The 96,195-nt window shown below is 34.6% G+C and carries 88 protein-coding genes; 51 read left to right on the top strand and 37 right to left on the bottom strand.

Annotation, left to right across the window (positions count from 1 at the left end):
• Nucleotides 1-106 precede the first annotated feature (106 nt).
• From M0D21_RS21935 to M0D21_RS21870, 14 genes are all read left to right on the top strand, one after another.
• Nucleotides 107-442, top strand: coding sequence for a hypothetical protein (locus M0D21_RS21935; protein WP_248333530.1), 336 nt, complete (start codon nt 107-109; stop codon nt 440-442).
• 16 nt (nt 443-458) lie between these two features.
• Nucleotides 459-635, top strand: coding sequence for a hypothetical protein (locus M0D21_RS21930; protein WP_248333529.1), 177 nt, complete (start codon nt 459-461; stop codon nt 633-635).
• 72 nt (nt 636-707) lie between these two features.
• A complete protein-coding gene (locus M0D21_RS21925) occupies nt 708-1,019 on the top strand; it encodes a hypothetical protein (protein WP_248333527.1) in 312 nt (103 codons plus the stop codon).
• Between the two features lie 141 nt (nt 1,020-1,160).
• Nucleotides 1,161-1,307: a hypothetical protein gene (locus M0D21_RS21920; RefSeq protein WP_248333525.1), complete on the top strand. Its 147-nt coding sequence runs from the start codon at nt 1,161-1,163 to the stop codon at nt 1,305-1,307.
• A 35-nt stretch (nt 1,308-1,342) separates the two neighbouring features.
• A complete protein-coding gene (locus M0D21_RS21915; RefSeq protein ID WP_248333523.1) occupies nt 1,343-1,525 on the top strand; it encodes a hypothetical protein in 183 nt (60 codons plus the stop codon).
• A 345-nt stretch (nt 1,526-1,870) separates the two neighbouring features.
• Nucleotides 1,871-2,062, top strand: coding sequence for a hypothetical protein (locus M0D21_RS21910; RefSeq protein WP_248333521.1), 192 nt, complete (start codon nt 1,871-1,873; stop codon nt 2,060-2,062).
• Between the two features lie 33 nt (nt 2,063-2,095).
• Entirely contained in the window at nt 2,096-2,263 is a 168-nt protein-coding gene (locus M0D21_RS21905) for a hypothetical protein (RefSeq protein ID WP_248333519.1), read from the top strand.
• A 47-nt stretch (nt 2,264-2,310) separates the two neighbouring features.
• A complete protein-coding gene (locus tag M0D21_RS21900; protein WP_248333517.1) occupies nt 2,311-2,466 on the top strand; it encodes a hypothetical protein in 156 nt (51 codons plus the stop codon).
• 98 nt (nt 2,467-2,564) lie between these two features.
• Nucleotides 2,565-3,764 (top strand): aspartyl protease family protein, encoded by a 1,200-nt coding sequence (locus M0D21_RS21895; protein ID WP_248333515.1) that lies wholly within the window; start codon nt 2,565-2,567, stop codon nt 3,762-3,764.
• 105 nt (nt 3,765-3,869) lie between these two features.
• Nucleotides 3,870-4,025 carry a hypothetical protein gene (locus tag M0D21_RS21890; RefSeq protein ID WP_248333513.1) on the top strand — a complete coding sequence of 52 codons (156 nt, stop codon included), beginning with the start codon at nt 3,870-3,872 and terminating at the stop codon, nt 4,023-4,025.
• 398 nt (nt 4,026-4,423) lie between these two features.
• Nucleotides 4,424-4,597 carry a hypothetical protein gene (locus M0D21_RS21885; protein WP_248333511.1) on the top strand — a complete coding sequence of 58 codons (174 nt, stop codon included), beginning with the start codon at nt 4,424-4,426 and terminating at the stop codon, nt 4,595-4,597.
• Between the two features lie 342 nt (nt 4,598-4,939).
• A complete protein-coding gene (locus M0D21_RS21880; RefSeq protein ID WP_248333509.1) occupies nt 4,940-5,413 on the top strand; it encodes a hypothetical protein in 474 nt (157 codons plus the stop codon).
• Nucleotides 5,414-5,448: 35 nt separating this feature from the next.
• Nucleotides 5,449-5,931, top strand: coding sequence for a regulatory protein RecX (locus tag M0D21_RS21875; RefSeq protein WP_248333508.1), 483 nt, complete (start codon nt 5,449-5,451; stop codon nt 5,929-5,931).
• Between the two features lie 97 nt (nt 5,932-6,028).
• Entirely contained in the window at nt 6,029-6,193 is a 165-nt protein-coding gene (locus M0D21_RS21870; protein ID WP_248333507.1) for a bacteriocin, read from the top strand.
• Between the two features lie 69 nt (nt 6,194-6,262).
• On the opposite strand, the gene M0D21_RS21865 is transcribed toward M0D21_RS21870, so the two are convergent.
• The 3 genes from M0D21_RS21865 to M0D21_RS21855 all read right to left on the bottom strand — a co-directional run bounded on the left by M0D21_RS21865 (nt 6,263) and on the right by M0D21_RS21855 (nt 9,530).
• Nucleotides 6,263-7,129, bottom strand: coding sequence for a cupin-like domain-containing protein (locus M0D21_RS21865; protein WP_248333506.1), 867 nt, complete (start codon nt 7,127-7,129; stop codon nt 6,263-6,265).
• A gap of 23 nt (nt 7,130-7,152) precedes the next feature.
• Nucleotides 7,153-8,256, bottom strand: a complete 1,104-nt coding sequence (gene bioB / locus M0D21_RS21860; RefSeq protein ID WP_248333505.1) for a biotin synthase BioB — start codon at nt 8,254-8,256, stop codon at nt 7,153-7,155.
• Nucleotides 8,257-8,360: 104 nt separating this feature from the next.
• Nucleotides 8,361-9,530: a beta-ketoacyl synthase N-terminal-like domain-containing protein gene (locus tag M0D21_RS21855; protein WP_248333503.1), complete on the bottom strand. Its 1,170-nt coding sequence runs from the start codon at nt 9,528-9,530 to the stop codon at nt 8,361-8,363.
• A gap of 140 nt (nt 9,531-9,670) precedes the next feature.
• Here M0D21_RS21855 and M0D21_RS21850 point away from each other — a divergent pair, with 140 nt between their 5' ends.
• From M0D21_RS21850 to M0D21_RS21840, 3 genes are all read left to right on the top strand, one after another.
• Nucleotides 9,671-10,123 carry a cytochrome c oxidase assembly factor Coa1 family protein gene (locus M0D21_RS21850; RefSeq protein WP_248333501.1) on the top strand — a complete coding sequence of 151 codons (453 nt, stop codon included), beginning with the start codon at nt 9,671-9,673 and terminating at the stop codon, nt 10,121-10,123.
• Entirely contained in the window at nt 10,101-11,123 is a 1,023-nt protein-coding gene (locus M0D21_RS21845) for a hypothetical protein (protein ID WP_248333499.1), read from the top strand. Before M0D21_RS21850 ends, M0D21_RS21845 begins: the two co-directional genes overlap by 23 nt.
• 107 nt (nt 11,124-11,230) lie before the next feature.
• Nucleotides 11,231-11,503, top strand: coding sequence for a hypothetical protein (locus M0D21_RS21840; protein WP_248333497.1), 273 nt, complete (start codon nt 11,231-11,233; stop codon nt 11,501-11,503).
• Here the strand turns inward: M0D21_RS21840 and bioA are convergent.
• From bioA to M0D21_RS21825, 3 genes are read right to left on the bottom strand one after another with little or no spacing between them, the layout of a single operon-like run.
• The gene (gene bioA / locus M0D21_RS21835; RefSeq protein ID WP_248333495.1) at nt 11,498-12,820 is read right to left on the bottom strand and encodes an adenosylmethionine--8-amino-7-oxononanoate transaminase; all 1,323 of its coding nucleotides are present in this window, start codon (nt 12,818-12,820) and stop codon (nt 11,498-11,500) included. The genes M0D21_RS21840 and bioA overlap by 6 nt on opposite strands.
• On the bottom strand, nt 12,817-13,458 hold the full coding sequence (gene bioD, locus M0D21_RS21830; protein WP_248333493.1) for a dethiobiotin synthase: 642 nt from the start codon (nt 13,456-13,458) through the stop codon (nt 12,817-12,819). Before bioD ends, bioA begins: the two co-directional genes overlap by 4 nt.
• Before the next feature lie 12 nt (nt 13,459-13,470).
• The gene (locus M0D21_RS21825; RefSeq protein WP_248333491.1) at nt 13,471-14,625 is read right to left on the bottom strand and encodes an aminotransferase class I/II-fold pyridoxal phosphate-dependent enzyme; all 1,155 of its coding nucleotides are present in this window, start codon (nt 14,623-14,625) and stop codon (nt 13,471-13,473) included.
• Nucleotides 14,626-14,751: 126 nt separating this feature from the next.
• Between M0D21_RS21825 and M0D21_RS21820 the strand changes: the two genes are divergently transcribed.
• The 5 genes from M0D21_RS21820 to M0D21_RS21800 all read left to right on the top strand — a co-directional run bounded on the left by M0D21_RS21820 (nt 14,752) and on the right by M0D21_RS21800 (nt 18,036).
• Nucleotides 14,752-15,276, top strand: coding sequence for a DUF2975 domain-containing protein (locus M0D21_RS21820; protein ID WP_248333489.1), 525 nt, complete (start codon nt 14,752-14,754; stop codon nt 15,274-15,276).
• Nucleotides 15,277-15,279: 3 nt separating this feature from the next.
• Complete coding sequence (locus M0D21_RS21815) at nt 15,280-15,798, top strand: hypothetical protein (RefSeq protein ID WP_248333487.1); 519 nt, start codon at nt 15,280-15,282, stop codon at nt 15,796-15,798.
• A 2-nt stretch (nt 15,799-15,800) separates the two neighbouring features.
• Nucleotides 15,801-16,007 (top strand): helix-turn-helix domain-containing protein, encoded by a 207-nt coding sequence (locus tag M0D21_RS21810; protein ID WP_248333485.1) that lies wholly within the window; start codon nt 15,801-15,803, stop codon nt 16,005-16,007.
• A 125-nt stretch (nt 16,008-16,132) separates the two neighbouring features.
• A complete protein-coding gene (locus M0D21_RS21805) occupies nt 16,133-17,446 on the top strand; it encodes a metallophosphoesterase (RefSeq protein ID WP_248333483.1) in 1,314 nt (437 codons plus the stop codon).
• A 47-nt stretch (nt 17,447-17,493) separates the two neighbouring features.
• Nucleotides 17,494-18,036 carry a GNAT family N-acetyltransferase gene (locus M0D21_RS21800; RefSeq protein WP_248333481.1) on the top strand — a complete coding sequence of 181 codons (543 nt, stop codon included), beginning with the start codon at nt 17,494-17,496 and terminating at the stop codon, nt 18,034-18,036.
• 29 nt (nt 18,037-18,065) lie between these two features.
• On the opposite strand, the gene M0D21_RS21795 is transcribed toward M0D21_RS21800, so the two are convergent.
• The 7 genes from M0D21_RS21795 to M0D21_RS21765 form a co-directional block, all read right to left on the bottom strand.
• Nucleotides 18,066-20,927, bottom strand: a complete 2,862-nt coding sequence (locus M0D21_RS21795; protein ID WP_248333479.1) for an alpha/beta hydrolase family protein — start codon at nt 20,925-20,927, stop codon at nt 18,066-18,068.
• A 125-nt stretch (nt 20,928-21,052) separates the two neighbouring features.
• Nucleotides 21,053-22,054, bottom strand: coding sequence for a hypothetical protein (locus M0D21_RS21790; protein ID WP_248333477.1), 1,002 nt, complete (start codon nt 22,052-22,054; stop codon nt 21,053-21,055).
• A 200-nt stretch (nt 22,055-22,254) separates the two neighbouring features.
• Nucleotides 22,255-22,530 carry a F0F1 ATP synthase subunit epsilon gene (locus M0D21_RS21785; protein WP_248333475.1) on the bottom strand — a complete coding sequence of 92 codons (276 nt, stop codon included), beginning with the start codon at nt 22,528-22,530 and terminating at the stop codon, nt 22,255-22,257.
• Nucleotides 22,531-22,583: 53 nt separating this feature from the next.
• Nucleotides 22,584-24,092 (bottom strand): F0F1 ATP synthase subunit beta, encoded by a 1,509-nt coding sequence (gene atpD, locus M0D21_RS21780; protein ID WP_248333473.1) that lies wholly within the window; start codon nt 24,090-24,092, stop codon nt 22,584-22,586.
• Between the two features lie 185 nt (nt 24,093-24,277).
• Nucleotides 24,278-25,135 (bottom strand): bile acid:sodium symporter family protein, encoded by an 858-nt coding sequence (locus tag M0D21_RS21775; RefSeq protein ID WP_248333471.1) that lies wholly within the window; start codon nt 25,133-25,135, stop codon nt 24,278-24,280.
• A gap of 41 nt (nt 25,136-25,176) precedes the next feature.
• On the bottom strand, nt 25,177-25,959 hold the full coding sequence (locus M0D21_RS21770) for a class II aldolase/adducin family protein (protein WP_248333469.1): 783 nt from the start codon (nt 25,957-25,959) through the stop codon (nt 25,177-25,179).
• 20 nt (nt 25,960-25,979) lie between these two features.
• Nucleotides 25,980-26,612, bottom strand: a complete 633-nt coding sequence (locus M0D21_RS21765; RefSeq protein ID WP_248333467.1) for a TetR/AcrR family transcriptional regulator — start codon at nt 26,610-26,612, stop codon at nt 25,980-25,982.
• Nucleotides 26,613-26,790: 178 nt separating this feature from the next.
• Between M0D21_RS21765 and M0D21_RS21760 the strand changes: the two genes are divergently transcribed.
• Entirely contained in the window at nt 26,791-28,065 is a 1,275-nt protein-coding gene (locus M0D21_RS21760; protein ID WP_248333465.1) for a sterol desaturase family protein, read from the top strand.
• Nucleotides 28,066-28,120: 55 nt separating this feature from the next.
• Here M0D21_RS21760 and M0D21_RS21755 read toward each other — a convergent pair whose 3' ends face one another.
• From M0D21_RS21755 to M0D21_RS21730, 6 genes are all read right to left on the bottom strand, one after another.
• Nucleotides 28,121-29,596, bottom strand: a complete 1,476-nt coding sequence (locus tag M0D21_RS21755; RefSeq protein ID WP_248333463.1) for an SGNH/GDSL hydrolase family protein — start codon at nt 29,594-29,596, stop codon at nt 28,121-28,123.
• A 29-nt stretch (nt 29,597-29,625) separates the two neighbouring features.
• Complete coding sequence (locus M0D21_RS21750) at nt 29,626-32,394, bottom strand: TonB-dependent receptor (RefSeq protein WP_248333461.1); 2,769 nt, start codon at nt 32,392-32,394, stop codon at nt 29,626-29,628.
• A gap of 216 nt (nt 32,395-32,610) precedes the next feature.
• The gene (locus M0D21_RS21745; protein ID WP_248333459.1) at nt 32,611-35,376 is read right to left on the bottom strand and encodes a TonB-dependent receptor; all 2,766 of its coding nucleotides are present in this window, start codon (nt 35,374-35,376) and stop codon (nt 32,611-32,613) included.
• Between the two features lie 357 nt (nt 35,377-35,733).
• The gene (gene glmS, locus M0D21_RS21740; protein WP_248333457.1) at nt 35,734-37,581 is read right to left on the bottom strand and encodes a glutamine--fructose-6-phosphate transaminase (isomerizing); all 1,848 of its coding nucleotides are present in this window, start codon (nt 37,579-37,581) and stop codon (nt 35,734-35,736) included.
• Between the two features lie 12 nt (nt 37,582-37,593).
• Entirely contained in the window at nt 37,594-39,267 is a 1,674-nt protein-coding gene (locus M0D21_RS21735; protein ID WP_248333455.1) for a DUF4270 domain-containing protein, read from the bottom strand.
• Between the two features lie 17 nt (nt 39,268-39,284).
• Nucleotides 39,285-40,094, bottom strand: coding sequence for a glycogen/starch synthase (locus M0D21_RS21730; RefSeq protein ID WP_248333453.1), 810 nt, complete (start codon nt 40,092-40,094; stop codon nt 39,285-39,287).
• Between the two features lie 111 nt (nt 40,095-40,205).
• On the opposite strand from M0D21_RS21730, the gene panC reads away from it, so the two are divergent.
• From panC to radA, 5 genes are all read left to right on the top strand, one after another.
• Nucleotides 40,206-41,054: a pantoate--beta-alanine ligase gene (panC, locus tag M0D21_RS21725; protein ID WP_248333451.1), complete on the top strand. Its 849-nt coding sequence runs from the start codon at nt 40,206-40,208 to the stop codon at nt 41,052-41,054.
• A 19-nt stretch (nt 41,055-41,073) separates the two neighbouring features.
• Nucleotides 41,074-41,424, top strand: coding sequence for an aspartate 1-decarboxylase (panD, locus tag M0D21_RS21720; protein WP_248333448.1), 351 nt, complete (start codon nt 41,074-41,076; stop codon nt 41,422-41,424).
• Between the two features lie 2 nt (nt 41,425-41,426).
• Nucleotides 41,427-42,398 (top strand): lysylphosphatidylglycerol synthase transmembrane domain-containing protein, encoded by a 972-nt coding sequence (locus tag M0D21_RS21715; protein WP_248333446.1) that lies wholly within the window; start codon nt 41,427-41,429, stop codon nt 42,396-42,398.
• A gap of 48 nt (nt 42,399-42,446) precedes the next feature.
• Nucleotides 42,447-43,592 carry an alpha/beta hydrolase gene (locus tag M0D21_RS21710; protein ID WP_248333444.1) on the top strand — a complete coding sequence of 382 codons (1,146 nt, stop codon included), beginning with the start codon at nt 42,447-42,449 and terminating at the stop codon, nt 43,590-43,592.
• 114 nt (nt 43,593-43,706) lie between these two features.
• Nucleotides 43,707-45,074 (top strand): DNA repair protein RadA, encoded by a 1,368-nt coding sequence (radA, locus tag M0D21_RS21705; protein ID WP_248333442.1) that lies wholly within the window; start codon nt 43,707-43,709, stop codon nt 45,072-45,074.
• A 48-nt stretch (nt 45,075-45,122) separates the two neighbouring features.
• Here radA and M0D21_RS21700 read toward each other — a convergent pair whose 3' ends face one another.
• The 6 genes from M0D21_RS21700 to M0D21_RS21675 all read right to left on the bottom strand — a co-directional run bounded on the left by M0D21_RS21700 (nt 45,123) and on the right by M0D21_RS21675 (nt 50,921).
• The gene (locus tag M0D21_RS21700; protein WP_248333440.1) at nt 45,123-45,752 is read right to left on the bottom strand and encodes a hypothetical protein; all 630 of its coding nucleotides are present in this window, start codon (nt 45,750-45,752) and stop codon (nt 45,123-45,125) included.
• 1 nt (nt 45,753) lies between these two features.
• A complete protein-coding gene (locus M0D21_RS21695) occupies nt 45,754-47,028 on the bottom strand; it encodes a hypothetical protein (RefSeq protein ID WP_248333438.1) in 1,275 nt (424 codons plus the stop codon).
• A 329-nt stretch (nt 47,029-47,357) separates the two neighbouring features.
• Nucleotides 47,358-48,389 (bottom strand): aldo/keto reductase, encoded by a 1,032-nt coding sequence (locus M0D21_RS21690; RefSeq protein WP_248333436.1) that lies wholly within the window; start codon nt 48,387-48,389, stop codon nt 47,358-47,360.
• A 694-nt stretch (nt 48,390-49,083) separates the two neighbouring features.
• Complete coding sequence (locus M0D21_RS21685) at nt 49,084-49,380, bottom strand: hypothetical protein (RefSeq protein ID WP_248333434.1); 297 nt, start codon at nt 49,378-49,380, stop codon at nt 49,084-49,086.
• A gap of 159 nt (nt 49,381-49,539) precedes the next feature.
• A complete protein-coding gene (locus M0D21_RS21680; RefSeq protein WP_248333433.1) occupies nt 49,540-50,220 on the bottom strand; it encodes a TerB family tellurite resistance protein in 681 nt (226 codons plus the stop codon).
• Nucleotides 50,221-50,396: 176 nt separating this feature from the next.
• On the bottom strand, nt 50,397-50,921 hold the full coding sequence (locus tag M0D21_RS21675; RefSeq protein WP_248333432.1) for a hypothetical protein: 525 nt from the start codon (nt 50,919-50,921) through the stop codon (nt 50,397-50,399).
• 296 nt (nt 50,922-51,217) lie between these two features.
• On the opposite strand from M0D21_RS21675, the gene M0D21_RS21670 reads away from it, so the two are divergent.
• Nucleotides 51,218-51,622 carry a hypothetical protein gene (locus M0D21_RS21670; protein WP_248333430.1) on the top strand — a complete coding sequence of 135 codons (405 nt, stop codon included), beginning with the start codon at nt 51,218-51,220 and terminating at the stop codon, nt 51,620-51,622.
• Nucleotides 51,623-51,706: 84 nt separating this feature from the next.
• Here M0D21_RS21670 and M0D21_RS21665 read toward each other — a convergent pair whose 3' ends face one another.
• Complete coding sequence (locus M0D21_RS21665) at nt 51,707-52,666, bottom strand: OmpA/MotB family protein (RefSeq protein ID WP_248333428.1); 960 nt, start codon at nt 52,664-52,666, stop codon at nt 51,707-51,709.
• Nucleotides 52,667-52,696: 30 nt separating this feature from the next.
• Entirely contained in the window at nt 52,697-53,461 is a 765-nt protein-coding gene (locus M0D21_RS21660) for an exodeoxyribonuclease III (RefSeq protein ID WP_248333426.1), read from the bottom strand.
• 178 nt (nt 53,462-53,639) lie between these two features.
• On the opposite strand from M0D21_RS21660, the gene M0D21_RS21655 reads away from it, so the two are divergent.
• Complete coding sequence (locus M0D21_RS21655; protein WP_248333424.1) at nt 53,640-53,996, top strand: hypothetical protein; 357 nt, start codon at nt 53,640-53,642, stop codon at nt 53,994-53,996.
• A 5-nt stretch (nt 53,997-54,001) separates the two neighbouring features.
• On the opposite strand, the gene M0D21_RS21650 is transcribed toward M0D21_RS21655, so the two are convergent.
• The 3 genes from M0D21_RS21650 to M0D21_RS21640 form a co-directional block, all read right to left on the bottom strand.
• Nucleotides 54,002-56,998 (bottom strand): GEVED domain-containing protein, encoded by a 2,997-nt coding sequence (locus M0D21_RS21650; RefSeq protein WP_248333422.1) that lies wholly within the window; start codon nt 56,996-56,998, stop codon nt 54,002-54,004.
• Between the two features lie 219 nt (nt 56,999-57,217).
• Nucleotides 57,218-58,753 carry a glycine--tRNA ligase gene (locus M0D21_RS21645; RefSeq protein WP_248333420.1) on the bottom strand — a complete coding sequence of 512 codons (1,536 nt, stop codon included), beginning with the start codon at nt 58,751-58,753 and terminating at the stop codon, nt 57,218-57,220.
• Nucleotides 58,754-58,895: 142 nt separating this feature from the next.
• Nucleotides 58,896-59,777, bottom strand: a complete 882-nt coding sequence (locus M0D21_RS21640) for a hypothetical protein (RefSeq protein WP_248333418.1) — start codon at nt 59,775-59,777, stop codon at nt 58,896-58,898.
• Nucleotides 59,778-59,850: 73 nt separating this feature from the next.
• Here M0D21_RS21640 and M0D21_RS21635 point away from each other — a divergent pair, with 73 nt between their 5' ends.
• Together M0D21_RS21635 and M0D21_RS21630 are read left to right on the top strand one after the other, a co-directional pair.
• Entirely contained in the window at nt 59,851-60,531 is a 681-nt protein-coding gene (locus M0D21_RS21635; RefSeq protein ID WP_248333416.1) for a ComF family protein, read from the top strand.
• A 57-nt stretch (nt 60,532-60,588) separates the two neighbouring features.
• A complete protein-coding gene (locus M0D21_RS21630; RefSeq protein WP_248333414.1) occupies nt 60,589-62,199 on the top strand; it encodes an Ig-like domain-containing protein in 1,611 nt (536 codons plus the stop codon).
• Here M0D21_RS21630 and M0D21_RS21625 read toward each other — a convergent pair.
• Complete coding sequence (locus M0D21_RS21625; protein ID WP_248333413.1) at nt 62,186-62,974, bottom strand: amidohydrolase; 789 nt, start codon at nt 62,972-62,974, stop codon at nt 62,186-62,188. The two genes, M0D21_RS21630 and M0D21_RS21625, sit on opposite strands and share 14 nt — an antisense overlap.
• Before the next feature lie 43 nt (nt 62,975-63,017).
• Entirely contained in the window at nt 63,018-63,653 is a 636-nt protein-coding gene (locus M0D21_RS21620) for a MarR family winged helix-turn-helix transcriptional regulator (RefSeq protein WP_248333411.1), read from the bottom strand.
• Between the two features lie 117 nt (nt 63,654-63,770).
• Between M0D21_RS21620 and M0D21_RS21615 the strand changes: the two genes are divergently transcribed.
• From M0D21_RS21615 to M0D21_RS21575, 9 genes are all read left to right on the top strand, one after another.
• Nucleotides 63,771-66,125: a TonB-dependent receptor gene (locus M0D21_RS21615; protein ID WP_248333409.1), complete on the top strand. Its 2,355-nt coding sequence runs from the start codon at nt 63,771-63,773 to the stop codon at nt 66,123-66,125.
• Between the two features lie 170 nt (nt 66,126-66,295).
• Entirely contained in the window at nt 66,296-69,700 is a 3,405-nt protein-coding gene (ileS, locus tag M0D21_RS21610; protein WP_248333406.1) for an isoleucine--tRNA ligase, read from the top strand.
• Between the two features lie 4 nt (nt 69,701-69,704).
• Nucleotides 69,705-70,091, top strand: coding sequence for a TraR/DksA family transcriptional regulator (locus M0D21_RS21605; RefSeq protein WP_248333404.1), 387 nt, complete (start codon nt 69,705-69,707; stop codon nt 70,089-70,091).
• A 141-nt stretch (nt 70,092-70,232) separates the two neighbouring features.
• Nucleotides 70,233-70,766: an RNA polymerase sigma factor gene (locus M0D21_RS21600; protein ID WP_248333402.1), complete on the top strand. Its 534-nt coding sequence runs from the start codon at nt 70,233-70,235 to the stop codon at nt 70,764-70,766.
• Between the two features lie 4 nt (nt 70,767-70,770).
• Nucleotides 70,771-71,562 (top strand): zf-HC2 domain-containing protein, encoded by a 792-nt coding sequence (locus M0D21_RS21595; RefSeq protein WP_248333401.1) that lies wholly within the window; start codon nt 70,771-70,773, stop codon nt 71,560-71,562.
• 19 nt (nt 71,563-71,581) lie between these two features.
• A complete protein-coding gene (locus M0D21_RS21590; RefSeq protein ID WP_248333399.1) occupies nt 71,582-72,337 on the top strand; it encodes a DUF4097 family beta strand repeat-containing protein in 756 nt (251 codons plus the stop codon).
• A gap of 37 nt (nt 72,338-72,374) precedes the next feature.
• Nucleotides 72,375-73,088 carry a DUF4097 family beta strand repeat-containing protein gene (locus M0D21_RS21585; protein WP_248333397.1) on the top strand — a complete coding sequence of 238 codons (714 nt, stop codon included), beginning with the start codon at nt 72,375-72,377 and terminating at the stop codon, nt 73,086-73,088.
• A 55-nt stretch (nt 73,089-73,143) separates the two neighbouring features.
• Nucleotides 73,144-73,767 carry a DUF4097 domain-containing protein gene (locus M0D21_RS21580; RefSeq protein WP_248333395.1) on the top strand — a complete coding sequence of 208 codons (624 nt, stop codon included), beginning with the start codon at nt 73,144-73,146 and terminating at the stop codon, nt 73,765-73,767.
• A 50-nt stretch (nt 73,768-73,817) separates the two neighbouring features.
• Nucleotides 73,818-74,423 carry a lipoprotein signal peptidase gene (locus tag M0D21_RS21575; RefSeq protein ID WP_248333393.1) on the top strand — a complete coding sequence of 202 codons (606 nt, stop codon included), beginning with the start codon at nt 73,818-73,820 and terminating at the stop codon, nt 74,421-74,423.
• 4 nt (nt 74,424-74,427) lie between these two features.
• Here M0D21_RS21575 and M0D21_RS21570 read toward each other — a convergent pair whose 3' ends face one another.
• The 5 genes from M0D21_RS21570 to M0D21_RS21550 all read right to left on the bottom strand — a co-directional run bounded on the left by M0D21_RS21570 (nt 74,428) and on the right by M0D21_RS21550 (nt 77,825).
• Complete coding sequence (locus M0D21_RS21570; protein WP_248333391.1) at nt 74,428-74,829, bottom strand: response regulator; 402 nt, start codon at nt 74,827-74,829, stop codon at nt 74,428-74,430.
• Between the two features lie 61 nt (nt 74,830-74,890).
• On the bottom strand, nt 74,891-75,460 hold the full coding sequence (locus M0D21_RS21565) for a 5-formyltetrahydrofolate cyclo-ligase (RefSeq protein WP_248333388.1): 570 nt from the start codon (nt 75,458-75,460) through the stop codon (nt 74,891-74,893).
• Entirely contained in the window at nt 75,453-76,433 is a 981-nt protein-coding gene (locus tag M0D21_RS21560) for a succinylglutamate desuccinylase/aspartoacylase family protein (RefSeq protein WP_248333386.1), read from the bottom strand. The genes M0D21_RS21565 and M0D21_RS21560 overlap by 8 nt, the downstream gene beginning before the upstream one ends.
• A gap of 4 nt (nt 76,434-76,437) precedes the next feature.
• Nucleotides 76,438-77,310 (bottom strand): 30S ribosomal protein S6--L-glutamate ligase, encoded by an 873-nt coding sequence (gene rimK / locus M0D21_RS21555; protein WP_248333384.1) that lies wholly within the window; start codon nt 77,308-77,310, stop codon nt 76,438-76,440.
• Nucleotides 77,310-77,825 (bottom strand): ATP-dependent zinc protease family protein, encoded by a 516-nt coding sequence (locus tag M0D21_RS21550; RefSeq protein ID WP_248333383.1) that lies wholly within the window; start codon nt 77,823-77,825, stop codon nt 77,310-77,312. Before M0D21_RS21550 ends, rimK begins: the two co-directional genes overlap by 1 nt.
• Before the next feature lie 81 nt (nt 77,826-77,906).
• Here M0D21_RS21550 and uvrC point away from each other — a divergent pair, with 81 nt between their 5' ends.
• The 10 genes from uvrC to M0D21_RS21500 all read left to right on the top strand — a co-directional run bounded on the left by uvrC (nt 77,907) and on the right by M0D21_RS21500 (nt 96,053).
• A complete protein-coding gene (gene uvrC / locus M0D21_RS21545; protein WP_248333381.1) occupies nt 77,907-79,709 on the top strand; it encodes an excinuclease ABC subunit UvrC in 1,803 nt (600 codons plus the stop codon).
• On the top strand, nt 79,709-81,991 hold the full coding sequence (locus M0D21_RS21540; protein ID WP_248333380.1) for a patatin-like phospholipase family protein: 2,283 nt from the start codon (nt 79,709-79,711) through the stop codon (nt 81,989-81,991). The genes uvrC and M0D21_RS21540 overlap by 1 nt, the downstream gene beginning before the upstream one ends.
• 171 nt (nt 81,992-82,162) lie before the next feature.
• Nucleotides 82,163-83,320, top strand: coding sequence for a homogentisate 1,2-dioxygenase (locus M0D21_RS21535; protein WP_248333378.1), 1,158 nt, complete (start codon nt 82,163-82,165; stop codon nt 83,318-83,320).
• A 146-nt stretch (nt 83,321-83,466) separates the two neighbouring features.
• Entirely contained in the window at nt 83,467-84,606 is a 1,140-nt protein-coding gene (gene hppD, locus M0D21_RS21530; protein WP_248333376.1) for a 4-hydroxyphenylpyruvate dioxygenase, read from the top strand.
• A gap of 389 nt (nt 84,607-84,995) precedes the next feature.
• On the top strand, nt 84,996-85,772 hold the full coding sequence (locus M0D21_RS21525) for a DUF3108 domain-containing protein (protein WP_248333374.1): 777 nt from the start codon (nt 84,996-84,998) through the stop codon (nt 85,770-85,772).
• On the top strand, nt 85,773-86,738 hold the full coding sequence (locus M0D21_RS21520) for a tryptophan 2,3-dioxygenase family protein (protein ID WP_248333372.1): 966 nt from the start codon (nt 85,773-85,775) through the stop codon (nt 86,736-86,738).
• Between the two features lie 13 nt (nt 86,739-86,751).
• Nucleotides 86,752-88,005 (top strand): peptidoglycan DD-metalloendopeptidase family protein, encoded by a 1,254-nt coding sequence (locus M0D21_RS21515; RefSeq protein WP_248333370.1) that lies wholly within the window; start codon nt 86,752-86,754, stop codon nt 88,003-88,005.
• 1 nt (nt 88,006) lies between these two features.
• Nucleotides 88,007-89,647, top strand: a complete 1,641-nt coding sequence (pgi, locus tag M0D21_RS21510; protein WP_248333369.1) for a glucose-6-phosphate isomerase — start codon at nt 88,007-88,009, stop codon at nt 89,645-89,647.
• A gap of 276 nt (nt 89,648-89,923) precedes the next feature.
• Nucleotides 89,924-92,527 (top strand): TonB-dependent receptor, encoded by a 2,604-nt coding sequence (locus M0D21_RS21505; RefSeq protein WP_248333367.1) that lies wholly within the window; start codon nt 89,924-89,926, stop codon nt 92,525-92,527.
• Between the two features lie 280 nt (nt 92,528-92,807).
• A complete protein-coding gene (locus tag M0D21_RS21500; protein WP_248333365.1) occupies nt 92,808-96,053 on the top strand; it encodes a TonB-dependent receptor in 3,246 nt (1,081 codons plus the stop codon).
• The last annotated feature ends 142 nt before the right edge of the window (nt 96,054-96,195 follow it).

Below are 96,195 nucleotides of genomic sequence, written 5' to 3'. Positions count from 1 at the left end.
AGACAAGAAAAGTATTATGAACTATGGCAAAAACAAATGCCAGTTCTAGACAATTTCCATAAAATCGATGCGGTAGCATAATTAAAAACTTCAAAAGCACCAGGTCATGAGAAAAATAGAACGACATATTGAACTTATAGAGCATTTGGATCGATTAATCTATTTAGGTGAAACCGGTACGTCAGATCAATTAGCAGAAAAACTAGAAATTTCAAAAGGATCTTTGTTTCAGATCATAAAGATCATGAAAGAACTCAAAGCCCCTATTGTTTTTGATATTAAACTACAAAGCTTTGTATATGAAGAACACATAAATTTTTCCTTTGGATTTTACACTAGAAACCTTTGCGGAGAAGAAGTTCTAGAAGTTTCTTCCTGCGGTATGCAAAGTATTGTTACCCCTATAGAATTTAAATACCCCAGCTTAAGAATAGTTGAATAATTTAAAAAACAAAGTCATGAAAAATTACAATTCACAAAAGCTAAAAAATGAGCTATCTAACAAATTAGAAATGGACTTCATATTTGATGAGATCAATGAACCAGAATTACAAGATGTAATTACCGATGTTATTTCATATTCTCAAGACCACGAATTTTTTATAGATGAAGACGAAGTGGGAGATTGGTTTTAAAACCCATTTCTAATTAACCATATCAATCAAATCATTAATCCATCTGTGTATACAGGTATAAAACGAAACGTTATGAATATCATTATTAAACACATAGAACTTATAGAAAGAATTGACCGATTAATTCGTATGGAAGCCACTGGTAATCCGGTTGACCTGGCTTCTAGACTAGGGATATCAAGAGCACAAACCTATAGAATTATTGATATTATGAAAGATCTTAATGCACCTATAGAGTATGACTTTACGATACAAAGTTTTGTATATGCAGAACACGTGAATTTTAAATTTGGATTTTATATACAAGATTTAGATTCGACCGAACTAAGATCAGTAAGTGGGGGAGCCTCTTTTCAAAAACCAACGCTTTTGGCAGCTATATAACTATGGTTGGGATAGTATAGTTTGCTGCTCGCCCCGAGAAATAATTCTCGGGGTTTTTTTATAATATTTTTAAGTAGTCTCATACATTGAGATGCTCATTTCTTATTCTTGCTAATATCATTAATCATAAAACGTAAAAAAATGAAAAATTTAAGTAACAAAGAATTATTAGAAACAAATGGCGGGGCACCATTCCCAATTCCAACTTGGCTACAACCCCTTGCAGATTACTTATTTGGTGTACCCGAAGAAGAGAAAGAGAATTTCAATAATTCTAATCAAAATTAAAAATCCAATTAAATAAACTTTTAAAACGTAAAAAAATGAAAAATTTAGAAAACTACGGAGTACACCAGATAAATCACATTAATCTATCGACAATAAATGGAGGTAATTTACTTTGTGAAGAAATAGGGTTTCTTGTAAACGTGGCGTTACCACAATTGAAGAAAGATATTGGAGAATTCATAGATGAACAAGTAGAGACTATTTCTGAAATGTTCTAAGATTTTTGCAAACTCAGACTTAAAAAAGTATCACAAAAACCTTCTCAACTACTAGAGAAGGTTTTTTGTTTTTATAATGACCTGTAAACATAGACTATCCAATACTAATTATAATCAAATACTACTCTGTTATGGTATATAATTTAGCTATTATGATGATTTTTTTGAAAAAAAACTACAATCTCAAAAGATGAGATTACCCCACCGTATCATTGTACTGTGAAAGGGAAACAATGAAACTTTTCACGGTTGTTGCAACAACGAAAACAGCTTACATATTAATTTGACGGAATCGATAATGTAGGCAATATTTAAAATAATCATTAATCATAAAAACGTAAAAAAATGAAAAATTTAGAAAATTTTGGAGTAGCTGAAATGAGCACGTTAGACATGACTCAAATTGATGGAGGATACTCTTGGGATGAGTTTGTACAAGATGTAAGCGACGCATATGACGCTACGGTAGAAGCAATAAGCGATTTTGGAAACGGGTTAGTTAAAGGAGCTTCTAAAGGATATAACTCAGTACATTAATAAAATAATATTTAATCAAAAAACTTTAAAAAAATGAAAGAATTAAATTTTAAAGAATTAGTCGAGATCAATGGTGGAGGAGAAGGATCTACTGCTGAGCAAATTGGAGAAGCTATTGGATACGGTATAGGAGTAGCTGCACATCATATAGCAGACTTTGGTAGAGGAGTATGGGATGGTATCAGCTCACTTTGGAACTAATCAAATCAAACATTAAAATAATAATAAATCTTTAAAAACGTAAAATTATGAAAAATTTAAATGCAAAAGAATTAATCGAAATCAACGGTGGACATGATGGTGTTGCTTACGAAGCAGGAGTAGTTATTGGAAATATCATTGAAGTAGCAATTACTGTTGTTGGAATTGGTAAAGTTGCAAAATGGGCAAAGAAGCTTTTCTAATCATCGTTAGAAAGACGCTAAAAAAAGTGAACAATTTGATTGTTCACTTTTTTCTTTTAAAGGTTCTTCCAAAAATTAGAAATACAAGTTAAAACGACATGAAAAAGTTTATTTTAATTTTCGTAATTGTTATAATTATAGGTATTGTTGGAATAGTCTATTTCTTTTCTAACCAATACAAAAAACAAGATCAACTTGTTATTGAAGCTGCTCCAGAGTATACTTCAATTCCTTTTAAATATTCTACTAGCGGACATATCCTTATTGATGCGAAAATTGATGATTCACAAAAAAAATATTCTTTTATTCTAGATACAGGAGCTTCTAATCATATCTTCACTAATTTCCCTAGCGAAAAAATAGGAAGTTCTATAGGAAGAAAAATTAGTAAAGATGTTAATGGAAAAACTACTTTTCCGAAAATTCACTCTATTGCTAATCTTGAATTTGGAGGTATTCAATTAAAAAAAATAGCCTTTAGTAAAGCCAATATAAAATTTCCTTGTTCAGAAAATATATATGGTATTATAGGAAAAAATATCATGCATCATTTTGCATGGCAATTTGATTTTCAAAACAAAGTTATTCATATTGCTAAAGAAGCTAAGTTTCTTCCAAATACCAACGAAGAATCCATTAAAATAAAGATTGAAACCAACATTTATAGCCATCATATTTATCTTCCAATTCAGATAGGAAAGAGTGTAAAAACTGATATTGTTCTAGACACAGGTTTTAATGGTCCCCTCATCCTAAACCCAAAAATCATAGATCAATTATATGAGATTAAGAAAATTGATATTCTAGGAGAGGCTAGCAAAGGGATAGGAGGACAAAGTAACTCAAAGCAGTATTTAGTGAATATTGATTCTCTGTCAATCGGGAAAAAACATCAATTACTTTTAAATACTATCACAGCCAAAACGAATAAAGACTCATCCTTCAAGGCAATAGGGCTTGGAGTATTAAAGAATTTTTTAGTCACGATAGATTGGAAAAACAAAATGTTGATTTTATCGAAACAAACAAATAATCAAAATTTTAAGCTAAAAGGTTTTGGAGTCAATCTTGGGTATACCGATGAAGTATATATTAAATCGGTAATTAAAGACAGTAGGTCGTACCACTTAGGCCTTAGACCAAATATGAAGGGGTTTCTAGTCAACGGAAAACTGATAACAAATGAAGAAGACCTTTGTCTTTTTGAGAATCAATTGAGTCATATAGATACTTTAACCTTAAGTTTTCCAAAACTGAAAAAAGATTTTTTGCTTTCTAAAGAATATTATGATTACTAGGAATGAATATAGGATAGTTAAATGTACATCTCAGAAGATGAGACGAACATATCTTATTATTGAAATGTAAAAGCAACACAATAATAATTAAAACTTATAGTAACCATGAAAAATCAAACATTAAAACAGTACGGCTCTTTATCATCAGAGGAACTTACAACCATTAACGGAGGTTGTGGAGGAGAAGATGTAACATGTCCAGAATTGGAAAAAATTATGGAAATGCTTGACAACTTAAAGTACATGCTTCCTCTTCTATAAACCAAGTTATCATCATCAATCATCAAAAATCGAATTGTATATAGTTTTTTAAAACTGTTGCATTTAAGGAATACATCAAAATGATAGTTTTCATTAAGAAATGAAATATCCCGAATATTAGCCGGATAGCATTTAAAAATATTTTGTAAACTATCATTTTGATTTACCTTACTAAAAATCATCCAAAACATATAAGCATGTTTTGTCTACATAAATTAAGTTGAGTATGAGTTTACACCCTCTACAATATGTAGAGGGCTTTTTATTCTCTAAAAAATACAAAAAATAATCCTTACATCTCAAAAAATGAGACACTCTATAACTACTATTGTATTGTAAAAGAAATAATTACAAAAACATTCATCAATCATCATTCATTAATCATTAAATCAAAAAACATGAAAAATTTACAAGAATTATCAAACATCGAATTAAGCAGTATTAGCGGAGGATGTCAAATGGACCCTTGTCCTTCACCAACTAAAGATCTTAAAGATCTTATATTGGGAGATGACTTTCCAATCCCTCCTTTTGGAGACCCAAGAGATCAAGATTATCAATTCCCTTACTAAAAAGCAACCTGTCTATAATAGGCAGGTTTTAAAATCTTTAGACATGAAAAATTTAAACGCTTTAGGGCTTAGCAATGCAAAACTTGCTCAAAAGGAGGCAGTTTAAATACCTTTCTAAGGCCTCCTTACGGTGATCCTTGAGACTGGGATAACTTTCTATTTACCAATTATCTCAGGTTTAATACATGTACTCTTAAAATTGAACTTTAGTTAAATAAAATCTTTAACGAACAAGTCAGTGAAATTAGACCTGCAAAGGTGCTACTTGTACATCGAAATTCCCTCTTTCTCAGTGATAAGGGGGAATTTTTTAAAAAACACATTTATCTACCAACTATTATCATGAAAAACAAAGAACAACTACTTCTTGAAATCACAAAACATTTTGAAGGCATGAATAAAATGCAAGCTTTTGACATGATTCATCAGATTGAGATTTTATTATTCTATACATCTGCTCCAATACAACATAAACACATAGAACAAATTTTATCGTCTGATATACAAGATTCACAAGAAATTGATCCCTTTTACTTCAATGTATTACCCAACGGAAATTTTTGTGAGCTTGTAGGTTCAAATAGTTGGATTCACATTTATAAAGAATATCCTAAACGTTTTAATTTGGGTTTATGGAGCTCCTATTATTTTAAAACAAAATTTACTCCCTTAGATATTAAACCATTGACAAAGGATCATCTTTTGTCAAGTATTAAAGGTTCGGAAAGAGAAAAAAGTATTATTGAGTTTCTACAAAAAAACAAGGTTACTACAAAAGATAAAATTAGTAACCAACTACTACTTTTAGAACTTTAAGTCTGAAGAAAAAGGTTTGTATATTTACCCCCTAGATGTACAAAAAACCTCAACAATCGATTACAGTTGCCGAAGCTACCAAAAAAATGGAGCGATATTGTGCTTATCAGGAAAGGTGTCATAAAGATGTAGCCGAAAAGCTTAATGAAATGAGACTTATTCCTGAGGCCCGAGATCAAATTATAGTGCATCTCTTGGAACATAACTTTTTAAACGAAGAACGTTTTGCACAAAGTTTTGCCCGTGGTAAATTCAGAATAAAAAAATGGGGAAGACAGAGAATAGTTAGAGAATTGAAATATCGAAACATTTCTCAATACAATATCAAAACCGCACTCAAAGAAATAAATGAAGTAGAATACCTAGAAGCATTTCATACCCTCGCAGAGAAAAAAAGCGCGACTCTCAACGAATCTAATTTAAACAAAAGAAGAAAAAAACTTACCGATTATTTACTGTATAGAGGTTGGGAACCCCAACTTGTCTTTGCCAAGGTAAATGAACTTATTCCCTACTAAATTCTTTTTGTTTTTCACTATCAATATCTCAAAAAATGAGAGCATCTCAAATTATGTTTACGGCATAAAACATTTTATCAATTCAAAAAATAAAACAATGAAAAATCTAAGTAATTTTAACGTAAGCGAATTAAGTAATACTGAAATGAAAACTATCGAGGGAGGTGATGGTATATTAGATTTAATTAACGATGTAGTCGATGCATATAATGCAGCAAAAGACATTTACGATAGCCTTAAAAAATTTACTCCAACTTTATAATTAAAATATTATAAAAACTAAAAAACTCTAATGATGAACTATTATCATTAGAGTTTTTTGCCTTTATTTTTAAAATCCATTTCTCTTATTTGTCCTTGAAATGGCCTCATTATTTTTATAATCGATCCACTTTTGCCCTCTTCGTTTACGCATAAAATTATCAAAATACCTCATGATAAATACATTATAGGTTGCTTGTGCAAAGTTTGAGAACTTTTTTGGTACTGATCGAATACTCATGGAGAATCCTGGGGTTAAATACGTCATTTGATGCCAATACCCTTCGGGCATATATAACGTCTCTCCGTGTTTTAAATTGGTAATATACCCCTTAGCTTTTTTTAATGCAGGCCATTTATCCAAATCAGGATTTGTAAAATCTATACCTTGGTGAGAAATCAAAGCATGCGGAACTTTATATAAATATTTGGTTTCAGAAGGTGGATAAAGAATACACTGCTTTTCTCCATGGAAATGAAAATGAAATATATTGGCTAGATCAATATCATAATGCATGAATACCTTAGAATCACTACCTCCAAAAAATAAGAATGGTAATTTCTTCATAAACTTTAAACCAACATCGGGATACTTAAAATCCTGTTGTAGCCGTGGCACTTCTTTGAGCAAATTATAGAGAAAAATTCTGTAGTTCGTAGACTCTTTTTTTAACAAATCAATATACTCGCTCATCTTCATTTTTGCATGAGCTTCATTAAATTTATGTTCAGAAGAAATTGGTCTGTCATCATAAACCGGAACCTCTTTTTCTCCTGCGAGTTCATTGATATAATCTAAACTCCACTTTTCGAAAGCAGGCCAATCGACAATCAATCGCTCAATTACTACTGGCTTTTGTAATGCGACATATTGTTTAAGGAACTCCTCTTTGGTAATCGTATTTACCCTTGGTATTTGCTCTAAATTTAATTTCACTAATTATGAAAAAAATTCTAAAACTATTTATCTGCTACAACATCTTTTGTAGTTTGTCTAGCAGACTCGTTTCTTTCAATCTTATGACTTGGTCTTGTCCATTTTGGCTTTTCTCCTAACGCTTCAAATTTCGAATCTTCAGCTTCAACAGTTTCAGGTTGCGCCTTTTTCACAAACGGTTTCTGTGGAATAAGTCCTAGTAAAGAGAACATTTCCATATCTTCATTTACATCAGGATTAGGTGTAGTTAGTAATTTATCTCCTGCGAAGATAGAATTTGCTCCTGCGAAGAAACACATCGCTTGCCCTTCTCTACTCATTTCAGTTCTTCCTGCAGATAACCTAACTTGGGTTTTTGGCATTATTATTCTGGTTGTGGCTACCATTCTAATCATTTCCCAAATAGCCACTGGCTTTTCATCTTCCATAGGTGTACCGTCTACCGCAACTAATGCATTAATAGGAACCGACTCTGGTTGTGGATTAAGTTTTGAAAGCGCTACCAACATTCCTGCGCGATCTTCTACTTCTTCTCCCATACCTATAATACCTCCACTACAAACAGTAACATTTGTTTTACGAACATTATCAATCGTTTGTAAACGATCTTCGTATCCTCTGGTCGAAATTACTTCTTTATAGTACTCTTCAGAAGTATCTAGATTATGATTATACGCATATAAACCTGCCTCTGCCAATCGTTGCGCCTGGTTTTCTGTAATCATCCCCAAAGTACAACAAACTTCCATATCTAATTTGTTGATTGTACGAACCATCTCCAGTACATTTTCAAATTCTGGCCCGTCTTTCACATTTCTCCAGGCCGCACCCATACATACACGAGAACTACCTGAAGACTTAGCACGCAACGCCTGAGCTTTTACTTGCTGTACACTCATTAAGTCATTACCTTCAATATCGGTATGATATCTAGCAGCTTGAGGACAATACCCGCAATCTTCGGGACACCCTCCTGTTTTTATAGATAATAAGGTTGAAACCTGAACCGTGTTAGGGTCGTGATGTTCTCTATGAATTGTGGCTGCTTCATAAAGCAAATCCATAAGAGGTTTATTATAAATATCTAGAATCTCTTGCTTTGTCCAATCGTGTCTAATAACGCTCATAAAAAAGAAATGTAAGTGTTCAAAAGTAATTGTTTAAAATCAAAATACACAACTTAGTAACATCAAATTCGAAGTTTTTAATAACAACAAACTTGTACGTTTTGTTAATTTCGATTCGTTTTTTCTAATAAAATACTAACGGCATTCCCTCCAAAACCAACAGCATTCACCATTATTTTCCGTATTTCTTTAGGAACCCTTTCATAAGTAATAAAAGGTACCGGTATAAACTCTTGGTATTGCAACATAAGAATTGCCATCTCTATACTTAAAATCCCGCTAGCTCCAAAAGTATGTCCTATTTTCCATTTATTGCTAGTTAATGCAGGTACTTCATCCTTAAAAACGGCCTTTATCGCATTATATTCTGCTTTATCCCCTTTAATCGTACCAGGTGCATGCATAACAATAGCATCCACTTCATCGATAGAACTATTACCTAATGCCATTTGCATTGATTTTTGAAAACAATCTGCATCGGTGGATATTGAAATATTATGTTTTAAAGGTTCGGTAGCATACCCAATTCCTTTTATATATGCCAAAGCATTATCAACGTTTCCTTTTTCAAGACATACCATAGCTGCTCCTTCTCCCAGAAACATAGAGTTTCTCTTTTTTTCCCAGTTGAGTGATTGACAAGGATAAGGTTTATCTACTTCCGAAGCATAAATCTTCAAAGCTTTCATTTGTGCTATCGTAAATCCAGTTAACGGCGCTTCACTACCTCCTGCCAAGAAAGTATCTGTAAGTCCTGATTGTATCCAGGCAACACCGTTCAATATAGCATGTAATGCTGTAGAACAGGTAATAGAATGACTTATTTCGGGACCGTTACTTTGCAAATCATGCGCAATCCAAGAAGATATATTCCCTAGAGTTGTTGTTGGTGAACTCAATGTAGATGACACTCCAGTTTTTATAAATTCTTGATGATATTTCTCAAATAGATGAGTGGCGCCTCTTGAGGAGCCTACATTAATTCCAAAATCTTTATTACTTGTCCATCCTGCATTTTCAATTGCTTTCCTGGAAGCATAGATCCCATATAGTACCGAATTATCTAAAGGCTTAAAGTGATCACTCTCAGATCGCAATTCTTCAATGATAGCTTTAGTGTCATCATCAAGCTCTGCTACCAAAGCAGGATTACCATCAAAATCTTTCAAAGAAATACAATGCTTTGAGGTTTGATAATTGGCCCAAATTTCTTCGGTCGAAACTCCTAAGGGCGATATAGATGATATCCCCGTAATAGATATTGGCTGCTGCAATTTTTAAGTTTTGGCAAATGTAACGGTTTGTTCTATTTTCTTCAATAGTTCTGCATTTTTTATGATTTTTTAGGAGTATTTTAGTAACAAAAACAGCAGAATAGCTACATATAAGTACAACCAAATATTATATATTTTCTATGGAAGATTATACTCCAAAAAAAAGTTGGTTTGCCAGGAACTGGGGCTGGGCAGTTCCTTTAGGCGGATGCCTCACAATTATCATTTTATTTTTTGTTTTTTTAGGATCACTCATTTTTGGGGTAAGTGAAATTATGACCAATTCTGACCCTTACAAACAAGCACTTACTAAGGCTCAAGAAGACACATATGTAGTCGATATTTTAGGAGAACCTATAGAGACCGATGGTATCATGCAGGGCAAAATTTCTTTTACCAATGGTGTGGGAGATGCAAATATTTCTGTTCCTATTAAAGGACCTAAAGGAAAAGCAAGGTTATATGTAGTTGGAACCAAACAAAATGATGAATGGAACTATTCTGATATGTATGTCATTATTTCTGAGACTGATGAACAAATAGATTTATTGGGTTATGAGCAAAACACAGATGAGAACGAGAATTTCGAGTAAATTATTCATATTTGGTATACCATTACTTATCATGGGGCTAATGGTTTTGATTACCTCATCAAAATTGTTTCATGTGAATACGGCTGCGCTTTCTAAGGCTATAACGCTGGATTTACTTCTAACAAGTCCTCTTATTTATCTATTCTTAATAAGAAAGAAAAATATTCCAAAAATTACCGCAGTTCCGGTATTTGTTTTAGGAATCATTATAGCTTCCAATATTATCCCAAAAGAACACCAGTCGATATTGAGCTGGATTAAAACATGGGTTTTTCCCATCATTGAATTGGGAGTAGCGACTTTTATATTTTATAAAGTGCGGCAAACTCTAAAATCATATCGAAACAATGCTAAACAAACTCCAGATTTTTTCGCTGCACTTAAGGATTCCTGTCGTGAAGTTTTTCCGGGGAAAGTAAGTACTTTACTGGCGATGGAACTAGCTGTATTGTATTATGGTTTCATTTCCTGGAAGAAAAGAGTACTTAAGAAAAATGAATTCTCTTACCACAAAAACAGTGGCACAATTTCTTTATTAGTTGCCTTAATACCCATAATAGCAATTGAAACCTATGTATTGCATATTCTACTAATAAAATGGAGTATAATTGCTGCTTGGATAGCAACTATTTTAAGTGTTTATTCCAGTTTTCAGATTTTTGGTTTTCTAAAATCATTAATGCAGCGACCCTTCGTTATTGATGAGAATACACTACATTTAAGATACGGAATTCTTAGCGAGACTTCTATACCGATTTCGAATATAGAAAGCATAACTCTAAACAGTAAAGATATAGTCTTGAATGATGCTGTAAGGAAATTATCTCCTTTGGGTGAATTAGAAACACATAATGTGGTTATTACTTTGAAGAAAAAACATACTCTAGTTGGCTTGTATGGAATAAAGAAAACCTTCGAAACCCTTGCATTCTATGTCGATGATAGAGATCGATTTAAAGCTTGTTTAGAACATCAAATGAACACCTCTAACAATAGCTGATTTATAACAAACTACTAGTTTGTTTTTACCCAATGCAATCCTTAACATTGAAATTCTATTTTTTGGTTAAAAAAAAGTTACATTTGTGTTAAGTAAACCTAATCAGAATGTTCCGAAAATTACCCCGAAAAATTCTTACCCAGGATTATGAGTCTATTTCTGATACTTTGGAAAATGATGGAATCGTAGTATTTGAGGATCTCCCTGATAATTTCTCGAAATTCAAACAATCTTTTGACGACTATCAAAAAACTAGGTTTGAAAACGAGATTAAATACTTATCGGGTTCTTACAACATAGACAAAACCAAATTGCATTATTACCGCAATCCTGAAAAACTATCTAAGAATTACGCCAAGCGACTTTTAGAATCATTATAATTCTTCTAAGAGTTCAAGTATTGCATCATAAACACTATCTAATTGATTAGTATTTATAATGTAGGGAGCAAGAATATAAATTGTACTTCCTAAAGGTCTAAGAAAAATTCCTCTTTGCATAAAGTGATCAAAGATTTCGTATCTCTTTTTACCATACCTATCCATCTCAATATTTAAATCAAGCGCAAAAATCACTCCTTTTTGTCTTGTAGACTTTACTTTGGAATGGTTTTTAATTCTATCATTAAATTCTTGATGGGCACTGGTGATTCTTTTAATATGATCCTGATATTCATGGCTTAACAATAGTTCTATTCCGGCTAAGGCTACCGAACATGCTATTGGATTGGCAGAGTAAGTATGCGCATGAAAAAAGGCCTTACCTACAGAATCATCAAGAAAAGCATCGTAAATATTCTGGGTGCAACTAGTAACAGCCATAGGTACGAAACCAGCAGTAAGAGATTTTGACATTGAAATAATGTCTGGTTGTATTTGCATATACTCCGAAGCAAATGTTTTACCCGTTTTACCAAAACCGGTCATTACCTCATCTGCAATTGTGATGATATGATGCGTTTTGCAAACCTCAAGAATTTTATCGAGGTGCTCTGGTTCAAACATATGCATAGCATTGGCTCCTTGAACCAAAGGCTCATAAATAAATGCTGCTACGTTGTTTTGCTCAATAATAGACAATAACAAACTAAGGATATCTTCAATATTATCTGAGCTTGGGGTGGGTATTCGTTTAACATCTATAAAAAAATCTTCAAACGGCCCATTATACACAGACAACCCTGAAGCCGACATCGCGCCAAAAGTATCTCCATGAAAACCATCTTCAAAAGCAATGATCGTATTTCGTTTTTCTCCTTTATTGAAGTGATATTGTAATGCCATTTTGATTCCCACTTCATTTGCAGTGGAACCATTATCGGAGAAAAAGATTTTTTGTTGATTATTTGGTAGAATCTTTATGAGTTCTTCAGACAGTTTAATGGCCGGTTCGTGAGTAAATCCGGCAAAAACGATTTGATCCAGTTGCTGCATTTGCTCACCTACTCTTTTCAGAATATGATCATTACAATGCCCATACATTGCAGTATACCAAGATGCTATTCCATCGATATATTCTTTTCCATTATCACCATATAACACTGCTCCTTTTGCTTTAACTATTGGCAGAGCTTCCGGATGAATTTTGTGTTGGGTAAGGGGATGCCAGAGATGTTGCTTATCTCTTTGCTGTAAACTTTTGTCCTCTGCTATTTTATCTACTGAAACTGGATCTATATGTTTTACATCTGATCTCATAATTCTTCTAATTTTTCTCTAAACAGTGTAGCATATTCTTTTACAACCGCAGCATCAAAATATGGTTCATCTTCAATTCTTCCGATCACCTCGACATCTGTCATCTTTTTGATGATATCTTCTGTTGTTTTATGTTCATCTCCATTAAAAATAACAGAAACCTTAAAACCTTGTTCTTTTAGTATCCAAATACTCATAAGAGTATGATTTATGCTTCCTAAATAATGTCTTGAAACCAAAATAACGCTATAGTTGGGCTGTATGAGATCAAGAATAGTATCTTCATCATTAAGCGGTACCAGCAAGCCTCCGGCCCCTTCGATTACAATATCATTATCTGTTTCTGGTAATTGAATATTATTTATATCGATAGATACATTATCTATTTCGGCAGCAGCATGAGGACTCATTGGTGTTTGCAACGCATAAGCATTACCATGAAATACCGATTTTTCGTTAGACACAAGATGCTTTACTTTATCGGCATCTGAAAAATCTAAATCTCCGGCCTGTACCGGTTTAAAATAATCGGCTTGTAATGCCTCTGTTACTATGGCAGAAACTATTGTTTTACCTACTTCGGTTCCAATACCTGTAATAAATATTTTTTTCTGACCCGCCTTGCTTTTACCCGGCATACCTTTACTTTTTTAGTTCTGGACAAAGGTAGCTAACAAGTCTAAAACTTCATCGATTTCTTCTTCCGAATTAAAGCTATGAAGACAAAATCTTAACCTTTCCTGACCCGAAGGAACTGTTGGAGATAAAATGGGCTTAACATCAAATCCTTGATCTTGTATTTGATGAGCAATAGCTTTTACCTTTTCGTTTCCAGAAATTATACAACAGTGAATCGCAGATTTGCTATCTATAAACATAGATATAAGGTTAGTATCCCGAATTTTATCTCGAAAATACTGGATATTTGAATGTAATTTTTCGATTTCTTTAGTTTTCTTCAACTCTTGGTAAGCTACCTGTATCGTAGCCAAAGAATGTGGTGGCAAACCTGTAGTATAAATAAAACTTCTTGCATAGTTCACCAAAAACTGTTTTAACTCTTTTGAGCCTAAAATAATAGCTCCATGACAACCCAAAGCTTTGCCGAAAGTATTAATTCTGGCAAAAACCTCATTTTCTAACCCCAATTCCTGTAACAATCCAACACCACAATTGCCAAAAACTCCAGAAGCATGGGCTTCATCTACCACTAAGTGGCAATTGATCTTTTTACAAAAATCAACAAAGCCTTTTAAATCTGGAATATCTCCATCCATAGAAAAAACAGATTCGGTAACCACATAGATTTCAGAAGTATCGGTATTCCCTTCTTTTTCATAACACAGTTCTACTTTATTACGTAAATCTTCAAGATCATTATGCTTAAACTTATATGATTTGGCGTTACTCATTTGAATACCATCACGAATAGAAGCATGAATAAGCTCATCATAAAAAACAAAGTCTCCGCGTTGAGGAACCGATGAGAAAAAACCAACATTGGCATCATATCCTGAATTGAAAACCAGTGCAGTTTCGGCATTGTGAAACGCTGCTAAGCTATCTTCAATGTTAGTATACAAACCATGATTACCAGAAAGTAGGCGAGAACCCGTAGCTCCATTTACCTTAATATTTTTATCAACAAGAAGTTGATGAGCGTTATCAAAAATAGTTTTAGAGTTTGCAAAACCTAAATAATCATTTGAAGAGAAGTCTACCAATTTTTCTCGTAAACCCAAAGCTCTTAGTGCTTTGTCCTTCTTGCGATTATTTATCTTTTTTTGAAGTCTTTCTGGTAACATGCTCCAAAGGTACAAAGACCATTAGGTTTTAAAAACCAATCTAATAATTATTATTATTTGATAAAAAATTATTGAAAAACAATAATTTTTATATATTTGTTATTGTTAAACAATAATTTTAGCATTATGAAGAACAATACAACACTTTTAACTATTATAGTTTATGCCGTATTACTTGCTTCTTTTTCTACTCTCATAAATGATATTAGGGAGTTTGACCTTATGCAATTTAAGAACTTTGAAAACTGGTCAAAAACAGCAGTTAAAGGTAAATCTTGGTTTACCTCAGAAAATGCGATATTATGGAGCAATTATGTGATCACCATCGGTCTTTTCTTTTGGAGAGGGTATCTTATATATGGCTTTACACATTTTATTTCAATTTTAAGAGAGATTGAAAAGAAGCATTACTTCAGCCAAAAAAATATCAACTCTTTTAAAAAAATTGGAAACGTTTTTATTACCTATACGATTAATGTATTTATCCTAAAGGTTTTATTGGCATTTATAGAAAAATCGTCCTTCCGTTTCTTTAATGAATTTAAAAACGAACTCACTTTTCTAATTCCATGTGGCCTTGCTTTTTATCTCCTTTCAGAGATATTTAAAAGAGCCAAGACTATAGAAGAAGAAAATGAATTAACAGTGTAATTTATGAAACTAAAAATTTTTGGAAATAAATCTTTATCGCAGCTCTTGTTTTACGTCGTTCGAATAACCACTATCGGATATTCAATTTCTTTACTGTTTATAGTTTTTTCTTTGATTAGTCATATATCTATGACTGTTTCTGATCAACAGTTTCAAATAAAAATCCCAATGACAGATTTTGTAATTAAAGGAAATTACGATTTGAGAACGATGATAGCAATAACAGTGTTTTTCATATTCTACACAGTATTTTTCTATGTTTTATCAATGGTACTTAAAACTTTTAAAGAAGAAATTTTATTTACCAAAACAGCCATAAAATATTTGATGTATTTTACTATTCTTAATTTGTTCTTTCCTGTTCTGTACGGAATCCTTCAGGTTATTATTTCTAAAAGAATTGACTTTAATGATCTATCGATTGCATTTTTGCATATCATTCTGGGGATTTTCTCTATGTTTATTATCGCAATCTTTAAACAAGGGGTTCAATTACAAGAAGAAACAGAATTAACTATTTAATTATGCCTATAATCGTGCATCTTGATATTATGCTAGCTAAGCAGAAAATGAAAAGTAAAGATTTGGCTGAAAAAATAGGAATTACTACAGCCAATCTCTCTATTCTGAAATCTGGAAAAGCAAAAGCAATTCGCTTTTCTACATTAGAAGCTATTTGCGAAGCTTTAGATTGTCAACCTTCAGATATTCTTGAATATGTAAAAGAGTAAAAAACCTCGCGTTAGCTGGCATTTACCCTAATTTCTCTACTGTAATTTATGTGCGGTACTAGAATTTGCAATGATAAATAATCACTGCACAGATACCCTATTGTCCAATTTTAATCATTCATCAAATGAAAAAAACGAAAAAATGGAAATTATACCTTCTATATCCAATACTTACACTTTGTAGCATAATGCTAATAATTATTGCCTACAAATTAAATCAAAGTACGGTAACTCTAACTGAAAATGGGGTTTACAAAACGCTTCACGTACCTATAAAGAATAAATTCATAGATATTAATGTAAATCTTGCAGGCGCGGCAGACAAACCTAAATTTGATCCTAATTTTATGCAGGGCCCTATTGTACAGTATACCAATAAAGAAACCCTTAATGTACATTGGTTTAGTCAAGGAAAACATCACAAAAAAGAGTATGATACTAGTATTGATAGTTTTTCAATTACTATTGGTGAAGACAACCATAATTTTATCTTGCCCGAAATATCTACTCCTTCTACAGTAATAAAAACTACACCTAATAAAGTTGCATTTATAAGTGATATTCATGGTGACTACAAGTACATGAACAAGGTTTTACAAAGTTTGAATGTAATCGACTCATTGGGCAACTGGAATTTTAGTAATAATCATCTGGTAATAACTGGAGATATGGTAGATCGAGGAACAGCCGTAGACCAGGTCCTTTGGAAAATTGTATTACTTTCTGAACAAGCTAAGCTGGCTGGTGGTATGGTACATTACATCATCGGAAACCACGAGCAATATATGCTTAAAGGAAATTTTAGCAGGGTACACCCAAAAAACTTATATGCTACTCAACAAATGATGTCTTTTAAAAACGCATATTCAAATAAAACCTACTTAGGAAAATGGCTACGAACAAGACCTGTATTACTAAAAATCGGAAACAGTCTTATTGCCCATGGAGGAGTAAGCCCAAAAACAGCAGAAAAAAACTATACAATTCAACAAATAAATCAAGCCATGTGGGATTATTGGAATGATAAACCTCTAGAAGATGACCTAAAAGAAATCATTCTTGGAAAAACTGGAGTTACCCATTACAGAGGATACATACGACTCAATGATGAAGTAAAAAAAGCATCTCTTGATCAAGTTCAAAATATTCTTGAGTCTTATAACGCTTCCAGAGTAATTGTGGGACATACAAATGTTGAAGCTATAAAACCTTTATTCGAGGGTAAAGTATATGATATTAATGCTATAGAAACCTCTCCTCAGGCGCTGATATTGGAAAACAATCAACCTAAGATTGTCAATATCGGTCTGTTGAAACAGGATGAACTTGATCAAACATATCATAGAAGTTTTTCATTATTAAAAACAAATGATCTAAAAATGGTAACATCTACTATACATAACATCATAAAACTCTCTATGATCCCACATCCATATTAAACTTAAGGTATTGGTGGAAAAGACTAAAATGAGCGTATATTTATTGAATGAAAAACATACGATATACGACTACTTCTAGCAAGAGAGAATTAGAACAAATTCTTCAGCTTCAAAAAAACAACTTGTCTTCTTCAATATCAAAAGAAGATAAAGAAAAAGAAGGCTTTGTTACTGTTGAGCACGATCTTGAATTGTTAACCAAAATGCATACTAAAGAACCTCATATCATAGCCAAAGATGATGATAAAGTGGTGGGGTATGCTTTATCAATGGTTCGAGAATTTAAAGAAGATATAGAAGTTTTAGAACCTATGTTTTCTAAAATCGACACTCAATTAAGGAACCTCAATACATATATTGTTATGGGACAAGTATGTATTGATAAAAACTATAGGAAGCAGGGAATTTTTAGAGGTTTATACAACAAAATGAAAGATGAATTAAATCACAAGTATGATGTGCTTATTACAGAAGTAGCAGCAAATAACATAAGGTCTCTTAACGCCCATTATGCTATTGGCTTTTCAGACTTGTTGATTTATAACGATAATGGCATCACATGGCATCTAGTACAATGGGATTGGAAATAAAAAAGAGGTCGTATTGACCTCTTTTTTATTTATCTATCAGAACTTCGGATTGTATTTTTTATCTGAATGTCATTTTCTTCTAGATCATAACCAAAGTTCTTCCCTTTATCGACACGAGAAACACCTTGTGTCATCCATTTTGGAGCAGGTTTGCCTTGCAAGTAATGATCAAAGAATTGCATCATTCGAATAGATAAATCCTGTCTATTTTTTTCCTTTCTGAGATTATGTTGCTCATCATTGTACACTAAAAGCCAAACTGGCTTTTGTAACCTTCTCATACCCATAAACATTTCTATTCCTTGATAATAAGGCACAGCTCCATCGTTATCATTATGCATCATAAGTAAAGGGGTCTCTATTTTAGGAATTCCAAACAATGGTGAATTCTCGATATACAAATCAAATCCATCCCATAAATTCTTACCTATTCTACTTTGAGATCTTTCATATTGAAATGCTCTACTCAGTCCTGACTGCCAACGAATTCCTCCGTAAGCCGATGTCATATTACTCACTGGAGCACCAGCCATAGCTGCTTTAAACTTATTGGTAACCGTAATTAAATACGCTACCTGGTAACCACCCCAACTCTGACCTTGAATACCCATATTAGCACTATCAATATATCCCAGTTTCTCGACTGCCTCAACACCAGAAATTACGCAATTATATGCACTAGGTCCTGGTTTACCATCTTCATAAACAATATCAGGTACAAACATAATGTAGCCATTACTTACCAAATAAGAAGGATTAACAACAGAAGCACTAGGTCGAGGAGTGTAATAGTTTCGATAGCTATCTGCCCTTTTTTCATAAAAATAGGTAATAAGCGGATACTTTTTTGAAGGATCAAAATCATCAGGTTTATAGATAATACCTTCTAGCATTTTACCATCATAACTTTTCCATGAAAACAATTCTGCGCCCCCCCATTTAAAGTCTTTCTTCTGAGGATTCACTTCGGTAATTTGAGTAATACGCCCAAAATTATCACTGGTATAATGTACATCTTGAAACGTATTGAAGTTTTGTTTCTGAAAAGTAATAACCTCAGCTTCTTGTGCTTTCTTATACTCATCGATAAAAAACTCTGAAGGTTTTATTTTTTCAATCAAGGTGCTACCTTTCAAAACGTACAAACCTGAGGCTTTTGTAGTTTTGTCAAAACTAGTAATCAACAACTTATTATTACTGTAAGACGCAACATTTCGATTTTCAGAATCTAATCTTAGTGTTCTATAAACAATATTCTTTTGCCTTCCTTTACCCGTAATATTCACCGGTTGCTTATCGCCCGACAAGGACACTTTCCAAACATCAAATTTATCGTAAATTAATCCGTTACCTTCTTTATCAAAACCTCCAAAACCATATCTATACGGAAGCATAGGATGGTCATCGTCTTCGTCATAAAAAGCCACGTTTAAGCTTTTGGTAAGATTTCTCTTTTCTAAGCTGTTTAAATCAAGAGAAAACCAATGTTTCTCCTGCATATCATAATACAATGCATACTTGTTATTTGGTGATAAAAAAGGCTGTAAGGCAGTTTTGGTAAGTGCTAAACGCTTCTTACCCGTGTATGTATCTATTACATAAAAATCTCTGGTCCATGGTAAATTCCATGAACGCTCTATAGAGTAAGGCGCACTGGTTGCTCCTAAAATAAATCTTTTTTCTTTGTTTTTATCAAAAACAATATCCTCAAAGATTTCATCTTGTAAGTGCACTATTGACTTTTTTTCTACCTCATAATAGGATAAGTAAGCTTTGGTTTCGAGTTCCTTGAACCTAGCCTTTTGCTCTGGTTGTATCATTTTATCACTCCAGTTCCAAACATCAACCTGAGGAATTTCATCTTCTAAGAGTGTTGTATCTTTTATGTATGTAACTTTTGGTTTTGAATAAAAGTAAAATCTAGCGCTATTTTCTGAAAAAAATGAAGTTTTCCCATCACTCAACTTCCAATTGTTTCTTAGGTTTTTTCCTGAAGTATCTACCAAATTTATGACCTCTTTGTCATTAGAAAGGAATAATTCATACTCCAAAGAATCAACATGGGTAGAATCTTTTGCAGACATAAATGAAAAATACTTACCTTTTTTATCTACTACTAGGCGATCATACAAATATTTTGTGGAATCTAGCACCATCTCTTTTCCAGAGGAAATATCATATTTAAAAACCCCTATATCCTTTTCTCTTGCTTCTTTACCTTTTTTATCCTTAGACTTTTTATGCGTTGTTTTAGAATAGTAGAAAGCATCCCCTTTTTCCGAAAAAGCAAAATCTTTAATCTGATAAATAGTATCTTTTTTCTTGGTGGTTAGGTGATATATAAGCGCATACTTTTGTTCATATGCTTTTCCTAACTTTGGCTTTACTGAATCTTTTACTTCTTTATCTTCCTTTAGCTTCTTATTTTTAAACTTTTCAATGACAACCCAATCACTAGACTTATCAGGCATTTTATAAGACATTACCCGCGAAACAGAATCAAGTATTTTATTTGTTGTAACATCATATATAAATAAAGCATCTTTTTCTTTTTGATCTTTCTTTACTTTTTTCTTCTTTTCCTTTCTAGTAGTTTCATATTTAGGTTTTCTTTTGAAAACAACAAAACGTTCATCATGTGTTATTGAAGGTTCATAACCATTAAAAAAAGTTGTTTTTTGTTTTGTTCGAATATTATAGATCTCAATATACCCATCGCCTCTTTTAGTGGCTGTTCTGATAACAGAAACTATCAATTTTCCTTTTTGGGATATCTTAGTATCTTCAATCTCTTTCCATAGATCATAATCTTCATGACTTAAAGATCGTTTTTGTGCCAATACCGAAGTGGTAACGACTAAAAAAACCAGAGTAATTACATTCCTAATCATTATGTTGAGCTATATCTTTTCCGAAAAGTATAAAACGTTTTATCCAAACATACTCGTTTAACATAATTTTATAGTAAAAGGGCTATAAAAACGAATAGCCCTCTACAATTTTGTTATTCAGTGTATTATTCTATGCCCAAATATGGATTATATGTATAATTTTTACTAAAGTTTCCTAAACCATTAAAATACTCATCAACAAGATGAGCAGGGTAGTAAGCTATCCCTCCAGCCAATAATCCTTGATTTCCTCCATCATTTTTATCATCCCAGTTCCAAGGTGCATTTGCTGAACCATTGCCATAGGATTTTTGAAAAGATTTTGCATTGCTAAATAAACTTGTATTAAAGCGTTGATCCCACATTCCTCCATTTTCGAAAATATTGATCAGTCTATATTTTACATTTCTATCGTAAATATCAGACGGATATTCACTGGTTGATTTACTAGGGTAATACACAACATAATCACTACCGCCTGGTTTTTGTTTCGAATGTGCTTTAATACCATGTCCTTTTGCTTCGGCAGAGGTTTTAAATCGATTAATTCCGTGATCATTTTGCAACGTCAAAGTACCGTCGATATCTTCACTACCATCGGTAAGTCCAGAATTAGGAGCCTTATAAGAGTAAAAATCTGAATGAAATACAGTAACGATACCTAAAGCCTTACCATAGGTCGAGTTATCCTTTTTTACAATGGTCAAAACACCTTCAAGATCGTTTTCATGCTCATCTATACGGTACAAGAACCAAATATCTGTCCAGTCTCTAGGATGAAAAAATGCATAGGTAATAAAATAATGAGTAGTGGTTTCTACTACCGAATAATATCCTACTGCATTCCCTTTTCTTGAAGAATTATCGATATTATTCCAATTGTTCTTAGCATTTAAATCACCATCAAAATCGTATTTGGTAATATAGTCTGCTTTACCACCGAGCCCATGCGAACCCGTTCTATCGACATCCTGGTAATGAACCGGAGCATGATGATATGCTAAGTCCAGATAAAAACTTTGACTTTTTTGAGGCACAAAATTGCTTTCTTCCTGAGGCAAATTGTCTGAAGTTTCACAACTTATAAATACAGTAATAAGGAGTAAAAAAGATAGGATTTTTTTCATTTTTTATGAATTTTAAGTGGTTAGGTTTCTTAAAATTAACATACCTATCTGGTTTTAGGTTTAATTGATTCTTAAGCCTAGATTATGGCATTCTATTATAATTGTTATGAAGTTTAAATAATTTTAAAATCTAATCATCGCATATAAAAAAACGCCTTCAAGTTTTTGAAGGCGTTTTTTTATTTATAGAGAATAATAGTTTAATCTGCTAAGACTATAACTTTATTATCTTTCATTTCAATAGTTCCAGAGTTTATAGGAAGTAAAGTTACACCATTTTCTTTGGTGAATTTTTCCTCAACTTCTTCTTCCAATGCCATCTCCCCGTATACTTTCACATTTCCTTTTCCTAATAAAGAGATTATTGGTGCGTGATTATCTAACATCTGAAACTCTCCGTTCACACCTGGTACGGTAACAGAAGTTACTTCACCGCTAAATAAAACTGCTTCTGGAGTTACTATTTCTAAATACATATATATCGTTGTTTATTATTAATTGTTATCATGTAAATAACAACTAAACTAGATTATGCTTCAGCTAACATTTTCTCTCCAGCCTCAATCGCTTCTTCGATAGTACCTTTAAGGTTAAATGCCGCTTCCGGAAGGTGATCTAATTCACCATCCATAATCATATTAAATCCTTTGATTGTATCTTTAATATCTACCAATACTCCAGGAATACCAGTAAATTGCTCTGCTACGTGGAATGGCTGAGATAAGAAACGTTGTACACGACGTGCTCTGGCAACAGCAAGCTTATCTTCTTCAGATAATTCTTCCATACCAAGAATCGCAATAATATCTTGTAATTCTTTGTAACGTTGTAGTAACTCTTTTACTCTTTGTGCAGTGTTATAGTGGTCATCACCTAGAATATCTGCAGTAAGAATTCTTGAAGTAGAATCTAACGGATCCACTGCCGGGTAAATACCAAGCTCAGCAATCTTACGAGATAATACTGTTGTTGCATCTAAGTGAGCAAAGGTTGTTGCCGGTGCAGGGTCAGTTAAATCATCTGCAGGTACATATACCGCCTGTACAGATGTAATAGATCCTTTCTTAGTAGAAGTAATACGCTCCTGCATCGTACCCATCTCTGTTGCTAATGTTGGTTGGTAACCTACCGCAGAAGGCATACGACCAAGAAGTGCAGATACCTCAGAACCGGCCTGAGTAAATCGGAAGATGTTATCTACGAAGAATAATACATCTTTCCCTTGTCCATCTCCAGCTCCATCACGGAAATACTCTGCAATAGTAAGACCAGAAAGTGCTACACGTGCACGTGCTCCAGGAGGCTCATTCATCTGTCCGAATACGAAAGTAGCTTTCGATTCTTTCATTACTTCTTTATCTACTTTAGAAAGATCCCATCCTCCTTCTTCCATAGAATGCATAAAGTCATCACCATACTTGATAATTCCGGATTCTAACATCTCACGAAGAAGGTCATTTCCTTCACGTGTTCTTTCTCCTACTCCTGCGAATACAGAAAGACCACCGTGACCTTTTGCAATATTGTTAATCAACTCCTGAATCAATACGGTTTTACCTACTCCAGCACCACCAAATAATCCAATCTTACCTCCTTTTGCATAAGGTTCGATAAGGTCGATTACTTTAATACCTGTAAATAAAACTTCAGTAGAAGTTGATAAATCTTCAAACTTTGGAGCCTGACGGTGAATTGGAAGACCATCTTTTCCTGCTTTAGGAAGATCTCCAAGACCATCAATAGCATCACCAATTACATTAAATAGACGTCCGTACACATCTCCACCGATTGGCATTTGTATTGGAGCTCCTGTTCCAACTACTTCCATCCCTCGGCTTAATCCATCACTCGAGTCCATCGCAATGGTACGCACAGTATCTTCACCAATGTGAGACTGAACCTCTAACACTAGTTTACTACCGTCTGTTTTATTAATTTCTAATGAATCGTAAATTTTTGGTAATTCAGTCCCTGCTGCGAATTCTACATCGATCACCGGACCTACAATTTGAGATACTTTACCCGTAACTTTAGACATTATCTAACTATTTAATGTTTAGTATTTAACTATGTAAAAAAGGTACTTTGCGTATTATCACAAATTACGACCTTTTTTCAGGCTGCAAATATAGTCTTTTAAAATGAAAAAATAATGTCTTTTATTTTGTTTTTTTCGCGCCACTAAATATGCTGTTTTTCAGGGGAAAATAACGAGTTGAAAACCTATCTGGATTTAGCATATCTACCATATAGAATAATTACAAATGCCCCCAAATACATTACCAATGTATATATAGCCCCGGCAATACCAAAAGCAGTATTTTTTAAGGTTACTACAGCAATTGTGATCGCTAATCCTGAATTTTGAATACCTGATTCTACCGCAATACTAATCGCTTGAGGTTTTCTTAATTTTAAACCTGAAGCAGTAAGATAACCCAACATCATACTAATCCCTGTCAGTAAAATCGTGGGTAATCCCGCTTGTTGAAAATACGGTATGATGTTATGTTTTTCTTTAATAAAAAGCCCAGTAATGATTAACACTAATAATATTACAGATGCTATACGAACTGGCTTCCCCATCTTAAGAGCAAAGTTTGTGGCTCTGGCTCTTATTAACATACCCAGAAAAACCGGCACTATCACAATCATGAGTAATTGGCCGATCATCTGTATGATATTTAAGGAAATTTCTTCTCCTTCACCAGAAAATTTCAGCAATGCAAAACTTACTATGAATGGAATGGTTATTATCGTAATAATACTAGAAATAGCCGTTAAGGTAACCGACAATGCAGTATCTCCCTTGGCCAAAAGAGCAACGACATTTGATGTTGCTCCTCCCGGGCACGCCGCCAAAATCATAATTCCAATCGCTATTTCGGGAGCTAAATTTAGTGTGGTAACTAATACATAACCAATAATAGGCAAAAATATCAATTGGTTTATAAGCCCAAGTAATACTGCTTTAGGATTCTTGGCTACTCGCTGAAAATCGGCCCGTGTTAAGGAAAGTCCCATACCAAACATTATAATCATTAATGAAATGGCCACAATTAAAGTTCCGGTACTGTTCATATAAGATATTGTTAGACAATATAATGATACTCAAATTTTTTCTAAAAGTCTAGTGTAGCCATCATATCTTGCCACATAGGTTGAAATTGAAAATATCCCGCCAATGGGAATCCAAGCTCTGCTCTAGTTTTCATAGCAGTTTCATGATCAATTTCAATAAGTTTTTGTCCAGTTTGCATTGCTAACAATTGTGCTTGACAACTTCTTTCCATAGTAATATACCACCAGGCCGCTTCATCTATAGAATGACCAACAGTGAGTAATCCATGATTTTGCAAAATTGCAGCCTTACCATCACCCAACGCTTTGGCGATGCGTTTACCTTCTTCTAATTCGTTTACAATACCAGAATAATCATCGAACAAAGCATGATCTTTATAAAAGGCACATGCATCTTGGGTAATAGGAGCCAATTCCTGGCCCAACACTGAAAATGATTTACCATATACCGAATGGGCATGTGCTGCAGCTACTACATCGGGTCGGGCAGCATGTATCTGAGAATGTATAGCAAAAGCTGCTCTATTTACCGGGAGCTTTCCTTCTACAACATCTCCCGCATGGTTTACCAATAATAAATCAGAAGGTTTTATTTGATTAAATGAAAGCCCAAAAGGATTTACCCAAAAATGATCCTGATGCTTTGGGTCTCTAACAGTTATATGCCCTGCGACACCCTCGGAAAAACCAAATTTCCCAAATATCCTAAATGCAACCGACAGCTTCTTTTTTAAATAACTTCTTTCATCTTCAACATTCTCAAACTTGGGAGGTAATGGAATATTTGAAGGTAACATTTCTAATGGTGGATTTTGTACTGCCATAACTTATTCTATTCTAAATATTAATTTGTTTTGCTTAGGGAAGACTTGGTTATTTCTACATACTCTTGATACCCTTTATCTGTTAGATAGGGCAGTAAAATACCCCAAAGTGATGTTAAGGGTGAGTCTTCTGTTCTATTACTAGTATTCTTTTGATCGATTATTGTTACTCCAGCACTCCAAAAGGTACTGGTCATCCATAAAGCTTTTATCATAACCTTATAATCAACTCTATTCCCTTCTGGAACCAATCTATCGGAAGCTATAAAATAAGACACCAAACTTCGGGCATCTTCAAACCGTTTTAAAGTAGCTTTTTTATACCCCTCAAGAATCACAGGATATTCTTCAATTAAGTACAGAATATCAAGAAAAAAGAACCTATACTTACTTTGAATCAAATAAAATTTCTTAAACATTTCTTCAAAATGAAAAAGAGTGATATACTGATTTTCAGGCATTATTTCTATAGCATTATCTAATACCTCTTCTTGAATTGCAGCAAGCAAATTTTCCTTTTTTTTAAAATAATAGGTAAAATTTCCAGGGCTAATCCCCATCGTTTGGGATATATCTTTAATACTAACATTAAAGAAACCTTTCTTATTAAAGAGAGTTACCGATTGTTCTATAATTTCCTGTTTTCTATCCAAATCAAAAGGGTGATTAGTATATTCATACTAATTATTGTTATTATTTAGTATAAACATACTAAATTAATTTACGAAAATCAAATATCATCAATATTTATTAGGTTACATTGACAAAATCCTCAATAAAAAGTTTAAATTTTTGACTATTTTGTAATTCTGAAATTTTATTTTTTATTAGATGGAAACATATGCTACAGCTTTAAGCTACGCAATACCTGGATTCGTAGTTCTGATACTCATTGAATATCTTATAAGTAGATGGAAAAAAGTACCCGTTAATGAGGCTATGGATACGATATCGAGTTTAAGTTCTGGAATCACAGATACCTTAAGAAGCTTAACTGGTTTGGCTATTATTATCATTAGCTACGAATGGATGGTAAATCATATTGCCTTAATAGAAATAAAATCTACTGTTTGGTTGTATATTTTGACATTTATCGGTTTGGATTTTGCCGGATATTGGTCTCATAGATTTAACCACACAATTAACTTATTCTGGAATCGACATATCATACACCATAGCAGTGAAGAATTTAATTTAGCCTGCGCTTTACGACAAAGCATTTCTGCCATTGTTTCAATATACTTTTTCCTATATATACCCATGGCACTTTTAGGAATTCCGGCTGGTGTTGTGGCTTTGGTAGCTCCAATTCATTTGTTTGCTCAATTCTGGTATCATACCCGACTGATTAATAAAATGGGAGTCCTTGAACATATTATTGTCACTCCTTCTCACCATAGAGTGCATCACGCTATTAATGATGAGTATTTAGACAAAAACTACTCCCAAATATTTATTTTTTGGGATAAATGGTTTGGAACTTTTCAGGAGGAATTACCACAAAAACCGCCTGTGTACGGAGTAAAAAAACCTGTAAACACCTGGAATCCTTTTTTTATAAATTTTATGCATGCTTGGGGTATCTTGAAAGATGCCTGGAGAACCAAAAATTGGTGGGACAAAATACGTATATGGTATATGCCAACCGGATGGAGGCCTGATGATGTTAAAGAAAAATACCCCATTAAAATTATTACTGACCCTTACAACCGAGAAAAATATAGAACCGAAAGCTCACTTTTCCTGAAGTTGTGGTCCTGGACCCAATTAATAGTAACATTATCTTTGCTTTATTATATGCTAGTGAGTTTTGGTGATCTTGAATTTATTCAAATTATTAATTACTCAATTTTTATAGCTATCACCATCTTCGCATACACTTCATTAATGGATAGACATCATATCACATTGTATGCTGAGCTCATAAAACTAGGATTAGGAATATTTCTCATCTTAAAATATGATGGGTGGTTCGGAATTGACAGTATTTTCAATGGTGGTTCATATCTTATAATAGCTTATATGATTATTTCTTTAGGACTTTCTTTCTATTTTCAGTTAATAGAAAGAAAATCTACTCAAACCTCTAGGCAAAAAACAGCATAAAAAAATGCCGTCTGAAATACATCCAGACGACACTTTTTTTATTACTCTAAATAATCTACTGAAGTTCAGCAGAATAAAATGTTGGATAATCTGCCGCTTTAACCAGTGGAAGATTTGACCCGTATGTTGTATTAATAGCTTGTGCTGCAGAGTTTGCTAAGAAAGAATATCCCCTTGCTGTCGGATGAACACCGTCTAATGAAAATAATCCTCCGAACACTAAGTTACCTTGTATTAAAAATTCGTCATATTGAATTCCTCCATTTGACACTTGATCTAATAGCGCATTAGCATCTACAAATGCCAAACCTGCTTGCTGCACCGCTGCGGTAATTACTCCATTAAATGTTTCTGTAGCAGTTGCAATTTCTTGTTGTTCTTCGGGAGTCAACACCCATTTATCTGCTAAAGGTACAGCTACTCCATTTACCGTGAGAGGATTTCCTGGCACAGCTTCTGTTCCTATAAAACTGCTTGCAGGCAACACCAAAAGATCTTCTGCCGTCGCTTGCCTCATGTTTACTAAAGCAGAATTGATCATCGTCAAATCTGTCAAACTCTCATCTAATATAACCACAGCATTATCTTCTGCCTCAGCAAAAGTAATTGTTCTACGTGCAATCTCGGCATCTGCATCGGCTTGAGAAATAGCTCCATTAGCAACTAAAAAAGCAAATGCCTGTACGATTCCTGCATTATAAGCAGCATATGCACTATTAACTGCACCTGCAGTAGCTGCATCTAATGGAACCGGATTATGTGGCACCGTAGTAAAGTGTGCAATAGCTGTTACATCAGGAATATTAAAAACCACTCCTTTGGCTCCTCCAGAGGTTAAAGTTGTTACCAATGTATTGTACACCTGAGTAAATAAAGTAGTATCTGTAATAGGATTGGTACCATCGCCACCACTAAGAGCATATCCTAAAACGTCATTATTTCCAATCCATAATGAGAAAAATGTTGGGCTTTGTGCCATTGCATCTGCCAAAACAGTAGTTGTAGGGCTAGATGCCATTCTCACAAAATATGGATTAGCAGTGGCTGGCATAGCCATTAAACCGGCTACATCACCATAACCAGGAGCTACCAAATGAAAACTTTTCGCTCCAGGAACTCCCATATTATTGAACGAACCTGATAAACCAGCAGTAATTTCAGTTGTTGGTGTAGCCGCTAAAGGTGCAGGACCAGAACCGTTAAAAAATAATCTTGGACCAAGTATAGGTGTTCCTCCAAGTAACGCTCCTCCTATATTATCACTCATTAAAGGTTGCGTAAACTCTCCACCACCTGCCAAAGCGAATTGTTGCGCTAGAATATTAGGCATCGAATTTTCTTGGCCCGCTATAAATAGCGCATTATCGGTAAATCCAGCCGTTAGGGAGTTTCCTAATGCTACAAACTTTGAGAAATCTGCATCTCCAGAGGTAATTACCACCTCTTCTTCTACCGGAGTATCGTCATCTGATTCACAGGCGATAAATCCAAAAATCAATAGAAGTATTAACCATTTATATTGAGTATTCATAAATATCTTTTTTAGATTATCATTATTCATTACAGACTGTTTATTGTTAAACTAATATAATACTGGGATCCTATTAGTCCAGTTCCGAAAGCAGTAAAATATTCATCTCCACCGATGTTGGTAGCACCTGCCTTTAATACAGTTTTTAATGAAGGAATTTTATAATTAATTTGTGCATCAATTACCGAGAACGAAGGAACTTCCCCATTTCCAAAGGCAGCTTCCCAGAAATAATCATCACTCCAACGATAACTAGCGTTAAATCCAAAGTTCTTAAATAAATTCGCATGTCCAAATGTAGCTTTTACCTTATGCTTTGGTGTATTGAATTCGGTTCTGAAATCAGGATCTTGATCTCTATCTAAATCCTGCTCTGCAAACGTATAATTAACACCTAAATCAAAATCTCCAGGGAGCTTAGTATTCACACCAGCTGTAACCCCAAGAGATCGTATATCTACATTAGAATTCGTATAGGCCTGGTATACTTCAAAATCATCATTTTGTAATGCCAACAGCGACAATGCTCCATCACCAACTTCTCCATAGAATGGTATAATAACATTTTGTGTCGAAATAAAATCCTTGTATTGGTTGTAATATGCGCTTATATCTATAATAAATTTCTCTACTTTTCCTCTATATCCAACTTCAAACGCTGTTACTTTTTCAGGCTTTACCGGACTTGCAGTAGACCTAACAGGAGCTCCCGCTAGTACTGAAGAAGCAGAGAACGAATTTTCATATGCTGACCTACCTACAATATCTACACTGTCTGATCCTAAAATACCCTGTCCTTCTCCACTAATATCAGTTCCAGAAAAAGTACGCACATCTCTATCCAGATTATCTTCTGCAGAACCTACAAGGATTGCTCTACCTACATCTAAACCTATATAAAGATCTTGTGTGGTTGGATTTCTAAAACCGGTTTGCACCGAAGCACGTATATTATGATTTCTTTCTTCTCCCAAAGTATATCCTATTGATAGTCTTGGAGAGAAATTTCCGTCAAACAATTCTGACTTATCATAACGAACAGAGGCAGTTACCTTAGCTCTTTCATCTGCAAATTTCTTTTGAATTTGAGTATATACTCCAAATTCTGAATAACGAATGGGCCCATCAAAATCTGTAAAAATAGTACCCGATGAATTTAGTTTGTATTCTCTAAAAGACCCCCCCACTTGAATATCGGCAAAGTCTTGGGTAATATGACTAAAATTATAATTAACATCGGCATGTCTCAGTTGTGTGTTATCTTGAAATCTTGACCCTGTAGACAAATCTGGATCTTGAATCACTCGATTAAACGTTTGTTGAAATTCTGGTGTTCCTGGTATTAACCTACCAGTATCTGCAGTTTGTCTTGCAATTGCATGCGCCTGTTCTGGTAACACTCCTGCTAAAGATGCTTGTGCAAACGCTCCGGCATATTCTCCAAACCAGGTTGAATCATCTTTCCAAGCTCTATTTATATTAATACCCGTAAATCGCGTATCATAAGAGTCTCCAGCATCCTCGTCTGTTATATATCCTCTTATGAAAAAATTATTATTTTTGATTTCTAACTTATGTTGTTGTAAGAAAAAATTACGAATAGAATATCTGTTAGCTCCTTGGTAAATAGTGGTACCTCTACCTACTTTTCCTACATAAATCAACTCTAGATCATTGGCAAAAGGCCTATAATGTAATGCTGCATCAAATTTTACACTTTCGGCAGGATAATCATTGAGATCACTCTCTAGATATCCTGTTCTACTTACATTCTCATTTGGCAATAAATTCTCTGCACCGGCTGGTAATACTCCCAAATTAACTAAAGCTTCACCAACTCCTCTAATATTTGTACTTACTTCATCTCCATAAACGTTCAATCCATCATAGTTTGGATCTGTTCTGTCTGTATCTGGATCAAGAACATTAACCTCACTCACTGCAAACCAGTCTGTACCTCTTAGATATGAAAAATTGGCTTTCGCGGCAAACTTATCAGAAAATGCATGTGCAATTCTTATTCCATAATCATAGTATTCGTTGTCGCCAGCTGCTTCTTGCGAAGTAATCCCTCCTTTGAAGTAAGCGCTAATTCCCTGATGATCGAAGGGACTTTTACTGGTCATAAATAAAATACCATTAAAAGCATTTGCACCATACAAAGCAGAAGAAGCACCTGGAAGAAGTTCGACACTATTAACATCAATTTCGTTCATACCAATTAAGTTTCCTAAAACAAAATTTAAGGCCGGAGCTGTATTATCCATACCATCTACCAATTGTACAAAACGAGTGTTGGCAAATGAAGCAAAACCTCTGGTATTAATCGATTTAAAAGTTAAACTATTGGTGTTGATATCTACACCTTTTAGCGCCTCTAAACCATCATAGAAGTCGGGAGCAGGTGTGTTTTTGATTTCCTTGATCCCAAAACGTTCGACACTTACAGGTGATTCGAATATACGTTCTGGAGTTCTGGAAGCAGAAATTACTACTTCGTCTAACTCTGTTCCTTCTTTAAGTGTAATGGTTACTTCTGCATTTTGTGATGTAATGACCGTTGAACTTGTTTCGAAACCAACACTACTAACTTCTATAGTAAATGGAGGCGATTGATCTACTGTTAAAGAAAAGAGACCATCGAAATCGGTAACTGTACCGACTGGTGCTCCTTTTACAGCAATATTTGCCCCCGGAATTGGTTGATCGTTGTCATCTACTACTTTTCCTTTAATTGTAGTTTGCGCAGTAGCGACGACACTCATTATTAGCATTACCACTAATGTAGTTGTTCTCATACCCCTGAATTTTAAAGTTATGACAACAATATACGTTTTTTTATGAATTTTTTAATAAAGTTGTTAAACCTTTATTGTATAAATACTACACAAAGTAATACGTAACAGTATTCGCAATTCAATTATTTCTGCATTATAGCTTAAACTAGCCAAAAAAAAAGACCCGTCTGAAAATTCAGACGGGTCTTAAAATTTTATGTTTTTTAACAATCTTTATTATAGATTGTTGATTGATAATCCAATATAATACTGAGAACCAATAAATCCAGATCCAACCGCTGTGAAGTACTCATCTCCACCAATATTGTTGGCTCCTATTTTTAAGTTGGTTTTTATTGCAGGGATTGTGTAATTAATTTGAGCATTAATTACTGTATAAGAAGGTATCTCACCAACTCCAAAATCAGACTCCCAGAAGAAATCATCACTCCAGATTACATTAGCATTGAATCCAAAATTCTTAAATACCTCATCGTTACCTACAGAAGCTTTAACCTTGTGCTTAGGCGTGTTAAAGTTACTTCTAAAATCTGGCTCCTCTTCCTGATCAAAATCTTGTTCTGCAAATGTATAACTCGCATTAAAATCGAATCCATTCAGCTTATATGTAAATCCTGCGATTGCTCCGTAAGAATTAATATCTACGTCAGAGTTAGTAGAAGCAGTAAATGTTCTTCTTGTACCAGCACTAGCTAGTGATTGTACAGCTAATAACTGCTCTGCAGCTGAACCGTTTACTACACCTTGTCCAGGCACTACAACAGTTTCGTTAGCAATAAAATCCTGATACTGGTTATAGTATACACTACCATCAAAAATGAAGTTACCAAACTGTGCTCTATATCCAACCTCATAAGCAGTTACTTTTTCAGGCTTTACGATATCAATATCAGCTACTTCTAAATCTGCAGGGTTTCCTGATGCTGCAAATCGTTGTACCGAACTAGCAGAATACGAATTCTCATATGCGTCTCTAGCTGTGTAAACGTTATTAAAATCGTCTACTACTCTATATCTGTCTAAGTTTTCTTCTGCTGAACCAACTAAAAGCGTTCTTCCTATATCAAGACCAATAAATAAATCCTGAGTAGTTGGGTTTCTGAAACCTGTTTGTACAGATGCACGTAGGTTACGTGTTTTATTTTCTCCGAACGTATAACTGATAGAGAATCTAGGTGAGAAATTACCATCAAACAACTGAGACTTGTCATAACGAACAGATCCAGTTAATTTTAATCTTTCGTCCAATAATTTTCTCTGAAGCTGCGTATATAGACCATATTCAGAATATTTGATAGGCCCATCTACATCGGTAAAAACCGTTCCTTCAGAATTTAATTTGTACTCTCTAAAAGATCCACCAATTTGAATATCGGCAAAATTACTTGTTAAGTGGCTAAAGTTATAATTTCCATCAGCATGTCTAAAAGAAGATTTCTCCAAGAACTTAGAACCTGTTGCAAGATCTGGATTACTAGTCACCTGATCAAACGCTTGTTGAAATTCTGGAGTACCAGGGATAAGACGTCCTGTATCTGCAACTTGTCGTGCTGCAGCGTGAGCTGCTGCTTGGGCAGCAGGATCGTTAGGGTTTCCACCAATTGTCGCTAGATATGTTCCAATATATTCTGTAAACCACTGCGAGTCAGATTTCCAAGCATTATTAATATTTAATCCTGTAAATCGAATATCGTAAGAATCTCCAGCATCTTCAGCAGTAATATATCCTCTTAAAAAGAAGTTATCATTTTTAATCTCAAGTTTATGCTGTTGTAAAAAGAAGTTACGTAATAGCGTTCTGTTGGCGTCCTGAGTAACTGTTGTACCTCTACCTAATTTACCAGCATAAATGATTTCAAAATCATCAGCAAACGGTCTGTAGTGTAAAGCAGCGTCAAATTTTATACTCTCTACATCATTAGCATTAAGATCTGCTTCATCATAACCTGTTCTACTTACCACTGTTTCTGGCAGTAATGGCAATAACGCTGGATCAAAACCAGGGTTTTGAGAAGCAAGTCCTCTTAACGAACCTTTAGCTTCATCACCATATACGTTTAATCCATCATATCCAACATTGTTCTCTCTTGTTGCTCCCGGATTATCTAAATCTCTTTTGTCTGCTGCTAACCAGTCTGTACCGTTAAGGATAGAAAAACTTGCTTTTGCTGCTAATTTATCTGAAAAAGCGTGCGCCATTCTAATACCAACGTCATAAAATTCATTATCACCTGCTGCTTCCTGAGATGTAATACCTCCTTTTGCATAAGCACTAATTCCTTGATGATCGAACGGATTTTTACTATTCATGAATAATATTCCATTAAAAGCATTCGCACCATAAAGTGCAGAAGATGCTCCTGGAAGTAATTCGACACTTTGTACATCAAGCTCACTTAAACCAACCAAGTTACCAAGTACAAAATTAAGTGCTGGAGCAGTATTGTCCATACCATCGATTAACTGTACAAAACGAGTGTTGGTGAATGTAGCAAAACCTCTGGTGTTAATAGATTTTAATGCTAAACTATTAGTATTAATATCAACTCCTTTTATATTTTCAAGGTCTCCATAGAAATCTGCCGAAGTTGCATTTTTAATTTCCTTGATACCATATCTTTCGATAGTTACCGGAGATTCGAATAAACGTTCTGGTGCACGAGAAGCCGAGATTACCAACTCATCTAAGAAAGTAATGTCTTCTAATACAATTGTAACTTCTCCAGTTTGCGAAGTCACCACTACGGTAGTAGGATCAAAACCAATACTTGATGCTTCTAGCGTAAAAGGATAATCTTTATCCGTTGTCAAGGTAAAGTTTCCATCAAAGTCTGTGATCGTAGAAACATCAGTACCTTTAACAGTAACACTTACTCCTGGTATAGGTTGATCGAATCCATCAATAACCCTACCATTTACCACATTTTGTGCCATTCCAATAATGCTTGAAAAAAGCATTAAAACTAGCGTAATTGTTCTCATAAGTAGATTTGTAGTTTATATATAATTAAGTTGATTCTTCTTATGCACGCATAAGAAATCTTTAATATTTGGGATGCAAAACTACACTTTTTTCGCAAAAAACAAAGAAAAAGTGCGTTTTATCGTGAAAAAATGTTGTTTAACGACCCTGAAAATCAATAATTTGTTAAAAAAACGTGTTTTTGGGGTAAAGTTGAACGTAATGCAATGACGAAATGTAGATATACATAAAACTACTAAAAATAATTAAGACAGGTATAACCATAACAATAGATATTCAATACCTTGAACCATTGAATGTTATAAAAAAAGCCAGCTCAAATAAGCTGGCTTTTGCGATTATTAAATAAATATGCCTTATTCTACTGTTACAGATTTAGCTAAATTTCTTGGTTGATCTACATCTTTACCAAGCATTACCGCAATATGGTATGATAACAACTGCAATGGAATTGTAGTAAGTAATGGAGTTAAAAACTCTATTGTTTCAGGTATCTCAATAACATGATCTGCCAATTCTTTAACAGTCACATCACCTTCGGTAACTATACCAATGATTTTACCTTTTCTAGATTTGATTTCCTGAATATTACTAACCACCTTTTCATAATGTCCTTTCTTGGTTGCAATAACTACAACTGGCATTTGCTCATCAATAAGTGCAATAGGACCATGTTTCATTTCTGCAGCAGGATATCCTTCTGCATGGATATAAGAAATCTCTTTAAGTTTTAATGCTCCTTCCAACGCAACAGGGAAATTATATCCTCTACCCAAATACAAGAAGTTTTTAGCATCCTTATATGTATCGGCAATATGCTGAATATGATCATTAGACTCTAGCGCTTTTTTAACTTTCTCCGGAATTCTTTCTAATTCCTGTAAATAATAGAAGAAGTCGCTATTTGATATAGTTCCTTTTCGCTCTGCAAGCTTTAATGCTATTAAAGAAAGAATAGTAATTTGTGTAGTAAACGCTTTTGTTGATGCTACCCCAATTTCAGGACCTGCATGTGTATATGCTCCGGCATGTGTTTCTCTTGAAATTGAAGACCCTACTACATTACATACACCAAAAACAAATGCTCCTTTTTCCTTTGCCAATTTGATCGCAGCCATAGTATCGGCAGTTTCTCCACTTTGAGAGATTGCAATTACCACATCATCCTGATGTATTACAGGGTTACGATATCTAAACTCTGAAGCATATTCAACCTCAACCGGAATTCGAACTAATTCTTCAAAAATATATTCGGCAACCAAACCAGCATGCCATGATGTTCCACAGGCAATAATTAAAATACGTTTTGCATTTAAAAGTTTAGCCAGATTATCATCGATCCCCGCCATTTTAATAATCCCATCTGACACAAGCATTCTACCTCTATAGGTATCACTTATCGCACTTGGTTGCTCATATATTTCCTTAAGCATAAAATGGTCATAACCTCCTTTTTCGATTTGCTCAAGATTAATTTGTAGTTCTTGCAAATAGGGATCTACTAAACTATCGTCATGTATTTTACGAATCTTCACCCCTTTGTTTCTTCTTACAATGGCCATTTCTCCATCTTCAAGATAGATTGCATTGTTTGTGTACTCTATAAAAGGAGAGGCATCTGAAGCGATAAAAAACTCATCTTCACCAACACCGATTGCCAAAGGGCTCCCTAATCGTGCTACAACAATTTCGTCTGGTTTTTGCTTATCAAAAACCGCAATTGCGTATGCTCCTACAGTTTGGTTCAAAGCCATTTGCACAGCCTTACCAAGTTTTACATTCTCTTTGGTCTTTACATCCTCAATTAGATTAACCAATACCTCTGTATCAGTTTCTGAATTAAAGGAATACCCTCGATTTAACAATTCTTTTCTTAGAGATTCATAGTTTTCTATAATTCCATTATGAATAATCACTAAATTTCCAGAATTAGAGTAATGAGGATGAGAATTTACGTCATTTGGCACCCCATGAGTAGCCCATCTGGTATGACCAATTCCTATGCTTCCGTTTGTTGAAATTTCTTTTTCTACTCGTTCCTCAAGATCTACTACCTTACCTTTGGTCTTCGACAATTTAATTTCGTTACCATCGTAAAGGGCAATTCCTGCCGAGTCGTACCCCCTGTACTCGAGTCTTTTTAATCCTTTTAGAACGATTGGATAAGCCTCCCTATGACCTATATAACCTACGATTCCACACATGATTTAAGTTTTTTAGTTGTTTTTTGATTCGGTATAAAAAATATCTAGTTTTAAACGTTTTGATTCGGGAACAGCTTCGGTATTACCGTAAAGAACTGTTCCTTCATGGGAAACTATTGATGAAAGGGGGGATATTCTTTCTCCTAAGACAATATCACTGTTGGGATCAGTGTCATCTGTTCGTACAAATGCAAAACCATCTGCGTTTGTAATAATATTTACATTTTGAGATACCGCTAATCCTAACTTAGCATTCTCGATATCACCGTTTAGAACATTTATTATATGTTGAGTGATTCCTATCTCATAAAATTCTCCTTGATCGTCTGAGTCTCTGGAGATTCTTCCCAGGTGGTCTATAACAGAAAATAAAGGACTATCTAAATTAGCACTTGCGTCTGCACGATAATCTATAAGTACTTCACCTGTATCGAGATTAAATATATATACTCTTTCTGGTTCGGTTTCACCAGAAGTTACCATATCCTGATTGATATAAAATTTTAAAGTAGCATCATTGACCAACCAATTTTGTCGCTGTAAAAAAGCTAACTCATTTTCTTCTTCGCCATTTTCGTTCGTCACAGTACCTCCAAACAAATCGATTATTGCATAAGAACCATCTCCTCCTTTAAGGTATAAGTTTTCTTCTCCCGCAATTCTATCTTGATTGGCAGTCATTACCTCATTGGCTATCGTTGCGTTTAAGTCGGTCTCGATACCATTAATAACATTATTACCAAAAGTTAACCTTAATGTTGACTGGTCTTCAATAATATCAGTTGTACTTCCATCCCCATTAGAATCTGAAGTATCTTCTCGGTCAAATGTATAAAACAATGTAATATCTGCTCTAGACATATCGAACCTAAACATACTACCATTGCCATTTACCGGCTCTACCATGAAATAAATTCCTCTAAAATAATTTCTAAAGTTATTGGCATTACTTAGTTCTGGAGCTCCTTCTTTATCTAAAATTTGAGTAGTAAAGAAGTCATTATCAAGTTTTATTCTAAATGCAGGAGCAATTCTAGTAATATCTGGCTCTGTTCCTTCATCATTACCGTCTGGACCTTCTAATTCTATTTCCAGAGGGGAAGGAATAAACGCATCATTAGTATATAAAGGAACTTCTCTTAATTGAGTTTCAAAATTAGCATCAATAGTTGCTATATCATCTGAAAAATATTGTTGTCTATCACTTGACTCAGGATCGAAATCTCTTAAAAAGTAGTTTGATTTATAAATCGATAATCTGAATGGTTGATTACCATATAAAGAATCTAGCTCATAAGTGGTAATGGTTTCTCCAGCATCATTAGTCTCTGTTGCTGTAATCGAACTAAAATATGGTATGTTTAATACTACACTGTCCATTCTTGCATTATCACCAAAAGTAGGATCATCTCTTTCTAATTGTACTTGCGACAAAACGCTATATACAGATTGCCCATAAACGGGATCGTTATAAACCCCAAGCAAGTTAGACGACAAACCTAATGTTTGTACTCTCTCAAATTTTTGAGTATATGCTACTGGAATAGCTGCATACTCAAGATCTTCAAAATTAACATCTCCTATAATTTCGCTACCAACCGAATTGAAATCATCATCACAGGATAAAAAAGTAAAAATTATAGCTACTATAGCCATAATTTTAATCAATACGTTTTTCAAATTCATAAATAATTCATTTGTACTTACACCAGCACCTCTGTTTGATAGAAGGCTTCGTAAGCATCTGCAAATTCATCTGGGTTTTTATATTCTAAAACTGGTTGGTCTACATTCTTTAAATGCTCAGATAATTCATCAGAAATACTTTCAGATCCCACGATAATAGCATCAGAGTTATCTATTGCTACTTTCATCAAATTGTCGTAGGTCGGTGATGCTAGAACACTAATTTTTTCTTCGGCTATTCCATCAAACTTCACCTTTTCCATCATAGCATTGTCTAAAGTACCATCATATCCATGATTGTATACAGAAGTAACTATTTTACTATGGCCAAAAAGCGGCTCATTTGCATAATAATGTTTCAAATACAGTGGTAAAAGAGAAGCCAACCATCCATGAACATGAATAACATCTGGTGACCAGTTCAATTTTTTTACTGTTTCAATTACACCTTTTGCAAAGAAGATTGCTCTTTCATCATTGTCTGGAAATAAATTTCCGTCCTCGTCTGTCAATGTAGCCTTTCTTTTAAAATAGTCTTCATTATCGATGAAATACACCTGCATGCGCTCTTTTGGAATAGAAGCAACTTTAATGATTAGCGGCATATCTAAATCATTAATTACCAAATTCATTCCCGAAAGACGAATTACTTCATGCAATTGATGCCTTCTTTCATTGATATTGCCATATCTGGGCATAAAAATTCTAATTTGACCTCCTTTGTTGTTGACCATTCTTGGTGCCTCAAAAGACATTGATGAGATTTCGGTCTCTGGCAGGTAAGGTATTACTTCTGATGATACGTACAATATCCTCTTATCTTTCATATAATCGATACTTTTATCGTCCTCCTTTTGGAATTAATTTTGCAAAATTACGAAAATTTATGCAGTCTGCCAGTAATATCTTATTTTTGCACGCCTTTAAGTTTCAGCACAATGCAGGTACACGAAAAAAGACTAGACATAAAACACAATGTTGCAACCTTAAAAAAACAAGGAAAAACCATTGGGTTTGTCCCTACAATGGGAGCTTTACACCAAGGTCATCTTGCTTTGGTTGAAAGAGCAATTCAAGAAAATGATGTAGCTGTGGTGAGTATTTTTGTTAATCCTACGCAATTCAATAACAGTGAAGATTTGGTAAATTACCCTCGAACTTTAGAGGCCGATGTTGAGCTTTTATCAAAATTATCTGAAGATATTATCGTATTTGCACCCAGTCCTGTTGAAGTTTATGGAGATCACATGAATTCGATTTCTTATGACTTTGGCGGAATAGAAAATGAAATGGAAGGAAAATACCGTCCAGGCCATTTTGATGGTGTAGGCACTGTTTTAAAACATTTCTTTACTATAGTATCTCCAACCAGGGCATATTTTGGAGAAAAAGACTTTCAACAACTTCAAATTGTAAAGAAACTTGTTGAAATTGAAAAAATGACAGTTGAAATTATAGGCTGTCCTATCTTTAGGGAAGCAAGCGGATTAGCATTAAGTTCTAGAAACAAAAGGCTAAACAAAGATCAGCTACAAGCTTCTCCCCTGATATACAAAGTGTTAAAACGAGTACACAAAGACTTTGGCATAAAAAATGTTATAGAATTAAACGAGTGGGTTTCTCAACAATTTGAAAATAACAAAGAACTCGAGCTAGAATATTTTGAGATTGCAAAGGTTTCTGATCTAAGATCTATCACTCAAAAACAGAACGACACTAAATACCGAGCATTTATCGCCGTATTTGCTGGTAAAATTAGACTAATAGATAACATTGCCCTAAACTAAAAATAACTAACTTTGTAACATGCTTGTACACGTAGTAAAATCAAAAATTCATCGGGTTAAAGTTACCGGTGCAGACTTAAACTATATTGGAAGTATTACCATTGATCAAGATCTTATGGATGCTGCTAATATTATTGAAGGAGAAAAAGTGCAGATCGTTAACAATAATAATGGAGAACGCCTAGAAACTTATGCCATTCCGGGACCAAGAAACAGCGGTGAAATTACCCTTAATGGAGCAGCAGCCAGAAAGGTAGCAAAAGGTGACGTGCTTATTCTTATCACTTATGCAATGATGGATATTGAAGATGCCAAAAACTTTAAACCAAAACTTCTTTTCCCAAATGAGGAAAACAATTTGCTAAAGTAACAGTGAATCAAAAACTTATAAAACTTCTTAAAATAATACTCCCAATTGGCTTGGGAGTTTTTTTAATTTGGTACTTCCTGAGTTCTGCGACTCCAGAATACAGACAAGAGCTACTTAATAGTATTGTTAATGCAGACCCAATGTGGGTAACCCTCTCTCTCATTTTGGGAATTGCTTCTCATCTCTCCAGAGCATATCGCTGGAAATTTATGTTAAACCCTCTTGGATATAAGCCAAAACTCTACAATAACTTTATGGCGGTCATGATAGGCTACTTAGCCAATCTTGGCATTCCCAGATCGGGTGAAGTACTACGAGGAGTAACCACTTCTACCTACGAAAAAATACCATTTGAAAAAGTTTTTGGAACTATAGTATCTGAAAGAATTACTGATTTAATCATGCTCGTTCTAGTCACATCTTTGGCAGGAATTCTTCAGACCGAATATTTAATGAACTTTTTGGATGAAAAGAACATTAACCCTATTTACACTTTAGGAATATTAATGGGTCTAATAATCATAGGATATATTGGCTTAATGATATTGAAAAAATCATCAAATAGATTTATAATAAAAATTAGAAACTTCGGCCTGGGACTATGGGAAGGTATGAAGAGCATCTTTACCATGAAACAAAAATGGGCATTCCTCTTTCATACTTTTTTAATCTGGTTTCTTTACGTACTCATGTTTTATGTAATAAAATTTGCTGTTCCGAACCTTAGTAGCGCATCTATTGGTGTAATTCTAGTAGCATTTGTAGTTGGCTCTTTTTCGATGTCAACCACCAATGGAGGTATTGGAATCTTACCTTTTCCAATAGTTGTAGGTGCTGTTTTTGTGTTTTTTGGCTTTGAAAAAAGTGATGGCGAAGCTTTTGGATGGATACTTTGGGGCTCCCAAACCGCAATAAACATAGTTATAGGTGCGTTATCCTTTTTGTTTCTGCCTATTGTAAACCGGGAGAAATAACTAAATTTTTATATATTGTCCCTAGCTTAACCTAAATCTTAATTACTTATGAAGAAAAGCATAACTTTAATTATAGCCTGCATTTTTGTTTTTTCGGGTTATAGCCAAGCTATTTATGAATCGTTTCGTTCTATAAAATTAGATCAAAGCAGGGAACTCAAAATTCAGCTACCACGTAACTATAAAAAGAATGTAGACAAAACATATCCACTAATTCTTGTTTTAGATGGAGATTACCTCTTTGAACCTGTGGCAGGAAATGTCGACTATTTTTCATATTGGGAAGATATGCCAGAATCTATCGTGGTTGGTGTCAACCAGAGAAAGACCAGAGAAGACGACTGCAGATATGATCTTGCAGAATATTTACCAAATCAAAAAGGAGCTCAGTTTTTTGAGTTTATAGGGCAAGAACTAATTCCTCACCTTGATCAGACATATAGAACTGCCCAACTTAAAATAATTATTGGGCACGATTATACGGCCAATTACATTAATTACTTCCTTTTTAAGGACAATCCTATATTTCAAGCATACATTTGTTTAAGCCCAGAATTTGCACCACCTATGGTGGATCGTATCACCAATATTTTAAGTAGCTCTTCAGACATATGGTATTATACTGCTACTGCCACCAATGATGCAGAAATTATTAAAAAATCGGTTAGAGACTTTAATGATCAAATGAGTGGAGTAGAAAACCCTGATACCCATTTTTTCTTTGATGACTTTGATGAATCTTCTCACTACACCTTGGTAGGAAGAGGAATTCCTAGAGCACTAGAAGCCATTTTTGAAATGTACAGACCAATAAGCAAAAAGACCTATAAAGAAGTATTGCTACCTTTAGAAACATCGACGTATGACTATTTGGTAGACATGTATAAGACCACAGAAAACCTTTATGGTATCAAACGACAAATACGAATTAATGATTTTGTAGCCGTATCTACTGCTATCGAAAAAAATCAAAAATGGGAAGAGCTAGAACCACTAGGAAAATTGGCTAACAAAGAACACCCAGAGAAAATGTTAGGGTATTATTATCTAGGTATGTTTTATGAACAAACCGGTGAACCTAAAAAAGCAATGAGAGCTTATGAAAATGGATTTCAGCTTGAAGAGGTAGCTTTCCTTACAAAAGATTATATGCTAGACAAGGTAAATAAGATTAAGGAAGATTTTGGATGGTAAATTACTATCTCCAGTAACATATTCGAAAAGGATCCTAAAAAAGGGTCCTTTTTATTTTTAAGACGCTTCATTTAAAATCAAATAGTAGTATTTTTACACCTCATCTTTTTGAATATGGCCAAAACCAAAACTGTTTTTTTCTGTCAAAACTGCGGTGCTCAATATGCAAAATGGCAAGGACAATGTACTTCTTGCAAAGCATGGAATACGATTGCCGAGGAAGTCGTACAAAAAGCAGAAAAAAAGGACTGGAAAAATGCTACTTCAGCTCCAACTCAAAAAACAATTGCAAAGCCTCTTCGTATTTCAGAAATCGATACTAGTAAAGAAGCAAGGTATAACACAGACGATTCTGAATTAAACAGAGTACTTGGGGGCGGATTAGTTCCCGGTTCATTAACCCTTTTGGGAGGAGAGCCAGGTATTGGAAAAAGCACATTATTATTGCAAATTAGTCTTAAGCTCCCTTACAAAACTCTATATGTTTCTGGAGAAGAAAGCCAGAAACAAATCAAAATGCGGGCAGAACGTATTCACTCTAAAACTGATAATTGTCTTATCCTAACCGAAACCAAAACTCAAAATATTTTTAGGCAAATAGAAGCCACAGAACCCGATATTGTCATTATAGATTCTATACAAACCTTGCACAGTGATTATATTGAAAGTAGTGCTGGGAGTATATCGCAAATACGAGAATGTACTACAGAGCTTATCAAATTTGCAAAGGAAACCGCTACTCCTGTTATTTTAATAGGCCATATTACTAAAGACGGCAATATTGCCGGACCAAAAATATTGGAACACATGGTCGATACCGTACTTCAATTTGAAGGAGATCGTAATCATGTCTACAGAATTTTACGTGCTTTAAAAAATCGTTTTGGATCAACATCTGAGCTTGGGATTTATGAAATGCAAGGCAGCGGATTGCGGGAGGTAAACAATCCAAGCGAAATCCTAATATCAAAAAAAGATGAAGATCTAAGTGGTACTGCCATAGCCTCAACCTTAGAAGGCATGCGCCCGCTAATGATCGAAATACAAGCATTGGTAAGCACCGCAGTTTACGGAACCCCACAACGAAGCGCTACAGGGTATAATCTGAAGCGATTAAATATGATCCTCGCTGTACTCGAAAAACGTGCAGGTTTTAGACTAGGAGCTAAAGACGTATTCTTAAATATTACCGGAGGTATTACAGTAGATGACCCCGCTATTGACCTTGCAGTAGTAGCATCGATTTTATCATCTAGTGAGGATATCCCAATTCCTAAAGACTACTGTTTTGCTGCCGAAGTAGGACTTGCAGGAGAAATACGACCCGTCACAAGGGTAGAACAACGCATACAAGAGGCAGAAAAACTAGGTTTCTCTACCATTTTTGTATCCAAATACAACAAAATATCGTTGCCAAACTCCAAAATAAAGGTACAACTGGTATCTAAAATTGAGGATGTTGCAGAGTATTTGTTTGGGTAAAAAAACCTCACATAAAAAATATATGAGGTTTTTTAAAATTGACTTTTTTTATTTGGTAGATGGAGGAGGTGATAAATCAAAAGCAAAGTTTGTCTTAAATTGAACGCTTAAGTACAATGAATCTTTATAATCTTTCTTGATTTCCACAAATTCCTCTCCAATTTCTAATAATATATTTTTGATAGTATTAATACTCTCATTACTATTTGTACTAATACTTACAAAAGCTTTTTTTGGAGATTCTGAATATTTTGATTCATTTTTCTCATTTAAAATATGCTTTCTAAGTATTTGCTTTAAACTATCTATTGGAAATGCGGTAAAATTGTCAACTCTAACACTATCCTTTTTTATATAAAGTTCATTTCGTTGTTTCGAACAAAATATTATACGATTATCAGGACAAGAATGACATGGGGATATTCTATACCTTGAGTTGTTAATGTTAAAACCAATAACAGGTTTTTGATTTTCGCAGGTTATACGATCCAAATTTTGTATTAAACTTCCAAAATTCTCCAAGCTATCTAAATCAAATTCATAGGATTCAGCTACATCATTGTAACAAGAATTGAATGACAAATCTGAAATCAAATTTTCACCTACTTTGCTTTTAACAGATGTATTGCAGCTCACAACTAATAGGGCTGCTAATATGAAAATTATATTTTTTTTCATTTTAATCACAATTTTTAAAACTAGTATTTCTTACTACCGTATTTTGTAATTGATAAAATCTATCACTATCCGTACTCGAAAGTTTTCCAAAATAATCATATGCACGTAATCCATCCCAACCAAATCCCATATAATAGTCTAATGAATATTTATTATTATCAAGCTCCCTCATTGCTTTTGCAATTGGAACTACATAATTTTCAACCATATACACATGTTGCGCATTGCTATCCATAGTTCTTAGATCTCTTTGATAATAATTATATAATTCGAATAACCTTGGCCTATCATTTGGGTCTACATCACCATTATGTGCTTGATCTACAAATCGAAACAACTCCGCATGAATTCCCTCATGAAGTATCATAGCTGCGGTGTTTATTGAATTTGCGTTGGTGTTTTCTATAATAATAGATAACTCTCCCGTTGTTCCTATTTTGCTACCATCTGTGCATGCATCATCGCTGCTAACACAATTTCCTATTTTAAAGGTTAAAGCATATTTAGGGTCATCAATAAATTTGCCAATTGTAGATTTAAATAAATCTCCGTTAGACTCTTTTAAAATCTCATAGACGCAATCCGCTTTCGAGTTCTTAAAACTTGCGTCTTTAATTATTAAAAATTCTGTAATTAAATTTAACACTTCACCATCCGAGGATACCGGTATAATTGTTTTATCAATTGCATTTCCCTGACTACCAGCAGATCCACTACATGTTGTTACTTGCTTTACATAAGAACCCCTATATTGTCTATGTGAATATCTAGCAGAAACTATAGCTCCCGTTTGTGTATCTACCTCTACATCATACCAATATGTCCAACGTTGTACCACAACACTTGATGTAGTACAACCACCACCGCCACCACAATTACTAGTAGGCTCTAAGCCTTCAAGAACATCACATTTTTGAGGTATTCTTGTAATTAGGTCACGAACAGAACCATCTAGCCGTTTTGTTTGCAAAACACCATTTTCATAAGACTCTATACTCACTTTCTGGCCTTTACTATTATAAATGTATGCCATACCAGAAAAGTCTTCCACACTTGTATAAAATAAATTAATATTTTCACTGTCTACCCTGGGTAGTAGTTCCACAATATAAAACTCTGGTTCATCATTAGTGATAAAACGAGCAATTAATCTGTAAACAGATGATGTATAACCATGTACAGAAGGTTGAGAAAAATATTTTTTCTCAATTAAAAATTCATAAAATAAATCTCCTCCTATTTTATTGATTGTATAAGAAGACCAATCGATAAGCAATTCATCTTTTTCTATTTCAACAGAATTTTCAAATTGATCAAAAGAAAATTCTTTTTCGAGTATTTGAATAGGAGTTAATTGAATATCCTGAGAATCTTTCTCTCAACTTATAGTAATACCCAGAAATAAAACAGCTAAAAAATAAATTAATTTCCCCAATTTTTTGTTCATCATAACTTGAATGATTTTAAAGATTTGTAAATAAACTAATAATTGGGTAGGACTGATGTAAATCGAAGTCGAAAGTACAAATAAAGATCAAAAAAGACGAATCAAAAAACCTCAAAATATTTATGGCTTAGCCATATTTGCTATATAAAAATAATCCGCTACGGCGCGGGATTAGGATTGTTCTCATGCACCTCTTCTATCTCTTTTAAAATCTCTTTAGAAAGCGTAAGGTTAATACTATCTATGTTTTCCTTTAATTGAGTAAGGTTTGTAGCCCCTATAATATTACTAGTAACAAATGGACGATCATTTACAAATGATAATGCCATTTGAGTTAAACTAATACCATGTTTTTTGGCTATTTCATTATAAGCTCTGGTTGCTTCGAACGACTTTTCATTATGATATCTTGAAAATTGCGGGAACAACGTTACCCTACCGTCCTTGGGCATTTCTTCTAAATATTTTCCGGTTAACTGACCAAATCCAAGAGGGGAATACGGTAAATGACCCACATTTTCTCGATGAAGCACTTCTGTAAGGCCAATTTCATCTTTTCTGTTTAGTAAATTATATGGGTTTTGAACAGTAATCATTTTAGGAGCCCCTTTTCGCGCTTCTTCACTGTATCTCATTACGCCATAAGCAGTTTCATTAGAAACTCCTACTTGTCTAATTTTACCTTCTTTTACAAACCCCTCGAGCGCGTTTAGAATTTCAGCAAAATTATCTTTCCACTGCTCTTCCTTATCATGAATATAACCTCTCACTCCAAAGAAATTGGTATTTCTTTCAGGCCAATGTAACTGATAAAGGTCTATATAATCGGTTTGTAAACGATCTAAACTTTTATGAATAGCATCTGCAAATTCGGCTTTGGTAAACCCTCCTGTTCGAATATGTTTTACAAATTCTCTTGGCCCTACAATTTTGGTTGCAATAACAACGTCTTCACGTTTCCCTGTTTTCTTTAACCAACTCCCAATAATACGCTCTGTACTACCCTGGGTATCTTTATTAGCAGGTACAGAATACAATTCGGCTGTATCTATAAAGTTCACTCCCTGGTCAATAGCATAGTCTAACTGATCATGTCCCTCTTGCTCTGTATTTTGCTCTCCCCAGGTCATACTCCCAAGGCATATTTTACTTACTTTAATATCTGTGTTGGGTAAGGTAGTATACTTCATTTATGTTTAGTCTAGTAATTTAGTCGATTAATGAGGTCAAAAGTAGAAACTCTTAGGATAAACTATTGCAAAAATTATCATAATAAATTAAATCTTAAATAGCATAAAAGCCTTACTACCAAATCTAATTGTGTAGTAAATCTACAATAAACCACATTTTATCTACAACATATTATGGCACACATATGTCAGATTTATCATAAAATTTTGACTATCAATTATTTATACTTTTAAAAGAAATATGGAACAATTATTTCTTCTATTCTAAAGCATATAGGGTTGTAACAACTACATACTAACTAATCATAAATAACCCAACCAAAACTGTGTATGCAAACACTCAGGGGGTGTGGTTTGACCCCAATAAAGAAGAGTAATGACTGACTGTACTCTACTTTTAACCTGAAAAAGAGCTTCGATATGAAGCTCTTTTTTTTTACAAAAACAGACGCGACTACCCCATTGCCCCGCCTGTTTCATACAACTAACCAACCTAAACACCAATTATTGCGTTTAACATTTATATAAACTTACTTCGTTTTTATATGTTACAAAATGAAGAATTAGGGAACGATACTTTTGAATGAGGGAACTTATATTTTGAATAAAAAAACCATGCACCTCAAATTGCATTAATCTTAATGTGGAAAGCTCACTATTACCAACAAAAAAAGCGCTTATAGCGCTACATTTATTACAAGGGAAGGATTTTAACTACCTTACCATATACATTTTTGGTCCATCCGTTTAGGTGACCCCGGTTATTACCGATCAGTAATCCTCGTTTCGCATTTTTTCCTTTTACCAAATGCGTAAAACAGTTTCCTCTTACTTTACAAAACACAATATCTCCTGTTTCACAGTCTTGCCAATCTATAGGCTTTAATATTACAGGTTGTTTTGATTTCAGTATAGGTAACATCGAATTACCAGGCTCCTTGGAGACGATTGTCTCACCATTCAATAGTTTTTGAATTTTCCAATTCATCATTCATAGTTTTAAAATTAAACTTCAATTCAAAAACTATGGAGTATGGTATTCACCAGAACCTTTACAAAGGTATATATTTAACTGTAATAAACAAGTTCAGAAAAAAAGCAGCTAATCAACATTAGCTGCTTTTTGCAATTAAACTTTATGAATTAGCCTTTAATTTAATTGTCCTTCTTTAAGTTCTGAAATATCTTTTTGTCTTAATTTATCGATCAATGCCTGATACATTTCTTTTGGAAGACCACAAGCAATCAGATATTCTTTCATTAAGTTTTCTTCTTCTTTTTCTATAGACCCATCGGCCAGCAGGACCACTGCTGCCTGAGCAAGTATATTGATCAATGCCTCAGAAGACAGTGCATTTCTAGCTTCGTTGAGATAATTAAAAACCTGGTTATCTTTATTAGCATGTTCCTTAACCTGGTTATGAATACTCATTAGTTCTTCCTTCATTTCAGGAAATCCGGCAATGGCATCCATAATTTCACGCTCTTCTTCTGGAGCAAAATCATTGTCAATAATAGACATATGGGTCATAGAAGCGACAAGTGCTCGACCAAAAACTTGTTTCGCCTTCTTTTGATTTTCATCAATCTCCTGTTGAGAACGCTGCAATATTGTCTTTATATTTTCATTATAAGCACTTTTACAACTATCGCATTGGTAAAATCGATCTACAACATCTAATGGAATTACAGGAATAAAAAACAAAGTAAACCAACGGCGGTACAACTTGTTAACTAGGTTTCCATTGTTACAATTTGGGCATGAATTGGTGAGAACGGGACTTTCACTCACGGTGTGTTTTAGTCCTCGTGTTCCGAAGATAATAAACATAATATGTAGGTATTTATAAATTTGGTGTCTTAAAGATACTATAATAATCGAAAACACCTAATAATTATGCAGTTAACTCTGTAGAAAGGCTCCCTTTTTACAAACTGAAAAACATGGTAACCCTATAATTTACACTAGTCAATAAACGTGTAGATAATACCTGTAAAAACAGTGCACTACTCTTTGTTCACCTTTTTGTTAATACCGCATTTTCTCCTCACCGTTCTTTCGGCAAGGGCCGCAACATTTCTGGCTTGCCCCTCAGATATTCCGTCTTTAATAACCTCATCATATACGGATTTGTTTTCTAAAAGACCTCGTAGCACACACATAAACCCTGGGCTGTCTTTCCCTTTATAAGGATTCTTTTTTTGGGGCTTTGCGATCAACTCCCCAAATAAGCGATCTTTTAACACTCTATCTTGCTGTACTTCTAATACAAATGCATATAAAACATTTTGATCTGCCGGATCCAAATCATTCACCTTATCCAATGCATTATTATATTCATCATTGGTAAAAGTAAAATATTCATAGATATCAATGTAATTGACATGTACCGCTTCTTCCTCCTGTATCTCTTCTTCATTCTGATATTCGTCCTCGCTCTGATACTCTTCTTCATAATACTCTTCGTTTTCCTGACTCATGCCTTTTATCACAGATAGTAGCAACAATACAAAAATGGGTAGCCTCTTCATGGGTGCAATGGTTTTAAATTATGGGGTTTAATAAACGTTTAGCAACGTCTTTTTATCAACTGCTTTCCTTATCTTTATTATTTCGCATAAAAACAGAATGCTTTGCCAATATATGCATAATTAAGTATTTTATTTTGGTTTCCTAAATCTATGGCATACTTTTTGGTTTTTATCGAATAAATTGATTATTTTAACCTCGTTTTTAAGGTTATTTTAACAATAAAAAACAATTTATGCCGTTTGATAACAGGCGAATTTAACTTTAAAACTAAATAGATTTTTAACACCCAAACATTATGAAAAAATTATTTCTACTTGCATTTGTGCTATGTGCAGGATTATCGGTTCACGCTCAACAATATAACAGTAAAGAGCTAAGTGAACTTTTTAGCGATGAGCTTTATCCATTGGCAAAAGATATCTCAGAATATACTGGTAAGGTTATTGCTCATGGTAATGTCATTTCTATTGTAAAAAAGACTGGAACTACTTCATTGGCTAAAAAGAAGATAGAAGGTATTTCTGTGGAAGCCTACACATTTTCCTTACTCACCTCTACAGGTAGAGAGATCAATCTAAGCAATGACCAACTACTCGCCAATAAAGTTGTCAATAAATTCTTTGACGTCTTAAGACGAGTTAAAGAAAGTATGAAACAGGATAACAGAGCAGATGTTGAAAAGATACTTGATGCACTTTAGATAAAATCTTTGTTTACTAAGCAAATAAAAAAAGCGACCAAAAATGGTCGCTTTTTTTATTTATTATTTCTTATTTCTGCTCACCTAGATATCATTTAATAACTTAGTGATCTCATCTAGTTTTGGTGTTAGAATTACTTCAATTCTTCTATTCTTGCTTTTTCCTTCATTGGTATCATTACTAGCTACCGGAGCAAACTCTCCTCTTCCTGCTGCTGTAAGGTTTTGAGGGTCAATAGCACTATTCTCCAACAAAATATTTACAATTGCTGTAGCCCTTTTGGTAGATAAATCCCAGTTACCTGATAATTGCGTATTCCCAGTATACGGGTCATCATCGGTATGCCCCTCAATAAGTACTGCAATATCTTGATTCTCGCCCAGCACTGTACCCAACTGTTTTACGGCACTTCTACCTTGCGATCCTACTGCCCAACTACCCGATTGAAACAACAGTTTATTTTCCATAGAAATATAAACCTTACCGTTGCGTTCTTCTACGGTAAGTCCCTTTCCTTCGAAGTTTCTAAGGGCTTTTGATATGGCTCCTTTTAACGCTCGCATTTTGGCATCTTTGGCCGCTATTAGACCTTCTAGCTCATCTATTCGTTGTGAACGAGCATCTAGATCTCGTTGCAGATTATCAAGTCGAGTACGCTCCTGTGCCAAAGCTCGCTCCTTATCTTCAAGTTGTCCTAAAAGTTCTCTGTTTCGTTTACTGTTGGCAGCAATAGCAGCAGAACTGTTTTTTTCTAAGGCATCATACGAATTCTTTAAGTTTTCATAATTCGCTACCGAAGCCTCATATTTTCGTTGCAATTCATCTCTTTCAGACAGTGCTTTTTGATACTGCGCATCTAATTGTTCTAGTGCTTTTTTATCGGCTTCACTGGCTTTTTCAAGTGCTGCTAAATCATCCTCCATTCTACGATTTTCACGTTTCAGATTGGCATACTTGCTTTCTAGTTCTTTATATACTTTGGAAGTAACGCAAGAAGAAAATAATGTTCCTACGATTATAACGCCTACAATCTTTTTAATCATATTCTAGGTTTAATAGTTTATACTTATCAATCACATTTCAAGTTCGACCACAATAGGGCAGTGGTCACTATGTTTGGCTTCAGATAAAATAACGGCTCTTTTCAATTTATCTTGTAGTGGTTGTGCTACCATTCCATAATCCAAACGCCATCCTTTGTTATTTGCTCTTGCATTGGCTCTATAGCTCCACCATGAATAATTATGAGGTTCTTGATTAAAGTGTCTAAATGAGTCTATAAACCCACTATCTATAAAGTTCCCTATCCATTCTCTTTCTACAGGTAAAAAACCTGATACGTTTTTATTTCTAACGGGATCATGAATATCAATCGCTTCATGACAAATATTATAATCTCCCAGAATTATAAGATTCGGGTAGTCTTTTTTAAGGTCATTGATATAAGTTTGAAAATCGGCCATATATTTTAGCTTATGCTCTAAGCGCTCAATATTTGTTCCACTAGGTAAATACAGGCTCATGACGGAAACACCATTAAAATCTGCTCTTAGATTCCTTCCCTCATGATCCATATAGTCTATTCCTGTTCCATACTCTATATGATCGGGTTCGGTTTTAGATAATATTGCCACTCCACTATATCCTTTTTTTTGTGCACTATACCAATAGTTGTAGGAATATCCAGCTTTGGCGAATACCTCCAGATCAAGCTGTTCTTTATTTGCTTTTATTTCCTGAAGACAAATTACATCTGGATCGGCTTGTTGTAACCAGTCTAAGAACCCCTTATTGATAGCTGCACGTATGCCGTTTACGTTATAGGATATGATTTTCATGAACAGAAGTTTTAAATTTTCAGTAAAAATAAAATTTACCTTTGATCTATACGTTTAAATACATCATAAACTTAAAATTGTTGCAATAGAACTTATTTCTAACCTATAGGATCTTTAAATAGATACTTTCTGATATTTTTTTATGATCTTTATAGAAGCAACCACAAATCACAATATTATGTTTAGAGTCTTATGCATAGCCGCGGTTTTTAGCCTATACACATGTTCAACTACAAAAAACACAGCTTCTAATACTTCAGCTGCAAAAACTGAAACTCAAGAAATAACTGCAAAAGAAATGATCGAAAAAGGATTTAGTAAAGGTACCCTTACTATTAGCAAATCTAAAGGCTGCACTCATATTCTAACCATAGAAGAATATAGTGATAACCTGGACCCTATTAATCTTACAGATTTCTTTAAGGAAGATATTCCTTCCCAGGTATGGGTCAAATTTGCCAATTTAAGAATGGCCAGCAGATGTGGCGATGCTCGTCCTGTTTCGATAATCGAAATAAGCAAACGAGAAGAGTAGGTACATTACCTTACCACAAATCCAGCAACATCACTACTACTTTTGCTTTCTCCAAATCGAGCAAAGTAGACTCCAGACCTAGCAAAAGACATATCTAATGGATATTCAAACCTATTATTAGCATCTCTCTTCACTAAATTCGAAGCAACGATTTGCCCAGAAATGCTAAAGATATATACTCTTAATTCTTCGGGCGCATTACTATCTACCTTAGAAATTAAAAACTGATTATCTGGTTCTGAAATTACCGTAAGATTCGTATTTAAACTTGGATCAGGACCAGCAGTATCATCAACAATTTCTACTGTATAATCATGAGTACTTCCGAACTGCATAGACTGGCATGGTTCATTAAGAGGCCCACCAGTATTGGTCACCGTATCTCCTCCTCGAATCCTAAATAAGTGTGTCCCCAAAGGAGTATCATTTGGAATAGAGAAACTAAATTCAACATCAGAATTAGCAAGAGTAATTGCAATACTGTTCACTATGAGTTCTGAAGTTTCAAAAATATTATTATCATTAAAATCTATCCAGATAGAAAATCTTTCATGCTCTTCTTCGTTTCCAAACCCAGACTGTACTGTGCCAGAAAACTCTCCTACGTTTCTATTTAACTGAATTGTGAAATCCTGTGTAAAATCTTCATATCCTGTACCACAAGAAATTGGTCTATTAGACACATTGGCAAGTTCAAAAGAGATAATCCCATCTCCAAACTGAGCACAATCTGAATTAGGAGCACATAACTCATTAGTAATTGTTGCAGAAATGGTATCATTGGTAGCAAGTTGATCTCCTACCAATGCTGTTCCTATTTCAAACTCATAAGTCCCAAATGCTTGCATGTTTACCGTGGCAGTAAAGGTATAGGTTGCTGATTCTTCTGGTTCAATGGTACCGGTAAACACCTCATTTACTGCTGCCCCCCCATTAAAAGTATAGAAAACTGGAATATTTGACTGTGAAGAGCCTCCAAAATTAAAAATGGTTATTGTAACTTCTTCGGCATCTGTAAATTGTCCCGTTTCGGTTGGAAACACTAAACTTCGAATTCCAACATCATTGGCTAATAGATTTCTAACTACTGCACTAAAGCAATCATTATCTGGCGAAACATCTCCGGTTAAGTTAGTTTCCACTGTAATTTCATAACTAGATTCTGCAGCTAGATCTGCTGTAGAAGCAAACGAAAAAGAGGCTGTTGCACCTGGTGCAATAGGCCCTGCAAACATTTCAGTTTGCACAGCACCTCCATTAATAGCATAATCGACCGGTATATCACTTTGTGCAACAGTACCAAAGTTCTTTATGGTAACTGTTATTGTTTCAGTATTGCTTAACGTTGCATCGGTAGGGCTATCAATACTTACTACTCCCACATCAGTGGTTACATCTTCAGCAACTTTAAAAACCCCTACAATATTTCTAGCATTGTTTCCTCCAGATTCAAAATACTCTGCAATATGCCAAAAAGTACTATCATCTACAGGATCAACGGTGATTTGTGCATAATCTCCATAACGATTTTGTGTTGTCCTGTTTATATCAGATCCAACAGCAATAGTTTGCTCAGCAATAGTCATTGTACCCAATGGATCTCCTGCTAACCTACCCGTATATCGTATAGAGGCAAAGCTATCCGCTGTAGCTCCATTATCTGTTGTTCCCATTGTTGTATATCCCATACCTATGTTTCCATAAATATCCATTGCCATACTTGCACACCATGCACTTTTACCATCTGGAGAAGTATATGTTCCTTCCTGGTGTACTGTCCATGGTTGGCCATCTGCTGTTTGTCTTAGTTCATACCATCTAATAGCGGCTATATTATCTTGGTCTGTATCGATATCTATAGGAAAATTAAGAACTACAGCATTGTAGTCACAAAACCTTCGGTAGTTGGTAGCAAACATTACCGCTCCTTGAAGCACATCAATATCCTGTCCCGAAGAACCTGGCTGAGGAAGATTACCAAAGGATCCTCCATCAAAAGTAGAATCAAATGGTGTTACGGTAAGCTCTTCTGCTTCGGTAATCGAAGATTCACTTAAATTAAACCAATCGACATTAATTTCCCAAAATTTCAAAATATCTGCTGTAACTCCTGCCCACTCATCATCTTGAAAATATACAATACGTGCTCCTCCTTCTGGTGGCAATTCTGTTCCAATTGCATTAAAAGAAGCCGGACTATAAAACCCCCCAATACGAGCTCCAGGAAGTGGAAACCCTACCATATCTACATTATCCTCTCCTTTAAGCATTCTTTCCCTATCGATCACGAATACTACTTCACTTTCCTGCACATTACCTTGATCTTTATTTGCCGTTACATAATATCCATCGGACCAGATTGAAAATTTTGTATAATCTGGAAAAGAACCTGTATTAAATCTATAGGTAAACCACCCATCGTTTACAGGATCAGGCCCTTGACCAACTGCTACCAAAAATCCATTAGGCGAATTTGAAAATTGCGTAATCACAAATCGATCTGCAAAACTATCATAAAACACTATTGGATCTCCCAAGGTTTCTCCTGGAAAAATGCTGGCTAACGATGTTGAACCAACTATTTCATTACCAGTCCTGTCGTGAATTGCAAAAGCAGAGTTCTTGGCACTGATATAATGATTAGGCCCTATAGCTCCCGTTGGGTCTGTTGGAGCAGTCGAACTAGAATTAACTTCAAAAGTAAGTGAAGGAGCTTTTCCTGGCCTTTTAACTTGATTGTTTTTACCTAAACTTAAAAGAGGGTCTTTTCCGTTTCTTGGCAACCCTTTTCCTGGCACGATTCTATTTGCTCCTGTTCTCCTTGGATTAATATTTCCTTTTCTAGGTATTTCTGGAATCAACTTTCTGCCAGAAAGGGGGCCTACCTCTTTCATGTATACAGAAGTACTGGTAAAAGTAGCTTTGCTCGATTTCTTTTCTTGAGAAAAACCAATGGCAAAAACCAATAGGAAAGCGCTTAAAATAATCTTTTTCAGTAGCATAAAAATGGGATTTAGTTGAGTTTTCGGGCTCTTAACCTGATGGCTAAAATACAATTAAACTTCAAAATTTGATAATCACAGAATGCTTATTCTTAATTATCTATAAAAAAGACATATAATTTTCATAAAAGATTCTTTATTTTTTTATGACATTTCATAAAAACAAAAGCTGCCAAAAAAGTATGACAGCTTTATATATAAAACGGGTGATGTATCTATTTATTTTAACCAATATTCTGCATCGGTCTTTTCAGAAATTATAGACTTAAGTTCTGTGATAGGAACACGTTTTTGTTCCATAGTATCCCTATCTCTAATGGTAACCGCATTATCGTTTAAGGTGTCATGATCTACTGTGATACATAGTGGTGTTCCATTGGCATCTTGTCTTCTATAACGACGACCAATTGCGTCTTTTTCATCATAGATGACATTGAATTTCCATTTAAGGTCATCTACTATTTTTTGAGCAACTTCGGGCAAACCATCTTTTTTGACCAGAGGAAGAATTGCTGCTTTTATAGGAGCCACAACAGCAGGAAGTTTTAATACCACTCTGCTACTTCCATCTTCAAGATCTTCTTCTTGTAATGCAGTGGAGAACACGGCTAAAAACATACGATCAAGACCTACAGAAGTTTCTACCACATATGGCACATAACTCTCTTTAAGTTCTGGATCGAAAAATTGCAACTTCTTACCTGAATACTCTTCGTGTGCTTTAAGATCAAAGTCGGTTCTGGAGTGTATTCCTTCTAACTCTTTAAAACCAAAAGGGAAATTGAATTCTATATCGGCAGCGGCATTGGCATAGTGAGCTAATTTATCATGATCGTGGAAACGATAATTTTCCTCGCCCAATCCTAGTGAAAGGTGCCATTTTAAACGAGTTTCTTTCCAGTATTCATACCACTTCATTTCATCACCAGGGCGAACAAAAAACTGCATTTCCATTTGCTCAAATTCTCTCATCCTGAAGATAAATTGTCTTGCTACAATTTCATTTCTAAATGCTTTTCCTGTTTGTGCAATACCGAAAGGAATTTTCATTCTTCCTGTTTTTTGCACATTAAGGAAATTCACAAAAATACCTTGAGCTGTTTCTGGTCTGAGGTATAGATCTGTAGCAGTATCTGCAGAAGCCCCAAGTTTGGTACCAAACATCAAGTTAAACTGTCGAACATCGGTCCAATTCTTTGATCCTGTTTCTGGGCAACCTATCCCAAGATCCTCTATTAACTGTTTGAAGCCTGCAAGATCATTTTCTTCCTGAACTCTAGTAAGTTCTGCAGTAATTCTATCAATTTCTTTTTGCCTTCTAAGGACATTAGCATTGGTACTTCTAAATTCCTCTTCATTAAAAGCTTCTCCAAAACGTTTTTTGGCTTTGGTAATATCTTTTTCTATTTTCTGATTGATTTTCTCTCTAAAGTCCTCAACCAAAACATCGGCTCTATATCTTTTTTTAGAATCTTTATTATCTATAAGAGGATCGTTAAATGCATCGACATGGCCAGAAGCTTTCCAGGTAGTTGGATGCATAAATATAGCGGCGTCTAACCCTACTATATTCTGGTGCATATTAACCATGCTTTTCCACCAATACTCTCTAATATTTTTTTTCAGTTCTACTCCATTTTGCCCATAATCATAAACGGCACTTAAACCGTCATAAATCTCACTAGAACCAAAAATATACCCATACTCTTTTGCATGAGCAATTACCTTTTTAAATTTATCTTCTTGCTTTGCCATTGCGCAAAAATAATTGAATTTGTATGAATTGAAAGCGAAATTATCGATTTAATGAATCGAAAACAAAATTTCTCATAAAAGCATAAAAAAAGCCGCTATATTGATAAAATATAGCGGCTTTCAAATTTATATTTTGAAGAAATTATTTTAACTCAAACTGAGTATTTGAAATCATTCTTGGTCCAGAGAACAAGTTTACCACATAGTTTCCTTTCACCAATTCTCCTTCGGCAGCATCTACAAGCACACATACATCTAATGCGTCATTTTCATAAAACACCTTGTTTTTACCACTATAAGTAAGAATTCCATCATCAAAGTTTACAGAAACTTTATCTCCAATAAGGTTGTTTGCTGGGTTAATAACCTGAACAAAAAGATCCTTATCGCCTTTTTCTGTTAACTTGTTAGGAGACAATGTAAAACATACTCTCACTTTTTCTGCTCTACTTGCTTTAGAAGTACTAGTGATTTTTCCACTATTTCTAACTCTTACACCTTCTGCTTTAATATTTGCAGCTGTAAGTGCAGAACCTCTTTCAACGATCTCTGCTAACTTATCATTTTGCGTCTTTAAAGAATCTGAAAATATAATTCTTCTATTTAAGGCTACAGAAGTACTATCAAGGTCTGTTGCAAGTTGCGTGTTTGCAGCTGTTAAACTATCTGCCAATTTAAATAATCTTTCACGCTCCTTTTTAAGTTTCCCTACTTCTCTTCTGTATCTAGAAATTAAAGCAAGATTTGCTTCATTATCCTTCACACTATCTAATAACACTACAATACGCTCTTTAGCTTTTAGTAAATGGTCATCCATCACTTCATTAAGAGCAATAGCATTATCGTACTTAGTAATTAATTCACCTAGTTCACTTTCAATTAGATCTTTTTCTTGTTGCAAAATCGCTTTGTTTTGCTTCTCTTCGTTGTAAAACTTATACGTAAATATCCCTAGAATAAGTAAAAGTGCAGCTAGCACACCTATAAGGATTTTAAGGGTTAAGTTATTGTTTTGAGTTGTCATAATTAATTTCTAATTTTTGATGGTTATTTCAAATAGCTAAAATATAATAATTAATGATAATCCCCCTAATAAAATGCTAAGAGACTTAGTCTATTTATTCTTTCCGACATATTGTGCTGCCTGTAACAACCCTCTGCATCAGAATGAAAGGATACTCTGTACTACTTGTCGTCATGAGCTTCCTTTGGGGAATTTTCATAACGTAAACGCAAAAAAAATTGAAAAAGTATTTCGTGGAAGAGCCAATATTGAAAATGGAGCCGCCTTATTGATATTTCAAAAAGGTGGGTTGGTTCAAAATCTAATACACAATTTAAAGTATAGAGGAAGAGAAGAAGTTGGAGAAGAGCTTGGGAAATGGCTAGGCGAAAAATTATTCCAAAGCACTGATTTTCAAAATATTAAATACGTAATTCCAGTACCCCTTCATAAAAAAAGACTTAAAGAACGAGGATACAATCAGGTTAAAAAATTTGGAATAGAAATCTCTAAAAAAATTAATGCAGAATATACTGATACTTTTTTGAAAAAAAATTCCTACAACAACACTCAATCTAAAAGAGAAAAACTCAAACGATGGCAAAATACAGCTGAAACATTTGAGTTACAGAACACGTCTTTATTAGAAAATCAACATATCCTGCTAGTAGATGACATTATTACTACAGGATCGACCATTGAAGCTTGCATAAACGTTTTAAAGACAGTTCAAGGCATTAAAATAAGTATTGCTGCTATGGCAATAACAGAATAGTTTTTTTGTTTTTTAATATAGTTGTTTCTTTGTGTCACTAAAATTGGCTTAGGAGATATGAATAAAAGATTAAGTTCAGTATTATCTGTTTTTATATTATTAATCTTGGTAATAGGTTGCGCTAAGAAAGGTTCTATTACCGGAGGTGAAAAAGATGAAACTCCTCCTGTTTTTATCAAGGCTTTCCCACCCAATTTTTCAACCAATTTTACTGGAGATGAGATTCGCATCTATTTTGATGAATATATTAAGCTGAAAGATCCACAAAAGCAAATTATCGTTTCTCCGCCAATGGATCCTAAACCAACCATTACTCCGCTAGGAGGTGCAAGTAAGTTTATAAAAATAAAATTTCTGGATACTCTTTTAGAAAATACCACCTACAGCATAAACTTTGGAGAAAGTGTAGAAGACAATAACGAAGGTAACACCTATCCTTTTTTCAGATACGTATTTTCTACCGGTGATTTTTTGGATTCTCTTTACATAAAAGGCACTATATCTGATGCTCTTAAAAATGAAGTAGAACCTAACATTACAGTTGCACTTTATGAAGTAAATGAAACGTATACCGATTCTGTTGTCTTCAATACAGTACCCAGATATGTAACAAATACCCTTGACAGTACTTTTTTCGATTTGTATAACCTAAAGGAAGGGAAGTTTAAACTTATCGCTCTTAAAGACAAGGCGGCTAATTACTTATATGAACCAAAACAAGACAAAATAGGGTTCTACAATGAAATAGTCTCTTTACCAGAAGATACTGCTAAAATTTTTAATTTGAATATCTTCAAAGAAACGCTTGACTTTAAAGCATTACTCCCTAAACAGGTTTCAAAAAATGAATTCTTCTTTCCTTTTGAAGGAAAAAAAGATAGTATGAAAATTAAACTTCTTAGTGAGGCTCCAGATACTCTAAAAACCAGAATTATTGCAGATAAGGAAAAGGACACCTTACATTACTGGTTTAAGCCTTTTTTTGAAGCCGATTCGTTGCTATTTGAAGTAACGAACTCCAAAAACTACAAGGATACTTTAGTCGCCAGGTTTAAAGATCAGTATAAAGACTCATTACAACTCACAGCTTCGGGATCTACACTAGCGCTCAACAAAAATTTTGTTTTCTCTTCAAATACTCCCCTAGATGTTATTAATGAAGAATTGATTGCTCTAACAGATAAGGACACAGTAGATGTACCTTTTTCTATTAGTTTAGATACACTAAAAAATGAAGCAGAGTTAAATTTTGAAAAGCAAGAAAGCAACTCGTACCGATTACAGCTGTTACCCAATGCTGTAACAGATTTTATTGGCAATGTGAATGACACGATCAATTTCACCTTCAGAACCAAGAAATTGGCCGATTATGGAACCATATTCCTAACCTTACAAAACATCGATTCTTATCCGGTTATAGTTCAGCTAACCAATGAAAAAGAGGATGTAATTCTGGAAAAAATTGTTACCAATAATGAGGTATTGACTTTTGATTATTTAGACCCTGCGAAATATTTGATACGAGTAATTTTTGATCGCAATAATAATGGCGAATGGGATCCTGGTAATTTTTTAAAAGGAATACAACCTGAAAAAGTTAGTTACTTCCCTGAAATAATTGATGTTAGAGCCAATTGGGAAATTAAGCAGACCTTTATTTTGGAGTGATTTGAAAAATATCTGCATCCTTTAAAAACGGCAATTTTTCTCTTGTTTTTTCAATATGAGACTTATCTAAAGTAGCATGTACTACAGCTTCCTTCTCAATAGGGTTTTCTGGTAGCACTGAATACCCCAAAACATCATAAATTGCAGTATGCCCATTGTACTCATATCCTTTCCCATCTAAACCAACCCTATTTACCCCAATACAATAACACATATTTTCAATCGCCCTGGCTTTCAACAAACTATCCCAGGCATTAACCCTTGGTTTAGGCCAACTAGCCACATACAATAAAACATCATAATTATTAGTATTTCTGGCCCATACCGGAAATCGTAGATCATAACAAACCTGAAGTTTAATCTTCCACCCCATATAAGAGACCACAACTTCATTATTTCCCGCAGTAAACACCTCCTGCTCCTTCGCCAAAGTAAAGAGTTGATGTTTATCATAATACTCTAATTCTCCATCTGGAAACATAAATACAAATCTATTGTAGTATTTATTTTCTTCTTCAATAATCAAACTCCCAGCAATCGCACAAGCTTTTTTAGTTGCCATTTCTTTCATCCAGCTTATGGTATCACCTTTCATAGATTCTGCTACTTCTTTGGCATTCATGGTAAAACCAGTGCTAAACATTTCTGGTAATACAATGAGGTCTGTTTTTTGGGATATAGCATTTATTTTTTTAGTAAATACAGAACGATTTTCTACAGGATTTTCCCAAGCCAAATGAGATTGTATGAGTGTGATATCTAGAAATTGTTTCATGGTCTAAAATTAGCAAAATATAGTAGTTCACAGGCACTTTTAATCATAAAGAATACTTTTCGATTATAGCGGCAAAATCCTTTTCTTCAGATAAGTAAATCGGATAATGAAATTCGTCCAGTTTTTTTAATATTCTCAAAAGCGTTATCTGCTCACTATTCGTTAAATTACCACTTACCATTTTAGCTGCCTTATGAGCTTCAGAATACGCTTTCATGATATTTTCTTCTCCAAATTTTGTCAACCTTAATAGTTTACTCCTTTTGTCATCAGGATTAGGAAACTGTTCTATAATCGAGTTTTTTAACAAGCGTTTTATCACCTCCATTCCCGATGATTTGTCATATGCCATTTTTCTGATAAGTTCTGTTTTACCAATAGGACCAGCGCCATGAAGAATCGCTGTAAACGCAAAATCCATATCTGTAGCAAAAGGTAGGTCAACCATAGCAGATTTAATATATGTATTAGAATACCTGCTCATTCTACCAATATGCGCAGCTATTTCTGCCTCAATACTATGACCTGTTATTTCATACTTTTCTGTAGAAACAGTACTATCCATTCGTTTGAAAAGCCAGTTTGAAAAGGATTTTAGTTGAATATCCTTGTCCTTTCGATCCTTCACAAACTCTCCCGTAAGATCGATCAGTTGTTTTATTAAGCTATAAATTTTCATTAGAAAAAGTGCTTTTTAACACTAAATTATAATTAATTATTACTATATAATACTTTTTTGTTTAATATTTGCCTAGATATTTTAAACAAAAATTCATTAACCCTCAAAAAGTTGATTATGAATATCAAAAATACTGTTTTAGCGCTTTCTTTACTATTTGTTTCCTATATGAATGCCCAAGTATATGGAGAATTATCTGGAAATGTTACCGATCAAAAGGGTCAACCCATTCTTGGGGCTTCAGTTTTTTTGGAGAATACCCAAAAAGGGGCACAAACCGATTTTGACGGTAAATACAGGATCGAAAACATTACACCGGGTTCTTACAATCTTATCGTGAGCTATGTTGGATTTGAAACACAAACAAGATTTAATGTGATTGTACGATCTAAAGGAACGCCTTCCTATAATTTTGTTCTTAAAGAATCTGCAGAGGCATTAGACGAAGTTGTGATTAGTAATGCGAATAAGATAAGCCGACCTAAAGAAACTCCATTATCTACACAATCCTTATCGGCAGTAGAAATTGCAACCTATCCTGGGAGCAATAATGATGTTGTTCAAGTTGCTCAAACTTTACCTGGAGTTGCTCCTTCAATAGGAGGGTTTCGAAACGATTTAATCATAAGAGGGGGCGCTCCCAATGAAACTGTTTATTATCTAGACGGAATGGAAGTTCCTAATATTAATCACTTTAGCACCCAAGGAAGTGCTGGGGGACCAGTAGGACTAATTAATGTGTCATTTATAGACAATGTAACACTATCTACCTCGTCTTTTGGAGCTCAGTATGATAACCCATTATCGGGAGTATTGCAGTTTAGTCAACGTAACGGAAACAGTCGGAACTTAAGTGGAAATTTTCGAGTAAGTGCTAGTGAAGCTGCATTAACGCTAGAAGGTCCCCTTTTTAAAGGTAAACAAGAAGAAGCAAAAACAACCTTTTTAGTATCGGCCAGACGTAGTTATTTACAGTTTTTATTTGAGGTAATAGGTCTTCCTTTTAGACCTAACTACTGGGACTATCAATATAAAATAAACCACAAAATTGATAGTTACAATGAGATATATCTTACAGGTTTAGGATCTATAGATGATTTTTCTGTAGAAGCTCCCGAGGATTTTGATGCAGAACAACAAGCACAATTAGAACAGGCTCCATTTATAAACCAACGTACCAATGCCATTGGATTGTCTTGGAAAAAACGATTCAAAAATGGCTCTGGATTTATGGAAACCACTTTGAGCAACAACACATTGGTCAATGAATTTACCAGATACGAAGATCCAGAAAATGAAACCGGAGTTATTTTTAACAACGATGCCACCGAATCAGAAACCAAACTTCGATATCAAATCACAAAATTTCTAGGAGACTGGAAACTTACTGCTGGATTTAACACACAATATTCTGATTATAATAACGAAACCATAAACCTCACCGACAACAACTTTTTTAATACAGAAATAGATTTTTACAAATATGGAATGTTTACCAATGTGACAAAATCCTTTCTTAATGACAAACTTGACCTTTCTTTTGGTTTTAGAGTAGATGACGATAGTTTTACAGAAGGTAACGACCTATTATCTACATTCTCACCCAGGTTGTCATTATCTTATGAATTCAAGGAAAACTGGAGATTAAATGGCTCATTGGGAAGATATTACAAATTACCTCCATACACAATACTTGGATTTAGAGATAATAACGATATTCTGGTAAACAAAAATGTAAAATACACATTAAGCGACCATTATGTACTTGGCATACAACACTATTTCGGACCTTCTTCCAGCATTTCCCTGGAAGGGTTTTACAAACAGTATGATGATTATCCGGTATCAGTTTTGGATGATGTATCTCTGGCTAACAAAGGAGGGGATTTCGAAGTGCTAGGAAGCGAAGATGTTATTACAGCCGGAAAAGGAAGAAGCTACGGGGTAGAACTCCAGTTTCAACAAAAACTTACCAATAATTTCTATGGCATCTTTGCGTACACCTGGTTTTATAGCGAATTTACCGGACTCGATAGAGACCTATATTTACCTTCTGTCTGGGATAGCCGTCACTTAGTTTCATTTACTGGTGGATACAAACTCAAAAAAAACTGGGAGATCAGTGCTCGATATAGATTCGCAGGAGAAACTCCTTTCGTACCTACCGATCTTGACGCAACTTTGGCCAATTACCCTGAAGTAATTCTAGACTACGATAGATTAGGAGAAGAAAATCTAGATATCTTCAGTCAACTTGATTTACGAATAGATAAAAAATGGAATTTCAAAAACATTTCATTAGATGTATTTGTAGAAGCACAAAACGTTCTAGGACAAAAAACTCCTCAACCTACCCAGTTTGGATTAAACAGAAACTCTAACGGAGATATCATAGAACCAAGAAGTTTGACACCAATACCAACAGACTCGGGACAAATAATTCCCAGTATTGGAATCGTAGTAGATTTTTAAAATTTAACCGTGATTTTATCTAGGTAGTTTTAAAGCCTAAGTTATGGAACATCAAAGAGTTTGTTAAAAATTTTAATTACACTCTATTTATTTTAGATCATTGCCCAATTTTGTCGTATCATTTTACAGAAAATCCTTATTTTCGCAAACTTAATAGAAAGAACGACAAAATGAGCACGAAGTTTCCTGAATATAAAGGACTTGACTTACCAAAACTAGCTGATGAAATACTAGCTTTCTGGCAACAGAATAACATATTTGATAAAAGTATTAGTGAGCGTGATGGAGCAGAACCGTTTGTATTTTTCGAAGGCCCGCCTTCGGCAAATGGGTTACCTGGAATTCATCACGTTATGGCGCGTGCTATTAAAGACATTTTTTGTCGTTATAAAACCCAAAAAGGATTTCAGGTTAAGCGAAAAGCAGGGTGGGATACCCACGGTCTTCCAGTTGAACTTGGAGTAGAAAAAGAATTGGGTATTACCAAAGAAGATATTGGAAAAAAAATCACCATAGAAGAGTATAACGAAGCTTGTAAAAAAGCAGTAATGCGCTATACTGATATATGGAATGATCTTACCCAGAAAATTGGGTATTGGGTAGATATGGATGATCCTTATATCACCTACAAACCAAAATATATGGAGAGTGTTTGGTGGTTACTTTCTCAAATTTACAAGAAAGGACTGCTTTATAAAGGATATACGATCCAACCATACTCTCCAAAGGCTGGAACGGGATTAAGTTCTCATGAGCTTAACCAACCAGGAACTTATCAAGATGTTACAGACACTACGGTAGTTGCTCAATTCAAAGCTAATACCGATACATTACCTAATTTCCTTAAAGAAATTAACGGTGATATTTATTTTCTTGCTTGGACCACCACTCCATGGACCTTACCTTCAAATACGGCACTAACGGTGGGCCCTAAAATTGATTATGTGGTAGTAAAAACCTTTAATCAATATACTTTTGAACCCGTAAATGTGATTCTAGCCAAGAATTTGGTAGGAAAACAATTTGGAGGAAAATTTGTGCAAGCCGAAACTGAAGAAACACTAAACGAGTTTAAACAAGGAGATAAAAAAATTCCTTACTTGATTTTAAACGAGTTCAAGGGAATCGATTTAGTCGGTATTCGTTATGAACAACTTATAGATTACGTTCAACCATATCATAATCCAGAAAATGCTTTTAGAGTAATTTCTGGTGACTTTGTTACTACCGAAGATGGTACTGGTATTGTACATACTGCCCCTACTTTTGGTGCAGATGATGCTATGGTGGCCAAATTGGCCACTCCGGAAATCCCTGCAATGCTGGTAAAAGACGACAATGACAATTTGGTTCCACTGGTAGACTTACAAGGAAAATTCACAAAGCATGTTGGTGAATTTGCAGGTAAGTATGTAAAGAATGAATATTATGATAATGGTGAGGCCCCAGAGAAATCTATAGATGTTGAACTTGCTATTAAACTTAAAACAGAAAATAAAGCCTTTAAGGTTGAAAAATATGTGCACAGTTATCCAAACTGTTGGCGTACCGATAAACCCATCTTGTATTACCCTCTAGATTCTTGGTTCATAAAAGTTCCTGAATTTAAAGATCGTATGCACGAGCTTAATTTAGGTATTAACTGGAAACCTAAAGCTACCGGAGAAGGAAGATTCGGAAACTGGTTGGCAAATGCCAATGACTGGAACTTATCAAGATCTCGTTTTTGGGGTATCCCTCTTCCTATCTGGAGAACCGAAGATGGTAAAGAAGAAATGATCATAGGGTCGGTTGAAGAGTTAAAAAATGAAATGGCTAAAGCTGTAGATGCTGGAGTTTTAGAAAAAGACCTCTTTTCAGATTTTGTAGTTGGGGACATGAGTGAAGACAATTATGAGAAAGTAGATCTTCATAAAAATGTTGTAGATCAAATCACCTTGGTTTCTCCATCAGGAAAACCAATGAGAAGAGAAAGTGATTTGATCGATGTATGGTTCGACTCTGGATCTATGCCTTATGCACAATGGCATTATCCATTTGAAAATAAAGAAAAGGTTGAAAACGGAGAGAAAAAAGCCGATTTCATTGCAGAAGGAGTAGATCAAACCAGAGGTTGGTTCTACACGCTACATGCTATTGCCACTATGATATTTGACGATGTAGCCTACAAAAATGTAGTTTCCAACGGACTTGTACTAGACAAAAACGGTCAAAAGATGTCTAAACGTCTTGGCAATGCGGTAGATCCTTTTGAAACACTAAAAACATATGGTCCAGACGCTACCCGCTGGTATATGATAAGCAATGCTAACCCTTGGGACAATTTAAAATTTGATTCTGAAGGTATTGCAGAAGTACGTAGAAAGTTTTTCGGAACATTATACAACACCTATTCGTTCTTTACGTTATATGCCAATATCGACAATTTCTCTTATGAAGAAGAAGATATTACGCTAGCCGAGCGTCCTGAAATTGATCGTTGGATTTTAAGTGAATTGCATACCTTGATCAAAAATGTAGATGCATTTTATAACGATTACGAACCTACAAAAGCTACCAGAGCAATTTCTAATTTTGTTCAGGAATATCTAAGTAACTGGTTTGTTCGTTTAAGCCGAAGAAGATACTGGAAAGGAGATTATCAAAAAGATAAAATATCGGCCTATCAAACTTTATATACTTGTATGGTAACCGTTGCCAAATTAGGTGCTCCTGTTGCCCCATTCTTTATGGATAGACTTTATAAAGATTTAGTAGCGGGAACAGGAAAAGAATCATTTGAAAGTGTTCATTTGGCTCATTTTCCTGAATATGATGAATCTTATGTTGACAAAGCTTTAGAACACAAAATGCAGAATGCTCAAACCATTTCTTCATTAGTGCTTTCTTTACGTCAAAAAGAAAAAATCAAAGTAAGGCAACCCTTGCAACGCATTATGATACCGGTTCTAAATCAGACTGAAAAAGAAGAGATAATTGATGTTGCAGATTTGATTAAGAGCGAAGTCAATGTAAAAGAAATTGAGCTCTTAGACGATGCTTCGGGCATATTAGTAAAACAAATTAAGCCAAATTTCAAAACTTTAGGCCCTCGATTCGGGAAAGATATGAAGTTGATTGCCAACAAGATACAATCGTTTGATCAAGAGGCGATAAAAATTCTTGAACAAACTGGCAGTTTTGATATAGAAATTAATGATAAAATTGTTACATTAGGTACCGATGATGTAGAAATTAGCTCTCAAGATATAGAGGGTTGGTTGGTTGCTAATTCAGGTTCTTTAACGGTAGCGTTAGACGTCACTATAACACCAGAGCTCAAAAAAGAAGGTATCGCCCGAGAGCTTGTAAATCGAATCCAAAACATGCGTAAGGATAGTGGTTTTGAAGTGACAGATAAAATAGAAATTGTTTTCCAGGAAAATGAAACTGTTCAAGAGGCAATTACAACCAACGAAGCATACATTAAAAATGAAACCTTAACCGAGACAATTGAGTTTTCTTCAGATGTAATAAATGGTACAGAAATTGCGTTTGATGACATTGCAACCCAATTGATAATAAAAAAACATTAAGAGTATGGCAGGAGATATCAAAGTAAGGTACAGCGATTCTGATTTGGAAAAATTCAGAGATATTATCGTTGAGAAAATGGAAAAAGCGCAAAAAGATTTGGAATTACTAAGAAGTGCCTATAAAAATGACGGGAACAATGGTACTGATGACACTTCTCCAACATTTAAAGCTTTTGAAGAAGGCAGTGAAACTATGTCTAAAGAAGCAAACACACAACTTGCTATAAGACAAGAGAAATTTGTTCGTGATCTCAAGAACGCTTTGTTACGTATAGAAAACAAAACGTACGGTATTTGTCGTGTGACCGGAAAATTGATTAATCCTGAACGACTAAAATTGGTTCCTCACGCAACATTAAGTATCGAAGCTAAGAATATGCAGAAACGATAAGAATACAAAAGTATTCTTTCTATAGTATAGAATCGACCTCAAAGGTTTTAAAACCTTTGAGGTCTTTTTTTTACCTTGTATGTAACCTTTTTAAAAAACACAGGTATTACTAATAGAAACTGACCAAAAAAGACTAACATCTTGAAAAATTTAAGTGATGAAGAGTTAATGATTCTGGTATCCAACGGTAATTTGGACATGATGAGTATTCTATTTGAAAGATATCACATTCGCATCTTTAATTTCATAGTAAAGATGACCAGAGACAAAGAAGTAAGCCAGGACATTACTCAAGAAGTTTTTTATAAGGCGATTAAGTATAGAACTTCTTATAAAAATGGAAAATTTTCATCTTGGATATACACCATCGCAAGAAACATATTTTCTGATCATTATCAGAGGCAGAAATCATCGGCTCAACGATTAGATGATATCACATATAAAACTGAAAGTCAAACTGAAGATAATATTGATAAAATTGAAACAAACGAACAGTTACATAAAGCGCTTAACCAACTAAGTAAAAGCGATAGAGAATTGGTAGTTATGAGTCGATATCAGGGTATTAAATATCAAGAAATTGCAGAAATAACAAATTCTACTACTGGTGCAGTTAAGACAAAAGTACATAGAGCTATACACAAATTAAAAGATCATTATCTCCAAAATATTTAAAACGATGAATTGTAAACAAATAGAAGATCAGCTTATAGAGTATATAGATGGAAATCTAGATGACAAAACATCTCAACTCATCGAATCTCACATTTCTAGATGTGAGAATTGTAAAAAGGCCTTGATGGAACTTCAGGAAGTTTTTACAGCCATCAAAAACGAACCTCAACAACTCCCAGATGAAAGTTTGAAGTTAGATTTTGAGACGATGTTACAAAAGGAAAAAGAACTACAAGATGATTCTAAAGTGGTATCACTATCTAGAGTCTCCAGAAATACCTGGAAAACTCCATTACAGATCGCTGCGACCATAGCATTAATGTTTTCGGCATATTACTTTGGAACGCTTCAAAACAATGAATCTTTATCTCAGGAAATGGCTGTACTACGAAAAGAAAAAACACAAATGAAAGAAGCAATGACCATTTCTCTAATCGAAAACGAATCGGCTAGTAAACGACTGCAAGCAGTAAACTATGCTGAAGAGTTTGAAAAGCCAGGAAATGAAATTCTAAAAGCTTTAATCACCAAAATGCATTATGATGACCATATTAATGTGAGACTAGCTGCTGCAGAAGCACTCGCAAAATTCTCAGATAACGAGATGGTACGTAAAGCATTAATAGATGCTCTGGATATGGAACTAGATCCGAGTATGCAAATTGAATTAATTCAAATATTAGTTTCTATAGAGGAAAAACGCGCGGTTCCGTCTATGGAAAAGTTACTTCAAAATGAAGAAACCCCAAATTATGTGAGAGACCAGGTAAAAATTGGTCTTCCGAATCTAATTTAAAAATCAAAAAACAGAACAGATGAAAAAAATAATAATCTTAAGTATCTTATTCTTAACTGCGGTACAGACAAAAGCACAAAATTACACACAGTCACTACAAGGAGTTAAAAAGGTTAAAATTAGCTCAGAAAGCGATGTAAAAATAGAAGCGCACGACAAAAATGAAATCCTAATACTTGGAGAAGGACGTGAAATGCCTGAGCGAGCAAAGGGCTTAAAAGCAGTTTATGCTGGAGGGAGTGATAATACTGGCATAGGTATATATGTTAAAAAAGAAGGGGACATTTTAGCTGTTCGTAATCTAAAAGGTATGCATAGCGATGGACTCTCAATATACCTTCCTAAAGATGTTAATGTTAGTATTGAACGAAGTAACCTTGGGAGTATTTTTTTAAAAGGGTTTTCTTCAGAAATTGAAGCATCTACCAATGTTGGAGATATTAACATGACAGATGTTACAGGACCTATCGTAGCTCGAACAGCTACGGGAGTAGTTAATGTTGTTTTTACCAAAGTTAGTCAGAGCTCCCCTATATCTCTAGTTTCTTCTACAGGAGCTATCGATGTAGCCTTACCATCGGGAACACCAGCCAACCTTTCCTTAAAAACAAGTATGGGAGAAATTTATACCGATTTCGATATCAAATTTCCTGAGGCAGATAAAGACATGAAAATTGTGGCAGGAAAAAGAACCGTAAACACCAGCATTAATAATGGCGGTGTAGATATAAGTCTAAGATCATCTACTGGTAATATTTACCTTAGAAAAAAATAAAAAGAGGTCAATCATCAATTAATCAAAAAACGAAAACATGAAAAATGTACTCACTCTAGCAGTATTATGCTTTATCACGCTACAAATACATGCTCAAAAAACAATTGAAAAGGAAATTAGCACATCTGCTGATCTGGTAAAAGTTGAATTCAAATTTGCAGACGATATCAATATTAAAACATGGGATAAAAATGAAGTTTATCTCAAAGCAGAAGTAAGTGTTAATGATGGAGAATATGACGATTACTTTACGCTAAAAGTAAACAATACTTCTTCGGTATTGGATATCAAATCAGATTATGGTGATTTATTTGACAAATGGAAAAAAGAAGGAAAATCTAACAAGAAAAACAATTGGGGGCCTTGTAACAACTTCGATATTGATGCCAACTACACACTTTATCTACCTAAAAATTCAAAACTTAAAGTAAAGAGTATCTCAGGAAGTGTTGCTTCAGAAAATTATCAAGGTAAGTTAATGGTTGATATTATTAGCGGAAACATAGACATCAAAAACTACGACGGTGATTTAGAGCTATACACCATAAGTGGTGACATAGATATACATATCGCAAAATCCAGATTAAAAGCAGAAACTATTTCCGGAATGATATATTCTGACAAAGAATTAGAATTTGATCAAGGAAAAAATCGAATAGTTGGGAGCAAAGTAACTGGTACTTTTGGTGATGTAAGAAGCGATTTACATCTCAAAACAATAAGTGGTAGTATTTTTATCAGAAAACAATAGTATATTAGTAAAAGCAGATGTTTCATAGTAAAAAGAATTTGGCTACTTTCGAAGTATGAGGTGGTCAAATTCTTTTTTTTTACTCTTTACAGTATTGAGCACTCCCATTTTAGGGCAATCTACTTTTGACAAAAGTATTGATGCTACCGGAATTGAAGAAGTGATCATTGTTTTAGACAATATTTTTCAAATTGACATCACAAATACTTCAAAAGACAAAATTATCTATAATGCGATCTCGGAAGGAGAATACAAAGACAACATTCTCATTAAATCACATCGAGAGCATAAAAAGTTGATCATTCAAGACGATGTTCAACCATTTTCAGACAATTTTAATGACAAACTTAGTGCACACAAAGTAATTGCTATTAAAGCCACATTTAAAATCCCATCTCATCTTAAAGTAACTGTACGCTCTGATTATGCTTCCTTAAATAGTAGAGGCCAGTTAAAAACGCTCTTTGTAGAACTTAAATCTGGTGATTGCATGCTTGACAACTTTACAGGAGATGCTACCATCAATACTTTGAGCGGCGATATTAAAATAACAACAAAAAATGCCGAAGTAAAAGCCATCACAAAATTAGGTAAACTAAGATCTCAAAAAATTACCGGATTACATAAAATAACCTTAAACTCTATTAGCGGAGATATAAGTGTTTATAAAACAAAATAAAACACTATTTTTGTCCGTCTCTTTTAATACCGATGTAAACAGATACATGTATGTCTATTAAGAAATCTATTTTAGTTATAATTCTGGTTTTGTTGATTGATCAAATCACAAAATTTTACATTAAAACTCATTTTGCTCTTCATGAAGAGGTAAAAGTCTTTGATTGGTTTCGCATTGTATTTGTAGAAAATAAAGGAATGGCATGGGGAGTTGAGCTCCCAGGAAGTTATGGCAAATTGATCCTTACGCTATTTAGACTTGTCGCAATTGGCGGAATAGGATATTGGCTTTATGACTCTGTACGTAAGAATAGCCCAATGATTCTTACCTTTTGTATCGCTCTTATTTTTGCCGGTGCTTTTGGGAATATTGTTGATTCGGTATTTTACGGAATGTTATTTGAAGAGAGTACCAAAACCAATATTGCAGCGTTTTTACCTGAAGGTGGTGGATATGAAACCATATTCTACGGTAAGGTAGTTGACATGATTCAGTTTACACTTTATGATGATGTACTGCCCGACTGGATTCCTTTTTGGGGAGGAAAACACTTTTCATTCTTCGATCCAGTATTTAACATTGCCGATTCTGCCATTAGCATAGGAGTGTTTTTGTTGATTGTTTTCAACAAAAAGGCATTTCCAAAAAAGCTATAAAATTTTATCTAAATAATCTTTCAAAATCTTCAGATTGAAGAGGCTTGGTAATGTAGTCTGACACTACATCTATCGCCTTAGCTCGATTGATATCTCTATCATCTATAGATGAACTCACTACATACAAATCGATTTTATCCTGTAATTCATTTTTGATTTTCGAAAACTCAGTTAAGAATTCCCAACCATCCATTACTGGCATATTTAAATCAAGAAAAATAACCTGAGGGACATCTACCGTTTTTGTTTCTTGTATCGAAGCTTGAAAAAAATCTAATGCTTCCTTTCCATTATTGAAAACCATCACAGACTCTGAAAGTCTTTTAATTTCAATAATCTTACTCACTAAATTTATGTATATGCTATCATCATCGATAATGCAAACACTTTCAATATTTTGGGACATTTTATAAAAATTAGGAACTTCTAATATAGGGTAAAGAATCCTTGAAATCAAAAAATGTTAGTTAACCCTCAAAATTGTACGTTTTTAACGGAGTAACACAAAGGTCTAGACGTATATCTTCAGGAATAATGCCTTCTATCTGCTCTTCAGCAGTAAAAAAGGAAAGACCTATTTTTAGTGTTTCTGGCTTACAACTGGCTAGAAATCGATCATAAAATCCCTTTCCATAACCCACTCTGTTTCCTAATAAATCAAAAGCTAGTAGTGGTATAAAAACTACTTCTATATGTTCATTTGGGATAGGGATTCCTCCATCGGGTTCAGGAATTCCCAAGGAATTTACTTTCAGTACTGTGGCGTCGGTAAGCAAAAAATTTTCTAGAGTATTGTTACGAAAATTACTCTTAGACACCACTACATTTTTGTCTTTTCCCTGAAGAATATGAAGAATAAATTCAGTATTGATTTCCTTTTGCTTTTGTATCGATAAAAAAAGATGAAAAAATGATTTTTCCCAAATTGGCAGCTCAAGTAAATTGTTGGCAATTTTCATACTTTTTTCATTAACCTCATCTTCACTTAAGCTATTTCTAAGCGTTTTATACTTTGCCCGAAGTTCTTGCTTATTCATCCTCTAGCTCTTTTGTAATTCTAAAAATAGCATCTCCTTTATACACAATTGGGGCTTCATTTACATTAATAACATAGCCTTCGTTACTTGCTTTGACAACGTGCCTCATTTTACCATATGGATCTGTAATCGTTGCCAAAATCTCCCCTTTTTCTACGTGCTTACTCACAGGAACTTTAATATGCAAAAGACCACTGTATTTGGCTCGCATCCAAAAACTCTTTTTAATTATGATGCTTTTTGCATTTACCAAAGGTTCTTCAAAATTGGGATGCAACATTTCAAAATGTTTTAAAATTCGCATTACTCCCTTTACCCCTTCTACTGCTACATCTCTACTACTGTTCTGAGATTTTCCTCCTTCAAAAAGCAAAATATCTATTCCCTTTTTTGCACAGGTAGCTCTGTACGACCCCTCCAGATTTTTAGAATACAATATAAATGGAGCATTAAATACTTTGGCAAATTTTACTAAATGTTCGTTTTTAGGGTCTACTCTAATATGTGGCGCATTAAATCTGCTTGCTCCACCAGTATGAAAATCTAAACAAAAATCGGCAGCTGGAAGAATCTCATTGATAAATTGATACGCAAATCTAGTTGCCAATGAGCCATTTTTGGTACCGGGAAATACCCTATTCAAATCTCGTCCATCAGGAAAAAATCGATCCATATTTAAAAACCCAAAAACATTTAAAACAGGAATACAGATAATACTTCCTTTTACAGGTTTATTGATCTTCTTAGCAATAATCTGTCGTACCACCTCAACACCATTAATCTCATCTCCATGAATACCTGCTGTAATTAAAACCGTGGGGCCAGGAACTTTAGATCTTTCAATAATAATAGGAATCTCTACTTTGGTAGAGGTATATAGTTTTGCAATATTAAAATTAATGGTAGTACTTGTTCCTAAAGGAATTTCGTTACCCAGAATGTTAAGTATATGCGTATTTTCTTTCTTTGTCATGTGCCTACAAACTTCTTTCGATATATTTAATAATCGCCTTTGCAATATCCTTACCCGTAGCAGTTTCTATACCTTCAAGCCCGGGAGAAGAATTTACTTCAAGAATAAGCGGTCCTCGATTACTTTGCAGCAAATCTACTCCAGCGACCCCCATTTTCAAAGCTTTTGCAGCCATAATTGCAGCTTGCTCTTCATGCCGAGTCAATTTAATTAATGAAGCGGTACCTCCTCTGTGTAGATTCGAACGAAACTCTCCTTCTTTACCTTGTCTTTTCATTGCTCCAACCACCTCTCCATCAACCACAAAAGCTCTTACATCTGCACCTTTGGCTTCTTTAATAAATTCTTGTACGATAACACGAGCCTGTAAACCATTAAAAGCTTCTAATACAGACTCTGCTGCTGTTGTAGTTTCAGCTAGCACAACTCCCAAACCTTGTGTTCCTTCTAGAAGCTTAATGATCAAAGGAGCGCCTCCAACATGTAAAATTACTTCAGAAACATCTTTGGAGTAATTGGTAAATACGGTTTTTGGAAGCCCCAATCCCGCTTTTGATAGAATTTGTAAGCTTCTGAGCTTATCTCTAGATTGAACGAGCGCCTGAGATTTTAAAGTTGTAAATACATTCATCATCTCAAATTGCCGTACTACCGCTGTACCGTAAAACGTAATAGACGATCCTATTCGAGGAATAACCGCATCTACATGATCTAATCTTCTTCCACGATAGTAAATTTCTGGTTTTTGTCTTTCTATTACAATATCACAATTAAGTGGATCTATAACCTGTACATTGTGTTTACGCTTTACCGCTGCTTGAACAAGTGCATTGGTAGAATACAAATTTGCACTTCGCGACAAGATTTTGATATTCATTATAATTTTTGATTATAAGACTGATTTTCTAATTGAGGATCGACCAAAAATTTTCCACTTAAAAACCTACGACTAATAAGAAGAGGAAACCGCATATCATCACCCGGAGATAGGTTTAACGTAATAGGATATGTCTTTTCGAAAACTACAATCTGGGTTCGAATTGCATATTTTACCTCAACTTGACCATTGTTACTTTTAACCGCTGAAATATCATAATTTTTAAAAGTAAACCTCTTTCTGTTGTATTCAGGATGCATAGCATCTAAAAAACTACACTGTAATGTTTGATCTATTTCTCTTATATCGACGCAGTGAATAGAAGAAGTATAGGCTCCCGTATCGATCTTAGCATCGATATCTTTTAAATCAAGTAGTGGTAGGTCTACTTTATCAGTTCGGCCAATTATTTTCTTTTCTTCCTCCAAAAAAACAAAATTGGTGTTGGGACTACTAATGTAAGAAAAATCGAGTTGTATTGCATAGTTCAACATATTTTTAATGTTTCTTATCATTTTTACATGGTTTTTAACAAAATTTAAACCCAAAACTTCTATGTTACAATTGAGGTAAACTATTAACTTTACCTTTGGAATATGCAACAAGCCTCTTTAGACATACAGATTAAAACTCTCCCCACTTCACCAGGAGTATATCAATACTATGATAAGGACGACAAATTACTCTATGTAGGGAAAGCCAAAAACCTTAAAAAAAGGGTTACTTCTTATTTCACCAAGAGTCATGATAACTACAAGACTAAAGTTTTGGTGAAGAAAATTAATTCGATAAAACATATTGTTGTCGAAACTGAAACCGATGCGTTATTATTAGAAAACAATCTTATTAAAAAATATCAACCCAGGTTCAATATCATGCTTAAAGATGATAAAACCTATCCCTGGATTTGTATTAAAAAAGAGCGTTTCCCAAGAATTTTCTTAACGCGAAATATGATTAAAGATGGCTCTGAATATTTTGGACCCTATACCTCTGTTAAAACTGTACATACGCTGTTAGATCTCATCAAAGGGCTTTATCCTTTACGAACTTGCAACTACGATTTGTCACAGGATAAAATAGATAATGGTAAATATAAAGTTTGCTTAGAATACCATCTGGGAAATTGCAAAGGACCCTGTGAAGGCCTACAGGAGGAAAAAGAATATAATGATAACCTAAATGCCATACGGCAAATCATAAAAGGAAACTTTAAAGATTCTTTGGCTGGTTTTAGAAATCAAATGGTGAGTCATGCAGAAAAAATGGAGTTTGAAGATGCTCAAAGAATCAAAGAAAAAATAGGAATTCTAGAAAGCTATCAGGCTAAATCTACTGTGGTTAACCCTAAAATAAGCAATGTAGATGTGTTTTCTATTATCTCTGATGAATCCTTCGCCTATGTGAACTTTTTACAACTTTCTTATGGGGCAATTATAAGATCTCATACCACCGAGATTAAAAAGAAGCTAGAGGAAACAGATAAGGAAATTCTTGAGTTTGCAATTATCGAAATAAGACAACGATTTGGTGTTACCTCTAAAGAGATTTATGTTCCTTTTAAGGTAGATGTAGGTGAGTATATAAAAATTACAGTTCCACAATTAGGAGACAAAAAGAAGATCGTAGATTTATCGTTGCGAAATGCAAAATATTATCGTCAGGAACGTTTCAAACAAATAAAAATCATTGATCCGGATCGTCATGTGAAACGATTAATGGCTCAAATGCAAAAAGATTTAAGACTCCCTGAAGAACCCAGACATATCGAATGTTTTGATAATTCAAATATTCAGGGAACTAACCCCGTAGCTGCCTGTGTAGTTTTCAAAAACGGAAAACCAAGTAAGAAAGAGTATCGAAAGTTTAATATCAAAACGGTAGAAGGACCTAACGATTTTGCTTCTATGGAAGAAGTGGTATACCGCAGATACAAAAGACTTCTTGACGAAGAACAACCTTTACCCCAACTCGTGATTGTCGATGGAGGAAAAGGACAACTCTCTTCTGGACTTAAAGCTCTTGACGCTCTAGGTTTAAGAGGAAAAATAACCATTATAGGTATTGCAAAACGTCTTGAAGAAATTTATTATCCAGGGGATTCGATTCCGTTATATCTAGACAAAAAATCTGAAAGTCTTAAAGTAATTCAACATTTAAGAAATGAAGCACACAGATTTGGTATCACGTTTCACAGACAAAAACGAAGTAAGTCTGCATTAAATACAGAACTTGATGCCATACCCGGTATTGGAGAGAAAACCATTGTTGAATTGCTAAGGCATTTCAGATCAGTAAAAAGAATTCAAGAAGCGACCAAAGATGAACTTATACAAGTTGTAGGCGATTCGAGAGCAACCAAAGTATATAATTATTATCTTTCAAAAAAAGAGCCTTAGTGAAACTAAACTTCACATTAAGAAAAAACCTCACCAGAATAGTATACCTCACACTACTATTTTCAAGCTCTTTATGGTCGCAAAACACCAATGTTCCTGAAAACAATGAGGAAATTGATATGAATGACCTCGAAGTAGGTCTCGTATTAAGTGGTGGCGGTGCCAAAGGGCTGGCTCATATTGGAGCGTTGAAAGTTATTGAGGACGCCGGAGTAAGAATAGATTATATTGGTGGTACCAGTATGGGGGCAATTGTTGGCGCCTTATATGCTTCTGGATACAGTGCAAAAGAATTAGATTCTATATTCAGGTCTGTAGACTTTGACACTTTTATACAAGACCAACTTCCGCGCGATGCTAAAACTTTTTATGAAAAAGAAGACTCAGAAAAGTATGCTGTAACACTACCATTTGATAAGTTTAAAGTTGGATTGCCAAAAGGACTGTCTAAGGGACAAAATTTTTACAATCAGTTTTCAAGGTATACCGCTCATGTCAATGACATTTCAGACTTCAGTAAACTCCCTATCCCTTTTTTCTGTATGGCCACAAATATTGAAACTGGGCAACAAGTGCTACTCGACAAAGGATATTTGCCAGAGGCTGTAGCTGCCAGTGGAGCTCTTCCTTCTATTTTTAATCCTATTGAAGTTGATGGCATTTTAATGACAGACGGAGGTGTTTCAAATAATTATCCGGTCGAAGAAATAAAAAGAAAAGGAGCCGAAGTTGTTATCGGTATCGATGTTCAAGATACCTTAATGCCCCGTGATCAATTAAATTCTATTACCAATATCATGTTGCAGATAAGCAACTTCAGAACCATTAAGGCTATGAAGGATAAGGTTGCTGACACCGAAATTTATATAAAGCCTTCTATTATGGATTTTTCGGTAATGTCATTTGACCAAGCCGATGAAATTATTGCTAGTGGTCAAAAGGCAGCGTTTTCAAATTATGAAAAATTAAAAACCATCGCTAAGCTACAAAAGACCTCCAAACCCAAGAAAAAAGTACCTAAAACAGAAGAAAATTTACTTATAAGTGGTTTAACCATTACAGGTAATACTAGATATACCAGAGCATACATTAGAGGAAAATTAAAGCTTAAAACTCCAAGTGTAACAACCTACAAGAAGTTAAACGAAGGTATCAATAACCTTTCTGCCACAGGAAACTTTGATCGGGTAAGTCATAAACTGATAGATACCAAAGAAGGGAAAGAACTTGTTCTTAATGTGAAAGAAAGTGAAAATAAAATGCTACTACGTTTTGCATTGCATTATGATGACCTGTACCAAACTGCAGCTCTGGTCAATGTAACCCGAAAAAGCTTGTTTTTTAATAACGATGTTCTTTCACTTGACGTTGCTCTTGGGGATAATATAAGGTACAATCTAGATTATTATATCGATAAAGGATTTTATTGGAGTACTGGTTTAAAATACAGATACACCAATTTCAAAAAAGCCTTTGATTTTGCATTTATCGGCCAGTTTGGTGAAATTCCCAATTTGGGCATTAATACCATAGATATCGATTATACCGATTTTAATCTTCAAGCCTATGCCGAGACTTTAGTACGGCAAACTTTTTCTGTAGGATTGGGAGCAGAATATAAAAGACTTAGAATTATTTCTGAAACTTTTGGTGAAGACGAGAACCAAATTCCTCGAACAGTATTCGAAGATAGCGATTACTGGAGTGCTTTTGGATACATCAAATTTGATACCTATGACAATAAGTATTTTCCGAAACGAGGCATTTTGTTTGAAGGAGATATTCATTCATATCTCTTTTCTTCAGATTTTACCAATAGTTTTAATGAGTTTTCTATAGCCAAAGCGCAATTAGGATATGCAACGCCACTTTTTAGAAATACATCACTCATTTTGAGCATGGAAGCCGGAACCAAAATTGGTAACGCAGCCATTAATTCTCTGGATTTTCTTCTTGGTGGATTTGGAGCTAGAACCATTAATAACTTTATTCCGTTTTATGGGTATGATTTTCTGGGAATCACAGGGCGAAGTTTTGCAAAAGGGCTTATTACTATAGACTACGAGCCTTTTAAGAAAAATCATTTCAATGTATCGGCAAATTTTGCCAACGTTGGTAACAAATTATTTAGTACCGGACGCTGGTTTGAAGATCCTGAATTTACAGGATATGCCCTGGGATATGGTTTAGACACTTTTGCAGGACCGGTACAAATAAAATATTCATACTCCCCAGAACTAGATGAGAGCAACTGGTTCTTCAGCATCGGTTTCTGGTTTTAAGGAATTATACTCCCAAAAAATAGAAATATTTACGATATTTGTAATGTTATGAGTTTGTTTTGGCAGGATTTATTACTACTGTTACATTACCTTATTAAGCGAAATCCTGAATAAGGCAGATTTCCTATGTATATCGCTTAACAAAAAGTTCAACAATAAACTTAAACAATCATGCCTTTTTATCATTCTTTAGGAAAAATACCGCCTAAGCGGCACACCATCTTTAAAAAACCTGATGGTACCTTATACTACGAACAATTATTTGGAACTATTGGTTTCGACGGAATGTCTACCAATCTTTACCATGAACATAGACCCACGCAGGTCAAAGAAATTAAAGGAAGTTATAGTGTTGCACCAAAAATTGCCATTGGAAACAATATTAAATCCTACAGATTACATGGATTTAAGATAGCTCCTGAAAAAGACTATCTTCAAAGTCGGAAAAATGTACTTACCAATAGTGATGTAAGTATTATTTTGGCTGCACCTCAAGACTCAACTTCAGATTATTTTTATAAAAACACTGATGCCGATGAACTTATTTTTGTTCACCGTGGAAGTGGGAAATTTAGAAGTCATCTGGGTAATATAGATTTCAAATATGGTGATTACATTTTGATCCCTAGAGGAACTATTTACAAACTTGATTTTGACACTACCGATAATCGACTTTTTATTGTTGAATCTCGAAGACCAATTTACACACCAAAAAGGTACCGTAATTGGTTTGGGCAACTTCTCGAACACTCTCCTTATTGCGAGCGTGATTTAAGAGCTCCGCACGAATTAGAAACCAACGATGAAAAGGGTGACTTTTTAATCAAAGTAAAAAAACAAGATGAGATTTTCGATATGGTGTATGCAACTCATCCCTTCGATGTAGTTGGGTATGATGGCTTTAATTTTCCATATGCATTTTCTATACATGATTTTGAACCTATAACCGGAAGAGTACACCAACCACCACCAGTACATCAAACTTTTGAAACAGACGCTTTCGTTGTATGTTCTTTTGTGCCCAGGTTATACGATTATCATCCAGAGGCTATTCCTGCTCCTTATAACCATAGTAATATAGATAGTGATGAAGTACTATACTACGTCGATGGTGATTTTATGAGCAGAAACGATATTGACGCCGGACATATTTCTTTGCATCCAGCCGGTATTCCTCATGGGCCACACCCTGGAGCTGTAGAAAGAAGTATAGGAAAAACCAAAACAGACGAGCTAGCTGTAATGGTAGATACTTTCAAACCTCTAATGGTTACCGAAGAAGCGATGCAAATTGCAGATGAAAGTTACCATAAGTCTTGGTTAGAATAAAATGGGACACATAAAGACTTGTTGATATGCTAAATTTCAGAATAGATATAACACCTCACCTAAGAGCTATGTGGTAGCTTAAATGATTAACTATAGATACGTTCTTTTTTTATTCATTTAGTAACTCATTATAAAACAACATTATTATGTCAACCAATATAACACCTCAGGATTTAGAAAAAATAGTTCCTCAAGCTGAAGATTTTCTTCCCTTGTTGGGAACCGATTATGTAGAACTCTATGTTGGCAATGCCAAACAAGCAGCATATTATTACCAAACCGCATGGGGTTTTGAACCTATAGCCTATGCTGGTTTAGAAACAGGAAAAAAAGACAGAGTTTCTTATGTGCTACAACAAGATAAAATACGATTGGTGCTCACATCTCCTCTTCAACCAGATGGTGACATCAACCAACATATCAATGCTCATGGAGATGGAGTAAAAGTAGTTGCTTTATGGGTAGACGACGCAACTAAAAGTTTTGAAGAAACAGTAAAGCGTGGAGCCAAACCCTATATGCAACCTACAACCGAAAAAGATGAACATGGTTCTGTAGTTTTCTCTGGAATTCATACTTATGGAGAAACTGTACATATTTTTGTTGAGCGAAAAAACTATAATGGTGCTTTCTTACCTGGTTACATGGCATGGAACAAACCTTATAAAACCAAATCTACTGGTCTAAAATACATTGACCATATGGTAGGAAATGTAGGATGGAATGAAATGAACAAATGGTGCGAGTTTTATGCTAAGGTAATGGGATTTGCTCAATTGGTTTCTTTTGATGACAAAGATATTTCTACTGAATATACGGCACTTATGAGTAAGGTAATGAGTAATGGAAATGGACGTATTAAATTCCCAATTAATGAACCTGCCGAAGGAAGAAAAAAGTCACAGATAGAAGAGTACATAGATTTTTATAACGGAGCTGGCGTACAGCACATCGCTGTGGCAACCGATAACATTATCGAAACCGTATCTCAACTACAAAACCGAGGAGTAGAATTTTTAACTGTTCCTTCTACCTATTACGATACAGTTTTGGATCGTGTGGGTGAGATAGACGAAGATCTTGAACCTTTAAGAGATTTAGGAATTTTAATCGATCGCGATGATGAGGGATATCTTTTACAAATTTTTACAAAACCAGTACTAGATCGTCCAACAATGTTTTTTGAAATTATACAACGTAAAGGAGCACAGTCATTTGGAAAAGGAAATTTCAAAGCACTTTTTGAAGCCATTGAGCGTGAACAAGAACAAAGAGGAACGCTGTAGTTAAAAAATAATTTCACATATTCCAATAAAGAGCGTTAATATCTTGAGAAAATTGAAAAATTATGTGTTTTGGTCTAAATTTTTGTTAAAATTCATAATAAAAAAACGTTTTCGTTTGAAAATTATTCAAAAAAGTTGATTTTTGCATTATGAGTGGAGTGGTTACCACTTATATCTAAAACAATAATTATTCTCATAATTTAAGTTTTTAGTTGGTTAATAAAAGTAAAAAAGAGAGCTGTGGTGGCTCTCTTTTTTTGTTATTTTGATATTTTGATAACAATATCAATTTTTATGTCTTCGCATTAAATAGTACTTTTGGAATGGATATTGTTAATACGTAAATCCGAATAGCTTACGTTATATATGTACAAACAATCCCAAATACTATGAAAAAGCTTGTTTTATTCATCTGTTTAGTAATAGCATCTACTACTATAGCCCAGGAAAATCACAAAGCATTTGATTCTGGTGAATGGTTTAGATTTAGAATCCACTATGGATGGTTTACTGCCAGTTATGCAACCTTAGAGGTAAAAGATGAAGTATTAAACGGTATGCCCGTTCATCATATCGTAGGAGAAGGAAAGTCTTCTGGTGTATTAAGTGTCTTTTTTAAAGTAGAAGATTTGTATGAAACCTATATCGATAAGAAAGAAGTTAAACCTTATCGATTTATTAGAAAGATTAATGAAGGAGGCCATACCAAAGACATAGAGATTAATTTTGACCACGGCCAACACGAGGCTTTGGTCTTCAATAAAAAGTACAATACAAAAAAGACATTTTCTATTAAAGATGGTGTACAAGACATGATGTCTTCTTTTTACTATCTAAGAAATAGTATTAACACCACATCGCTAAAAAAAGGTGATGAACAGTTTGTAAACATGTTTTTTGATAGTGAAAATTACCGTTTTAAGTTAAAGTTTCTTGGAAGAGAGGTTATTAGAACTAAAATGGGTAAAATTGCATGTTTAAAGTTCAGACCTTACGTTCAGGCCGATCGTATTTTTAAAGAAGAAGAAAGTATGACTGTTTGGGTAAGCGATGATGATAATCGCATGCCTGTTAGAATAAAGGCAGATATATTAGTGGGCTCCATAAAAGCAGATCTAGATGCCTTTAAAGGCCTGAAACACCCTTTTAAAGTAGTAATAGATTAAATGAATGAATCTATAAAACCAGAAATTGCTGAAAAAATAAAGCAATTAGAAAAAAAATTTAAAAACTCAGGTCAAGACCTAGGTTCTTATTTAGATGGCTTACTTCATGATAGATATCTCACCTATTGGGATTATATACATTTAGACACCTTACTCAGTTTACAAATACCGAGAACTCATTTCCCAGATGAAGAGATTTTTATTACCTATCATCAAATCACAGAGCTCTATTTTAAGTTGATTATTCATGAGTTAAAGCAAATCATTGATGATAAACTACAAAATGCAGATTTTTTTACTTCAAAACTTAATCGGGTAAATCGTTATTTCAGGGTATTGATCAATTCGTTTGATGTAATGATTAAAGGTATGGATCGAGATCAATTCTTAAAATATAGAATGTCTCTTCTTCCTGCCAGTGGTTTTCAATCGGTACAGTTTAGATTAATAGAAATTTACGCTACTCCTCTTGTTAATTTAGTAAACACGAAAGAGAGAGATTTGTTTTCAGAAAAAGATAAATTAGAAGAGGTTTTTGAACATCTCTACTGGAAATCTGGAGCTACAGATATCGAAACTGGTGAAAAGACGCTTACCTTAAAGCAGTTTGAGTATCGATATACACCAAGAATGATGCGTATCGCTAAACAGGTTCAAGCAACAACAATCTATCATAAATACCTAGAACTCCCAGAAAAAGAACAAAATAATGTGCACCTTATCGAAGCATTACGTACTTTTGACACCAATGTAAATATTAACTGGTTATTGATGCACATGGGAGCCGCTTTCAGATATTTGAACAAAGAAAGAGGTGAAGTTCTTGCAACTGGTGGTACCAATTGGAAAAGCTTTCTACCTCCTAGCTTTCAAAGAATTATATTTTTTCCTTCTCTTTGGAGTGAACAGGAAAAAGAAGACTGGGGAAAGCAATGGGTTACCCATCAATTTAATACCGCAAAATAAAAATAGTCATCAGTTGAAGCAAATAGGTTACCTACTGCTACTTATGGTAGTAGTATTTTCATGTCAAAAGGAAAAAAAAGAAACGAATACAGTTGTTCCTGAAGTTAAAGAGGAAGAAAAAAAACCCCCGGTTGTAAGGGAGTTTGGCTATATACTCGATGATTTCAAGGTAGTAAAAGATACTATAAAACCTGGTGACAGTTTTGGTGAAATAATGGATAACCACGGTATTACCCGAGCCAAAGTATTCGAAATTACCAACAAAATTAAAGATACGTTCAATGTAGCTAGAATACAGGCAGGTAAACCCTATATGCTACTTAAGGCAAAAGACACTTCAGAAAAAGCCCAAGTATTTGTATACCAAAACAATAAAATCGACTATACAGTTATTGATTTTAGAGACAGTATTATAGCCAGTAAGAGAAAAAAACCAGTAAAACTAGTTGAAAAAACTGCTTCAGGAACCATAAGTAGTAGTCTGATGCAAACTTTTGACGACCTAGATCTAAATTTTCTGGTAGCCTATAATATGGCAGATATCTATGCATGGACTATAGATTTTACTCGACTTCAGGCGGGAGATCGTTTCAAGGTTATGTACACCGAGAAGTTTATAGATGATACCATTCCTGCAGGAGTAGATCAAATCAAGGCTTCTTATTTTGAACATAGAGGAAAACCAGTATATGCTTTTAGATTTAAAGACGACTCTATTAATAATTCAATAGACTATTTTGATGAAGAAGCCAATAATTTAAGAAGAGCTTTTTTAAGAGCTCCTGTAAAGTTTAGTAGAATATCTTCAAGATACAACCTAAGACGTAGGATCAAATATTATGGCAATAAAATAAGACCACATAGAGGAACAGATTTTGCCGCTCCTATTGGCACACCCATTTTAGCCACAGCCGATGGAATTGTTACTAAATCTGAACGTAGGGGCGGAAATGGTAAATATGTAAAAATAAGGCATAATGCGACTTATGACACACAGTATTTACATATGAGCCGACAAGCTGTAAAAGTAGGTCAATTTGTGCGACAAGGAGATGTAATAGGCTATATTGGTATGACTGGAAACACCAGTGGCCCGCATGTTTGCTATCGATTCTGGAAAAACGGAAAGGAAGTAGACCCTTTTAAACAAGACTTACCCGCTTCAAAACCATTGGCAGACAGTTTACGCCCTGCATTTTATAACCACATAGAACCTTTAAAAGCAGAGTTAGACAGCATACAATTTAAACCAAAAGAAATTTTATAAAATGGCATTACCAACTATTAATCCCACCACCACAAAAGCCTGGGAAGCATTACAAAAACATTATGAGAGTATAAAAAAAACACATCTCAAAGATCTTTTTAATGAGTCTGCCAGTCGAGCAAATGATTTTAGCATTGCTTGGGAAGATTTTTATGTAGATTATTCTAAAAACAGAATAGATCAAACCACTAAAAAATTACTCCTAGACCTGGCGAGAGAAGTAAAATTAGACGAAGCTATTCAACATTATTTTGGGGGAAGCACTATTAATGAGACCGAAGGAAGAGCCGTTTTGCATACAGCTCTAAGAGCTCCTAGTACTCATGAAATTAATGTTGATTGTAAAAATGTAGTTCCTGAGGTAACCGCAGTAAAGAAAAAAATTAAAAACTTTTGCGATCAGGTTATTTCTGGAGCGCTCAAAGGACATACCGGAAAACCATTTACAGATATCGTAAATATTGGTATTGGAGGTTCAGATCTTGGGCCAGCAATGATCACAGAAGCATTAGCATTTTACAAAAATCATCTTAAGGTACATTTTATATCTAATGTAGATGGAGACCACGTACATCAACACTTGAAAGATCTCGATCCAGAAACCACGCTATTTGTTGTGGTTTCTAAAACATTTTCTACTCAAGAGACGCTTTCGAATGCTACTACCGCCAGAAAATGGTTTATAGAACATGCATCAAAAGATGCCGTAGGAAAACACTTTGTTGCTGTTTCAAGTAATATACCAAACGTTACCAATTTTGGCATAGAAGAGCAAAACATTTTTCCCTTATGGGATTGGGTAGGTGGTCGTTTCTCGCTATGGAGTGCTGTAGGGTTATCAATAAGTCTTTCTATAGGATATGAAAACTTTGCTTCCTTATTAGAAGGAGCCCATAATATGGATGAACATTTTAAAACGACTCCTTTTGAAGAAAACATTCCTGTTATTCTTGGTATGCTAAGTATTTGGTACAATAACTTTTTCAATGCAGAAAGTGAAGCCATTATTCCATATTCACAATATTTACATAGACTTCCTGCATATTTACAACAAGGCATAATGGAGAGTAATGGTAAAAGTGTAGATCGCAATGGAAAAGAAGTTACCTATCAAACTGGAACTATTATTTGGGGTGAACCAGGCACCAATGCACAACATGCCTTTTTTCAACTTATACACCAGGGAACGAAATTAATACCAGCAGAGTTTATAGGTTTTAAATATGCGCTGTTTGAAGATCAAGATCATCAGGATAAACTCATGGCAAATTTCTTTGCGCAAACTGAGGCATTGATGAATGGGAAAACAGAGAGCGAAGTAATTGAAGAACTTTCTTCGAAAAACACCTCTGATGAAAAAATTAAACAACTCACACCTTTCAAAATATTTGAAGGCAACAAACCCACCACTACGGTTTTGATTGACAAACTAACTCCAAAAAGTTTAGGAGCCCTTGTATCTATGTATGAGCAACGAATTTTTGTGCAAGGTATAGTATGGAATATATTTAGTTATGATCAATGGGGAGTAGAATTAGGAAAACAACTTGCTACAAAAATACTATCAGAAATTAACAAAACTGAAAGTTATCAACATGATTCCTCTACACAAAACCTTCTGAAGAGATATTTGAAAAAATAAAAAACAAGGCCCTTAATCTTCATTATTAAGGGCTTTTTTTCTTAATTCTGACGATCTCAAAATGTTAAAGTTGCATGTTTTAAAACAAAAAAAATTAACATTACCCTGGTTAATAACTTTTGAATATCTTCAACAAACTGACTATCAGCAAGTAGTAGAAAATCGTTTACTTTATAAATGCAAAATTTATGTGAAAAACTCTTAACATTAAGGTAAAGTTAGATTCCATAAATCTTTGTTCTTTTGCACGAATTAATTTAACTCATACTATTTATAATGAAAAAGATTACATTATTATTTGTTGTAATCCTCATGGCATTCGTAGGGGAAACGTTTGCACAGGGAGTAGTAACAGGAACCATTTTTGATGGTGAATCAAATGCTCCTCTTCCAGGAGCAAACATTCTTGAAGTACGAACTTCTAATGGAACAACAACAGACTTTGATGGTAAGTTCTCTCTTAAGGTGAATAGCCCAACAGGAACTATCAACATTTCTTATGTAGGATTTGGATCAAAAAACATCGCTTATGATGTAACTAATGGAGATCAGGATTTAGGAACAATTACACTTCAACTTGACAATTCTTTAGAAGAAATCGTAATTGTAGGTTCTGGAGTTGTCGATTTAGCAGAGGATAGAAAAACTCCTATCGCTGTGGCAACTATTAAAGGAGATGACATTCAATTAAAAGCTGCAGGTAACGTAGAATTTACTGAAACGATCAAAAATACTCCTTCGGTATATGTGTCTAACCAAGCTGGAGGATTTGGAGATAGCCAGATTTTCTTAAGAGGTTTTGATAACACTAACACTGCGGTATTATTAAACGGACAACCAATTAACAGTCCTGAAGACGGAAGAGTATTCTGGTCTAACTGGGCTGGTATGTCTGATGTAGCAAACGCAGTACAGGTACAACGTGGTTTAGGGTCTTCTAAACTTGCAATCTCTTCTGTGGGTGGTACTATCAACATTATCTCTAAAACTACCGACCAAAGAGAAGGTGGATTTGTAAGATTATTAGCAGGTAACGATAGCTACGGAAAAGCAACTGTAAGTTACAACTCTGGTTTATCTGATAACGGATGGGCATTTTCTGTATTAGTTGATCACTGGCAAGCACACAGAAAGTATGCTGAAGGTACTGCCGGACAAGGACAGAACTACTTATTCTCTGTTGGATACAAGCCAAACGAGCAAAATACTTTTAATTTCTTAATTACTGGTGCTCCACAGTGGCACGATCAAAATTTCTCTCAAGATCTTGAGGTATATGAAGAATTCGGAGAAAAGCAAAATAGAAACTCTGGTTTCTTAAATGGAGAGCGTTTTACTGAAAGAAGAAACTACTACCACAAACCAGTAGCTAACTTAAACTGGGATTTTGACATCAATGAGCAATTAGACCTATCTACTGTACTTTATGCATCATGGGGACGTGGTGGAGGAACCGGTGGTCTAGGAAGAGGAAGAGTTCGTGTTAACGATAATAATAATGAAAATATCGATTTCGATCGTATCGTTGCCAACAATATTGCTACTGCTGATGCAAATGGTTTCGGTAACTTTGGATCTTCATATATCAGAAGATCATCTGTAAATAACCACAACTGGTATGGTTTACTTTCTAACTTAAACATAGAATTAGAGCAAAACTGGACGTTTGATGTTGGTTTCGACGCTAGATTATATAGAGGAGATCACTTTAGACAAGTAAATGATCTTTTAGGTCTTAACGGTTTCACAGATAACTTTAGAACAGACAGACCTTCAGATTACACATTTACTGAAGAATTTGCTGCAGATCCTTGGTCAGCTTTATTTGATTTTGCAGACGAAGCTAACCGAACACAGTTTGACTACTCAGAAAACATCAATTATGTAGGTGGGTTTGGTCAAGCTGAATATGCAACAGATAAATTTGCTGTATTCTTCCAAGGTGCTGTTTCTACACAATCGTACCAAAGAGAAGGACGTTTTGTTGGTAACGGAGATGGACTTGGAAAATCTGAAAAGTTAAACAAAGTAGGATACAACGTTAAAGGAGGTGCTACATATAACTTCACCCAAGAACATGCAATTTATGCAAACGCAGGATTCTTCTCTCGTCAGCCGTTTTTAGATAATGTATTTGAAGATATCAGAAACTCTAATGCTTTAATTGAGCCTGAAGTTGATAACGAAGAAATTACTGGTTTAGAAGCTGGATACCGTTTTAGAGGTAAAAACTTCGCTTTAAACGTTGATGTCTACAGAACTGAGTGGGCAAACCGTTTCTTAAGTACTGCTGGTCCAGAATTAGCTAATGGAGATTTCACTACGTACAGATTAACAAGTGTAGGTCAGATTCACCAAGGATTAGAATTCGATTTCGAATACCGTCCTGATGGAGGAAGATGGAGATTAAAAGGATACGGTTCTATTGGTAACTGGAAATTTGAAGGAGATTCTCCTTTCATCCTTTCTAATAACGATACTGCAACTATTATTGAAACTGGAGAAATTCCTTTAACTGGAACAAAAGTTGGTAACGCACCACAAACTTCATTTGGTGTTAGTGGATATTTAGATATTCTTGACAACTTATCTGTTGATATGGATTACAATATCTATACTGACCTTTACGGTTTCGTAGATCCTGAAGATGTAGTACAAGCTTCTATCGATGGAACTACGTTCCAAGCACCAAGATTACCTTCTTATGATCTTGTTGACCTTGGAGTTACATATAAATTTACTTTTGGTGATCAAAGATTTACAGTAAGAGGAAATGTTAAGAACTTATTCAACTCAGCTTACATCAACCAATTAGATTCTTTCGGATATTTCTTAGGAATTGGAAGAACTTGGAACGCAAGTGTAAACTACAAGTTCTAATAAGAAAATTATCATATATTTTAAAAACCTCATTCGATATCGAATGAGGTTTTTTCTTTTACACACAACGGTTTATACTTCTTTGAAAACCGAAACCCCTTATTATCACTGTGTTCAGACGGAATAACCTAACCTCAAAACACCAATGTTAATTAACTGAAAGTTAATGTTTTACACCTTCTTTTCATCTCAAAATTACCATTACTTAACTTTTAGATAAGGACAGGTAGTAGTAAGATTGCTTCTTTTGTAGGAAACAATTAACACTCAAATTATTCCAATGAAAAAGATTGCATTTTTATTCGCTGTAATCCTTTTAGCATGTGTTGGGGAAACATTTGCACAAGGGGTAACAACTTCTTCCTTAGGAGGTAAAGTAACAGATAATACAGGAGGCCCTTTACCAGGTGCCAATGTTATAGCAACACATCAACCTTCGGGTACAACATATGGCGCTACAACAGACTTTGATGGATACTATAGAATTTCTGGTATGCGTACCGGAGGACCTTATACAGTAACCATATCATATGTGGGTTTCAATGATTTTAAAAAAGAAAACATTTACCTGCAATTAGGGCAAGCTTTTAGAATTAGTACCCAAATGGTAGAATCTTCTACTGCATTAGACGAAGTGGTTATTCAGGCTTCAAATACTGGGGTATTCAACTCAAACAAAACAGGAGCAGAAACTAATATCTCTCAACGGGATATTCAAAATTTACCTCAAACCTCACGTTCTGTAGCAGACTTTGTAAGATTAACTCCGCAAGCGCAGGTAACAGAAGGTAATGATGGGTTTAGTATATCATTAGCCGGTCAAAACAACCGCTACAATGCTATTTATATCGATGGGGCTGTAAACAATGATGTATTTGGTCTAGCAGGTTCAGGAACCAATGGGGGTCAAACCGGTGTTAATCCTTTCTCGGTCGATGCTATCGAATCTTTTCAGGTACAAATTGCACCTTTTGATGTTCGAATTGCAGGTTTTGCCGGAGGAGCTATTAGTGCAGTTACAAGATCTGGAACCAACGAAATTGAAGGTTCTGCTTATGCCTTTGTAAGAAATGAAGATTTAGCAGGAAAAACGCCTCCAATATTAGTAAACGATGGGGAGTCTAGAGAGAAATTTCCAGAATTTACAGCAACCACCTATGGTGTAAGAGTAGGGGGACCTATCATAAAAGATAAGTTATTCTACTTTGTAAATTACGAAAGAGAAGACAGAGAAGTTCCTCAACCTTATAATATTAGCAACTATAATGGTAACACTAATACCTTAGCTGCAATTGAAGATCTTAGAACACGAACTCTGGCTACTTATGGGTATGATATAGGCGGGTTCCAAAACAATATCACTTCTTTAGAAAGTGATAAGCTTACCATCAAAGTAGACTGGAACATAAATGAAAACAACAAACTTTCTTTTAGACATGGTTATGTAAAAGGAGATAACCTAGAGGCTAGAAATTCTGATAACGACGCTATCGGGTTTTTAAATGGATCTGAAAGGTTTGTCACAGAAACGCATTCGTCTGCCCTAGAAATTAATTCATCTATAGGATCAGATTTCTCTAACAACCTCATTATAGGTTATACTAGAGTTCGAGACGATAGAGATCCAGATGGAGCTGCTTTTCCTACGGTAAGAATCGCAGATGGCTTAAACGCTTTTCGTTTTGACGAAGGTTTGATTTTTGGAAATGAGCCCTTCTCTACGGCCAACTTATTAGACCAAGACATCTTTACCTTTACCAATAACTTTGAGATTTATAAGGGAAAACACACCATTACACTTGGTACACATAATGAATATTCTAAGATCAAAAACCTATTCTTCGCCTTTAACCACGGAGACTACACTTTTCTTACAGTTGATGATTTCTTAAATGGGCAGCCTGTGAACTTTTATCAAAGAGAGTATTCGTTGGTAGGAAGTGGTGCAGTTGGTGACAACTCTGATGGTGCTGCTGAATTTGATTTACTTCAATTTGGTTTTTATGCTCAAGATGAAGTTCAATTTACCGATAACTTTAAAATCACAGCTGGTCTTCGTTTCGATATTCCTATCTGGGAAGATGGTGCCGTTAACAATGATTTTAACAACAGAACTATTCCATTACTAGAAGCTGCAGGATATGATTTACAAGGTGCACGTGTAGGAACAGGAGTTGACACACAAGTATATGTCTCTCCAAGAGTTGGTTTTAACTGGGATGTAAATGGAGCTCGCACTACACAAATACGAGGAGGTTTCGGTATTTTCACATCAAGACTACCGCTAGTATGGCCAGCTGCAACTTATAATAATAATGGTATTACAGGAGGCCAAACAAGAAGTTTTGACTTATCTGATCCTGTAATCTTTAACCCTAACGTAAACGAACAACCCGTAAACGTTCAGCCAGGAACTGGTGGATTAGGAGGATCTATAAATTTATTTACTCCAGATTTTAAATTACCTCAATTATTCAAAGTCAATTTTGCTATCGATCAAAAACTTCCATTCTGGGGACTGGTTGCCAGCGCAGATTTTCTTTGGAACGATAATATTAATGCTCTTTATTATCAACAGTTAAACATTCAAGGGGTAGCTGGCACATTGGTAGGCCCAGATAACAGACCTTTCTATAATGACGATGAAATTGATGATACATATGGAGATATTATTCTAGCTTCGAATACTGGAGAAGGAAACTCATGGAATGCAAGTGTTACCCTTAGAAAACCATACGATAATGGATTCCAGGGTCAAATATCATATTCATATGGTGATGCAGAATCTATTTTCGACGGAACATCATCGAGAAACATTTCACAGTGGAGAGGTATAGAAACTGTAAATGGTAAAAACGCACCACAACTAAGTCGATCAGACTTTGCGCAAGGGCATAGAATTAATGCAAATATGTCTTACGAAATAAAATGGAACGATAACATTAAAACCACTATCGGAGTATATTATGAAGGAGCTCAGTCTCAACCGTATTCTTTCATATACCGAGGAGCTCTATTGGGTGATAATAGAACCGACAATGCGTTAATTTATGTTCCTGCAGATGCTAGCGAGATAAACCTCGTTCCTTTCACTGATAGAGATGGAATTGAAGTTACTCCAGCACAACAGTGGCAGCAATTAAATGCATTTATAGAAGGAAACGATTATTTGAGAGATAGAAGAGGCCAATATGCTGAAAGAAATGGAGATCAAGGTCCTTGGAGCCATGTAATTGACCTTCGTTTTGTACAAGATTTCTCTATTAAATTTGGAGACAAAAACCACACTTTACAAGCTACGGCAGATATCAATAACTTTACTAACTTGTTAAATAAAGATTGGGGTAAACGTAAATTTATTCCTGGAACGGTAAGCTTAATCAATGTTGAACAAGGAGGGCCAAACCCAGAGTTTACCTTTGACCAAAGTAGAGTTGCCAATGGTATCGAACAAATTACCGATACAGGAAGGTTAAACTCTTCAAGATGGCAAATGCAAGTAGGTTTACGTTATATCTTTAACTAAGAAGTTATCATTTTTAAATACAAAGAGGCCTCATTCTGGTTAGAATGAGGCCTCTTTTATTTTTATATGTTATCTATTTATTCAACTACTATTTTACGTAATGCATTTCCATAGGGTGTTTCTAACACCACGGCATATACTC

It is taken from the genome of Aquimarina acroporae (assembly GCF_023195925.1).
Lineage (GTDB): Bacteria > Bacteroidota > Bacteroidia > Flavobacteriales > Flavobacteriaceae > Aquimarina > Aquimarina acroporae.
Note: the sequence above shows the minus strand (reverse complement) of the source record. Positions and strands in the feature narration are given on the sequence as shown.

Excerpts from the sequence above, each read along its gene's own strand:
- M0D21_RS21565 (WP_248333388.1), bottom strand. The coding sequence starts at position 75,460 with ATGAATAAGCAAGAACTTCGGGCAAAGTATAAAACGCTTAGAAATAGC.
- M0D21_RS21645 (WP_248333420.1), bottom strand. The coding sequence starts at position 58,753 with ATGGCAAAGCAAGAAGATAAATTTAAAAAGGTAATTGCTCATGCAAAA.
- M0D21_RS21560 (WP_248333386.1), bottom strand. The coding sequence starts at position 76,433 with ATGACAAAGAAAGAAAATACGCATATACTTAACATTCTGGGTAACGAA.
- panC (WP_248333451.1), top strand. The coding sequence starts at position 40,206 with ATGCAGGTACACGAAAAAAGACTAGACATAAAACACAATGTTGCAACC.
- M0D21_RS21520 (WP_248333372.1), top strand. The coding sequence starts at position 85,773 with ATGAATGAATCTATAAAACCAGAAATTGCTGAAAAAATAAAGCAATTA.
- M0D21_RS21935 (WP_248333530.1), top strand. The coding sequence starts at position 107 with ATGAGAAAAATAGAACGACATATTGAACTTATAGAGCATTTGGATCGA.
- M0D21_RS21895 (WP_248333515.1), top strand. The coding sequence starts at position 2,565 with ATGAAAAAGTTTATTTTAATTTTCGTAATTGTTATAATTATAGGTATT.
- M0D21_RS21635 (WP_248333416.1), top strand. The coding sequence starts at position 59,851 with ATGCTAAGAGACTTAGTCTATTTATTCTTTCCGACATATTGTGCTGCC.
- uvrC (WP_248333381.1), top strand. The coding sequence starts at position 77,907 with ATGCAACAAGCCTCTTTAGACATACAGATTAAAACTCTCCCCACTTCA.
- bioA (WP_248333495.1), bottom strand. The coding sequence starts at position 12,820 with ATGAGATCAGATGTAAAACATATAGATCCAGTTTCAGTAGATAAAATA.
- M0D21_RS21685 (WP_248333434.1), bottom strand. The coding sequence starts at position 49,380 with ATGATGAATTGGAAAATTCAAAAACTATTGAATGGTGAGACAATCGTC.
- M0D21_RS21590 (WP_248333399.1), top strand. The coding sequence starts at position 71,582 with ATGAAAAAAATAATAATCTTAAGTATCTTATTCTTAACTGCGGTACAG.
- M0D21_RS21580 (WP_248333395.1), top strand. The coding sequence starts at position 73,144 with ATGAGGTGGTCAAATTCTTTTTTTTTACTCTTTACAGTATTGAGCACT.
- M0D21_RS21790 (WP_248333477.1), bottom strand. The coding sequence starts at position 22,054 with ATGAAAAAAATCCTATCTTTTTTACTCCTTATTACTGTATTTATAAGT.
- M0D21_RS21800 (WP_248333481.1), top strand. The coding sequence starts at position 17,494 with ATGAAAAACATACGATATACGACTACTTCTAGCAAGAGAGAATTAGAA.
- atpD (WP_248333473.1), bottom strand. The coding sequence starts at position 24,092 with ATGTCTAAAGTTACGGGTAAAGTATCTCAAATTGTAGGTCCGGTGATC.
- M0D21_RS21550 (WP_248333383.1), bottom strand. The coding sequence starts at position 77,825 with ATGATAAGAAACATTAAAAATATGTTGAACTATGCAATACAACTCGAT.
- M0D21_RS21775 (WP_248333471.1), bottom strand. The coding sequence starts at position 25,135 with ATGAACAGTACCGGAACTTTAATTGTGGCCATTTCATTAATGATTATA.
- M0D21_RS21660 (WP_248333426.1), bottom strand. The coding sequence starts at position 53,461 with ATGAAAATCATATCCTATAACGTAAACGGCATACGTGCAGCTATCAAT.
- M0D21_RS21770 (WP_248333469.1), bottom strand. The coding sequence starts at position 25,959 with ATGGCAGTACAAAATCCACCATTAGAAATGTTACCTTCAAATATTCCA.
- M0D21_RS21875 (WP_248333508.1), top strand. The coding sequence starts at position 5,449 with ATGTACAAAAAACCTCAACAATCGATTACAGTTGCCGAAGCTACCAAA.
- M0D21_RS21815 (WP_248333487.1), top strand. The coding sequence starts at position 15,280 with ATGAAACTAAAAATTTTTGGAAATAAATCTTTATCGCAGCTCTTGTTT.
- M0D21_RS21675 (WP_248333432.1), bottom strand. The coding sequence starts at position 50,921 with ATGAAGAGGCTACCCATTTTTGTATTGTTGCTACTATCTGTGATAAAA.
- M0D21_RS21650 (WP_248333422.1), bottom strand. The coding sequence starts at position 56,998 with ATGCTACTGAAAAAGATTATTTTAAGCGCTTTCCTATTGGTTTTTGCC.
- M0D21_RS21680 (WP_248333433.1), bottom strand. The coding sequence starts at position 50,220 with ATGTTTATTATCTTCGGAACACGAGGACTAAAACACACCGTGAGTGAA.
- M0D21_RS21655 (WP_248333424.1), top strand. The coding sequence starts at position 53,640 with ATGTTTAGAGTCTTATGCATAGCCGCGGTTTTTAGCCTATACACATGT.
- M0D21_RS21605 (WP_248333404.1), top strand. The coding sequence starts at position 69,705 with ATGGCAGGAGATATCAAAGTAAGGTACAGCGATTCTGATTTGGAAAAA.
- M0D21_RS21920 (WP_248333525.1), top strand. The coding sequence starts at position 1,161 with ATGAAAAATTTAAGTAACAAAGAATTATTAGAAACAAATGGCGGGGCA.
- M0D21_RS21900 (WP_248333517.1), top strand. The coding sequence starts at position 2,311 with ATGAAAAATTTAAATGCAAAAGAATTAATCGAAATCAACGGTGGACAT.
- M0D21_RS21500 (WP_248333365.1), top strand. The coding sequence starts at position 92,808 with ATGAAAAAGATTGCATTTTTATTCGCTGTAATCCTTTTAGCATGTGTT.
- M0D21_RS21905 (WP_248333519.1), top strand. The coding sequence starts at position 2,096 with ATGAAAGAATTAAATTTTAAAGAATTAGTCGAGATCAATGGTGGAGGA.
- M0D21_RS21700 (WP_248333440.1), bottom strand. The coding sequence starts at position 45,752 with ATGAAAAAAAATATAATTTTCATATTAGCAGCCCTATTAGTTGTGAGC.
- M0D21_RS21930 (WP_248333529.1), top strand. The coding sequence starts at position 459 with ATGAAAAATTACAATTCACAAAAGCTAAAAAATGAGCTATCTAACAAA.
- M0D21_RS21665 (WP_248333428.1), bottom strand. The coding sequence starts at position 52,666 with ATGATTAAAAAGATTGTAGGCGTTATAATCGTAGGAACATTATTTTCT.
- M0D21_RS21885 (WP_248333511.1), top strand. The coding sequence starts at position 4,424 with ATGAAAAATTTACAAGAATTATCAAACATCGAATTAAGCAGTATTAGC.
- M0D21_RS21620 (WP_248333411.1), bottom strand. The coding sequence starts at position 63,653 with ATGAAAATTTATAGCTTAATAAAACAACTGATCGATCTTACGGGAGAG.
- ileS (WP_248333406.1), top strand. The coding sequence starts at position 66,296 with ATGAGCACGAAGTTTCCTGAATATAAAGGACTTGACTTACCAAAACTA.
- M0D21_RS21595 (WP_248333401.1), top strand. The coding sequence starts at position 70,771 with ATGAATTGTAAACAAATAGAAGATCAGCTTATAGAGTATATAGATGGA.
- M0D21_RS21690 (WP_248333436.1), bottom strand. The coding sequence starts at position 48,389 with ATGAAGTATACTACCTTACCCAACACAGATATTAAAGTAAGTAAAATA.
- M0D21_RS21785 (WP_248333475.1), bottom strand. The coding sequence starts at position 22,530 with ATGTATTTAGAAATAGTAACTCCAGAAGCAGTTTTATTTAGCGGTGAA.
- M0D21_RS21535 (WP_248333378.1), top strand. The coding sequence starts at position 82,163 with ATGCCTTTTTATCATTCTTTAGGAAAAATACCGCCTAAGCGGCACACC.
- M0D21_RS21710 (WP_248333444.1), top strand. The coding sequence starts at position 42,447 with ATGAAGAAAAGCATAACTTTAATTATAGCCTGCATTTTTGTTTTTTCG.
- M0D21_RS21730 (WP_248333453.1), bottom strand. The coding sequence starts at position 40,094 with ATGAAAGATAAGAGGATATTGTACGTATCATCAGAAGTAATACCTTAC.
- M0D21_RS21915 (WP_248333523.1), top strand. The coding sequence starts at position 1,343 with ATGAAAAATTTAGAAAACTACGGAGTACACCAGATAAATCACATTAAT.
- M0D21_RS21820 (WP_248333489.1), top strand. The coding sequence starts at position 14,752 with ATGAAGAACAATACAACACTTTTAACTATTATAGTTTATGCCGTATTA.
- M0D21_RS21525 (WP_248333374.1), top strand. The coding sequence starts at position 84,996 with ATGAAAAAGCTTGTTTTATTCATCTGTTTAGTAATAGCATCTACTACT.
- M0D21_RS21570 (WP_248333391.1), bottom strand. The coding sequence starts at position 74,829 with ATGTCCCAAAATATTGAAAGTGTTTGCATTATCGATGATGATAGCATA.
- panD (WP_248333448.1), top strand. The coding sequence starts at position 41,074 with ATGCTTGTACACGTAGTAAAATCAAAAATTCATCGGGTTAAAGTTACC.
- M0D21_RS21845 (WP_248333499.1), top strand. The coding sequence starts at position 10,101 with ATGAGAACGAGAATTTCGAGTAAATTATTCATATTTGGTATACCATTA.
- bioD (WP_248333493.1), bottom strand. The coding sequence starts at position 13,458 with ATGCCGGGTAAAAGCAAGGCGGGTCAGAAAAAAATATTTATTACAGGT.
- hppD (WP_248333376.1), top strand. The coding sequence starts at position 83,467 with ATGTCAACCAATATAACACCTCAGGATTTAGAAAAAATAGTTCCTCAA.
- M0D21_RS21615 (WP_248333409.1), top strand. The coding sequence starts at position 63,771 with ATGAATATCAAAAATACTGTTTTAGCGCTTTCTTTACTATTTGTTTCC.
- M0D21_RS21630 (WP_248333414.1), top strand. The coding sequence starts at position 60,589 with ATGAATAAAAGATTAAGTTCAGTATTATCTGTTTTTATATTATTAATC.
- M0D21_RS21795 (WP_248333479.1), bottom strand. The coding sequence starts at position 20,927 with ATGATTAGGAATGTAATTACTCTGGTTTTTTTAGTCGTTACCACTTCG.
- M0D21_RS21640 (WP_248333418.1), bottom strand. The coding sequence starts at position 59,777 with ATGACAACTCAAAACAATAACTTAACCCTTAAAATCCTTATAGGTGTG.
- M0D21_RS21880 (WP_248333509.1), top strand. The coding sequence starts at position 4,940 with ATGAAAAACAAAGAACAACTACTTCTTGAAATCACAAAACATTTTGAA.
- M0D21_RS21760 (WP_248333465.1), top strand. The coding sequence starts at position 26,791 with ATGGAAACATATGCTACAGCTTTAAGCTACGCAATACCTGGATTCGTA.
- M0D21_RS21735 (WP_248333455.1), bottom strand. The coding sequence starts at position 39,267 with ATGAATTTGAAAAACGTATTGATTAAAATTATGGCTATAGTAGCTATA.
- M0D21_RS21840 (WP_248333497.1), top strand. The coding sequence starts at position 11,231 with ATGTTCCGAAAATTACCCCGAAAAATTCTTACCCAGGATTATGAGTCT.
- M0D21_RS21575 (WP_248333393.1), top strand. The coding sequence starts at position 73,818 with ATGTCTATTAAGAAATCTATTTTAGTTATAATTCTGGTTTTGTTGATT.
- rimK (WP_248333384.1), bottom strand. The coding sequence starts at position 77,310 with ATGAATATCAAAATCTTGTCGCGAAGTGCAAATTTGTATTCTACCAAT.
- M0D21_RS21670 (WP_248333430.1), top strand. The coding sequence starts at position 51,218 with ATGAAAAAATTATTTCTACTTGCATTTGTGCTATGTGCAGGATTATCG.
- M0D21_RS21910 (WP_248333521.1), top strand. The coding sequence starts at position 1,871 with ATGAAAAATTTAGAAAATTTTGGAGTAGCTGAAATGAGCACGTTAGAC.
- M0D21_RS21755 (WP_248333463.1), bottom strand. The coding sequence starts at position 29,596 with ATGAATACTCAATATAAATGGTTAATACTTCTATTGATTTTTGGATTT.
- M0D21_RS21850 (WP_248333501.1), top strand. The coding sequence starts at position 9,671 with ATGGAAGATTATACTCCAAAAAAAAGTTGGTTTGCCAGGAACTGGGGC.
- M0D21_RS21505 (WP_248333367.1), top strand. The coding sequence starts at position 89,924 with ATGAAAAAGATTACATTATTATTTGTTGTAATCCTCATGGCATTCGTA.
- radA (WP_248333442.1), top strand. The coding sequence starts at position 43,707 with ATGGCCAAAACCAAAACTGTTTTTTTCTGTCAAAACTGCGGTGCTCAA.
- M0D21_RS21745 (WP_248333459.1), bottom strand. The coding sequence starts at position 35,376 with ATGAGAACAATTACGCTAGTTTTAATGCTTTTTTCAAGCATTATTGGA.
- bioB (WP_248333505.1), bottom strand. The coding sequence starts at position 8,256 with ATGAGCGTTATTAGACACGATTGGACAAAGCAAGAGATTCTAGATATT.
- M0D21_RS21585 (WP_248333397.1), top strand. The coding sequence starts at position 72,375 with ATGAAAAATGTACTCACTCTAGCAGTATTATGCTTTATCACGCTACAA.
- M0D21_RS21625 (WP_248333413.1), bottom strand. The coding sequence starts at position 62,974 with ATGAAACAATTTCTAGATATCACACTCATACAATCTCATTTGGCTTGG.
- glmS (WP_248333457.1), bottom strand. The coding sequence starts at position 37,581 with ATGTGTGGAATCGTAGGTTATATAGGTCATAGGGAGGCTTATCCAATC.
- M0D21_RS21805 (WP_248333483.1), top strand. The coding sequence starts at position 16,133 with ATGAAAAAAACGAAAAAATGGAAATTATACCTTCTATATCCAATACTT.
- M0D21_RS21810 (WP_248333485.1), top strand. The coding sequence starts at position 15,801 with ATGCCTATAATCGTGCATCTTGATATTATGCTAGCTAAGCAGAAAATG.
- M0D21_RS21750 (WP_248333461.1), bottom strand. The coding sequence starts at position 32,394 with ATGAGAACAACTACATTAGTGGTAATGCTAATAATGAGTGTCGTCGCT.
- M0D21_RS21890 (WP_248333513.1), top strand. The coding sequence starts at position 3,870 with ATGAAAAATCAAACATTAAAACAGTACGGCTCTTTATCATCAGAGGAA.
- M0D21_RS21925 (WP_248333527.1), top strand. The coding sequence starts at position 708 with ATGAATATCATTATTAAACACATAGAACTTATAGAAAGAATTGACCGA.
- pgi (WP_248333369.1), top strand. The coding sequence starts at position 88,007 with ATGGCATTACCAACTATTAATCCCACCACCACAAAAGCCTGGGAAGCA.
- M0D21_RS21825 (WP_248333491.1), bottom strand. The coding sequence starts at position 14,625 with ATGTTACCAGAAAGACTTCAAAAAAAGATAAATAATCGCAAGAAGGAC.
- M0D21_RS21870 (WP_248333507.1), top strand. The coding sequence starts at position 6,029 with ATGAAAAATCTAAGTAATTTTAACGTAAGCGAATTAAGTAATACTGAA.